Below are 115343 nucleotides of genomic sequence, written 5' to 3' on the forward strand. Positions count from 1 at the left end.
GCGACCGTGAGCATCCTGCTGAGACGGGTTGCCACGAGTACCTCCTGAAGGGCGGACCGCTGATCAGAGGACAAGGGATTCGATCCGTCCCGACGCGTAAATGCGCAGCACGTGGGTGCGCGAGTTGACTCCGTTGGTGATGGTGACTGACTGGAGTTCGACCCGCGAGCCACGGGGAAGGGTGTAGGACAACACGTTGGTGGCGGAGTAGGTATATCCCAGGTCGCCCACGGTGTCGGCCGCGCCCTGACTGGTCAGGACGGTGCCCTGGTAATTGATGATGTACACGGCCTGGTTGAGGACGGTGCCAGCGGTGCACTGCGCGCCCATCGCCTTGTTCACCGTGGTTTTCGCGGTGATCGTGGTGCCGTAGATATCGATGCTCTGCTGCGCATCCGGGCAGGCGGCCGTGTAGATGGTCTGGGTGGCGTAGGTGGTGGGGTTCGCTGACGCGGGAGTGGAGAGGGCGAGGGCGCTGGCCGTGGCGACCGTGGCGGCCACGGCCGTGCGCGCCATCGTGCGGCTTACTTGCATGTCGATCACTCCTGTTCAGTGTGGTTCAGGTGACAGCGCACGTGCCGCCACCACTTCCCGGGCCGGGCGCAAACGACCGTGTACTGCGACACGGACGCGATATGCGCTGATTGACGACGGTGGCACCCCGCACCGCCTTCGAATCCCATACTTCACCTGTTCCACCACTGCCGGAAACGCGCTATTCCTGAAGGGCCGAGCCTTCGGTAGGTAGGTGATGCTTAAAGATCCAGCTTGGATTACATTGTCGACTGTCGAAGCGACAGCGGCCAACGCCGGGCTTGGCAGGCGTGTCCGCCGCTGGCTGGGAGGTGCGTGAATGAGTGCCGTACGGTGGGCGGATCTGCATGTGGTGACCGTTACGGCCGAACGTCGCTCTCTCAGCGCCGCCGCCCGGGCACTGGGCTGCTCGCCCTCAGCCGTCTCCCAGAGCGTACGCAGGGTCGAACGGCATCTGGGCTTGACGCTGTTCCAGCGTCACCCGCACCAGGTCGCACCGACCGCCGCCGGCCGGGCGCTCCTGGGGATCGTCGACGAGATCTGGTCGACGTGGACGAACACCGTGGCGCAGGCCGCGGCCCTCGATAACGGACGTCTCCCCGCACTCGGCCCCGACCCGGGGGCAAGGACCCGCGAGGTGACAGGCCGGCGCGAGGATCGGTCGATGCCCCCCGACGCGTCGGCGACCGATGCGTTCCTGCTGACTGTGGACACCGGTTCCTTCGCGGCCGCCGCGCGGCGGCTCTACCTCACGCCCCGGTCGGTGTCGGCACGGGTTGCGCAGATCGAGCGGTCGATGAGGCTGCGCCTGCTCGACCGTACGACGCACGGCGTGGTGGTGACCGCCGCCGGTCGTGCGGTGGCGGACGGCCTGAGCGAATTGAGCTCGCGTTGGCAGGAGGCCAGCGCAAGTTTGCAGGTGAGCTGCGCCGCGCCCGCCGCCCTCATGCCCGACGAACTCCGTATGTCCGTTTATTCACTGGCGGTTCACACGCTCCTGGACCACCTGGACTCCCGGTGGCCGGCGACGATCGTGAACACCCGCGAATACGATCCCGACCGTGCATTCGGCGGGCTGCTCGACCGCACGGTCGACATCGTGATCGGCTACGAGGTCAACGACCCGATGCCGCCGCCACCCGCGCCGGTGCGGCGGGTGCGTATGGTCACCGAGCACTGCCAACTCGCTGTCGGGAAAGGACACGTACTGCAGGAGCGGTTGTCGTCTGCTGACGGCACATTGAAATTGTCCGAACTGAGCGGTCAGATGTGGGTGCTGCCGCCGAACGGCCCGCTCCGCGAACTGGTCGAGAAGGCATGTGCCGCAGCCGGGTTCGCACCTCGCTGCGGTCACGCCGTCACCGACGTATCCGCGGTGCGAGGGCTGCTGACCTCGCTGCGTGCCATCACCTTCTGCGCCCCCACCGTCCCGACCTTCGACGAACTGCGGTTGTTGCCCGTGGACGGCGCACCCACCCGTACACTGTTTCTGGCGTGGAATTCCGAGGCACTCGCCACGCCCGTCGTGCGGGAGTGCGCTGCGGCCGTCCTCGAGTGGTACCGGGAACGCGCACGCATGAACAACCCTGATTATGCGAGGTTCCTCGCAGCGAATCCGCAGATGCTCGCCGATACTTCCCCAGTTCTCCCATGACCAAGGGAGCCTGACGCGCTCGTCACTCGTCGGTTTTCGTGCTCACCGCGACCTCGCCCACATCCTGCCGTCGGCTGCGGAGACGTGTCGCGTGGTACTCGGGGTTGTTGGCGGCCGCCGCTTGCCAGTAGCTGCGTATCATCTGGTGGCAGATCGTGGCTGATATCTCCCGCGGAACGCTGCCCGGCCGGCTGACGAGCAGAATGTCACGCATCACCGGTTCGATGAGTGGGCGCTGCACCATCAGGCTGCTCGGGCTGTTGATCGGGGAGCCGAGGGTGACGCACCCCTCCCCGGCGACAAGCAGCTCGATGGCGTAGCTGTCGGTGGCTGAATAGGGTGCGTAGGGTTCGAAGCCCGCAGCCCGGCACGCCACCACGACCAACTGACGGAGCCGGGTGCCCGGCGGCCGCAGCAGCCAAGGATCGCCGGCCAGATCACGGAGCGAGACAACGGGAGCCGTAGCGAGTCGATGGGTGCGGGGCAGGACCACCCAGACCGGCTCTCGCAGCAGGACGGTGCTCGCCAGACCGGTGAGATCCAGCGGAGCAGCGTCGAAGTCGTACACCTGTGCGCAGTGCCGGTTGCCGTAGCGAACCTCGAGGAGGCTGCTTTCGGACAGGTCGATCGTGATGTCGTACTTGAAATTGGGATGAGTTTCGCGCAGCCCGGCCAGGATTCGGGCCAAGGACGGCGCCTCGGCGCTGAGCCGCAGCAGGGTGCGATTTCGGCGGCCCATCGACTGCTCCACCTCGGTGACGGCGCTGACCGCCCGAACAGCCATCGGGAGCAGGCGGTGGCCGTCGTCGGTGAGTGTGACGTGGCGGCCCGTCCGGTCGAACAGCCGCACCCGCAGCTGTCGCTCGAGTCGTTGAATGTGGCCGGACACCGCCGGTTGGGTCATCCCGAGCCGTTCGGCAGCCCGGCTGAAGCCGCCCGCCTCGACCACCGCCAGGAACACCGCGAGCTGCCGGCTCTCCACACTCATGGCATGACACTCCTAGGGGAACTTATGTCAGCCTATCCCTCCGTCCTCGATCGGTCAGCGGCCTGCCAGCTAGCGCGCCACGATCCGGCAGGTCCGGCCCTGACGGCCAGCCGTTCCCGCAAGTGCGGCCCCGGAACCTCATCGAGGCTTCGTGAAACCGTCCGGGACGTGGCTTTTCCGTGACGACCTTCGTCGGGATCCGACCGGCACCGACCCGTCCACCACCGGCCGCGCGATCGCAACGCCGCCGTGACCTGCAGTGACCCGATGAACGACGACCCTGACGCGCAAAATCCGAGATCGAAAAAGAGGTATAACAATAGGTGATACCGCTACAGGAGAATCGTATTTCCCTGCCGCGGGAGGACTGGGTGACAATCGTTCCGACCATCAGCTCCGACGTGGATGATGGCGCGAACAAGAGAGGTGGCCCATGCCATTTCCCGCACTGAGCACGGTGATGCGCAGTCGTATGAAACTGCTGCTCGCAACCGTCGTCGCCGCCATTGCGGCGATCGCCGGGCTCATCGTCCCGGCCTCGCCCGCCGCAGCCGAGGTCAGTTCTCCTTCCTGCGCCCGCTGGACCACCCCCATCCACTGCACCACCTGGCTGCGCGGCAACAGCCCCGAATTTCCGGTCGGCGACATCCACAACTGGGTCCACCTGGGTGACAAGGTTGAGTACTGGGCCACCCAGACCCCAGTTCTCGGGACCTACATCAACAAGATCTATATCGCCGGTGACTCGCAGTCCTGCACCTACAAGACGACCAGTACGGGCGCGATCTCCACGGCCAAGCCGGTGAAGGTCACGCAGACCGACACCTTCACCTTCAACACCGTGGGCTTCGGAATGTCCATCAGTTCGGCAGGCTCCGCGACCATAACGGCGAACGCGAGCAAGACGGAGTTCTACCTCACGACCGTCGTCACGAACAACGGGTGCACCAGCCCTTCGTACAGCATCTTCTTCGTCCCGGACGGGATCGGTGCGATCTACGGGATGCGGCACACCGTCAGTACCACGTTCGACTGGGGCGGAAAGACCGTCACGAACGGCACCATGGACGACACGAGCCTGCGCATCATCTGATGAGCTGACGCGTAGCGACACTGCGAGGTCGACAAGGTCGGGACGCTCCCGGGCGTCTCGACCGTCGACTTATCCATTCGTCCACCGCGCCAGCCCGCGAACGGTCCACTCATCGACGGCAGCCCGAGGCAGGAAAGTCGCCACTCCGAGCGGCTGATCCGGCGGCGCATCGTGCGAGCGGGTGGATCGGCTGCGGCAGGCGAGTCAGGGGCGTCGCCCGTGGACTGACCCTACCCCTGGCTCGTGATCGCCGTGCCGGCTGGCCGGTGTGGGTTCTCCGTTCTGCGCCGCAGCGTTAGGCGCGGGTCCGCCCCGTGCTGGTGGAGGGTCGGCCGGGGTCCATCGGGGTCAGTCCGAGGGCGTCGAGCACGGCCGCGCCCCGCTCGGCGTGGGCACCGCCGGCGAACACCAGAGTGCGTGCGGACTGGTAGCGGCAGCCGACGGCGTCGAACGCACCCGCTGCGGCGAACAACGCCTCCCGGTCGCTGTCGAGCAGGGCTTCGGCTCGTTTCACCAGGGCTTCGGCGACGGGGTTGCCGGCCACGGTGGTGCAGGCCTCGGCGAGGCGGTCGCGGGCGTCGGGGCTTCCGGCGAGTACGGCGGCTTCGGCGCGAAGGGCGACATACCAGTGGAGCCAGATCCAGGTGAGCCACTTCCACACCGCGCCGGGCTCGGGTGCCAACCGGTCCAGCGCTTCCGGTGCCCGTCCCTGGTGCAGCAGGAGCATCGCGTCGAAGACCGCCCCGTAGCCGTAGATGTGCTCCGGTGGCATGCCGAGCTGCTCCAGGACGGCGTTCCACGTACGGCGGGCGTCCTGGTCGTCGCGCAGGCCGTGGATCATCGCCACGCCGGCCGCTGCCGGGGCGAGGATCGACCGGGCGGGGCGGCCGGCCCGCTGCCATGCTTCGAGGAACCGGACGCCGCCGGCGAGCACCTCGTCGACATTGCCCGCCAACGCGTCGGCCACCAGCAGCCAACTCGTGGCACGGTGGCTGACTTCTGCCAGCAACGGGTGGTCGGCGATCTGCCGTGCCCAGCGGCGGGCGGCCGGCAGGTCCCCCGCGCCGAGGCTGGCCTCGGCGGCGTTGCCGAGCGCGTCGAGCAGTTCGTGGGTGTTGGCCGGAGTGGCCGGTAGGGACGACAGCAGCGCAACCCGGCGTCGCGCCGTGGCCGCGCTCGCGAACGTTTGACCGGCCCAGCACTGGGCGCCGGTGAGCGCGTCGAGCGCGGCGGACTCGGCGAGCGGGTCATCCGTGCGGTGTGCGAGTTCGACTGCCCGCTCGGCGCGCGCGATCGTCTCCGGAACAACGTTGTCGGGTGGGCCCTGAGCGGCGCCGAACGCGTCGGTGAGCACCGCGGCCTCGGCCAGCGCCACCGCGGCCTGAGCGGCTCTGTCGTCGCCGGCCAGGTCCCGCGCCTCGGCGGCGAGCGCGATCACCTCCTCCGGTGGTGGGAGTCGTTCGAACTTGCTCCAGAACCGGTACGTGCTGGTGGCGGCGGTCGCCAGGTCGGTGGCGGCGCCGGCGGTGTCCCGGGACCGGCGGGCGGCTGCCGCGGCCGCCCGGTGGCAGCGGTATGTCCTCGCCCCGCATTCGGCAGCCGGCCACGGCGGCGGCGTGCCGGAGCATCGACGCGGTGGCGGCAGGGTCGTCCGCGAGCGCGGCCGCCTGCTCGTATCGCAGCTGGGACTCCCCGATCAGGTTCCGGGCGAAGGTCAGCTCCGCCAGGTGCCCGGCCAGCCGGTACGCGTCCGTGCGCTGCTCCGGCCGGCCCGCAGCCCAACCCAGGGCGGCGCGGAGGTCGTCGGCCAGCGGGTCGAACCGGGTCCGCCAGTCCGCTCGCTCCACCCCGAGGCCGGCGACCTGCTCCAGGCACCAGCGGAGGTGCCGGGATCGGGTGTCGATCAGCTCGTCGGCCTCGGTGAGGCGCTCCGCCCCGTACTGCCGGATGGTCTCCAGCGCCCGGTACTGCGTACCGCCCGGCGAGGGCGTCACCACCAACAGGCTCTGTTCGGCGAGCCGGGCCAGTTGGTCGGCGACGAGGCCTTCCGCGGCGGCGGCGACCTGCACCGCCGCCGAAACGGTGAACGGCGCCACGAACACCGACACCCGGCGCAGCAGCGCCCGATCGGCCGGTTCCAGCAGGGCGTGACTCCAGTCCAGTGTGGCCCGTACCGAACGGTGTCGGTCATCGGCGCGGGAGCCGCCGGTGAGCATCCGGAGGGGATGAGACAGGGCGGCGGTGACGCCGTCCAGTCCGAGCGTGGGATACCGGGCGGCGGCCAGTTCGATCGCCAGCGCCATTCCGTCGAGCCGTTCACAGATCGAGGCCAACCGGCTGCGCAGGCGAGGATCCAGTGGCGGGCCCACCGCCGCCGCCCGCTCCATGAACAGTGCGACCGCGTCCGACTCGCCGTCGACGGTCAGCGACAGCGGGGGCACCGGGTACACCCGCTCGAACGGCACCATCAGCCGGGCCCGACTGGTCGCCAGCACCGTTACTCCAGCGCACCGTGCCAGCAGCCGGTCGAGGAACGGCGCCACCCCGTCCACCACGTGCTCGCAGTTGTCCAGCACCAGTAACGCGTGATGGTCGGCCAGCGCAGCGATGACGGACTCGGTCATGTCGCGGCCGGGCTGCTCGCCGAGGCCGAGCACGCCGGCGACCGCCGTCGCGATCATGCCAGGTTCGCCGACCGGGACCAGGTCGACGAACCACACCCCGTCGGAGTACGTGCGGGCAGCTTCCGTGGCCACCGTCAGCGCGAGCCGGGTCTTGCCCACTCCACCGGGGCCGACCGCGGTCACCTGTCGGTGCGCCCTGATCAGCTCGGTCAGCTCGGTCCGCTCACTCACCCGGCCGACGAACGAGGTCAAAGGGGCCGGTAGGGCTGGTGCCGAGCGAGCCGGCGCGGTGCCGGCGAGGTCGGTCGCCCGGTGGGCGAGCGCGCGGCGGTCCGGGACCTGCAGCTTGCGCAGCAGCGAGGAGACATGAGTCTCGACGGTACGCACCGAGATGAACAGCCGTGCGCCGATCTCGGCGTTGCTGAGATGTTCTCCGACCAGCGCGAGCACCTCGGCTTCCCGAGGGGAGACGTCAACCACCGCACCATCTTGTCGCAAGCCCGTCCGTGTTCGGGATCCGTGGTCGGCTCCGTGGTCAGCACGGATCCGGGCCGGACGTGCCGGAGGCAGGCTGTGAACACGTACCGACCGGGCCGACGACGCCCCGCGACCTGAAGGAGTGATCATGGCGGGATCTACACAGGGAATCAGGACCGTGCTGCATCCGGTATCGGACCTGACGGCTGCCAAGGAGGTGTACGCCGCCCTGCTCGGCGTGCCACCCACGACCGACTCGTCCTACTACGTCGGCTTCGACGCCGCGGGTCAGCACATCGGGCTGGTGCCGGGCGGTGGACCGCAGGGGATGACCTCGCCGGTGGCCTACTGGCACGTGCCGGACATCGAGGTGCGGCTGGCCGAGCTGAGCGCCGCCGGCGCCACCGTGACCGAACACCCGCACAACGTCGGCGGTGACCGCCTCGTGGCCACCGTCACCGACCCCGACGGCAACGTCCTGGGGCTGATCCAGGACCGCTGAGCGGCGGCAGCTTCGACTCGGCTGTCGTCGAGACCGCCCGGCGAGAACTCCGCCGCCGACGCGCATACCCCCGTCCATCCGCATCAGGACAACCGCAATCCGACCCCATGAAAGGGCCCCCGTAATGTCCTCGATCGAATCTGTCACGCTCGAAGTGCCCGACCCCGCAGCCGCCGACGCCTTCTACCGCACGGCCTTCGACCTGGACGCCCGCGTGCGTGTACGCGACGCCCAAGCGCCGACGACCGGCTTCCGCGGCTTCGCCATGTCGCTCGTGGTCTCCCAGCCGAGCATCGTGAACAGCTTCTTCCGCACCGCCCTCGACGGCGGAGCGACGACGCTGAAGCCCGCCGCGAAGGGGTTCTGGGGTTACGGCGGGGTGCTGTGCGATCCGTACGGCACGATCTGGAAGATCTCGAGCTCGTCGAAGAAGGACAGCGGACCGGCGCCCCGGCACATCGACGAGATCGTGCTCCTGCTGGGCGTGGCCGACGTCGCCGCGACCAGGAAGTTCTACCTCGAGCGCGGCCTGTCCGTGGCCAAGAGCTTCGGCCGCAGGTACGTCGAGTTCGCCACCCCGCCCATCACACTGGCGCTCTACGGCCGGCGGGCCGCCGCCAAGGACGTGGGCGTATCGCCCGATGGCAGCGGATCACACCGGCTCGCCATCGGCAGCGGCACCGGAACCTTCACCGACCCGGACGGTTTCGAGTGGGAGGCCGCCACCTCGGCCCGGGTCGGGCAGATCGGCGAGGCCGGCCTCGCTCCCGTAAGGGCCAGGGGCACCGACCCGAACAGCGGGCTGTAGAGCGCTGACGACACGAGCATCGACCCGACACGAGGAGAAACGTCATGGGCTCGACGCAGGACAGCACGTACCAGGGCTTCACCGCCGAGGAACGTGCCGCGATGAAGGAATACGCTCACGAGCAGAAGAAGGCGACACGCCGCGGCTCGCGAGCGGACAAGGCGGCGGAGGCGGAGCGTGACGTGCTCGCGAAGATCGCCGAGATGCAGAAGCCGGACCGGACCATGGCCGAACGCCTCCACAACGTCGTCACCGCTCCCGCGGCGAATGAAGCCGGCGGCTGCCAGGTCGGCTTCGATGAGCTCAACGAACCGTCGTAGCAGGGCGTTCACGAGTCGGCGCGGTACCGTCCCGACGACGGGCCGCACACCGGGCTCACGGTTGATGATCTCCTCTCGCCATAACTCGCGATCATGCAGAACGTCAGCCAGACGCGTTAATTCGGGCGGCGTCCGCCTGCCGAGATCCCGCGCCAGGGGCGTGAAGCTGCTGGTCGATGGCGGAACGGTAAGCGGCTGGAAAGCCCTATCGGAGGCCGCCGGCCAGCAGTTCGGATCGGCATGGCCCACAACGGGCGGCCAGGCTGCCGCGGTGTCGGGGGCACTGGTCGGCCATGCGGGCGGCCGACGCGGCTCGGCGCCTTAGTGCTCGGCTCGACGTGAGAGTGCGTCGCGGGTGATCGTTGGGGGAGTGCTGGTGGCTGGCCGGCGCGGTGCGGTGGTGGCCGGGGTGCTTCATGTGGTCTTCCTTTGCTTCGGGTGACACCGTCAGGGCGTCACCCCTGGTCGCCGTGTTTGTCACCCCGGCCCTCTGGTTGGCACCCCCTGGCATGCCCGGCTGTCCGCTCAAGAGACGGTAGATCCGGGTCGCGACGGTGGCGACCTGGCGGACGGCCAGCCGACCGAGGTGCACGAGTCTGGCGAGGGCGCGTTGCACGGTGCGGGCGGAACGCCGGCGTAGGTGGCGATGGTGGCGCCTCCGGGGTGCGGAGAGTTTGAGATGTTCACAGGTCACGACTCCGATGATTGATCTTGTCGAGTCGGGCAGAATGGGGGAGTCTGCCCGTATGTGATCCACGCTCATCTTCGCGACAAGGTCAGGTCCTCGCGATAGGCGGACCCGCAATGGCCTTGCTTGCGCTGGTCGCGCATGTCGGGCCGCTGCGGATCTTGATGATCGCCGGCTCCGACCACCCAACCACGCCGTCCTGAGACGGCACCTGGCAGCGGATCCTGACCGCGGCCCAGGTCCATGACGATGGCCAGCCGCTGGAGTGGGTGGTCAGTGTGGACTCCTCGATCAGGGCTGGCGACAACCCGCAGCTGCTGGCGTTGCGGGACCACATTCGGATCAACCCGCCCGGGCCTGGTGCGCCGCGCAAGCGACCGGACATGCTGATCGCGGACAAGAGCTACGCCCACGACTCGACCCGGCGCGCTACGGCAGCGGCGGATCCGGCACACCATCCCCGAGCGCGCCGACCAGGTGGCGCGCCGCGCCGCCAAAGGCAGCAACGGCGGGCGGCCACCAACCTTCGACCACGTTACGTACAAGCGGCGCAACGTCGTGGAACGCTGCTTCAACCGGTTCAAGCAATGGCGTGACCTGGCCACCCGCTACGCCAAACGCGCCGCCATCTACCACGCAGGCCTGTTGCTCATCGCCGCGATCATGTGGCTTCCATGATCGGCAGGGCAGACCCTAAGTGGTCGGCGGCCAGTGCTCAGTGGCCAGTTCGACGACCGCCGACCACGCCTGGCCCTCGCCGAACTCCCAGCCCGCGACGACCCGGGCGGCGGCGAATCGGATCGGCCCGCTGCCGCTGGGCCAGTGGGCCCCGCAGTACTCGCCGCCGTAGGCCCGGGCAGAATCCTCCTCGAGGAACAGTGCGCTGAGATGGGAGCGCAGCTCAGCGTCGGCGATCCCGTTCAGCGCAGCCTGCCACCGCGGATCAACCTCGGCGTCCGGATCGACGGGCTCCAGCCCGTCCTGGTCCATCGTGCCGGTGGCCGCCCGGAGCGCATCGAGCAGGCTCCCGTCGGTGACCACCCGCACGTGGATCGGCATGGTCACGCCGTCCTCGGCAAGGTCCTCCAGCGCGATACCGTGCCGGCGCAGCACCCGGGCCAGCTCGACGCCGTGCACCACCGCCCGGCCGGCGGATCGGTGCGCCGCGGCCAGCAGGTCGGCGGCGGGCCGACCGGCCAGCGCCTCGATCGTTTCCGCGCCGTCGACCGCAAAGATCGAGCGGCCCAGGTCGAAGGCCCACCGGTCCCAGCCGGTGCCGCTCGTCCCGCTCGCGGCCACGACACACGACTGCGGCTCGGCGAGCGCGGCGAGCCGGTCGAGGTCGCCGCCTGCGAAGAACTCACTGGCGAGCATGTCGTCCCAGTGGTACAGGGCATAGCGGCCCCCGCCCGGGTGGTCCCCGATCGGCTCGGGCAGGAACCGCTGCAACTCCCGGGTGAGTAGCTGCTCCCAGCCCTCCATGCGCCCCGCCCTTCACGTCGCCGATGATCGCAAGCCATGCTACGAAAGGTGTCTCACCTGCACCACCGGCGCCGGGCCCCGGAAGCCCTCACTTGATCACGACCTGGCCACCCGCTACGCCAAACGCGCCGCCATCTATCAGGCAAGCCTGCTGCGCATCGCCGCGATATGTGGCTTCCATGATCGGCAGGACAGACCCTAGCGGCCCCACCTCGGCCGCCCTGTTCGAGCAGGCCAGCGAGGTCGGCTGCCGACAGGTGTCAGCGCACCGACGTGATGCGGGCACTGGCGGTCAGAAGTGGTTGGCATCCGCGTCGGCCCAGAAGATAACCGCCACGTCGGAGCGGGGCGGCCCGAACCGGAACTGCCAACCCGCTTACAGTTCCCCGCCACCGAGGGCCGGGTATGCCGCTCTGCTGGCTAGATACGTGGTTTCGGCCGGGTATGGCGGGTTAGGCCAGCGGCGAGCGCGATACCCAAGAGCGGGTGGGCCAGCGGCCGCAGGTAGGTGTGCCCCCCCCTCGCCTAGGGCCCTCGCACAACAGTTCGCCACCCTCGCAGCGCCAACCAAGCCCTCCGACCTCGTCCTGGTTCGCGATGACCGTCACGACAACTGCGGCTGCGGCGACGCCCAGAACTCCTACGGTCAGCCAACGGCGGAGGGTCGGGTTCACGGCCGGCAGGATGCCAGGGAGGTGCCGCGCAGGAGCTGTTCCACGTGGACGGACAAGGCCCGATGTAGGGCGGTCTCCGCGGCGCGATCATGTGCCGCCGTGCGAGCGTCGCTCTGCGTTGCGGCAGTCAGCTGGCCAAGAGCTGGAAACCTGAGCGAGGTCGGGCTGAGGAGCGCCGGCTACCATGGCAGCCCATGGCATCGACGAACGAGACACCCGCCGCGTTCCAGCCGTTGCCTGGGCGTACGGTGGATCGCTCAGCGGTCTGTCACGCCTCGCTACAGGCACTCCTCGACCTCGTCGGCGCCGAATCCCCGGACGTCGACGAGTCCGGCAACCGTCTGGTCTGGCGTCACCATGCCCGGCGGACGATCGGTGAGACCATCGCACGCCGCGCCGAGCACCCGGCCGATGCTGGCGGCGCGCCCGACGAATGGTTCGCACCGCTGATCCGAGCGGCAGTGTCCGAGCCGGATCCGAGCTTCAACCGCCAACTGGTCGAACCCGCCATCGCCGCGTTCGGCCGTCGTCGCGTCCAGGTTGCCCTGCTTGACTACCTCGACACTGGTGCCGCCGCCGACGCGGCAGGCGCGGCACGCGCCTGGTACTGGACCTCGATAAGAGTCAGCTACCTGCCGGGAACGACGACCATGACCCCGGAAAGCGCCGCCGAGCACGAGGCGGTCAGCGACCTGCGCGAGCGGTACCGCCTCACCGCACTCCGCCGCTTCCTGGCCGACGATGACCTGGACCTGCGCCGATGCATACTGCCTGGCCTCACCCTGGACCCACACATGTACCCCCACCACATGCGCGACCACGTCGCTCAGGCCGTGCAGATCGCGCGCACCTCAAACGACGACTACCTCCGGCACCGAGTGGAGATCCAGGTCGCCCCCGAGCGATGACCACGACGGGTCGACGCCATCCGGATCTGTCGCCGCTGAGGCGCGGCATCTCAAGGGTGAGCCATTTTCGTCGTGATGGCGCTGTGGGGGCAAGGTCACCAGGCCCGATGCTCCACGGCGGTCCTGCCGAACAAGCAAGGATCTTGTCGCTCTGTAGCATGCCGCGCATGTATGCGCTCTATGCCTGGGGAAACTTCATCAGCGAGGTCGGACTCGACCGGCGGCCGGCCTGGCTCGACCCGGCGGTACTCCGCGGTGAACAACAGGTCATCGACGAAAGCCTGATGATCGGCGACACTGACACGCTGCTGGTCGACGGTCCCGGCACTTTCTTCGAGGTCGATGGCGACGACGAGAATCTTGTGCCCGGTAGTGAGCTCATCGGCCGTGACCTCAGCGGTGTCAAGTGGCGGGTCTCCCGCATCCGGGCAGCCACCGACGGCACCCGCGAGGACGCCCTGCGCATCGTCGCGGTGATCGAGGAGGATGGCGACTACTACGAGGAAGATGAGCGGCACGAGTACAACTCGGTCCCGGTCGGCGAGGTCGTCACCCTCTGGGAAGACAGTCACGGCCAGTGGACGCTGGCCCTGGTCAAGCTTTGAAGCAGGGTGACCGCGGACGGCATACGGCATCAGCCGGACAGGGAGCCATTTCCATCGTGATCAAGGTGTCCTGAGCACGTAGGCAGGGGCGGGTCGTTGCTCCAGCTATGACGAGGCTCCCGGTAGGACAGCAGCCGCCCGGCGGCTTCGGCGAGGGCCTTCGCCGACCTCTTCGGGCGGTGGGACGTCGACGTCCCACCGCCTCTCCTAGTCCATCGCCGTCACCGCTGTGCGGTGGGCCTTACCACGATCTCGTTGATGTCGACCTGATCCGGCTGGGTGATCGCGTACGCGATGGCGCCCGCGATCGCTGCGGGATCCAGCGCCATGGCGTCGCGGCTGGCCAACAGCGTGGCGCGCGCGTCGGGGTCGGCGACTGCGTTGACGAAGTCGGTGTGTACGAATCCCGGAGAGACGACGGTGACGCGCATCGCGTCGCCTACCTCCTGCCGCAACCCTTCGCAGACCGTACGCACGGCCGTCTTCGTCGCGGAGTACACCGCCTGCCCGGGGACGGTGCGGTACGCGGCGGTGGATGCCACCGTCACCAGGTGTCCGTGCCCCTGGCGGCGGAAGACCGGCAGCGCAGCGGCGATGCCGTGCAGTACACCGCGCAGGTTGACGTCGATCATGTCGTCCCACTCGTCGACGCGTAGGTCGTCCAGCGGGGAGATCGGGCCGATGCCGGCGTTGTTGACCAGCACGTCGAGCTGGCCGAATTCGGTGACCGCCGTGTCGACCATGCGGATGAGGTCGTCGCGCCGCCGTACGTCGGTCGCCAGGGCGACGGCGCGGCCGCCGCGTCCACGGATCTCACCGGCGAGCTGCTCGACGCGGTCGCTCCGCCGGGCGCCGAGGACGACCGTCGCCCCGTGAGCGGCGAGGGCCAGCGCGGTGGCCCGGCCGATTCCGCTGCTGGCGCCGGTGATGGCGATGACCTTGTTCCGGGTACCTGTCTTCTCTGTGCCTGTCATGGTTGTGCTTCTCCTCGGTTTGCTGTGCCGGCCGCAGGGTCGGCCCTGCGCGGGTGTGGATAGGGGAGGGGTTCAGGGCCTCCGTGGCGGTCTCGGACCTGCCCCGTGGGTCAGACCTGGGCCATGCCGCCGTCAACGAACAGCTCGACGCCGTGAATGAAACTGGCGTCGTCGCTGGCGAGGAACGCCGCGACCGTGGCGATCTCGCGTGGGGCGGCGATACGCCCGATCGGGCTGCCGGCACCCATGGTCTCCAGTTGCGTGGCGACACCGTCGGCCCCGAACGCCTTGGCCAGGGCGTCACGCAGTGACTCGGTGTCAACGGCGCCGGGACTGAGCACGTTCATCCGGATGCCGGAACCTTTGGTGTCCTGGATCCAGGACCGCAGGAAGTTGCGGACCGCGGCCTTCGCCCCGCCGTACAGGCCCATCCCGTACGGCGGGTGGATCGACGCGGTCGAGCCGATGATCGTGATGCTGCCGCCGGGGCGCATCAGCGGCAGCGCTTTCTGCACGCTGTGGAACACGCCCTTGACGTTGACCGAGAAGGTCCGGTCGAACTCCTCCTCGGTGATCGCCCCGAGGACGGAGTGGTGGCCGCTGGCCGCGTTGGCGAAGACGGCGTCGAGGCGACCGTGGTGTTCGGCGACGTGGCCGTACAGCGCGTCCATGTCGGGAGAGCTGGCTACGTCAGCGCGTACGCCTGAGGCTCGTCGGCCGAGCTCGGCGACCGCCGTGTCGACGCGCCCCTGGTCGCGGCCGGTGATGACGACCCGCATGCCGCGGGAGATCAGTTCCTGGGCGATGGCGTAGCCGATTCCCGAGGTACCGCCGGTGACGACGGCCGTCTTGTTCTGCTTGTCCTGCATGTCGTGTTTCCTCTCGCACGCGCGCAGCCCCGCCGCCTCTGGGGGCAGCTGCCGGTGGCTACGATGGAAGCGTAAGCGGACAGGTGTCCGCATGCCCCCGACGTTAGCGGACACGTGTCCACTTGACCAGCGGACGGGAGTGACATGGATCGCAGCACTGTTGACCAGTCGCAACCCGGTGCGCGACCGGGCTCGATCCGGCGGACCGATGCCGAACGCAACAGGACCCGAACCCGCGACACCGCGCGCACCGCCCTGGAGCAGGACCCCGACGCCTCGATGCAGTCGATCGCCAAGCTCGCCGGCATCGGTCAGGGCACCCTGTACCGCAACTCTCCGAACCGCGAGGCGCTCGTCCTGGCAGTACACCGTCGCGACGTCCAGGACCTCATCGACGCCGCACCCCGGCTGGCCGCAGGCAGCCCCCCGCTCGCAGCGCTACGGCGATGGCTGGACGAACTGGGCAGCTACGGCAGGATCAAGCACGGCCTGACCGGCGCCCTGAACAGCTCCACCAGAGAACGACTCGCCACCGAGGGATACGCCCCGGTCGTCGACGCCATGGGCGCGTTGCTGCGCGCCTGGCGGCAGGCCGGCGACGTCCGCGCCGACGTGACCGCCGACGACCTCCTGCTGCTGGTCGGCTTCCTCTGGCGCATCAACCCGGACGAGCACTTCGAGACCCGCAGCAGCCACCTGCTCGACCTCGTCATGGACGCGCTACGACGACCCTCCCCGTGGCGTGGAACTCGCTCAGGCGACGCCCACCGTCCACACCGGATGACGCTGGTCGGCCTGGGAGACCACGGGCTGCCGATGGCGACCGCGATCGCGATCGCCGCGGCTTCGTTCGGCCCAGGTCGCCCGGTCGCTGCACGACCTCCTGCAGATGGGCACCCTGCCCTGGTGGGGTCAGCCCGCGCTCACGGTCCGATTGTTGGGGTGGCGGACACAAATCCGTCGACGGCACCCCTCGGAACCGCCCGTCGGTGACACCGCATCACGACCGCGTGTGACGTGGTGCCTGACTACGGCCCGCGGTAAGGGCTGGCCCCGTCGTTCGGGTGCGCCACCAGATGATCGCGGTGATGACGACGACAGTGGCGGCGGGGACGAGCTGGTACGGCGTGCCGACTCCGGCTGAGCGGTCCTGCAGTGCGGTGCCGAAGTCTACCCGTAGGGCGAGGGCCAGGATGAAGCTGAAGGTGTTGAGTACGGCGTGGAGCATGATGGGGATCTCCAGTCCGCCGGTGCGCCAGGTGATGATGGCCAGTCCGGTCCAGAGCGTGAAGTACCAGACGATGATGTACGGGTCCGTTGCGCCGTGCACGGCCGTGAACAGCACGCTCGAGACCAGCACCCCGGCGACCAGTCCCGCCCGTGGGCTGCGGGTCCAGCTGCCGATCACGCGGAAGATCAGCCCACGCACGCCGTATTCCTCGCCCGCCGACTGGAGTGGGGTGAGGAGCATCGTGGCGATGAAGATGGCGACGAGGTCGGTCTGTGACCAGGGGGACTCCTCGACGGGCGTGAGGGCTCCGAGGGCGTTGACCACCAGCCAGGCGGGGCCGAAGATGAGGAGCGATTTGCCGAGCAGGTCGAAGCGGAACCGCGACGTCACGGAGTGCAGGGACGCGCCGGGCACGCCGTAGAGCCACCGCTGGATGAGCATGCTCCACGGAATGAGCAGGCCGAGGGAGAGCATCGAACTGGCGTGGTAGAGCGGTGTGTAGTCGGTGCCGCCCAGGATCGGCGGGGTGTTTCCCATCCGTACGTCGATGAGTGCGGTGGCCCTGCCGATGGCGTTCGGGAAGATGACGATCCCTGCCAGCAGGAGGATGATGGCGAGAATGCCGCGGCCGATCCGGCGTTTGTCACCTGCGAGTACCCGGTGGTACTCGACCCCGGTGGGAACTGACGGCCCATTGCGGGGCTCGCCCTGAGTGAGCAGCGAGGTCGGCTTGTTCATCGTGGTCATGGATTCCTCCTATGGACAGAGTTACTTCCCGGCGTGGTCGAGCACGCTGTACCGCAGGCGGAGTGCCCGCTCGGTGCTGGCCAGTGCGGCCCCGACGGCGAGGGCGAAGTTGAGCCAGACCGGTAGGTGGATGGGCGATTCGATCGTTCCGATGTGTTCGGCGATCGGGGGGATCCGCGAGATCGGTTCGGCGAGTTGCAGCAGGTTCAGGCCCACGCCGATGAGGAGCATCAGCACCGAGAGGTAACTGATCGAGCGGCTCAGTGTCGGGTGCTCGCGGGCGATGCGGGCGCGGCGTCCTTCGGCGGATTTCGGGTCAGGAATGAGCGGGTGCTCCGCGCCGGCGGTGGTGACGTAGTGGCAGCGCTTGAGCCCGAATGCACTGATCGCCACCTCGATGGTGCCGCCCTCGACGGGGAAGGCTGCCGGGAGTTTGGACTGGGCGTGGTGTCTGCCGTCGAGATACAGGTGCGCTCTCGCCTTGCCGCCGTCCGGGTCGGTTCGCCGTGGAATGTCGACGGCGTACACCGTCTGCCGGCCGTCCCGGTCGGGCAGCGGGAGGTAGAACAGTGCGCGGAAGGGTAGCTGCCACCAGCGGAGGCGTTTCAATGCCCGTCCGTCGCCGCTGGTGATGCGCTTGGCTGCTCGCCGTTGCCGCCAGTCCTCGATCACGTTTCCTCACTCGCCGTCGCTGCCGTGCACTAATACGCTGTGCTAGTGGCGACGCTAGCACAGCGTGCTAGTACGATGTACTAGGAGGTGGCGGATGACACGGGACGACCGGAGCACCGGCTCACGGGAACGGATCCTCGCGGCTGCGGCGGCGATGCTCGCGGAGGATGTGACGGCGACGCTGAGCGTGCGTGCGGTGGCGGCGCGGGCCGGGGTGAGCACGGGCTCGCTCAGGTTCCACTTTCCGACCCAGCGCGCACTGCAGGACGCCGTGCTCGCCAGAATCTACGACCACATGTTCCCGGATGACCCGATCCACGACCGATCGCTACCCGCCCGGGATCGACTGGTCAACTGTCTCCGGCAGATCCTCGCCCCGGCCGGCGTCGGGAAGCAGGCGCGTGAGGCGTGGGGCGAGACGTACCAGAGGTTCATCGCACCCGAACCGACCGAGGAGGTGCGCACGGCGTATCTCGCCCTGGAGCGGGCAGGGTGGCGCCGTGTCGAGTACTGGCTGACGGTTCTCGCAGACGAAGGCGCGCTCCCCAGGGACGACCACGCACGCCGGGTGAGGTTCTTGCTCACCGTCCTCAGTGGCCTCTCCGTCGAACGAGCCCTGCCCGCCGAGGACTCGATCCTGAGGTCCGAAACCGAAACCCTCTACACGGCCGTGGACTGCGTCCTCACCGCCCCAGACACATGAGGCGTCCCGTGCCGATCCCCCGCATCCCGACAGCGCCCCCGGCAACCCCCCCCAGACTGCCAGCGGCGCCGGCCTCGCCATCGGCAGCCTGGTCGCCATTGCCGGCCTCGGACGGATGAACAACAGCGCGCTCACCGGAGCCGCCCTGCTGCAGTGCGCCCCACTGTGTTAATGCCGCGGGCCGGGGTACCACCCGACCCGCGGCGCGCGCGGAGTCGGCCGTCGTTGACGCCCGGACGCTCGACGGGGCGAGCAGCTGCTGGCCTTCCTGATCACTCAGCCGCCGCACACGTACAAGATCTGCCACCGCCACAGCCGGACCGCCACGACACGTCCAGCCGACAGGCCGGACGGCGTGTCAACCGACACCGTGAACGTTCGTGGTCACGGCACTTCTAGCGGACGCGAAGCCCGGCGACGAGGAGGTCGACCAGGTGGCGTGCGTCGTAACGGGGATCGCTGCCCGCGCCGATGCAGAGGTTGCCGACGCCGCGCAGCAGTGCGTAGGCGTCCATGTCGGGGCGGATCTCGTCGGCGGCGACGGCGGCGTCGAGGAGCTGGTCGCAGACCGGGACGAGCCGGTCGAGGAAGTAGGCGTGCAGGGTCTGGAAGGCGGCGTCGTCGGACTGTAGCGCCGCGGCGAGACCGTGCTTGGTGACCAGGAAGTCGACGAACAGGTCGATCCACTGCGCCAGGGCGGCGTGCGGTGTGTCGCTGTCGGCCAGTAGGGCCGGTCCCGCCTCGGCGCATGCCTCGATCTGGTGGCGGTAGACGGCGACGATGAGGTCGGCCCGGGTGGGGAAGTGGCGGTAGATGGTGCCGACGCCGACGCCGGCCCTGGCGGCGATGTCCCGCACGGGCACGTCGACGCCGGAGGTGACGAACGCCGCGGCGGCGGCGTCGAGCAGGGCCTTCTCGTTGCGCCGGGCGTCGGCCCGCTTGCGCGGGACCGGTCGCTGCGAGCCGCCGTCGATCTCGGCCACGTCGCGTTACCTCCGTCACTCCGCTTGGCATCCGGAACGTTGTTCCGTATGTTGGCTAGCGGAACAGCGTTCCGCTTGATCAGTGTACTGAGCGGACGGGCTGCCACCAACTCGTGTATCGCCGAACGCCTGAAGGAGAACAGTCATGCAGTACCGCACCTTGGGTCGTACTGGTGTGCAGGTCAGCACCCTCGTACTCGGCGCGATGAACTTCGGCAAGATCGGCAACACCACCCAGGAGGACGCCGCTGCCATCGTCGACGCCGCGCTCGAGGCGGGGATCAACCTCATCGACACCGCCGACGCCTACAGCGGCGGCCAGTCTGAGGAGATGGTCGGCAAGGCCGTCGCCGGCCGCCGGGACGACGTCGTCCTGGCCACCAAGGCGACCCTGCCGATGGGCGACGAGCGCAACCAGCGGGGCGGCTCGCGCCGCTGGCTCGTCACCGCGCTGGAGAACAGCCTGCGCCGCCTCGGCGTCGACCACATCGACCTCTACCAGATGCACCGGTGGGATCCGACGACCAGCGACGAGGAGACGCTGTCGGCGCTGACGGACCTGCAGCGCGCGGGCAAGATCCGTTACTTCGGCTCCTCGACCTTCCCGGCCTACCGCATCGTGCAGGCGCAGTGGGCTGCCCGCGACGGACGCCTGAGCCGCTACGTGACCGAGCAGCCGAACTACTCGATCCTGCAGCGTGGCATCGAGACCCACGTGCTGCCCGCGACGCAGGAGTACGGCATGGGCGTGCTCGCCTGGAGCCCGCTGGCGTCGGGCTGGCTGTCCGGGGCGATCCGTGCCGGCCAGCAGATCAACACGAACCGCTCAGGCTTCATGCAGCAGCGCTACGACATCAGCATCCCCGCCAACCGGGCCAAGCTCGACGCCGTAGAGCAGCTCGCCACCGTCGCCGACGAGGCCGGCCTCAGCATGATTCAGCTCGCGCTCGGCTTCGTCACCGCACACCCAGGTGTGACCAGCGCGATCATCGGCCCCCGCACGACGGACCACCTCCACTCGCAGCTCGCCGCGGCGGACACGGTGCTCTCGGCCGACGTGCTGGACGCGATCGACGCGATCGTGGCTCCCGGCGTCGACCTCGCCGCCCACGAGAAGAACGACACCCCGCCCGCCCTGCTCGAGCCGGCGCTGCGTCGCCGCTGATCACCCGGCACGTCGGCCGTCGCGGAGGTTCCCGCCAGGCGGAATCGTCAACTCATCGCCCCGGAACTCGGCGGCATTCAGGTCTCAGCGAAGAGCCGCGGTGGCCTGAGCGACCAGCCAGCGTTCCGACTGCTCGTAGGTCCAGCCGTTGTCGTCGAGCAGGGTGAAGTAGCCGGAGTAGCCGAAGTAGAACCAGAGGATGTCGGTCGCCTCCGCGACGTCCATGCCGGGACGTAGGCCGCCGACCTCGTGGAGCCGGACGGCGACGACTTCGATGGCGTCCCGGTAGCGTTTCGTGGCCACCCGCAGGCCCTCGGCCACCTCGGCGTGGTGTGGCGCGGTCGTGAGCATCAGTCGCATGATGTCGCCGTACGTCTCACGCATCGCCCGGACCGTGGCCGCCGTGTCCCGCAGGATCTCGTCCGGATCGGTGATCGTCTCGTGCCGGGAGAGGGTCTGCGCCACGATCGGCGCCTGGCTCCACAGGTCGACCAGTGTGCGGATCAGCCCCTGCTTGCCGCCGGTCACCGCGTACACCGTGGCCGGCGCGACCCGCGCTTCCGCGGCGATGTCCTCGATCTTCGTCGCGAAGTATCCGTTACGCGCGAAGAGCAGGCGCGCCGCGTCGATGATGGCAGCCCGGGTGGCCGCGGCGTACTCGGCCCGGCGGCTTTTCGGTGCTTCTGTCATGGCCGGCCGAGCATAGCCCGCATCATTGATCAGAGTTGGACTCTGACGAGTAGGTGGCTACCATGATCACATGGGTGACATGCTGACCGCCGGAACGGAATTCGACGAAGCGCGAACGCTCTGGAACGGCGCGGTGACCACCCGACCTTCCGTCGTCGCCCGATGCGTCGACACGGCCGACGTCCAGGCCGGGGTCCGGGCCGCCCGCGAGAAGGGTCTCCCGCTGTCGGTCCGCGGCGGTGGGCACGACTGGGCCGGCCGCGCGCTGGCCGACGGTGGCCTGACGCTCGATCTGAGCCCGATGCGACAGGTGAGCGTCGACGCGACCACCGCGGTCGCCATCGTGGCCGGCGGCGCCACCTCGGCCGACGTGGCGGTGGCCGCGCAGCGGGCCGGCCTGGTCGCGGTGACCGGGACGGCCGGTTCGGTAGGGATGGCCGGGTTGACGCTCGGCGGTGGTTACGGGCCGCTGAGCGGCCGGTTCGGCCTCGCCGCCGACAACCTGCTGTCGGCCGACGTGGTGCTCGCCGACGGCACGCTGGTCACCGCCGACGAGGAGCACGACCCCGAGTTGCTGTGGGCGCTGCGCGGTGGCGGGGGCAACTTCGGCGTGGTCACCACGATGCGGATCCAGCTGCATGCCGTGCCGGCGATCCTCGCCGGGATGATCATGTTCCGGTTCGACGTTCTGCCGGAGCTGGAGGAGTCGCTGCTGCGGGGCCCGGACGAGCTGACCGTGCAGGCCGGCTTCATCACCGCCCCGACCGGTGACCCGGCGCTCTTCGCCGCACCGACCTGGTGCGGCGACCCGGAGACGGGGACCCGGGTGCTGCGACAGCTGACCGAGCTCGGCGAACCGTTGGCGGCACAGATCGGCCCGACCACGATGCCGGATCAGCTCGCGCAGATCGACGCGATGTTCCCGGCCGGCCGGCACGTCGAGATCGGGTCGCGCACGGTCACCGGACTCGACCGTACGGTCCAGGACGTCCTGGTCGACGCCGCGAGCGCCAAGACCTCGCCGCTCTCCGCGATCTCGCTGCACAGCCTCCACGGGGCAGCCGCCCGGATCCCCGAGGACTCGACCGCGTTCCGCAACCGGACGCCGCACCTGATGGTCGAGACCATCGCGGTCTGGGAACCGGGGGACCCCGCCGCGGATCGGCACCGGGCCTGGGTGCGGGGAACCGACACGCTTCCGGGCGGCTATCCCAACCTGCTCGCTCCGGAGGACACCGAGCGCACCGCCGCCGCGTTCGGGCCGAACGCCGGGCGCCTGCGGGCCGTCAAGCAGCGGTACGACCCGGACCTGGTGTTCGACGCCCCGGGACGGCTCTGAGGTCGGGGGTGACATGGGCTGGAGCACTCGGGAGATCGCCCAACTCGCCGGCACCACCCTGCGGGCGGTACGCCACTACCACGACATCGGCCTGTTGGCGGAGCCACACCGGCGTAGCAACGGCTACAAGCAGTACGGAGTGGCTCACCTCGTCCGGATCCTGCGCATCCGGCGCCTGACAGAGCTGGGGTTCTCGCTGGCCCAGATCGCCACCATGCCGGACACCGACGACCAGCCCGTGGAGGCCCTGCGCACCCTGGACGCCGAGCTCGCGGCCACCATCGAACGGCTGCAACGGGCCCGCCTCGAACTCGCCGTCATCCTGCGTCAGTCCACACCGGCGGAACTGCCACCCGGCGTCGTCGCACCCGATGTCGTGTCGACGATGCCGCCCGCCGACCGTTCGTTCATCGTCGTGCTGACCCGGGTGCTCGGCGCCGACACCATGCGGGCCTGGGCGGACATGCTGCGCAAGCCCGTCACCGACCCGGTCGCCGAGCGGTTCGACACGCTTCCCGCGGACGCCGACGAGCAGACCCGTGCCGCAGTGGCCCGGGACCTGGTTCCCTACGTACGCCGGCTGTACGCGGAGAACCCGGGAGTGAAGATCACGAACGCCGGCACCCGGTACAGCGCGCACTACGTCGAACAGGCAGTCGGCACGGCCTTGGCGGAGCTCTACAACCCCGCGCAGCTGGACGTCCTGCGGCGCACCAACCGACTGCTGTCCGAGCCGCACGACTGATCGTCCGCAGGCCGCCCACGACAAAGGGATGCCGCTGACGGCACGACCCGATGCCCTCCGCGCTCAACCCAACGGCTCGACGCCAGCTGGCGTCCGCCGTACCAGCTGTTCTGGCGGTGAGCGGCGCGGCCGCCTGTTCGTCGCCGGACCGGCCGGGCGCGACGTCGGCGGCCCGAGGCTCAGCGGTCGCCCGACACCTGGTCGGGTCGCCGGTCGCGGCTGGCGAAGCGTTGCAGGATCCGGACGTACAACATGCCCATGCAGCCGCTGAGGGTGGCGATGATGATCGCCTTGGTGACGGGCCCGTCAGCGATGATGTCTGCCACCACGAACAGCGACACCATGAACGCGACGACGCCGAGCGCGGCGTAGACCCTGTCCTGCGCGGTCTCCCAGCGTCGCATCGTGCGGCTGGCCTGCCGGTCGAGGCTGCGCGTCTCGATGAACAGGGCGATCAACAGAACGGGAACCACCTGCAGTGCGCCTTCGTAGAGGATCATGCTCATGCCTTTCCGGTTCGTTCGTCGCGATGCGGGTGGACGGCTCGGTGGCCTCGCGCCGCGGTCATCTGTCGGCCGCGGTGAGGCGTCTGGTGCTGCGCCGGAAGCTCCACACGACGACCAGCGCGGCGAGCACGGTGAGCGGCGTGCCCATGACGATCCGGGCGACGCCCAGCCCACCGGTGCTGTCGGTCAGATAGAGCCACTGCTGCACCACGAACCGCGAACCGAACACCGCCGCCGCGGCGAGGGTCGCGAGATCGTGTGCCACCCGTACGGCCCGGTCGGACCGCCATGGGTGCTTCCCGCCGTGCAGGGCGTTCCAGATGACACCGGTCAGCGGCCGGCGAGCCAGCACCGACCCGAACGTGACGACGAACCCGGCCAGCGAGGCCCAGATCCCGATCACGAAGAAGTCCCGCGCGGAGCCGGTCCACGCGACGATCCCGGCGGCCACCGCCACGCCGAGCAGGCTGCCGACCGCGGACACCAGACGCTCGCCGCGCAGCAGCCGAACGATGAACAACGCGAACCCGGCGGCGACCGCGACCCCGATAGCCACCGGCAGCGGCAGGAACGCATGCGCCGTCACGAACACGATCACCGGAACCGTCGAGTAGACGAACCCGGCGACGCCGCCCATCTGCTGCAGCACGGCGGACTGGGCACTGGCGTCGGGCCGGGTGGGGCCGTGGTGCCGCTCCGGCAGCCCGTCTGGTTTGACCTCGTTCAGCATTGATCCATTAGCCGGTGTGCCGCAACGGCACACTCAAGCCCGCACGACACCGTGTGTCGAGCCTCACGGGTGTGCCTCTCCGGATGTCACCGACCAGATCACACCTGGACGGGGTTGAGTGTGCCGCTACGGCCGGGTGTCTCGTCGAGGACGCACACCTTCAGGACGACTCGATTCGGAGAATCCGATGGCCCTGTTCGACTCCGACCCACCCGTGGACCGGTCCGCCCCGCCTGCTTCCCGGCGGACCGCCGCTCGCGTCGGCGCCGCGGTCGGGGTGACGGCCGTGCTCATTCTGTCGGCCGCCTGCACCGGCGCCCCGAACTCCGCGGAGTCCGAGCCGCGGCCGTCCACCGCCGGGCTGGAGGCCTACTACGGGCAGAAGCTGTCGTTCGGCTCGTGCGCGGGCTACGGCACCACGCCGGGGGAGAAGAAGCAGTATGTCGAGCCCTTCGAGTGCGCGCGGCTGACGGTGCCGCTGGACTACCAGAAGCCGAAGGGCAGGACCATCCAGGTCGCGGTGCTCCGGCTCCCCGCCCAGGCGGCTGTCGGGCAACGCATCGGGTCGCTGGTGCTCAACCCGGGCGGCCCGGGCGGTTCCGGCATGACCCAGGCGACGACCTTCAGCGCCGCGCACGCGAAGAGCCCACTGCTGCGACGATTCGACGTGGTGGGATTCGATCCCCGCGGGGTCGGCTCGTCGACGCCCGCGATCAGCTGCTTCACCGACGCCGAACGCGATCGCGGCGAGGACCAGACGACCCTGCTGGCGTCCTCGGGGCAGTGGAGCGAGGAGGACACCCGGCGCCTGGCGGAGCGCTGCGCGAAGGGCTCGGGCGGGACGGAGATCCTGTCCGCGGTCGGCACCCGCAACGTCGCCCGGGACATGGACGTCCTGCGGTCGGCCCTGGGCGACGAGAAACTCACATTCGCCGGGCAGAGCTACGGCACCCGACTCGGCGCGGTCTACGCCGAGATGTTCGGCAGGAACGTACGGGCGATGGTGCTGGACGGCGTGACGGACCCCACCCTGCAGAACCCGCAGCGGCGGCTCACCCAGCAGGCCGGCTTCCAACAGAACTTTGAGAAGCTGGCGGCCTCCTGCGCCGCAAGCAGGGACTGCCCCCTGGGCGCCGACCCTGCCCGGGCGACGGAGGTATTCCAGCAGCTGGTCCAGCCACTGATCGACAAGCCCGTTCCCGCCGGGAAGGGGCGCACGCTCAACTTCAACCAGGCCACCGGCGGCGTCACCGCCGCCCTCTACTACCCCGAGACCTGGCCCACGCTCATCAAGGGCCTCGCCCAGCTCAAGCAGGGCGACGGAGCGCAGATCCTGAAGATCGGCGACGTCTTCGGTGGTCGGGACGCCTCCGGCGTGTGGACCAACTTCCTCGAGGCCAACCTCGCCGTCAACTGCAACGACGAGATGCGCCGCACACCCGAGGAGGAAGCCCGGCTGCGCGCCGACATCGTCAGGACCAGCCCGTTCGTCGCCACCGGCAGGACCGTCGAGGGTGTCACCCGGGACGCGTGCGAGTCCTGGCCGGGCGAGCCCAGCCTCGGCATCCCCTACGCGCAGGACGTCAAGGGCGTGCCCACGAGCCTGGTCATCTCCGTCACCGGCGACCCGGCCACCCCGTACGCCGCGGGCAAGGTGCTGGCCGACGAGATCGGTGGCACGGTGCTCACCGTCGAGGGTGCGCGGCACACGGTCGCCCAGGAGGCGGTCAACCCCTGTGTCAACGCCGCCTTCGCCGCCTACCTGATCGACCTGAAGGTCCCTGCGCAGGACCGACGCTGCCGGCTCTGACCGGACCGCCGGTCACCGGCCGGGAGTGACGGCCTCGGCGACTCCCCACCCGGCCTGACCTCGACCGGGAGCTTCCCTCGCCGTGCCGTCGATACCCGATCGGCATGAACTCCGCGACTTCTGTCTTCGACCGCATGCCGGATCACTGTCAGGGTCGAGTCCGACCCGACCGGGGCCGTCCGGCCCCCGGTCCGCCCAACGACCAAGGAGCAGTAATGGTGTCTTCGACACACCGCCTGGTGGCCGCGGTGGCAGTGGTCTCTCTGACCGCCTGCAGTCCCGCCGACGCCGCCGAACAACCGGTACGGGACAGCGCGACCGCGGCCCCCGCATCGTCAGCACCGGATCGGGACCGCGAATTCCGGCAGCTGGAGGAGAAGTTCGACGCGCGACTGGGCGTCTACGCGATCGACACCGGCAGCGGCAGGGCGGTGCAGTACCGGGCCGACGAACGATTCGCGTACGCCTCGACCTTCAAGGCGCTGGCCGCCGCCGAGATCCTCGACGAGACCACCGACGCCGAGCTGGACCGGGTGGTGCGGTACTCGGCGGACGACCTGGTGACCTACTCGCCGATCACCGAGCAGCACGTCGCCGAGGGCATGACGCTGCGCGCGATCGTGGACGCCGCCGTGCGGTACAGCGACAACACCGCCGCCAACCTGATGCTGCGCCGGCTCGGTGGACCGCAGAAGTTCGAGAAGGAACTGCGCGAGATCGGCGACAAGGTCACCGACCCGGCGCGGTACGAGACCGCCCTCAACGAGGCCAGGCCCGGCGACCGGCGGGACACCAGCACCCCACGGGCCATGGCCGGGTCCCTGCGCGCGTACACCGTCGGTGACGCCCTCGAACCCGCGGACCGCGACATCCTCAACGGGTGGCTGCGGGGCAACACCACCGGCGGTGAGCTGATCCGCGCCGGCGTGCCCGACGGCTGGGTCGTCGGGGACAAGACCGGCGCCGGCGGATACGGCACCCGCAACGACATCGCGGTGATCTGGCCGCCGGAGCGGGCGCCGATCGTCCTCGCGGTGCTGTCCACCCGCGACGAGAAGGACGCCGAGTACGACAACGCCCTCATCGCCGAGGCGACGAAGGTGGCGCTGGCCGGCTGGTGACCGGTTGACCCGGCACCACTCGTCGCCGAGCGCCCGCACGCACGTGTCGGACCTCGCGGGGCGGCAGCGATGAAGGACCCGACCGGGCGCGGACGCCGGTCGGTGAGCCGCTGCCGCCCTGCACCTCTATGGATCGAGGTGACCCGGAATGGGGAAACGTGACCGCAATATCTTCACCAACGCCGCATCGCTGCTGATGTGTGGCCTTCTGGCCGGAGTGGTGGTCGCGGCGGCGGCCTTCCCCGCGGTGGCGATGTCCGGCTTGGCGGCGAAGGCCGGCGCCGACACGTTCGGCGCGCTGCCCAAGGAGCTGACCGTGGCCCGCGCGCCGCAGATCAGCTACCTACTGGCCTCGGACGGCAAGACCCCACTGGCGACCATGTACGACGAGAACCGGCGGGACGTGAAGCTCGCCGACGTCGCGCCGGTCATGCGCCAAGCGATCGTCGCCGCCGAGGACCACGACTTCTACCAGCACAACGGGGTCGACCTCAACGGCATCGCGCGGGCCTTTGTCAGCAACTCCTCCGGCGGCGCCGACGGCCGGCAGGGCGCCTCGACGCTGACCATGCAGTACGTCCGGCTCGCCATCGCGTACTCCGCCTCGCACCCGGCCGACGTGGTCGCCGCAACCGAGGACACCAGCACCCGCAAGCTGCGCGAGATGAAGTACGCGCTCCAGATCGACAAGACGTTCTCCAAGGACGAGATCCTGGAGCGCTACCTCAACATCGCCGCGTTCGGCAACGGCGCGTACGGCATCTTCGCCGCCAGCCAGGTCTACTTCGGCAAGCCGCCCGGCAAGCTCACGCTGGAGGAGGCCGCGCTGCTGGCCGGCATGGTCAAGGCGCCGAGCCAGAACGACCCGACCACCCGCAGCGGCCGCACCCTCGCCTTCGACCGGCGCAACTACGTCCTGCAGAACATGGTCGCCATCGGCGCGATCAACCAGCGGCAGGCCGACGCGGCCAAGGCCACCAAGATGGTGGTCAAGGACAAGCGCACCCCGAACGGCTGCGTCGCCACCAACCAGCGCACCTGGGGCTTCTTCTGCGACTACTTCTACCGCTGGTGGATGTCGCAGAAGACCTTCGGCGCCACCACCTACGACCGGGAACGGCGCCTCAAGAGCGGCGGCTACACCATCGTCACCAGCCTCGACGTACAGGCGCAGCGCGGGGCGGACCAAGCGGTACGCCGGGCCAAGAGCGAGACCGCCAAGGAAGCGGTCATGGTCGCCACGGTGGAACCGGGCACGGGCCGGGTCCGCGCCCTCGCCGTGAACCGCACCTTCCGACCCGACGATCCGAGGAAGCCGACCAACAGGCCGCACAGTGACCCGAAACAGCGGGCGAAGGGCGCCTCGGGCAGCTACCCCAACACGATGAACCCGCTCCTCACCGGCGGCGACGGCATCACCGGCTACCAGGCCGGCTCCACCTTCAAGATCTTCACCGTCGTCGCCGCCCTGGAGAAGGGCATCCCGCTCAGCCACACCATCGACGCACCACAACGCTTCCGGTCGGAGTACGTCATCGACCGCGCCAGCCCCACCGCCTGCCCCGGAACCGATCTCTACTGCCCCACGAACTCCGACAAGAAGGCCGGCGGCGTGCTCAACATGTGGAGCGCGTTCGCCCGGTCGACCAACACCTACTTCGTTCCACTGCAGCAGCAGATCGGCGCGGAGAACGTGGTCGACGTGGCCAAGCGGCTCGGCATCCGGTTCCGGGTCGACCGGGAGGACCGGTGGGCCGCCGACCGGGAGGCCGCCCACGACTGGGGCGCGTTCACCCTGGGCGTCTCCAACACGACCCCGCTGGAACTCGCCAACGCGTACGCGACCCTGGCGGCGGACGGCACCTGGTGCGCGCCGACCCCCGTGCAGGAGATCCGTGGCCCGGACGGTATGACCCTCGACGTCGCCGACTCACGCTGCGAGAAGCGGGTGAGCACCGGGGTGGCCCGCGCGGCCGTCGACGCCGCCCGTTGTCCGGTCGGCGACAACTCGGCGACCAGCAGGTGCGGCAGCAGCCGTACGGCTGCGCAGGTGAAGACCGCCGTGGACGCTCCGGTCGCCGGCAAGACCGGCACCACCGACGCGGAGAACTACGCCTCCATGGTCGCGATGACCAAGCAGTACGCCGTGGCCGGCATCCTGACCGACCCGGACTGGCCGCAGACCACCGTCAAGATGGGGCACAACCAGCGCGACGGTATCAACCCGCCGGTCTACCAGAGCCTCGCAGCGGCGATGCGGGGCAAGCCGCGCCTCGACTTCGCCCCGGCGCCGGCGGACCTGACCGGCTGAGCCTCGTACGGCGTATCCGTCGGGACGTCACAGGGCAGCGGTGACGTGGTGTCACTGCACGGGAGCCGCGACGAGCGCTGCGATGAACATGTCCCCTCCTTTCGAAAGGAAAGTCCACGATGAACGCCCCACGGCCCGATGCCTCCTGGGAGACGCTGGATCGCCAGAGCGGTTCCGACGTAGGAGACCCGCGACCGCGGACGCCTGAGCATCCGGCTGCGGCTCTCGACCCCTCCCGCCCGTTCGGCGCCCACCTGCGGATGGCCTGGTGGAAGCCGCTCGCGCTCGTCGCCGTGATGTCGCTGGTGATGCTCGCCCTGCAGCTTCTGTCCTACCTGATCGTGGGCGTCGTCGAGGGCAGCGACGACCCGTTCTCGCCCACCATGACGCCACTGAAGTCGCTGGCCATCAACCTCAGCATCGGTGCGTCGGGCGTCGTGGCGGTCCTGTTCCTGGCGCGGCTCGCCCGGGTGCCGTGGCGGAGCCTGATCAGTTCGCCCCGGGCCTTCGACGCCCGCCGCCTGGGTAGCTACCTGGCCGGGGCGACGCTGCTGGTGGGTGCTGGGCTCGGCGTCGTGTGGTTGGTCGCGCGCGACTCGACGCCCTGGGTCGGGTTCGGTGTCAGTGGTACGACGATCGCTCTGCTGGTGGTCACCGTCCTGACCACGCCGCTGCAGTCCGCCGGCGAGGAGTTGATGTGGCGAAGCGCCCTGCTGCCCGCCGCCGCGTCCTGGGTGCGCGCGGTCCGGCCGGCCCTGGCCGTCGGGCTTGTCGTCTCCAGCCTGGGCTTCGCCCTGCTCCACGGGTCGAACGACCCCTGGTTGTTCGGTTACTTCACCTTCATCGGCCTGTGCACCGGCCTGATGGCGATCATCAGCCGCGGCATCGAGGCGCCGGTCGCCTTCCACGTCGCCAACAACGTCCTGTTCGGGGTCGTCAACACGGTGCTGGCCGACGGCGAGCCCTACGCCATTGACCGGTCCACCGACTCCGGTGACGCCTCCCTGCTGATTCTGGCGGTCGTCAACGTCGCCATGGTGGCGCTGGTCTGGCTGCGCGAGCGGCGGGCCCGGGCCGTCAGCTGACTAACCCCACCAGGGCAGCGTCGGCGCCGGGAAGTAGTTCCGGGCGGCCAACCCGAGCGGCACCCGCCAGGACGCGGCCGTCTGCGGAACCGCCACGATTCCGGCACCGACCGCCAGGGTCCGGCAGAGCCCCGCGCGGTCCCGCGGCCCGGCCGTACCTCCAGGCGGATGCGCTGCCGCCGTGCCGCGACCAGGGCGGTGAGGTGCGGCGGGCAGATCTCCGATACGACCACCCGGAGCGGGCGCAACCGGCCGTCTGCGCGTCGTCGGCCACGTGTGGGTAACCGTGGCACCGGTGCCCGGGTGACCTCGGTGCGGTCACCCGGGCGCCGCAGGCTATGCCGTCGGCCTGGCTCGGTGCAGGATCTGGGCCAGCTCGGCCGGTCGGCTGAGCATCGGCCAGTGCCACGTCGGCAGCTCCTCGTACCGCCACGAGTCGCCGACCATGTGCTGGCACAGCGGCATGGCGGCGGCCATCCCGCGGGCCTGCTCGACGGTGAAGCTCGACAGCACGCCGAGGCGGGGCAGCTTCTCCCACGCCCCGGTGAGCCGCACCGGGGTGGTGGCGGTCGCCCACGGTTGGGCCACCGACCGCTCACTGAGCAGCGCGACGACCGAGTCGTCCACATCCGCCGCACCCGCCGCCAGGTCGGCCCAGGGCGGGGGTGGCAGTCGCCAGCCGTCGCCGTGTTCGGCGACCACCGCCGCGTGGCGCTCCCGCTCCTGGGGCGGGTTGAAGTCCTCGTTCGCCGCCCCGTCGGGTAGTGGGCCGGTGTCGACGAAAACCAGCTGGGCTATGCGGTCGGTCATGCGGTCGGCGACGGCGGTCGTCACGACCGCGCCGGCGTAGCTGTGCCCGACGAGGACCACGTCGTGCAGGTCCTCGTAGCGCAGCAGGTTGACCACGTCGGTGACGTGGACGTCGAGGTCGGTGTCCGGGCGGGCCAGGTGGGCGCGCTCGCCCAGGCCGGTCAGGCTCACCGGGTACACCTCGTGGCCGTGCCCACGCAAGGCGGCCGTGACCGGGCGCCAGGCCCACGCGCCGAGCCAGAACCCGGGAACCAGTACGAATGTCGTCATGCAGCACACGCTACGATCAATACTGGACACATTCCGCCCGGATTAGGAGTTGGATTATTGGCCCGGCCCACCGCGCGTGTACTGGCGTTGCTGGAGATCCTTCAGGCCGGTGGCGGCTTCACCGTCGCTGACCTGGCCGGTCGGCTGGACGTCGACGAGCGCACGGTCCGCCGCTACGCCGCGCACCTCGCCGACCTCGGCATCCCGGTCGAGGCCCGGCGCGGTCGCTACGGCGGGTACCGGCTCGCGCCCGGTTACAAGCTGCCGCCGCTCATGCTCACCGACGAGGAGGCGGTCGCCGTCATGCTCGGGCTCGTCGCCGCCACCCGGGCGGGGCTGGTCACCGCCGAAGGCGCGGCGGCCGAGAGCGCGACCGCGAAGATCCGCCGAGTACTGCCGGCCGTCCTCGCCCGGCGGATCGATTCGCTGCTGGACACCGTGGACTTCACCGCACCGGTCCGCAAGTCCGCCCCGCCCGGCATCGAGGTGCTGCTGGTGCTCGCCGAAGCGGCCCGACATCAGCAACCGGTGAGCATCACCTACACCACCTGGCACGGCCGGTCCGGCGAGCGGCAGCTCGACCCGTACGGGCTGGTGTTTCACGCTGGCCGGTGGTACGTCACCGGTCACGACCACGACCGCCGGGCCGTGCGGACGTTCCGGCTCGACCGGATCGGGACAGCCCGCCCCGCCCAGGGCACGTTCGACATCCCGACCGGCTTCGATCCCACCAGGCAGGTACTTGCCGGTCTGGCAGCCGTGCCGTACGCGCACGACATTTCCGTGGTGCTGCACACCAGCCTGAGTCAGGCGCAGCGACGGATCCCACCGTCGGTCGGCACCCTCACCGAGGTCCCCGACGGCGTACGCCTCACAGCCCGGGCCGAACGGCTCGACGGCGCAGCGCAGATGCTGGCCGGGCTCGGCTGGCCATTCACGATCGACCGACCGGACGAACTCAAGGACGAGGTACGCGCCCTAGCCGCCCGACTGCTCACCGACGCCAACGCCGGAGGGTAAGCAGCCGAGCGTCGTACCGCTCTCGAACGCTCACACCGGCGGTTCGGCTGCCGGCGCGGCGGTGGCGAGCACGGCGGCCGCGGCCAGGGTGCCGACAATCGCGAGCACGGCGGGCAACGCCCATCCGGGGCGGACCCTGTCGCCCAGGGCCAGGAAACCCGCCGTGGCACCGCCGGCCACCTCGACGCTCCACAGCACTGCCGTGACCGCGCCGACGCCGCCCAGACGTAGCGCGTGCGCATAGGACATCGTGCCGACCGCACCGGAGACGACCAACGCCCAGCTCAGCGGTGTCGCGGCGACGACGGCGACGGTGTGCCCGAGGTGACTGAGGGTGTGCGGAGGAACCGGTAGCGCACGGGCGCACAGCGCGCAGACGGCGAACGCCGCACCGGCCAGCGCCGCCTGCACGCCTGGCAACTGATGTCGCGCGCAGGCCACCGCCGCGGCGCTGACGGCGACCGCGCCGGCCACCAGCGCGATGACCACCGTAGGTGTCACCGGCGGTGCCGATCGCGGGTCGGCGCTGGCGGCGATGACTGTCAGGCACGCGGTGGTGACGACGACAGCGGCACCATCGAGGCGTCGCAGCGGCGCCTTCCAGAGCAGCCGCGCTGCCACCACCGTCACCGCCAGGGAGCCCGCGGCCGTGGCCTGTACCTGGTACACCGGCAACCGGCGTAACGCCGCCAGCGACAACAGCCAGGCGACGAGGTCGGCGACCAGACCCGCCAGGTACAGGGGATGAGCGACCACCTGCCGGGTACGCCGCACGCGGCGGGCGCCGCCTGCCTGCAGCACCGATCCGATGCCGTAGCCGAACGCGCTGCCCACCGCGCAGGCCAGGGCGGTCGACTGGGTCACGACGACGGCTGGCCGACGGGCCGAGCGTCACGTCCGCGTCCACGGGCTCCGCCGGGACGTCTCGTCCGCCGACCGGGCAGGTCCAGGACCCCTTCTGCGACAGCGATCGCCAGACCCTGCGACGGCGCGTTGTCCAACCCGGCCAGCACCACGTACCGGGGCCGCCACATCGGGTGGTACTTCTCGTTGTATCGCCACAGCGACGCCATCTGCGTGTCAGCCCCGACCCGTTGCAGCAGGCGGCGCTGCACGTCACCCATCCGCCCCGCGGACCGCTCGCCCGCCAGCACCGCCCGCATGACCGCGAAGTTCAGCCCCAGCCCCCACTGGCCGCGCTCCTTCAGGTGACGGATCGTCTCGATGATGACGAAGTCCGTCAGACCATTGGGCACCTCGACGTCGGTGCGGCGGCGCATCACGTCCAGCGACCAGCCGGCCACGTCGGGCGCCGGCACCCAGTGGCAGAAGGCGTCCGGGCGCCCCGACGGGTCGTAGGCGACGCTGAGCAGCAGACCGGTGTCCCGCGGGTCGAACAGGCGGGAGAGGGTCATGGAGAAGCCGCGCTCGGTGTCGCCCTGCCGGCTCTGCGCGGCCAGCTCCCGCAACTCTTCGGCGAGTGCGGCGGGGAGTGCCGCCGGATCGTGGAAGCGCACCGTGTATCCCGCGCGGGCGACTTTGTGGTGGCCGCTGCGCAGACCCTTCATCGGGCGGCCCTCGAGGGTGAAGGCGCTGCAGTTGACGATGGCTTCGTCGCCGAGATACAACGCCCGCATACCGGCCGCCTGGTAGACCGGCAGCCATCCCGGTGCCGCCCCCACCACGGTGACCGGCCATCCGTGCCGGTCGGCGTGACCTAGGAACTGCGTCCACGCCTCCACCCACTGCTGCGCCGGCCCGATCGGGTCCGGCGAGACTAGACACACACCGTCACGCACGTCGTACGCGATGACACAGTCGCCGACGAAGTAGAACGACTTGTCCTCTCGGAGCGCGAAGTAGGCCAACGTGTCTCCTCCGTGCCGGGCGATGATCGCCCGCGCGCGAGCGAGGTCCGCCGCCCGGTCGCTGGGGGACGCACCGGACACCAGCTGCGGCCGCAGCAGCAGCCAACCGAGCGCGATCAACAGACTGAGGCCCAGGGCTGCCAATGCCGAGGTGATCATGGGCGTCGGGCTGGGCAGTGGTCGGGCCGTGTCACCGATCAGACGCCCGAGGGCGGCTCGCAGCGTGACCTCGGCCGAGGCGCCGGCGACCCGTGCCGCCACCAGCGACAGGAGCGTGACCCCTCCCATACCCGCCAACAGCAGAAGGGCGGCCATCCGGATGTGCCGGCGGTGCGGGTGCGCCGGAAACGCCGACCGGTGCCACGCCAACCATCCGGCCGCGGCGAGCGCGACCAGCGCCTCCTCCCCGTCCAACCCCTTGAGCAGATGCAGCACCGCCGAACCCACGAGCAGACCCACCGCGGCGACCCAGGCGACGCTGCGGCCCCGACGCAGACCCCACGCCACCACCAGCAACGCCACACTCGCGAACACCGTCGCCGCTACCGCGGCCTGGGGCGCCTGCACCGGCATGACCATCAGCAGCGCCGCCAACCGAGGCCGCAGCGGCGGCACCACCGCCGACACCAGACCCGACACCGCCACCGCGGCGACCGCGACCGCCGCCACCACCCTGGTACGTGCGCTGCGCGCGTGCCGGCGCAGCGCCGGATCCCGCAACGGCCACTCCGCGTCACCCGGCAGGGCCGCCACCACCCGCGTTTCACCGCCGGCCAGACGGTCGCCCCGGATCAGGCGTCGCTCCAGCCACGTCGCCTCCCCGGCGCACACCTCGCCCTGCACGAGCCGCACCCGCAGATCACCGATGACGTCCACCTCCACCCAGCCGCAGCGCAACACCGCCTGGAACACCGGAGGCAGCAGCCACCAGGACCGACGCGCCACCACCACCCGCGCCGCGCACCCACTGTTGGCGTAGAAACCGTCGACCAACCGGGTCAGCTCAGGCTGATGGGTATGCCCCGTGATCAGACCCGCCCAGCCCCGCTCGACCCAGGATGCGGCGGCAGTGCGGGCCACCGCGTTCAGTCGTGCCCCGCGCGGGCCGAACCGGCTGCCGGCCAGGGCCGCGTACACCCCGCGTGCCACCAACACGCCGATGATCGCCAGTGCGAGCACATCGAGGACCAGTCCCACTCCGAGGGCGACGAGCCAGCGCGGCGCATCCGCGACCACTCGTGACCGCAGCGACGCAGCCGCGATCACCGGGATGCGCCCGAGCACCGCCACGGCCAGCGGTGCCAGCAGCCACCCTGCCCGCGGTGCCAGCTGCCGATACACCAAACGTGACGCCAGGAAACGCCCCACCTCGTTCGGATCGGCCAGGGCGCTGGCATCCGCCAACAACGGTGTCCTGTGCAGCTCCGGCAAGACCTCCTGCACGATGTGCTGCCCCAGCGGGGAATCGAGCGGGTTACGCGGATCCCGCAACGCGTTCGCCGGATCGAACGCATGCCCGTGCTCACAGCGGATCGTGCGGGTGCCCGACGTGGTCCCGAACACCAGATCCACCGACAACGTGCACGTCGCACCCAACTGCTCGCGCAATGTCCGGGCCGCGGCGCTGTCCCATGCGAGGGCCGCGTCATGGTTACCCACCACCACCACGAGCCGACGACCGGGCTCGCCGGCGAAGGCCCGCAGCGCCGCCGTCAGCCGCGGATGAGCATCCAAGGCCCCCGCGACCGTGCCACCGGGTTCGCCCCACAGCTCCACCACATCGCCGTTGAGTACCAGCACTCCCGGTCCCGACCACCGCTCCAGCCGGTCTCCCAGATTCCGTTCCAGCCGCGCCGAGGCGGACGACATCTGCTGGCCCAGATGCATGTCACTGACCACCAACGCGGAGCCACCCGAGGGCACCTCAACGACCAGGCAGTCGGGAACCTCATCCATCCCGCCATATCCCGTTGCATCGGGATCCGCCAGATGATCGAGAACGGCCATTCTTCGCCTCCACCATGCCCGCAACCACGTGATCTGCCGGGGCCTGCCCGCGTCAACGAGTAGCCGAAGCCAACGAACGTCCCACGGGTCATCGTCACCGGTGAGCCTGAGAACCATCGGTGTACGACCTGACTGAAACCTGCGAGAGAATTCCTCTGAAATTCGGTCGGCTGATCGCTCGTGCGCGATCGGGTACGAGGCGCCGGAGAGGCCCGACCTGGAGATGATCGTCTCCGCTCGGGGCCTTCCCGTCCGGCACTTCAGAGGAGACGTCATGTGCCTGTCAGGCGGGAAGCGGCGGTGGCTCTCGTCCGGCCCTTGACCACGATCCGGGCCGTGCCGGGCCACCTGGCTGCGCCGCCGGACGATGTCGACGGCGGCAGGCGACACTGCGCCGCCGGGAGCGCCGAGCCGCACTTCATCCGTCACGCCGTCTGGAAAGCTGCCGTCCATCGCCGAAGACCCGACTGCGGCGGGTTTCACGCGGACGACCAGAAGATCGCCTCTTCTACCCGGACACCGCCGGCGCCGCAGATGGTGACGCGCTCGCGGCTACCACGCCGGGCCGGTCGCGTGGCCTGCATCGCGCCTGAAGGAGCCGGAGGTTCAGGATCATCTCAGGTTCAGCACGCATCCTGTGTCGGAAGCTGTTTCACCTGCGGCTGCTGGCAGCCGTGTCGCGGCCACCATAGACCGCTCGGGAGAGCACGATGATGAGGTTGATGATCGATGCCGAATCGACGGGACCAGTGACGACGTCGACCGGCTCACGGATCACAGCGACCGCACCGACCCTGACGATCAGCCGACGCGGCCCATAGCGCAATCGGTCAGCGCAGCAGCGGGCGACCGCGGGGGCGACGGACCTTGCCGAGGACGTCCTCCATGCCCTGGACATCGGGATGCCTGTCACCGCCGGTCCGGGCATCGGTTTCATCTCAGGATGGCGCACCATTCATCGGCTAAGGAGGCTGACGTGGGTCTGACCAGCCCGGCACTTTTCGTAGCGGTCTGCGTCCTCGCTGTCGGCATGCTCGCCCTCGCGGTGATCGACAAGCCTCGCCCGCGTCGCACGGACCTGCAGATGCTCACACGCGCCGCCCGCGTGGTCAGCGTCAGCGCCCTCGTCGTGCTTCTCTGCGGCCTGACACTGAACAACCAGTACCTCTTCTACACCTCATGGCCTGACCTTCTCGGATCATCCGACCACGCGACTACGCACACGTTCGGCAACACCGCCGCCGCGCAGACGCCGCGCCTTCCCGGCGCCGGTCTGGCAGGGCAACAGGTCCCCGCTCGGCTCCCTGCCCTGCCAGCACCCGGTCAGAGACTTCAGAGGTACACGGTGTCCTCGCCCGACGTCGCCGGAGCCGCTCAGGTGCTGGTCGAGCTACCAACGGGCTACAACCCCGCCAGTGTCAGGACCTACCCGGTCATCATCGGCTTGCACGGCTTCCCCGCCACGCCCGACTCATATCTCAGGACCGGGATCCTGTCGGTGCAGGACCACCTCGTGAGCCAGCACCGCCTCGCCCCCAGCATCGTCGTCATCCCGCAGATCAACGTCCCCCGCTCACTGGACACCGAATGTGTCGACGGCGGCCCCGGACAGCCGCAGATCGACAGTTGGCTCTCCCATGACCTCCCGCGGTGGGTCATCGCCCACTTCCGGGTGCGCACCGATCGCCTTTCCTGGGCCACAGCGGGCTACTCCTACGGTGGATGGTGCGCTGCCTCCCTGGGCCTCCGACACCCCGACCTCTTCGGCGCCGCCGTCGTCTTCCAAGGCTACTTCCGACCCGACTTCGGCACGCACTACATCCCGGCCACCTCTGACCTGGCCCAGTACGACCTCGTTCGGCTCGAGTCACGGCATCCGGTCCCGCTTTCCCTCTGGGTGATGACGTCGCGGCAGGACAGCCTCTCCTATCCGAGCACCGCGCAATTCCTGCGCGTAGCCCGTTCTCCCACAGCCGTCACCGCGACCGTGTTACCCGAGGGCGGACACCGACTCGCTGTGTGGCAGCCACTCATCACGCCCGCGCTAACCTGGCTCGGTGGCACTCTCCCGGGCTTTCATGCCTGAGCGCAGAGCGCACCTCAACGCGGTCGTCGCGGCTTGTCTGGCTCTCACCGTCGCCGGCGTCGCCGCCTGCGGATCGCAGCGGGTCAGCCTTCAGCCGGCGCCGACGGTCTCGAGCTCGTCAATGGTGGCCCTCGGAGATTCCGTGCCGAGCGGCTATGGATGCGCCTGCGCCGGGTACGTCCAGTCCCTCGCCAACCGGATCACGGCGGCTACAGGCCGCGAGGTCCTCGTCCACAACGACGCCCAACCCGGCGCCACCAGCACTGACGTGGCCGACGCGGTCCGCGACGACCTCGTGTCGTCAGACCTCGCCGCCAGCGACCTCGTCCTCATTCAAGTTGGTGCCAACGACCTCGATACGACAGCGATCATGGAGTGCGGAACAGCCGGCGCAGCCTGCTATCAACCGGCTCTGCAGACTCTGCACAGCAACCTGAGGCGAATCATCGCCGCCGCCGAAGCCGGGGTACATCACCCGGTCGTCGCCCTGATCGGCTACTGGAACATCACCGTCGACGGCGCGGTCGCCGCAGCACGCGGCAGCGCGTTCACCACGGCCAGCGAGCAGGCCACCGACTACGTCAACCAGGTGATCAACGACGTCGCGAAAGAGACCGCGGCGATATACGTCGACACGCAGATCCCACTCAAGGGGCCCACCAACGGGCGCGACCCGACCGGCGATCTTCAGAACGACGGCGACCACCCTAACGCCAGCGGAAACGAGATCATCGCGGACGCGGCGTTCCGAGCACTACAAGCCGCAGGTGGCAGCTGTCCCGCCAACCACTCAAACTCGCCTTCCATCCTGGACCCGCACGACAAGTGCTAGCGCCGATCAGCGGATGGGTCGTCAGGGCGGTCGAGAGCCGCCATGGAACCCATGCGGATCCGCAAGCAAGAACGACAGGGTGGAGCTGTCTCGCCCCCCTGCGCTCTGCGGCCTCGGATGCGGGGCTGGCATCATCACGTGTGAGTGGTCGCGGGGTTGCCGGTCACGCTAGGCAGCAGCTATCGGAAGGAGATGGTGTGTCCCATTGGGACGACCTGCTCGGTCACGCGTTCGGGTTGATGCTCGGCCGGCCGCTGGCGGAGTTCGACGCGGCGGGGACGTACGCGGTTTTCCACTACGACGACGAGACCGCTGGCGATGCGCTCGAGGACCTTGATGCCGGGGAACTTGTCGCCGAGGTTGACGGGAGGTCCGGCGACAATGGCGGTGAGTGGCTCGATCCGGGCCGCTGGGTGCCCGACCTGGCCAGGTCGGCGTTCATCGCCACGCACGTGCGTCCCGCCGCGCTCCAGCCGCTGCTCACCGTCACGACGGACGACGGTCGGGCCCTGGTGTGGGGGAGGGACATCGGCAGGGCGTTGCAGGCTGGCTCGCTGAGTCTCGACGAGCTCAGCCCTGACGGCTATCGGCAATATCCTTGTCTGCTCCTGCGGCCGCGGACGGACGGATCGCTGCTGGACGCGATGCGGGCGGCGACGTGGACGATGAGCGCTCCAGACGGCCTCTGCGACATCGGCGACAGCCTCGTACGGCACGGGTACGTCGAGCCTGATGTGAGTGTGGTCGACCCTCGCTGGCAGTCGGTCCTGGACCAGGTCGGCGACGATGCGCTGCGAAGGCACCTTCGTGGACTGTGCCTCGACGCTCGCTGGGCACGTTCTACCGGCGGCTACTACCTCGGCCCCGGTGAATGCCCGGGCGATTTCCGGCCGATCGCCGACTTGCCGGGCAGCACAGTGATCGCCGGCTGGGAGTTCGGTGAGGGCCAGGGCGCCACGGTCGTCATCCGCCTGAGTGAGCCTCACAGCCGATAGCGCTGGATTTGCCGCATCGAAGGCCAAAAGAGATCGAGCGACACCGTCACCGCGGTGGGAGTGTCTGCGTAGACCGGTTTCGACGTGCTGGAGCCCGCACCCCTCACCGAGGGGCAAGCTTGACCTCAAGCATGGTTGAACTATGAGTCTCGTCGTCATGCGAGGACTCATTCATGCGATCAAGGACGTTCTACCCGCGCGCAGGAGAACGGAGTGGAGCCGCGCCGCGCGTGTAGCGGCGGCGGCTGACCCGACCGTGCCCCCGCTGGCTCGTTTTCTTCTGCTCGCCCCAGAGGTGTACGGGCAGACTCCCGGAGAGATTGAGCGGTGCGAGTGGCCAAGGTGAACTGGTGACGACCCGCCGGGCGATCTCGTCGGCGAGGACCGGTCGACGTGGCGGCCGGTCCGCACCTGTCGAGTCAGTTGGTGGAGACCGGCGTCCCGTTCACCGCCGTCCGCTCCACGGGAGTTCCGGCGGTCGGCGCGATCCCGCTGCGGACGGCGTCCAGCAGTGCCATACCTTGGCCGGCCAGCGACGCGACCACGCCGTTGAGGCCGTCGGCGCCGTTGAGCACGGTGACGTTGGCGCCTTGCAGGCCCGCGGCCGCGGCGCGCAGCATGTCGGGCAGCTGCTCGATGATCCGCTGGTCCAGGGCGATCCGGTTTTGCGCGGCGGCTGCCTCGGCGGACAGCTTGGTGGCATCGGCCTGCGCTTGGGCCAGCGTGCGGATCCGCTCGGCCTCGGCCTGGGCGGGACGAACCACCTCGGCGATCAATTCGGCCTGCCTCAGCTCAGCGTTGCGCTCAGCCACCACAGCCCGCTCGACCAGCACCTCCTGCTGAGCGCGCGCTGCCGCGAGCGGACCGGCCTGCGCCGCGGTCTGCTGGGCTTGATCGATCTCGGCTTGATACTGGGCGCGGGCAATCGCGGTCTGTCGGGCGTACTCGGCCTGGTGCCGCACGCTCTCCTGCTGCGCCATGGCGCTGGCCTGGTCTGCGGCGGCCTGCGCCACCTTCGCGTCCTGGTCGACCTTGGCCTGGTGCGGCGCGGCGAGCGCCCGGATGTAGCCGACGCCCTTGTCGTCGATGCTGCTGATCTGGAGGGAGTCGACGGCCAGGCCGATCCGGGCCATCTCGGTCTTGCTGGCGTCCACGATGGCGTCGGCGAGGGTCTGCTGCTCGCGGATGATCGACTCGACGGTCATGCTGCCGATGATGCTACGCAGGTGGCCGCTGAAGATCCGCCCGACCAGGGTGGGCATCTGGCTCTGGTCGCCCTGGAAACGCCGGGCGGCTGCGGCGATGGACTCGTGGTCGTCAGCGACCTTGAACGCGATGACGGCCTGCACGGTCAGCGTGATGCCCTGCTTGGTGTAGCAGTCCTCCACGACCTCGGCCTCCTGCATGGCCAGCGTGAGCCTGGTGGCTTTGGAGAAGACCGGTACCACGAAGACGCCGTGACCTGTGACGATCTTGAAAGGCAGCGCATCCGCTCCCCGCTGTTTGCGTCCGCTGATGAGCAACGCCTCGTTCGGGGCGGGCACGCGGTATCCGAACACTGGACGACCCTTCTGTCCTACCGGGGGTCCTCACCCTCGGCAACGGTGGGCCATGGCTCGACGTCGACCTGGCGCGCGCCACGGTTGTTGATGATCAGCACCTCTGAGCCGGCCGGGACCGGCATCGATGCGTACGCGAGGTAATAGTGCGCGATGCCGTCCACCACTACCCGGACCTCGCCAGGGCGGTCACCGCCGCGCAGCGCGTGCACCACACGCGCGATCCTGCCGACCAGCAACCGACCGTCCACCATGCTCCCCGCGATCGGGCGCCGACCGCTGCCCGCGCCCCCGCGGATCATTGTCCGCCCGGATCGGCTAGGGGGAAAGAGTGCGGACCCGGCTCACCTCCGGTCGGCATCGAAGCGAGTATGCGGTGAACCGTTCGACGTCGGGCGCCTGCGGGCCGAGCAGGAAGCCGCACCGTGACGATGAGCCCGCCGCCGTTGGCAGGGACGAGGTCGAGGGCCCCTTCGTGGGCGTGAACGATGCTGCGCACGATGGCCAGGCCCAGGCCGGCACCGACATGTTCGTCGGTCCGCACCCGTTGCGTTGCCCGCCGGAACGGTTCGGTGAGCGTCGGCACCAGGTCCGGCGGGAGCGGGGGACCGGTGTTCTCCACCTCTAGCACGCTGGTGCCGCTGTGCGTTCCGGTGCGAACCTTCACGACGCCACCAGCGGGCAGGTTGTGGACGACGGCATTTTGCACAAGGTTGATCACCATGCGGGACAGGAGCTCCGCCGAGCCGCTGGTCGGGGCCGCTTCACCGCTGACACCCAACGTCATGCCGCGTTGTTCGGCGACAGGGAGCAGCGTCTCGGCGGCCTCCTCGGCGAGCAGTGAGAGGTCGACGCGCTCGCGGGTCACGATGCCGCGGTCGCTGCGACTGAGCAGCAGGAGCGCCTCGGTGAGGTCTATGGCCCGCTGGTTGACCGCGTGCAGTCGCGTGATCAGTTCGTCGCCGACTCGCGTGGGATCGCTGCGGGCCACGTCGAGAAGTGTCCGCGAGATCGCCAGTGGGGTACGCAGCTCGTGGGAGGCGTTCGCGGCGAACCGCTGCTGTTCGGCGACGTGGGACTCAAGTTGTTCGAGCATCGTGTCGAACGCGTCGGAGAGGTCACGGAACTCGTCCCGTCGGCCTGTCATGCGGATCCGCCGCGACAGTGATCCGGTCCCGACCGTCCGTGCGGCATCCGTGATCCGGGTCAGCGGTGCGAGCATCCGGCCGGCGAGGACCCATCCTCCGACGAGACCGAACGCCAGCAGGAAAGCCAAGGTCTCGGCGGCCCTCGGCGCGAAGGCCCGCAGGAGGTTGGACCGGACCGGAAAGACACCGGGGGTGAGGGTGTCGGTGGCGCCGGGGACGATGAGCATGGCCCGGTCGGGAACGTACCGCAGGAGGAACACCCACACCGCGGTAAGCAGCAGAACGCCGGCGAGCACGAGGAAGCCGGCGTAGCTGAGGGTCAGTTTGGCCCGAACACTCAGCCCCGACCTCCTACCCACGCTCGTCTCCGGTCGCTGATGCCGCGTCGATGCGGTAGCCGACGCCGGGCACGGTGGCGATGACCCAGGGTTCACCGAGCCGTTTACGCAGCGCGGAGACAGTGATCCGTACCGCGTTGGTGAACGGGTCGGCGTGCGCGTCCCAGGCGCGCTCCAGCAGATCCTCGGCGCTCACGACGCCGCCCTCGGCGGCGACGAGGACTTCCAGCACGGCGAACTGCTTGCGGGTGAGCGCCACGTAGCGTCCGTCGCGGAAGACCTCCCGGCGGAAGGGATCGAGGCGAAGCCCCGCGATCTGAAGCACCGGGGGCCGGGCGTGCGCCCGCCGGCGGTCAAGCGCTCGCAGCCGCAGGACGAGTTCCCGCAGCTCGAACGGCTTGGTCAGATAGTCGTCGGCGCCCAACCCGAAACCGGAGGCCTTGTCGTCGATCCGGTCGGCGGCGGTGAGCATGAGGATCGGGATGCCGCTGCCGGAGGCGACGATGCACCGGGCGACCTCGTCACCAGAGGTTCCGGGGATGTCCCGGTCGAGCACCGCGATGTCGTAGGCGTTGATGCTGAGCAGCTCCAGGGCGCAGTCGCCGTCGCCGGCGATGTCGGCGGCGATCGCCTCCAGCCGCAGACCGTCCCGGACGGCTTCGGCCAGGTAGGGCTCGTCCTCCACGATCAGTACGCGCATGCGACTCAGTCTGCCCGTGCCGGCACAGGACGAGGTCGGTCCGACACGAGCGCCGTGGTCCGCCACCAGCGGCGCGACATCAGCCCGAACAGCGCGGCGCCGGCGGCGTTGATCAACACGTCATCGACGGACGACACCCGGTCCAGCCGCAGCAGGTACTGCAATGTCTCGATCACCGTCGAGCAGCCCGCGCCGAGCGTGAAGAGCCGCGGCACGGACGCCAGCGTCGCGAACCGCAGCGGCGCGAAGAACCCCAACGCGGCGAGGACCAGCAGGTTGCCGATGATCCCGAGTGGCCCCATCTCCATCAGGTCCCGGAGCGGGATCAGGCTGACCCGGCCCGGAACGACGCCGGCCCCGGGGCCCGGCATCAGGGTCATCCAGACGAACGGCACCGTCCCGTACACCATGCCGACCTCGGCCAGCGACATCCGCCACGCCGACGCGACGCCCGCGGCCCGGCGACCCACTGCCAGGGCCCCCACCACCAGCACGGCCAGCGGCAGCCCGACCAGCATCATGAGCAGAATGCCGTTCTCGGTGTCGAAACAGCCGTGCCACCGCACGGCCCGGCACGCCGGAGCGGCCATCAGGAGCGGCCGCCGCACGGCGAACGCCGCCCCCGCCAGGCCGAGGACCGCCAGAGCGAAAAGCGCGATCCTCGACGTACGGCGGGCCCGTGCTGACCGTGGCATGCCGTGCACCTCAGCCACCGGATCCGTCGCCGGGGGCGGCGCCGGTGACGGCCTGCGTCTCTCGCCCGATCAGCTCCACCAGCGGCGTGTCGTCGGAGTTGGCGAGAATGACGCCGACCCAGCCGCTGTTCGGGTAGATGCTCCAGTTGGCGCAGACACCAGGGTTGCCGCCGGCGCGCTGGATCACCCACTGGCCGCCGACGATGTCGGCCGACGGCCCGTACGTGCCGAACGAGGTCGGGCCCAGCGGCATCCGGGGCGCGGTGAGCACGTCCGACCAGGGCCGATCCAACAGCGTGCCGTCGCCCAGCGCGCGGGCCAACCGGACCAGGTCCGGCGCAGTGGCGAAGCCGCCGTCCCCGATGGCGTCGATGAAGGCGCGGCCCGGGTTCCGGTCGCGCATGTACTCGTACGGGCTGCCTTCGTCCAGGTTGCGGAGGGCGTCCACCTGGCTTCCGTCAGCCAGTGTCAGGTAGGGGTGCGCGAGGCGTCGGTCGGTGCGCCACTGCGGCCGGGTGTAGAACGCGGAGTCGGTCATGCCGCAGCGCCGGAAGATGTTCTCCTCGACGTAGTCCCAGTACGTCTGACCGCTCACGGCCTCCACGATGAGCGCGGGGATGGCCGTCTCGGCGCCGGCGTGGAACCCGTTGGGCAGGCCGGGGGTGCCCACCAGCTTCGACTGTCGTGCCCAGCGCTCCTGGTAGTCGTGGACCTCCTGCCGGCTCTGGAAGACGCGGCGGATGTCCTCCTCGGGCGTGTTCAGGCCGGAGGTGCCGGTGAGCATGTGGTGGATGGTCACCTTCTCGCTGATGTCCCCGGCGAAGCCGTCCAGGTGCCGGCCTACCGGGTCGGACAGCCGTAACATGCCCCGCTGCGCGAGTTGCAGAATGGCGATCGCGTTGAACGGTTTGCCCGCCGAGCTGAGGGTGAACGCGGTTCCCTCGTGGTTGCGGATTCCGCGCTCCCGGTCGGCCATGCCGTAGCTGCGGAACAACACCGTCCGACCCCGGTGTGACAGCAGCACCACACCGGAGAACTTCCCCTCCGCGGCCAGCCGCGCCACGTACCGGTCGTAGGCGCCGCCCGGCCGGGTGTCCGGCGGGATCCGGTCGTGCCGGACCGAGCCGGTCGTGTCCGGAGCGGCGTAGCCGGTCGCGGCGGGGGTGAGAGGCACGGCGGTCGCGCCCATCCCGGCGGCGGCCAATCCGGCCCACCCGACCAGCTGCCGCCGGCGGATACCAGGTACCGGGTCAGAGTTCATGGCGACGGTCCTCTCCCGTTGAGTTCCGGCGCGCACCGAGGCGCCGCATGTCGCCCTCCACCAAAGACCAGGGGCTGTTGCGGCGGTGTATGGGAATCCTGAGATGTCCGCGATACGTGGTGGGGGAGGCCCGCCACGCCGGCTTCCTCGACACCATCCGCGACGGCCACCTCACCACACCGCTGCTGGTCGTCTCCCCGATCTACTGCCCCATCCACGAGGACACCCCGGCCCCGGCACGTTCGACCTCGCCGCCCTCGTCACCGGACAGGTGCGCTTCCAGGCCACCGGCGACCCGGCCGAGAAGGCGAGCGGGAAACTCACCCTCCGGGTGATTCGCGAGGAGTGGCCCGGATCACCGCCCAGCGCGCGGCCGACGACCCGCACCTGCACCACCTCGACGGCCTCGACCTCTACGGCGAGGCAGACTCCGCGGAGCTGCCGCTGCCCGGCCAACTCCACCCGGACACCGCCACCCACCGGCGCATCGTCGAACGCTTCGTCAAGCGGATGTTCAGCGCCGACGGCCCCTTTGCAGGACCCACCTCCTGACCGGTCCGGCCCCACCGGTTGACCCGGGAGTTCTGCCGCGGCCTGACGCGCGGGGAAACCTTGCCCTGGGATGACGTCCCGGTATGGCCGCCCTGATCTCGATCGGAACCTCACCGCAGGACACCGTCGATGCCAGATCAGCATGAACATTGTCAGTTCCGCGCCCGTTCGGCGCTCACCTGCGCATGGCCTGGTGGAAGCCGCTCGTGCTCGTCGTCGTGATGGCGTCGGTGATGTTGGTGGCGCAGGTCCATCGACTCCGATGACGCGTCGCTGCAGCTCCTGGCGACCGTCGACATCGGCATGGTGGTGCTGGTCCGGCAGCGCGAGCGGCGGTCCGGGCCGTCAGCTGACTAACCCCACCAGGGCAGGGTGCCCGTGCGGAGGTGGTCGTGCAGGGTCCGGGCGACGTGTGCCATCGCAGCCTCGCCGCCGGGTTGGGCGACGGCGGGCACCCGGGAGGCGGTGAGCGCGGCGACGGCGTACGACTGCCCGTCGGCGTGGTCCACCACCCCTACCTCGTGGCGCAGGTGTAGCAGGGTGCCGGTCTTGGACGACCAGCGGGACGCGTCGGAGGTGAAGTCCGGGGCGAGTCGCTGCCGGTGCAGGTTGTCGCCCATCAGGGCGCGTACCCGGGCGGCGGTGGCCGTGCGGATCGTCGAGGGCCGCCAGAGGGCGTGCAGCAGGTCGACGTAGGCCCGGGCCGATCCGGTGTTGGCGCGGGTCACGTCGAGCTGGGCGACCGGGTGGCCCTGTCCGGGGGTTCCGGCGTCGATGGCGAGGGAGTGGGCCAGGTGCACGTCGTCGGGGCCGAGCCGTTCCGCCGGCGTCTCGGCGAGGTCACCGGCCCGGTGCCGTACGGCGATGCCCTCGATGCGCAGTCGCCGCAGCTCGGCGGCGACCTCGGCCGGCGGGAGGAGGTCGAACAGGGCGTCGGCAGCGACGTTGTCGCTGATCGAGGTGCTCAGGTAGAGCAGGTCGTCCACGGCGATCCGCGCCGGGTGGCGGAAGCGGCTGAGCCCGGTCGGGCCTGGTGTGGTGATCCGACCGGGCGGCACGTCGATCGGTGCCGCCGGGTCGAGTTCCCCGCGCGCGATCCGTTCGAGCACGGCGACCGCCAGCGGCACCTTCACCAGCGACGCGGCCGGATACGGGGTGTCCGTGTCGAAGCCGATCTCCTCGCCGGTGTCGAGGTTGCGGACCAGGAACGCGCCGTCGAGCCCGGCCTCGTCGAGGAGGTCCTGGGCGTTGCGGAGGACGGCGGTGGTGCTCATGCGGGATCTCCCTTCCGGTGGTCAGCGGGTGCGGGACCGTCGGCCGGCCCGACGTGGCCGTCGGGCGCGCTCAGGCATCGGGCGATGTCCGCGTACAGGACCGTGCTGAGTTGATCGAGGTCCTCGCGTACGCCGGCGGCGACGTCGTAGCCCCGCAGCAGCTGCGGGCCGGCGAGGGGGCACCAGTGCAGTCCGAAGTCCTCGGCCTGTTGTTGGGAGCAGAGCAGCAGGTCGGGGGAGCCGAGGGCCGCCGCCGCGGCGTCGACGAGGGATGGCGCGACCGCCACCTGGGCCGGCACCAGGCCGGCCGACTGGCCGGCCCGGGTCAGTGGGTCCCGCAGGTGCGCGACGTCGTCCTCGGGTTGGATCAGGATCCGCCGGCGTGCCTGCGTGCGGGCCCGGCCGCTGCGCAGCGTCTCCAGGAACACCGTCGGTGCCGGGAAGGGGGTCCGGGCGGCCAGCCCGAGCGGCACCCGCCACGGCGCCGCCGCCTCCGGAACCGCCACGATCCCGGCACCGACCTCCAGGGTCCGGCAGAGCCGTTCACGCTCGGCCGGGCCGGCCGGCCGTACCTCCAGGTGGATCCGCTGCCGCCGCGCCGCGACCACCAGATCGGCGAGGCGGCGCGGCGGGCAGATCTCGGGTACGGCGACCCGCAGCGGGCGCAGCCGGGCCCGCTCGGCGTCGTCGCCCATCGCGTCGGCGAGGTCGACCAGCCGCCGCGCGGATGGCAGCATGTCCTGCCCGAACGGCGTCAGCCGCACCGCCCGGGACGACCGGTCGAACAGCCGCGCCCCGAAGTGCTCCTCGAGGGCGGCGATGCGGCGACTGGCGACCGGCTGGGGGATGCCCGCAGCGGCGGCGCCGGAGGTGAAGCTGCCGTGGCCGCTGACCGCGACGAAGGCCCGGCAGGCGGCGACCATATCCACCCACCGAACCTATACCGGGAGCGCATGGACGAGCCGGCGCGGCACCTGCCCAGCATCAGCACGGAGCCGTCCTGATGCTGGGCACGGTGACGCAGGGCGGTGAGGTGGCGACACCGACGCGTGGCCGTGCGGACCGCTACCTCAATCTCGCGGTCGAGCAGAAGGCATTACTGCGAGATTGCGGTCGCCTCCAGTTCGACGAGCACGTCGGGCTCGAAGAGGTAGTCCACCCCGATCAACGACGCCGGCGGGAGGGGCCAGGGCAGGCCGAGTTCCTCGACGACCGATTCGATCCCGGCCATGAACGGCCCGATCTTCTCGGGTGCCCATGCGGTCACGTAGAAGGTCAACCGGACCACGTCCTCGAATGAGGCGTCGGCTCCGGCGAGGGCGCGGCCGGTGTTGCGCAGCGCCTGCGCGACCTGCCCGGTGAGGTCGCCCGGCGCAACCGGTGAGCCATCTGCCAGTCGGGCGATCTGACCGCTGACGTGGATGTGACGCGATCCGGTGGCTACCGCCACGTGAGCGTAGGGCGTGTGCGGCTGAAGGCCGTCGGGGCTGAAGCGGGTGACAGGCACGGTCTCTCCTCCACTGGAACCAACTAGGTTTACCATTGATACCTAGTTGACGGCGGACACTTCAAGGAGACCTGGTTTCATGCGCGATACCACCACCCCCCGCGCCGAGGAACTGCGCATCGACGCGCCGCACCGCGAGCTGCTCGACCAGGTGTTGGACAAGTGGTCGCTCAGCGTTCTCAACGAACTGTGCGAGCGCCCGTGCCGGTTCAACGAGCTGCGCCGGGCCATTCCGGCGGTGACGCAGAAGTCGCTCACGGCGACGCTGCGACGACTCGAGCGCAACGGGATCATCGAACGTCACGTCGTGGCGACCCGCCCGGTCGCCGTGGAATATCGGATCACCCGGCTGGGAAAGACCCTGCGCGCGCCGGTCGACGTCCTCCTCGAGTGGGCCGACACCTACCTGCCGCAGATCGAAGACGCCCGCGAGGCGTTCGACGCTGGGTCCGAGTAACGGGTGCGGGCCGGAGCGTGGCGTCCTCGTTCCGGCCCGCTGCTCGCGTGGACGAGAACCGCATCGGTGGGAACACTGTGGCTTTGTCCATGTGGGACAGGCAGAAGGGCCCAGCGGTTCTTCTACGGGTCGGTCTTGCCGAGAGCCGAGCAAGGGTGCATGGGGGACAGCATCACGAGTGTCGTGGCACGGCAGTACGCGAAGCTGCCAGTACGCTCGAAAATCGAAATTGCGACAGTTGCGGCGATGGTGCTGTCATGTGACCAAGCTCCACGATGGAGTCAGCCGGATGGGCCACGACGCGTACGGTTTGGAGAGAGTGTGACCGGAGCCAAAATTTGGAGCATATTCCTCGCCATGACGACCGTGATCGGATTCGCCCTTGCCATCTGGCAGACGCTGCGTGCCGAGCAGCTCAACCGGCGACAACGTGACCTCCAATGGCCGCAGTTTCGCGGCGCCGTCTCGGACCTGGCTCGGTCGATCGACAGGTCGGACTTCATCCCGGAGGTCATTGTCGCGTTGAGCGACCGAGGGGCTATGGTCGCACATCTCGTCGTCCGCGAGCTGCGCAAGCAACTTCCGATCATTACCGTGGGGTACCTCGGTAGTTCAGCTGACTCGGTCGAACTTCCCGGTTACAAGGCCCTGGCGGGAGCGAAAAGCAGTGTCTATCTGCCCGACAGATTGGCCGAGCTCAACCACCGGCGGGTCCTGCTTGTGGATGACTTTGTCATGTCTGGAGATGGGTTGATTCGGGCTCGTAGCGAGATGTTCTCCTCCGGTTTCACGGCGGAGCGAGTCAGAAGTGCGTCCGTTGTGGCGACCAGACTGTCGATCGTCAACAAGAAGGGGCCCGACTTCTATGCGAGAGAAGTGCGGGATTTCGACTTTCGCTTCCCCTGGGGAAGAGCCGAATAGCTCCTTGGGTCTTCGCTGGCGTGCTGCGGACAGAGAGCGGCACCGTCCGTGCCGCAGCGGCGTCCGTCAGGACCCGCCCCGGCCGCCCCGCAGCCGGCGGAGCGTGTAGAGCGCCCCGCTGGCGGCGAAGAGCAGTCCGGTGAGCGCTGACCAGCGGCCCAGCAGGGGCCCGGGCGCCAGTCCGGTCGCCGCCGAGTAGGTGCCGTCGCCGAGCCCGAGCACGCCCGGCAGGTAGACCAGCAGCAGCAGTCCGGCGGCGAGCGCCGGGACCCGCACGTAGTTCAGCGCCGACGGACGCCCGCCCCGCACCGGCGCTCCGCCCTGCCGCCCGGGCGCGTCGGGCGCGGCGTCCCGGCGCAGGGCGGTGCGCAGGACACGGTCCGCCAGCGCGTACGCCGGGAAGAGGACCAGGTCGTGGACGACGACCGCGCCGAGGAACCAGAGCAGCATGCGCCCGGCGGTCGGCTCACCGGCCAGCCGCAACGCGATCCAGCCGGCGACCGCGAAGCAGCCGAACAGCAGCAGCAGGTGCCAGGGGGCCGCGCCGTAGCGGCGTCGGAACTCAGCCACCGCCGGCCCCCTCGAAGGTGATCTCCCGGACCCACTTGGTGCAGTGCACCCCCGGTAGCGCGGGCACGATGATCCGCGCCGGCCAGCCGTGGTCGGGGGAGAGGTCGACCCCGTTGACCCGCAGCGCGAGCAGCGAGTCACCGTCGAGGACCTGGTCTGCGGTGAGCGCGGCCTGGTTGAACAGGCCGGCGCGTTCCAGCGAGCGGACCCGCGCGGTGTCCGGCGCGGGCACACCGGCCAGGGCGGCCAGGTCACGCAGCCGTACCCCGGTCCAGGTCTGCGCGGTAGACCAGCCCTCCACGCAGGCGATCGGCAGCCGGGCGGTGTACTGGGCCATCGCCAGCAGCGCAGGCCGGTCCAGCTCGACCGTCCGCCCGGCGGCGCGCAGCGTCAGCCGCCACCCGTCGCCGGTCTGCGCGGCGCCCACGCCGGCCGCGGCGGCAGTGCGGTTGACCGGAAAGCCGTTCGGCCCCTCGCCGGGCTGCCGACCCGGGGCAGCAGGCAGGCGTGCGGCAACGGGCCGTCCAGGCTCTGCCCCGACCGTCAACACCGCCAGCAGTGCCGCGCCGCCGCCGGTCAGGACCAGCACGCCGCGCCGGCTCATCGTCGCCGGCCCGGGCCGGCGGGCCACCAGGCCGTCCGGATCCGCCGGCTCCGGCACGGTCCGTGCCACCGGGGTACGCGCGAAGCCCGGCCCGCGCAGCGCGGTGACCAGTCGGGGCAGCTTGATCGCCACGTGGGTGACCAGGGCCGCGACGAAGACCCACGCGCCGTACCAGTGCGCGGTGTAGAAGTCGAACCCGAACAGGTAGGCGTACTGGATGTTGAGCAGGCCGGTGGCCATCTCGAAGAGGATCCCGCCGACCAGCAGCAGCAGCGACAGCCGCTCCAGCACCTGGGCCGCCGAGCGGGCCGGCGGCCAGGCGAACAGCTTCGGCACCACCGACCACAGCTTCGCCAGCACCACCGGGACCAGCACGATCCCGACCGTCACGTGCAACCCCTGGGTGAGCCGGAACAGCCAGGCCGGGTGGGTCGGCCAGTCGAAGACGGGCGGTCGCAGCCAGCCCACGTCGCGCGGAAACGCCTGATCGAGGCGGGGACCGTAGGCGATCCAGTCCAGCAGGCCGGTGACCGCGACCAGCGGCAGCGCGGCGAGCAGCACCGTACCGAGCACCGAGGTCAGCCACGGGCCGCGGACCGGGCTGCGCCAGGCGTCGGCGACGGCGTCGGCGCCGGCCGGGCGGCGCCGGTCCAGCGCCCGCCACAGCCGCGCCGGCACCGCGTATCCCGAGGGCGGGTCGGGGTGGCCGGATCCGGCTCCGGCCGGCCGCCCCGGACCGTCGGGATCGTCCGGGCGGCCGGACCCGCGGTGGCCGGCGGCCGGCGGTGGATCGGGCGGCGGCGTGGGCACGGGTCCTCCCGTCGGTCGCTGATTCCCGCCCCTGGCGGGCAGGACGTCACCCGGAACGCTAGACGTCGGCGCCGCCGGCCGGCCCGCTTCGCCGCATTACCGAAGGATTACCGGCGGTGCCTTACGGAATGCTGACGTCTGCCGCGAACCGGCCCGCCGGACACCGCGGCTGACCTAGCGTGACCGGCATGCGGATACTGGTCACCGGCGCGGCCGGCTTCGTCGGATCCCAGGTCGCGGACCTGCTCGTCGCCGAGGGGCACGAGGCGGTCTGCCTGGACGCGCTGCTGCCCCAAGCGCACGGGGGCGGGATGCCCGAGTGGTCCCGCCCGCACGACCCGGTCGTCGGGGACGTTCGTGACCCCGCGCTGCTCGACCGGCTGCTGTCCGGTGTCGACGCGGTCTGCCACCAGGCGGCCATGGTCGGCCACGGGCTCGACCCGTCCGACGCCCCCGCCTACGCCAGCCACAACGACTACGGCACGGCGGTGCTGCTCGCCGCCATGCACCGGGCCGGGGTGTCCCGTCTGGTGCTGGCCAGCTCCATGGTGGTCTACGGCGAGGGACACTACGAGTGCGCCCGCCACGGCACCGTCCGCCCCGCCGCCCGCCGCCCCGCCGACCTGGCCGCCGGCCGGTACGACCCGACCTGCCCGCACTGCGCCGGCACCCTCACCTGCGCCCTCGTCGGCGAGGACGCCCCGCTGGAGCCACGCAGCACGTACGCGGCCAGCAAACTGGCACAGGAGCACCTGGCCGCCGCCTGGGCCCGGCAGACCGGCGGCGGGGTATGGGCGCTGCGATACCACAACGTCTACGGCCCCCGGATGCCCCGCGACACCCCGTACGCCGGCGTGGCCTCGATCTTCCGCTCGGCCCTGGCCGACGGGCAGCCGCCCCGGCTGTACGAGGACGGCCGGCAGCGGCGGGACTTCGTGCACGTCACGGACGTGGCGCGGGCGAACCTGCTGGCGCTCACGGCGCCCACGCCGGACGGACTGGTCCCGGTCAACATCTGCTCCGGTGAGCCGCACACCGTCGGCGACCTGGCGGCCGCGCTCGCCTCGGCGATGGACGGTCCCGCCCCGGTGGTGGTCGGCGGGGCCCGCGCGGCCGACGTACGGCACGTGGTCGCCGACCCGCGCCGGGCGCGGAGCTGCTCGGCTACACCCCCGCGGTCGGCTTCGTCGACGGGGTGACCGCCTTCGCCACCGACCCGCTGCGCGAGCAAGGCCGCCGTGGCCGGCTGAGCCCGCCGTGCCCGGCCGGGCAGTGCCGGCGGTGGTCAGGAGACGGTCACGGCAGGTGGTTCACGGCCAGCGCGGTGGCCGCCTGTCCGGCCAGCCACCAGCGCCGGTGCAGGGCAGGCAGGTGCGCGGTGGCCACCAGCGCCCAGACCACGAACGGCAGCCAGATCCGTTCCACCTCGGCCTTGCTCATCCCGGACAGGTCCGCCGCGACGACCGCCAGCGCGGCGGCCGCCGGCAGGGCGACCGTCGGGCCGAGCGCCCGGACCCGGTCGGCGGGCACCGACCACCACCGGCCGACCCGCGCGCCGCCGGCCGTGCCGCCCCATCTGCCGAGGCGGCCAGCCCGCAGGGGTGCCGCACCGCCGGCCCGAGCACCGGACCCACCGAGAGCAGCAGCGCCGCCGGGTTCGCCCAGACCCAATGCGTACGGGCGGTCGGCGGCCCAGCCCTGGTGGTACCGCTCCACCACCCGGGCGTACCCCTCCCACCAGGCGAAACCGGCCAGGGTGAACGCTGCCGCCACCGCGCCGACCCCGGCTGCCGCGGCGAGCAAGGGCCCGGACCCGACCCGTCGGACGCAGCGCCAGCGCCGCCAGCGCGAGCGGACCGACGAGCACGAAGCCGTACGACAGGTACAGCGCCCCGCCGAGTAGCAGCCCGCCGGCCAGCGCCGCGGCGGGCCAGCACCACCAGCAGGGCCAGCCCGGCGGCGACCACGCCGGTGAACAGGCCGTCCGCCGAGGCGCCGACCCAGACCGCGCCCGGCAGCAGCACCAGGAACGGCAGCACGGTCCGGGCCTCGTCGGCCGCGCCCAACGCCCGCAGGGCGGCCGGGACGCTCACCGTCACCGTCGCCCCGACCAGGACGCAGGCCAGCGCGGCGGCGGTGCCGCCACCGAGGCCGACCCGGTCCAGCCCGACGAAGACCAGCAACGCGCCCGGCGGGTGTCCGGCGGTGTGGGTCGACCAGGAGTCCGGCTGGAAGTCCAGGATCCGGTCGGCGAAACCGGCCAGCATCCGGGGCACGTCGGTCACCCCGGGCACCTCGTGCAGGTACTCCGCCTGAACGGTCAGCCGCCGGGTGAGCCCCGCCGACCAGCCGTCGATCAACGCCAGCGCCAGCGTCCACGCGGTCGCCGCCAGCCAACCGGCGGCCAGCAGCGGTCCCCACCGAGCGGTCCGCGCCCAGCGCGGGCCGGGCCGAGGACGCCGAGCGCCACCAGCACCGCGACCGGCGTGCCCCAGCCGACGTGCGGCTGCCAGGTGGCGTAGAGCGGCGCGGCGTCGGCGTGCAGGCCCACGCCCGGTGGTTGAGCACCGCGCCGACCGCCACGGCGGCGAGCAGCAGCGCCGCCTCGACGCCGAGGACGACCAGGTCGGCCCGGTCCCGTCTCGGCTGCCGGTCGGCGCTGCGGCGGTCGGCGAGGGTGGCGGGTCTCATGTCGACGGGACGTTACGCACCCCCGGCCGCGCCCGTCAGCCGAACCGCCGGTCCGTCACGGGATGGTAAGAAATCCCTGGTCGGTAAGGGTTCCGTAAGGCCGATCCGGACCCCGGCGGCCCGGCGTGGACCTAGCGTCGGCGATATGCCGACTCAGATCGACGTGGTGCTGCCCTGCCTGGACGAGGCCGCCGCCCTGCCCGGCGTGCTGGCCGCGCTGCCGCCCGGCTACCGGGCGATCGTGGTGGACAACGGCTCCCGGGACGGCTCCCCGGAGGTGGCCGTCCGGCACGGCGCCCGGGTGGTGCACGAACCCCGCCGGGGATACGGCGCGGCTGTGCACACCGGTGTCGAGGCCGCCGAGAGCGACCTGGTCTGCGTACTCGACGCCGACGGCTCCTTCGACCCGGGGGAACTACCCGCCCTGGTCGCCCCGGTCGCCGCCGGCACCGCCGACCTCGCGGTGGGCCGCCGCCGGCCGGTCCGGGCCGGCGTCTGGCCGTGGCACGCCGGGCCGGCACCGCGCTGGTCGCCGCGCTGCTGCGGCACCGAGGCGTGCCGCTGCAGGACCTCAGCCCCATCCGGGTGGCCCGCCGCGAGGCGCTGCTCGGGCTCGGCGTCACCGACCGGGCCTTCGGCTATCCCCTCGAACTGCTGATCCGCGCCGCCGCCGCCGGCTGGCGCATCCTGAGCGGGACGTCGCGTACGCGCCGCGGGCCGCCGGCACCCGCTCCAGGTCTCCGGCTCGGTACGCGGCACCCTCCGCGCCACCCGGGACTTCGCCGCCGTGCTGCGCAGCGTGGACGGCCCCCGGTGACCGTGCTGCTGGTGGTGGCGAAGGCACCCGTGCCCGGTGCCGTGAAGACCCGGCTCTGCCCACCCGCCACGCCCGACCGAGCGGCCCGGATCGCCGCCGCCGCGCTGCGGGACACCGTGGACGCCGTCGCCGCCACCCCGGGCGTGACCCCGGTGCTGGCCTTGGCCGGGCGTCTTGCCGACGGGGTGGACGCCACCGCGCTGACCACCGCCACGGCCGGGTGGACCGTCCTGCCGCAGCGTGGTGCCGGCCTGGCGCAGCGGCTCGCGTACGCCCACACCGACGTCGCCGACGCGTTCCCGGGCGGGCGGTGCTCCAGATCGGCATGGACACCCCGCAGCTCACCCCGGCGGTGCTGGCCGACGCCGTACGCCGGCTGGCCGACGCCGACGCGGTGCTGGGCCGGGCCGCCGACGGCGGCTGGTGGGCGCTGGGCCTGCGTGACCCCCGGCGGGCCGCCGTGCTGAGGACGGTGCCGATGTCGACGGCCGACACCGGCCGGCTCACCTGGGCGGCGCTGACCGTGGGCGGGGTGCGGGTCGCGCCGCTGCCGGTGCTCCGGGACGTGGACGGCTGGGCCGACGCGCTCGCCGTCGCGGCGGCGACCCAGGCGGCCGGTTCGCCCGGCAGGTCGCCGCGTTCCGGCGGGAGTTGCTGGTGGCAGGCCGGCGGTGAGCGTCGACGGCTTCGCCACCGCGCTGCGCGACCGTGACGCCGGCACGCACTGGCTGGTGGGTGGGACGGCGTCCGCCGCCGCCTGCCGGTCGACCGGTGGCACGGCGCGGCGGAGCCGGCGACCGCGGTGACGGTCCGCTGCGCCGGCCGACCCTGGACCTGGGGTGCGGGCCGGGCCGGCTCACGGTGGCGCTGACCCGGGCCTGGCTGACCACCCTCGGCGTCGACGTCTCGGCGTGGGCGGTGGCGTCGACCCGCTCCCGGGGCGCGGTCGCCATCCAGGCCGACCTGTTCGATCCGCTGCCGGCCGAGGGCCGCTGGGCGCACGTCGTGCTGCTCGACGGCAACATCGGCATCGGCGGCGATCCGGTGGCGCTGCTGGCCCGCTGCCGGGGGCTGCTGCGTCCGGCCGGCACCGTGCTGGTCGAGGTGGACCCACCCGGCGCGGGGGCCTGGCAGGGCCTGGCGCACGTGGTGTCCGGGCGGGTCCGCGGGCCGCTGTTCCGCTGGGCGCGGCTGGACGCCGGCGCGGTGCCCGACGCGGCGACATCGGCGGGCCTGACCGTGCGTGAGGTGTTCCGCGCGGGCCGGCGCTGGTTCGCCGAACTTGTCCGCCCCTGACCGGGCAGATGGGCCCCGATCGGCTTCAGCAGGCACGGGAGCTGGATCTACCGACCCCGTGGCAGGCGGTGGACACCGTCAGCGTCGATGGGCCGTCGCTGTTCGCTCGACGGTTCGAGATGCCGGCGGAATCTCAGTGCCCGGTGCCGGCCGCAGTGATGGAGCAGGCCCGCGTGATGCCGATACCGGGGCTGCTGATCGTCGAGGCGCCGATATGAGGGAAGGCAAGACCGCGCCTGCTCACGCTGCCGTAGAGATTCTCGCCGCGCGCAGTGGGGAGTGCCTCCCAGGTTCGGTGTCGGCGGTGAGCGTGCCGACCAGTACTGCCGTAGGCCCCCGCCTGTACGACGAGGTCGGGGGCCTACGGCCGACGAACGTTCCCCGCGGATTCTCGCGCCGGCCAGCTCGGTCGGGCAGCATAGACGAATATGTATTGCTCCGCGAGGTCGGGAGGGTACGCAGAGGATGCCGATCAACGGTGGCTCCGGCATTGACAGCAGGCGCCTGCGGGCCCTGCAGGCGGTCGGCCAATCGGGATCGCTGGCTGCGGCGGCCCGACGGATGCGGATGTCGATTTCCGGTCTGCGGTATCAGCTCGACGAGTTGGAGCGGTCGGTGGGCGTGCCTTTGGTGCGCACCTCGCCGCAGTCCGGGGCGACGCTCACTCCGGCGGGGGTGGTGCTGGTGGACGGTTCGTCCGCCGTCCTGGCAGAGCTGGACGAACTGGTGGACCGGGCCCGCCGGGCCGAGGGTGACAAGCGGCGCCCGCTGCGGGTGGCCGCGCCGTGGCCGGTGGTCGCCGGTCTGCTCCTCGACGCGGTCGCCAGTGATCTGCGGGTCGGCGGTGCCGGTTGGCAGGTGGACGTGGCAGCCAGTCGGGACGATGCGCTGGTGGCGGTCCGTGACGGTACGGCGGATGTGGCGGTGGCGGCGGACTGGGCCGGGGACCGGGTCGACAGCGGTGGGCTCGTCTGCCGAGAGTTGTTCTCCGCCACGTACCTGCTCGCGGTCGGTGCCAGCAGCGACCTGGCCGGTGGCGGCTCGGTTGACGTGCGTCAGACGGCGGATCAAGCGTGGATCATGGGTCCGAGCACAGGCACCCGGCGATTCCTGGACGACCAGCTCGAATCGGCCCAGGTGGTGCCGAAGCGTATTGTCAGCAGCGATTCCATGGAGTACATGACCTTGATCGACGCCGGCGTGGGCGTCGGCTTGGCGGAGCCGATCCTCGCCGGCCTGCTGCGGCCCCGCACGGTCCTGGTCCCGCTGACCGGCGTGACCTCATACCGGTACTTCGCCGCCTGTCCCGACGGTCGCCAGGATGATCCGGATGTGCGGGCTCTGCTGGCGCTGCTGACCCGCGCCGGCCGGCGCATGGTGGACCTGGCGGGGCGGAAGGCCCACCGTGCGTCGGAGGCGATCAGGTGAACTGCGAAGCATGACCTCGGCGGGTCAGAAGCCGATGACACTCAGGGTGGTGATCCAGTCCGTCTTCCGGGCGTGCGCACCGTCGTGGACGATATAGCGGTACCGGACCTGCACCGGCGTGCCGGCGTCGTTGTAGGAGACGGTGAACTCGGTGTCGCGGATTGTCCCGGTGGTGACGACGGCGTGCCGTTCCAGCTTGTTGGGGGAGTCGACCTGCAGACTGCCGTCCTCCCGCTGCCCCCACGGATTCCCGGTGAAGTAGGTGCCGCTGGCGAGGTTGACGTTCATGGTGAGGGGGACCAGGTCGGCGTAGTGCGGGTCTTCGCAGTCCTGCACACATGCTCCACCCAGCCCGAACTGGATCGCCAACTTCGGTTCGAACTTCGCCACGTTGATCTCGAGGAATTCGAACCGCTTGACAGTGAAGTTGCTGCGGGTGCAGTACGACAGCGGGTGGTTCCAGCAGTATCGGTCGCCTGTCGGGAACCGGTACTGGTGGCCGTCGTAGTAGGTGCCCTTCTCGAACACGTTGAGGGTCGCCTCACCACCCGGCTTGAGGGTCAGCTCCGTCGACTGGGTGTCCTTGCCGGAGACTCCACCGCCGAGGCTGGCCGAGATGATGCCGGCGTCGAAGCCACCCGTGACCTCGATCTTGCGTTCCATCTCGAATGACGCCGTGTACTTGACCTCGGCGCTGCTGGTGTTCCGGTACACGCGGGAGGCCTGCGTGTTCAGGGTCGTGTTCGTCCGCACGTTGTCACACCACGTTGCCAGGGTGAAGCTGGTCCACCCGTAGATCGGGTCGGCTACGCCACCGGCGTTCTGCTCCGGCGCGCACTGGGTCGTTTCGGCCGCTGCCGGGGTGGCCGACCCGACAACAGCCGAAGCGGCCAGCAGGGCGCCGATCAGGAGACCCGCCAGAACTCCGCGCGGTCCCGGACGGGCCGCTCGGCCCGCAAGCCGCACTAGCACCATCACCCACACTCCTTTCGCCTGACGACCGGTCGACGCCGGCCGGTCTTCGTAGCGAGTATCGGGTTCTGCCAGGGCGACGAAAATCCGACGGATGGGGCCGCTGGCGCAGAAATTCCACACAGGTCCGTCCGGATTTTCCGCACCGTCGATCGCCGGAGAGCGGCAACCGTAATTCGAGGGGGACGGCGGCGGGGTTGAGTTGCGTGGCGGTCGCTCCGGTCAGCGCGGCGTGCGCTGCGGCAGGGCCCGGGGTCAACGCCAGTCGGAGCGCAGCGGCGTCATCGGTGGTGTGGCCTTCAGGCGAGGTGCGGCGGTCGGCTCGGCTGCACGCCGGCACTACTGTCCTGCGAGCCCGCCGGTCAACCGGATGCCTGCTGGTACCTCCGCCCACCGACCGAACAGATTTCGTGATCCACTCCTAACTTTTGTCTGATGGTACAAAAGTTGGCAACAGATCGACCGAAGCTATGGACACGTGGCGCGGAAGGCTCCTACTGTGTCGGACACAACACATCGGCGGATGGTCGATGTGAACACCCGATGCGGAGGTGAGCCCCGTGCGGACGGCAGACCCGCTGCACCTGCGGCTGTTACGGCTGCTACGCGACGAGGGCCCCGTGTCCCGGGCGGAACTGGGCGACCGGTTGCAGATGCCCCGCCCGCGGCTCCTGGCCGAGCTCGACCGGCTGGTCGCCCTCGGTCTGGTCGCCGAGGCGGGGCTCGCGGCCTCCCGGGGCGGACGACGCTCCACCCTGGTCGAACTCGACCCCCGGCTCCGGTTCGCCGCCGTCGACCTCGGTGCCAGCTCGATCGACGTCGAAGTGGTCAACGGCCGGTTGGAGCCCGTGGCCGCGTACGCGGAGGCGGCCGACATCCGTTCCGGACCGAAGGCCATCCTGCACCGGGTCAACGACCTGCTGCACAAGGCCAGGGTCGACGGGGCGTACGAGACGCTCCACGCGGTGGGGATCGGGGTGCCCGGCCCGGTGAGCTTCCGGGACGGCGTGCCGGTCTCGCCGCCGATCATGCCGGGCTGGGACAGGTTCCCGGTGCGCGAGCTGCTCACCCGGGAGCACGGCTGCCCGGCGGTGGTCGACAACGACGTGAACATCATGGCCCTCGGGGAGCGGCACGGCGGGGTGGCCCATTCGGTCGACGACTTCCTCTTCGTCAAGATCGGCACCGGCATAGGGTGCGGGATCCACCTCAGCGGCGAGGTCTACCGGGGCACCGACGGCTGTGCCGGGGACATCGGCCACATCCAGGTCGACGCGAACGGTCCGATCTGCTCCTGCGGCAACGCCGGCTGCCTGGAGGCGGTGTTCAGCGGTGCCGCGCTGGCCCGCGAGGCGACCGCCGCCGCCCGGGCCGGTACCGCCCCGGCGCTGGCCGAGCGGCTCGCCGCCCGCGGCGTGCTCACCGCCCGGGACGTGGCCGACGGCGCCGCCGAGGGGGACGTCACCTGCATCCAGCTGATCCGCGACGGCGGCCGGCGGGTCGGGCAGGTGCTGGCCGGGCTGGTCAGCTTCACCAACCCGTCGATGATCGTGATCGGCGGCGGGCTGGCCCAGCTGGGCCACGTCCTGCTCGCCGAGATCCGCAGTGTGGTCTACCGCCGCTCACTGCCGCTGGCCACCGGAAACCTGCCGGTCGTCCTGTCCGAGCTGGGCCCCCGGGCCGGCGTGGCCGGTGCCGCGGTCCTGGCCAGCGACACCGCCTTCGGCGAGGCATCGTGAGCGCGAGGAGTGAGCCGGGTCGGCGAGCCCCGCAGTCGCGAACCGAGGTGGCCCGATGAGCGCGGGGCGCGAGCCGGGTCGGCGAGCCCGGCAGACTCGAATCGAGGTGGCCCGATGACCGCCCCCGCCGGCGAGGTGGTGCTGCGCCTCACCGACGTGGCGAAGACCTTCCCCGGCGTGCGGGCGCTTGACGGAGTCCAGTTGCAGGTACGAGCCGGTGAGGTGCACTGCCTGCTCGGACAGAACGGTGCGGGCAAGTCCACCCTGATCAAGGTGCTCGCCGGGGTGCACCGGCCGGACTCCGGCCGGGTGGAGTGGCGCGGCGAGCCGGCCGCGTTCGCCAATCCGCAGGCCGCGATGCGCGCCGGTATCGCCACCATCTACCAGGAACTCGATCTGGTGGAGGACCTCTCCGTCGCGGAGAACACCTTCCTCGGCCACGAACCGCGCCGGCTCGGCTTCGTCCGACGCGGGCTGGCGGCCCGCCGTACCCGGGAGATCCTGTCCCGGCTGGGCCACGGGGAGATCCCGCCGGGCCGGCTGGTGCGTGCCCTGCCCGCAGCCGGCAAGCAGGTGGTCAGCATGGCCCGGGCGCTGTCCCACGACGCTCGCCTGATCGTCATGGACGAGCCCAGTGCGGTGCTGGCTCACGACGAGGTCGGCAACCTGTTCCGGATCATCCGGGAGCTGACCGCCCAGGGCATCGCGGTCATCTACATCTCGCACCGGCTGGAGGAGATCCGCGAGATCGGCGACCGGGTGACCGTACTCAAGGACGGCCGGACCACCGCGGCGAACCTGCCGGCGCGCGACACCCCGACCCGCGACCTGGTCGCGCAGATGACCGGGCGGACCATCGAGTACGTCTTCCCCGATCGGCCCGCCGACACCACCGCCGGTGGCGAGCTGCTGCGGGTCGAGGGGCTCAGCCGGGCCGGCGAGTTCGCCGACGTGTCGCTGAGCGTCCGGGCCGGCGAGATCGTCGGGATCGCCGGGCTGGTCGGCTCCGGCCGCTCCGAGCTGCTGGAGACGATCTTCGGCGCCCGCCGGGCCGACGCCGGCACGATCCGGATGGCCGGCCGGGCGGTGCGACCCGGCAGAGTCGGCGCGGCGGTACGGGCCGGCATGGGGATGGCCCCCGAGGAGCGCAAGAGCCAGGCGCTGCTGCTCGGCGAGCCGATCCACCGCAACGTCACGCTGGCCACCTTCGGCCGGTACGCCCGTCTCGGGTTCACCGACGCCGGAAAGGAGCGGGCCGAGGCGGAGCGGATCACCGGCAGCCTCCAGCTGACCCCCGGCGACGTGCGTCGGCCGGTGCGCACCCTCTCCGGCGGCAACCAGCAGAAGGTGGTGGTCGGGCGGTGGCTGCTCGGCGACACCAGGCTGCTGCTGCTCGACGAGCCGACCCGGGGCGTGGATGTGGGCGCCCGGGCCGAGCTGTACCGGGTGATCCGGGAGCTGGCCGCCCGCGGCGTCGGGGTGCTGCTGGTCTCCAGCGAGGTGCCCGAGGTGCTCGGTCTGGCCGACCGGGTGCTGGTCATGCGCGAGGGCCGGATGGTGCGCGAGGCGCCCGCCGGCGAACTGGACGAGAGCACCGTGCTCGACCTCGTCATGGCGGGGTCCCTGATGGAAGGAGCGCCGGCATGAGCGACACGGAGACCGCGACGCCGCAGCCGGCGGCGGGCCTGCCGGCCCAGTCCCCGCCGATCGACCCGGCGCAGGCGCAGCGGGCCACCGGGCGGACCGGCTCCGGACGGCTGTCCTGGTGGAACGGGGAGGGCGGCGAGGGCGCCAAGCGCAACCTCGGCCTGGTCGCGGTGCTGCTGGTGCTGGTGGTGATCGGCGCCACCACCCGTTCGGACCTCTACGCGAACCCGGACTGGGTCTGGAACAACACGCTGACCATCCTCAAGCTGGCCTCGGTGGTCGGCGTGGTCACCGTCGGGATGACCTTCGTGATCATCGGTGGCGGCATCGACCTGTCGGTCGGCGCGATCGTCGCGCTGGCCGGGGTCTGGTGCACCACGGTCGCCACCCAGAGCTACGGCGCGGGCGGCATGATCTTCAGCGCGCTCACCGTCGGGCTGGCGGTCGGCCTGGTCAACGGGCTGCTCATCTCGTACGGGCGGCTGGTGCCGTTCATCGCCACGCTGGCGATGATGGTGGCCGCCCGCGGCCTGGCGGCCGAGATCTCCGACAAGCAGACCCAGGTCTCGGGCAACCAGTTCATCAACGGCATCGCCAGCACGTCGCCGCTGGGCATTCCACTGCTGGTCTACATTCTGGCCGTAGTGGTCGCCGCCGGCTGGGTGCTGCTCAACCGGACCACCTTCGGCCGGCGTACGGTCGCCGTCGGTGGCAATCCGGAGGCGGCCCGGCTCGCCGGCATCAACGTCCGCCGGCACACCCTGCTGCTGTACGCGCTCTCCGGCCTCTGCTGCGGCATCGCGGCGATCATGCTCACCGCCCAGGCCAACTCGGCGCAGGCCGCCATGGCCAACCTGTACGAGCTGGACGCGATCGCCGCGGCCATCATCGGCGGCACGCTGCTCAGCGGCGGCCGGGGCACCATCGTCGGCTCCCTGCTCGGGGTGCTGATCTTCTCCACCATCACCAACCTCTTCGCCATCAACGGCCTCTCCACCGAGGCGCAGAACATGGTCAAGGGCGGCATCATCGTCGGCGCCGTCCTGGTCCAGCAGGTGCAGTTCCGCAGCCTCACCCAGTTCCTCGGCCGCAACCGGACCACCACCAGCTGACCCCCGGTGGCGCCGGTCGGCGCCGCGTACCTGAGAACCGGTGCCGCCGGACGGCGTCACGCACCACCCCCGACCCACCGGGAAGCGGGCCACCGCACGGTGGCCGGACCCCGCACACCCTTTTTCCGCCCACCACCGCGAATACAGGAGGTCGTCATGACCCAGTTCCGCGACCTGTCCCGCCGCCGGTTGCTGTTCGGCGGGGCCGCCGTCGGCGCCGGCCTGGTCCTCGCCGGCTGCACGAGCAACGAGGCGACACCCACCGCCGCTCAGACCAACGCCGCCGCGGCGGCCGGCGGCAACGCCGAGCCGGGCAAGAAGGTCGTCCTCGGCTTCTCCGCACCGGCCGCCGACCACGGCTGGATCGCCGCCATCACCAACAACGCCAAGGCGCAGGCCCAGGCGTACTCCGACGTGGAGTTCAAGGCCGTCGAGGCCGGCGCGGACGCGGCGGCCCAGCGCGCGGCGCTGTCCACCCTGGTCTCCCAGAAGCCGGACGTGATCGTGCTGCTGCCGCACGACGGAAAGGAGCTCAACGCCTTCGGCCTGGAGGCGATGAAGGCCGGCATCCCGGTGGTCAACCTGGACCGGGCCTTCCCCGACCCGAAGGCCTACCGGCTGCAGATCAAGGGCGACAACTACGGCATGGGGGTGGCTGCGGCCACCTACATCATCGAGCAGCTCAAGGCCAAGGGCGTCAGCAACCCGGTGATCGGCGAGATCCCCGGCATCGACTCGCTGGAGCTGACCCAGGAGCGCTCGAAGGGCTTCGCGGACACGCTCGCCGCGAACGGCCTGAAGGTCGCCAACCGCCGGCCGGCGGAGTTCACCGCCGACTCCGGCCAGCAGGCCGCGACCGGCCTGTTCCAGGCGCTGCCCAGGATCGACGCGATCTGGAACCACGACGACGACCAGGGCATCGGTGTCCTGGCCGCGGTGAACCAGGCCAACCGCAAGGAGTTCTTCATGGTCGGCGGCGCGGGCTCGAAGAAGGCCATGCAGGACATTCAGGCCGACAACTCCGTGCTCAAGGCGACCGTCACCTACAGCCCGTCAATGGCCTCCTCGGCCGTCTCCCTGGCCCGCCTGATCGGCCAGGGCAAGGGCATGTCCGACCTGGTGGAACTCCAGGTGCCCAAGGAGATCGTGCTCGCCTCGGAGACGATCACCAAGGAGAACGCGAGCAACTACCTCAAGCTCGGGTTCTGATACACGGGGGGAGACCCACCTTGTCCACTCACCGAAGCGAACTGCGGGTCGGCATGGTCGGCTACGCGTTCATGGGCGCCGCGCACTCGCAGGCGTGGCGCACCGTGAACCGGGTGTACGACCTGCCGGCCCGGGCCCGGATGGCGATGATCTGCGGTCGGGACGCCGGAAAGGTCGCCGACGCGGCCGACCGGCTCGGCTGGGAGTCGACCACCACGGACTGGCGTGCCCTGGTCGGTTCCGACGAGATCGACGTGGTCGACATCTGCACACCGGGGGACAGTCACGCCGAGATCGCGCTCGCCGCGCTGGCCGCGGGCAAGCACGTGATCTGCGAGAAGCCGCTGGCCAACACGGTGGAGGAGGCGCGGGCGATGACCGCCGCCGCGGCCACCGCCCAGGCTGTCGGAGTCCGGTCGATGTGCGGGTTCAACTACCGCCGGGTGCCCGCGGTCACCATGATGCGGCAGCTGGTCGCCGACGGGCGGCTCGGCGCGATCCGCCACGTCCGGGCGGTGTACCTGCAGGACTGGATCGTCGACCCGCAGTTCCCGCTGGTCTGGCGCTTGCAGAAGGACAGGGCGGGCTCCGGGGCGCTGGGCGACATCGGGGCGCACATCATCGACCTCACGCAGTTCGTCACCGGGCAGCGGATCACCGGGGTCAGCGCGGTCACCGAGACCTTCGTCAAGGAACGGCCGTTGCCGGCCGGCTCCAGCGGCCTGGCCGCCCAGGCCGACGGCAACGGCACGGCGACGGGCCCGGTGACGGTGGACGACGCCGCCGTCTTCGTCGCCCGGCTGGGGGAGGGGACGCTCGCCACGTACGAGGCGACCCGGTTCGCCACCGGCCGCAAGAACGCCCTCCGGGTGGAGATCAACGGTTCGCTGGGCAGCGTGGCGTTCGACCTGGAACGGCTGAACGAGCTGGAGTTCCACGATGCCACGCGCCTGACGGCCGAGCAGGGCTTCACCCGGATCCTGGTGACCGAGGGGGAGCACCCGTACATGTCGGCGTGGTGGCCGCCGGGGCACATCATCGGCTACGAGCACTCCTTCACCCATCAGATGCGGGACTTCGTGGAGGCGGTCGCCGCCGGCGCCGACCCGACGCCGTCCTTCGCCGACGCGCTGCACGTCCAGCTGGTGCTGGACGCGGTGACCCGGTCGGCCCAGGACGGCTCCCGGTGGACCGAGGTGGAGCCGGCACTGGCCGCGCTCGCGGTCTGAACCAGCCACCTCCCGAACGCCGACCGGCGAGGGACCGGCCGCGGTTGCGCCCCGCGGTCGGGCCGGGGTCGGCACCCGGGAGGGTGTACGGCCGGGCTCGCGTGGCCCGGTGGCGTACGCGTACGAGGTCCTCCGGTGCGGCCGGACCGGGATTCCCCGGCCGCGCCGGAGGACCGTCAGCCACCCGGCCGACCCGTGGTCGCCGGGGCTCGACCTCCGGTCGGGGGACGCGCCGCCGCCCCGCCGGCCGGATGCGGGGGGAGGCAGGGCCGCGACGCCGACCGGGCCTGCCTGCCAGCCCCGCCCGTCCATCGTGGTCGGGAGCCGGACCGGTGTCGACGCCGCCGACGCCGGCACCGGATCCGGGTCGCTCCGGACCACCGGACGGGCGGGGACCCGCACGACGAACGTAATCTCTCCGGCCGACCGCTACTCATCCATGTCCGCTGGGAGTACCTGGACCTGGTCTGCGGGGTGGGCGGCGGCTCGGTGGCCGGCACGCTCACCCGCCGCCACCGAGACCGGTCCGGCGCGACTTTCCGCTGGGTCAGCGAAAGTTTGAAGCGGTCGATCGAAAGGTATGGACAGGGAAATCGAGTTCCCTTAATGTCCCTGCCATCACGAACATGTTTCGTCGAGGTGAACCGGCGGCGCGGTAGCCATCGACTGGTGACCATCCCGTGGCCCCGCCACGCCCCCTGGTCGCAGCCGACCGGCCCGGCACCCGGCGGCCAGCCGTACCCCCGTATCCGGCACCGGCGCGACGGCGCGCGCCCCACCCTGGCAGTCGCTCGTCAGGAAGGGACAGCCAACATGTCCATGGACACCCCCACCCACCGCCCCCGACGATGGTTCCCCGCCGCCTCGGCCCTGCTCCTGGTCGCCGCGGCCGGCACGGTCAGCCTGGCGGCCGGCCCGACCGCCCTCGGCGGTCCCGCCCCGGCCGCCGCCCACCCCATCACCGCCGCCGACTTCCAGCAGGTCGAACTGGCCCGCGGCGTCGCCGAGACCGGCGAGCCCATGTCCCTGGCCGTGCTGCCGGACCGCTCCGTCCTGCACACCGCCCGCAACGGCACGCTGCGCCGCACCGACGCCGCCGGCACCACCACCGTGATCGGCACCCTCGCCGTCTACACCCACGACGAGGAGGGCCTGCAGGGCGTCGGGGTGGACCCCAACTTCGCCACCAACCGCAACATCTACCTGTACTACGCCCCGCCGCTGTCCACCCCGACCGGCGACGCCCCGGCCACCGGCACCGACTTCTCCGCCTGGCAGGGCGTCAACCGGCTCTCCCGGTTCACCCTGAACGCCGACTTCACCGTCAACCAGGCCAGCCGGGTCGACGTGCTCGACGTGCCCGCCAGCCGGGGCATCTGCTGCCACGTCGGCGGGGACATCGATTTCGACGCCGCCGGCAACCTCTACCTGTCCACCGGTGACGACACCAACCCGTTCGACTCCGCCGGCTACGCGCCGCTCGACGAACGGACCAACCGCAACCCCGCCTACGACGCGCAGCGCAGCGCCGGCAACACGAACGACCTGCGCGGCAAGATCCTCCGGATCAAGGTGAACGCCGACGGGTCGTACGCGATCCCCAGCGGCAACCTCTTCCCGGTCGGCACCGCGAAGACCCGCCCCGAGATCTACGCGATGGGCTTCCGCAACCCGTTCCGGATGAGCGTCGACAAGGCCACCGGCATCGTCTACGTCGGCGACTACGGACCGGACGCCGGCAGCAGCTCCACCCGCGGACCCTCCGGACAGGTCGAGTTCGACCGCGTCACGGGGCCCGGCAACTACGGCTGGCCGTACTGCACCGGCACCAACACCACCGCCGAGACGTACGCCGAGTGGGACTTCGCCGCCGGCACCGCCGGCGCCAAGTTCAACTGCACCGGCGGCCCCACCAACAACTCGTTCCGCAACACCGGCCAGACCACCCTGCCACCGGCCGAGCCGGCCTGGATCCGGTACGGTGGCGACGCCGGCAGCCCACCCGAATTCGGCGGCGGCTCCGAGTCCCCGATGGGCGGCCCGGTCTACCGCTACGACGCCGCGTCCACCTCCACCACCAAGTTCCCGCAGTCCTTCGACGGACAGTTCTTCGCCACGGAGTTCGGCCGCGGCTGGATCAAGCCGATCCACGTCAACGCCGACGGCTCACCGGGCACCATCGACGCGTTCCCGTGGACCGGCAAGCAGGTGATGGACTCGGCGTTCGGGCCGGACGGGTCGTACTACGTGCTCGACTACGGCACCGGGTACTTCAACGGCGACGCCAACTCGGCGCTGTACCGCTTCGACTACATCGGCTCCGGCAACCGGGCCCCGATCGCCCGGGCGGCAGCAGACCGCACCTCCGGCACCGCCCCGCTGGCCGTGAACTTCTCGTCGGCCGGGTCGGCGGACCCGGAGGGCGGCGCGCTGAGCTACTCGTGGGCGTTCGGCGACGGCACCAGCTCGACGGCCGCGAACCCGGCGCACACCTACACCGCGAACGGCAGCTACACCGCCACCCTCACGGTCCGCGACCCGCAGGGCGCCACCGGCAATGCCAGCGTGGTGGTCACCGTGGGCAACACCGCCCCGACGGTCACCGTGAACACCCCCGGCAACGGCCAGCTCTTCTCGTACGGCGACACGGTGCCCTTCTCGATCACCGTCACCGACCCGGAGGACGGCACGATCGACTGCGCAAAGGTCAAGATGACCTACGTGCTCGGGCACGACCAGCACGGCCACCAGATCACCTCGGTGAACGGCTGCGCCGGCTCGATCGCCATCCCGGTCGACGGGGAGCACGACGACGCGGCGAACATCTTCGCCATCTTCGACGCCGAGTACACCGACTCCGGCGGCCTGACCACGCACACCCAGCAGACCCTGCAACCGCGGCACCGGCAGGCCGAGCACTTCAAGACCTCGTCCGGCGTCAACACCTTCGACAAGGCGCCCGCCGAGGGCGGCAAGACCGTCGGTGACATCAGCAACGGGGACTGGATCGCGTTCACCCCGTACCAGTTGGGCAACGTCACCTCGTTCAGCGCCCGGGTCTCCTCGGCCGGGGCCGGCGGCACCATCCAGGTGCGGGCCGGCTCGGCCACCGGCACGGTGCTCGGCTCCGCCACGGTGCCGGTCACCGGGGCCTGGGACTCCTTCACCACGGTCACCGGCGCGATCTCCGGGGCGCCGGCCGGCACCACCACCCTCTACCTGACCTTCGCCGGCGGCGCCGGGGCGCTGTTCGACGTCGACTCGTTCACCTTCACCACCGGCGCGAGCGTGCGCACCGGCCCGGTGAAGGGGCTGGCCGGCAAGTGCCTGGACGTGCGGAACGCGGCCACCGCCGACGGCACCCAGGTGCAGCTCTACACCTGCAACGGCACCGGCGCGCAGACCTGGACGGTCACCCCGAACTCCACGGTGAAGGCGTTGGGCAAGTGTCTGGACGTCTCCGGCGCCGCCACCGCCGACGGGACGAAGATCCAGCTGTGGACCTGCAACGGCACCGGCGCGCAGAACTGGTCCGCCCAGGCCGACGGCACGCTGCGCAACCCCGCGTCCGGCAAGTGCCTGGACGTTGCCGGCAACAACTCCGCCGACAGCACCCCGGTCCACCTGTGGACCTGCACCGGTGCCGCCAACCAGAAGTGGATCCTGCCGTAACCGAGTGACCGTGCGGGGGCCCGCCGGCCGGGCCCCCGCACACCCGAGAGGGGAACCCCCACCATGCGCAGACTCCTGCGACCCGCCCTCGGCGCGGCCACCGCCGTCCTCGCCGCCGTCGCCTGCACCGTCCCCGCCAGCCCGGCGGCCGCCGCCGACGCCCCGTACGACGTGCTGGTCTTCTCCAAGACCGCCGGCTTCCGGCACGACTCCATCGCGGTCGGCACCCAGACCATCCGCGACCTGGGCGCGGCCAACAACTTCACCGTCACCGCCACCGAGGACGCCACCGCGTTCACCACCGCGAACCTCGCCCGCTACGAGGCGGTGGTCTTCCTCAACACCACCGGCGACGTGCTCGACCCGACCCAGCAGACCGCCTTCGAGTCCTACGTCACCGGCGGCGGCGGCTTCGTGGGCGTGCACTCCGCCGCCGACACCGAGTACGACTGGCCGTTCTACGGCAACCTGGTCGGCGCCTGGTTCGCCTCGCACCCCGCCATCCAGCAGGCGAACGTCAAGGTCGAGGACCGGGCGCACGCGGCCACCGCGCACCTGCCGCAGACCTGGACCCGCACCGACGAGTGGTACAACTACCGCACCAACGCCCGCGCCACCGCGCACGTGCTGGCCAGCCTGGACGAGTCTTCGTACACCGGCGGGTCGATGAGCGGCGACCACCCGCACGCCTGGTGCAAGACGGTCAGCGGCGGCCGGTCCTTCTACACCGGCGGCGGCCACACCCAGGCGTCCTACGCCGACCCGGCGTTCCGCGCCCACCTGCTCGGCGGCATCCGGTACGCGGCCGGCCGCACGAAGGCCGACTGCCGCCCGGAGACCGGGTACCGCGCCCTCTACAACGGCTCCACCACCGGCTGGTCGCAGGCCGGGCCGGGCGGCTTCACCAACGCCGACGCCACGCTGAGCTCCTTCGGCGGGATGGGCCTGTTCTGGTACAGCGCGCAGCAGTTCACCAGCTACTCGCTCAAGCTGGACTGGAAGCTCGCGGGTGACGACAACTCCGGCGTGTTCATCGGCTTCCCGCCGTCGACCGACCCGAACTCAGCGGTCAACAACGGCTACGAGGTGCAGATCGACGCCACCGACACTCCCGACCGCACCACCGGCGCGGTCTACGGGTTCAAGTCCGCCGACCTGGCCGCCCGGGACGCGGCGCTGAACCCGCCGGGGGAGTGGAACACCTACGAGCTGCTGGTCGAGGGGGAGCGGCTCCAGGTCTTCCTCAACGGCCGGAAGATCAACGACTTCACCAACACCGACCCGGCCCGCTCGCTCGCCGGGCACATCGGCATCCAGAACCACGGTACGGGCGACGACGCGTCGTTCCGCAACATCCGGATCAGGGAACTCGGAGGTACGCCCACCGGCGACACCACCGTGCAGGCCGAGGCGTACAGCTCCGCCAGCGGGGTCACCCCGTTCACCAAGGCCGGCGCCAACGGCGGACAGACCCTCGGCTACATCGACCCGGGTGACTGGTCGGCGTACCGGGGGCTGGACCTGACCGGGGTGACCTCGGTCAAGGCCCGGGTGGTCTCCGGCGGCCCCGGCGGTACCGTCCAGGTACGCACCGGCTCCACCACCGGCACGATCCTCGGCTCGGTCGCGGTGCCCAACACCGGCAGCTGGACCACCTACGCCGACGTCGGCACCAGCCTCGCCGGGGTGCCCGCCGGCACCCAGGACCTCTACCTCACCTACACCGGCACCGGCACCGGGCTCTTCGACATCGACGACTTCACCCTCGTCCGCGGCACCACCCCGACGGGTACCGGTCCGATCAAGGGGCTGGCGGGCAAGTGCCTCGACGTCCGTAACGCGGCCACCGCCGATGGCACCCAGGTGCAGCTCTACACCTGCAACGGCAGCGGTGCGCAGACCTGGACGGTCACCCCGAACTCCACGGTGAAGGCGTTGGGCAAGTGCCTGGACGTCTCCGGGGGCGGCTCGGTCGACGGGACGAAGATCCAGCTGTGGACCTGCAACGGCACCGGAGCGCAGAGCTGGTCCGCGCAGGCGGACGGCACCGTCCGTAACCCGCAGTCCGGCAAGTGCCTGGATGTGGCCGGCAACAACTCCGCCGACAGCACTCCGGTGCAGCTGTGGACCTGCACCGCCGCCGCCAACCAGAAGTGGACCCTGCCCTGACCGGGGACGTGGCGCGCCGTTGAGGCCGGGACCGGTGCGGAGACTTCCGCGCCGGCCCGGACCGCCCTACAGTGGGGGACGGCGACCCGTGCGGTGACCGGTGACCCGACGGGAGGCGCAAACCCGTCCGGCCCAGGTGCCTCCGTGCACCCACCGGTGCTCCGCGCTGCCCGCCGCGCCGGCCCCTCGCCCCGGTCCGATCAGGAATCCCCATCACGACAGGGGAGACAGACCATGGCGCGACCGATCACGCTCTTCACCGGACAGTGGGCCGACCTTCCGTTCGACGAGGTCTGCCGGCTGGCCGCCGGGTGGGGCTACGACGGGCTGGAGATCGCCTGCTGGGGCGACCACTTCGAGGTCGACAAGGCGCTGGCCGACGACTCGTACGTCGACCGGAAGCGGGAGACCCTGGCCAAGCACGACCTGAAGGTCTACGCCATCTCCAACCACCTCGTCGGTCAGGCCGTCTGCGACCACCCGATCGACGAGCGGCACCGGGACATCCTGCCGGGACGGATCTGGGGCGACGGTGAACCGGAGGGTGTCCGCCGCCGCGCCGCGGCAGAGATGAAGGACACCGCGCGGGCGGCGGCGAAGCTCGGGGTGGAGACGGTGGTCGGCTTCACCGGCTCGTCGATCTGGCACACCCTGGCGATGTTCCCGCCCGTGCCACCGGCGATGATCGAGCGCGGCTACGCCGACTTCGCCGACCGGTGGAACCCGATCCTCGACGTCTTCGACTCGGAAGGGGTGCGGTTCGCCCACGAGGTCCACCCCAGCGAAATCGCGTACGACTACTGGACCACGAAGCGGACCCTGGAGGCGATCGGGCACCGGCCGGCGTTCGGGCTGAACTGGGATCCGTCGCACTTCGTCTGGCAGGACCTGGACCCGGTGAACTTCATCTTCGACTTCGCCGACCGGATCTACCACGTCGACTGCAAGGACGCGAAGGTACGCACCGGCGACGGGCGGCGCGGCCGGCTCTCGTCCCACCTGCCCTGGGCGGACCTGCGTCGGGGCTGGGACTTCGTCTCCACCGGGCACGGCGACGTGCCGTGGGAGGACTGCTTCCGCGCCCTGAACGCGATCGGCTACGCCGGGCCGATCTCCATCGAATGGGAGGACGCCGGAATGGACCGGCTGGTCGGCGCGCCGGAGGCGCTGGAGTTCGTCCGCCGGCTGGCGTTCGACGCGCCGTCAGCCGCGTTCGACGCCGCGTTCAGCAGCGGCCGGGACGGGTAGTAGGCCGCGGGCCGGTCGCCCCGCGGCGACCGGCCCGACGACGACCAACTGCCACGCATCGGGTCGTGCCTGCTCCGCGCCCGAATCACACCTGCGCCGCCGGCGCCCGGTTGAGTAGGGTGCGGCGGTGACCTACCGCGAACCCGACAAGGCGCTGGACCGTCTGGTCGACGACCGGACGATCCTCCAGGTCGTCGTGGGTTCCCACGCGTTCGGCCTGGCCGGTCCCGGCTCCGACACCGACCGGCGCGGGGTGTACGCGCTGCCCGCCGCCGCCTTCTGGGGCTTGACCAAACCGGCGAAGCACCACGAGGGCCCGCTGCCGGAGCAGCTGCGGTGGGAGGTGGAGCGGGTCTGCGTCCTCGGCCTGGCGGCGAACCCGAACGTGCTGGAGGTGCTGCACTCCCCGCTGGTGGAGACCTGCACACCCGTCGGCGCCGAGCTGCGCGCGCTCGCCCCGGCGTTCCTGTCCCGGCGGGTGGCCGACACCTACCTCGGCTATGCGGCCGCGCAGTTCGCCAAGGCCGAGCGGGGCATCGCCCGCTCCGGTACGCCGACCTGGCGGCACGTCGTACACCTGCTGCGGCTGCTGGCCGCGGGCGGCCACCTGGTGCGGACGGGGGAGTTGGTGCTGGACGTCGGCGCGGACCGGGACCGCCTGCTCGCGGTGAAGGCCGGCCGGCTGCCGTGGGCGGAGGTCGCCGCCTGGCGGGACCGGCTGGTCGCCGCGCTGGTGCGGGACCTGGACGCCAGCCCGCTGCCGGAGCATCCCGACGAGGAACGGGTGGACCAGTGGTTGATCTCGGTACGACGCCGGTCGGTGGAGGAGATGGCATGAACCCGCTCGACGCGGCCGGCCTGCCGGCCGGTCTCGACCTCGCGGCCGTGGTCGCCGAGCAGCCGTACCCGCTGGTGTTCGCCACCGTCTCCGGCGCCCACCTCTACGGCTTCCCCTCCGTCGACTCCGACGTGGACCTGCGCGGCGTGCACCTGCTGCCGGTGGCGCAGCTGATCGGGCTCGGCGAGCCGGCGGAGACCCGTACGGTGATGGCGGACCGGGACGACGTGGAGATGGATCTCGTCACGCACGACCTGCGCAAGTTCGTCCGGCTGATGCTGCGCCGCAACGGCTATGTGCTGGAACAGCTCCTGTCCCCGCTGGTGGTGCACCGCACGCCGACGTACGCGGCGCTGGTCGACCTGGCGCCGCGGGTGCTCACCCGGCACCACGGCCACCACTACCGGGGCTTCGCCGCCACCCAGCGACGACTGTTCGACGGCACCGGACAGCTCAAGCCGCTGCTGTACACCTTCCGGGCCCTGCTGACCGGCATCCACCTGCTGCGTACCGGGCGGGTGCAGGCGCACCTGCCGACTCTGCTGGCGGCGGAACGGACGCCGACCTATCTGCCCGAGTTGATCGCGGCCAAGCGCACGGCCGAACACGGCGACCTCGGCGACCTGGTTTCCCGCGACGTCCTCGACCGGGACCTGCGGCGCCTGGCCGAACGGCTCGACGAGGCGCAGCAGGACACCCGACTGCCCGAGCAGCCGTCCGCGATCGCCGAACTCGACGCGCTCGTCGTCGACGCCCGGCTGGCCGCGTGCGGGGCCGCACGATAGGGCTCAGTGCTGCTGGCGGGGGATGACGAAGCCCGGAGCCGGCTGCGGGGACTCGCCGGTGACCTGCGTGATGATCTCCGCCGCGACGTCGCGCAGTTTGCGGTTGCGGTGCTGCGACGCCTGCCGCAGCAGGGCGAACGCCTCCGCGGCGGTGCACCGCTGCTGACCCATCAGCACCCCGAGTGCCTGGTCGATGATGCTGCGGGAGGCCATCGCGTCGGTGAGTTGCTGGTGCACGAGCGCCTGGTCGGCCTGGCGGAGGAGGACGCCCAGCGCCGCCGCCGCCTGGTCGGCGAACGCCGTGGCCTGCCGGCGCGTCCGGTCGGTGAAGGCGGCGGAGCGGGTGGCATACAGGTTCAGTGCGCCGACCGTCTCCCCGTCGATCGTCATCGGCAGCGACAGCGAGCTGACGATGCCGAGCCGCAGGGCGTGCTGCCGGTACCGGGGCCAGCGCGCGTCCCGGCCCAGGTCGTCGACCTCGACGACGTGTCCTCGGCGTAGCGCCTCGAGGCAGGGTCCCTCGTCGGCCCCGTACTGGATCTCGTCGCCCCGCGCGGCCAGCTCGCCGCTGCTGGCGACGGTGAACGCGCCGCCGTCGCGGCGCATGGTCAGCCCGCAGGCGTCGGCGGAGGCGGCGACCTCCGTCGCGACCCGGACGACCTGGTCGAGGAACACGTCGACCTGCGGCGAGTCGGCGAGCAGGGCCAACAACCTGCCGTACGCCGAGGCGAGGTGCGTCTGGGCAGCATGGGACACCACTGCTACCTCCTGGAAAGGGAGTGTCCGTTTCGTCGAAGAGGACGCACCGGCCTGGCTCGTTCCGGGCAGGCCGGCGGAATCCATCGCCGACACGCGTACACCGGCGAGAAGGGAGGTGCGATCCGGGCGGTACCCGGCTAGGGTCAGGGTGGGTTCGGACATGAGCCCAGGACCAGTGCCGCCCACCGACGGTGGGCCGAGCGCCGACCCGGTCCCGACGTCCTCGCCGAGGAGCCGTTCATGTCCGTGCATCAGGCACCGCCCGGGGCGGTGCAACAAGACGACAGACCGTCACTCCTGGCCCTCGCGCTCGCCCACGAGGGCGAGGCGGCGGTCGTGGCCGTCCAGGGTCCGCTGGACATGGACACCGTCGGCCTGCTCGTCGACCTGGTGGACAGTGTGCTGGCGGGCCAGCCACCGCCGGTGCTGGTCCTCGACCTCAGCGCGGTGGACTTCTTCGGCGCGGCCGGGATCACGGCGTTGCTGACGGCACGCCAGCGGGTGAGCGAGCGCGGCTGCCTGCTGGTGCTGCGCAGACCGTCCCGGATCACCGCCGCCGTGCTCGAACTGGTCGGCCTGGGGCAGGAGTTCATCACCGACTGACCTCCCTTCCCCGCCGCGTCCGTGCGGTCGTGTCCGTTTCCGATCCGCACTGGTACCCGGCAGTTGATCAACCTAAACCGATGCGCCGGTCACACCCGGGGCTCCCGGGGGCGCGGCGATAGGGTCGGGCCTCATGCGGACGAAGCAGGAATTGGGCGCGGCCATCCGGCGGGACCGTCGGGCCGCGCTCGTCGTGAACGCGCACTCCCGCCGGGGCCGCCGGCTCTACGACGACGCCCGGTCCCGGCTGGTCGCGGCCGGTTTCACCCTGCTCGGCAGCTATCCGGTCGACCGGCCCGGTGAGCTGGAACAGCGCCTCGCCGACGCCACCGACCTCGGGCCGGACCTGCTGGTCGCGGGCGGCGGCGACGGCACCATCGGCACCGCCGCTCGGCTGCTCGCCCACCGGGACGTCGCGCTCGGCCTGCTGCCGCTGGGCACCACCAACAACTTCGCCCGGACCGTCGGCATCCCGCTCGACTTGGACGCCGCCGTCGCGGTGCTCACCGACGGCAAGGTGATCGACGTCGACCTCGGCCTGGTCGGCGACACCCGGTTCACCAACCACGTCGGCATCGGGCTCTCCGCCGACGTGATGCTCGCCGCGCCGCCGCGGCTCAAACGGATCACCGGGCGGCTCGCGTACCCGCTCACCGCCGTGGGGCTGCTGCGCCGGCACCGGCCGCTGCGGGTCACCGTCCGCGCCGAGGGGCGGCAGCACACGTTCGTCACCCACCAGGTGTACGTCGCCAACGGCGGCTTCCACGCCGGCCGGCCGATCACCGCCGACGCGAATGCCGACGACCGGCTGCTGGTGGCGTACCCGGTGGGCGGCCCGACCCGCCGCGGCCTGCTGCGCGAGACGGCCCGCAACGCGGCGAGCGGCCGCCGCCGTACGCTCCGCGACGAACCGTTCCTCGCCGTGCGGCAACTATGGGTGGAGACCGACCGGCCGGCCCGGGTCGAGGTCGACGGCGAGCCGTACGGCGAGACCCCGATCCGGATCGGGCTGGACCCCAACGCGCTGCGCATCATGGCCGCCGCCGGCAGCCCCGACCACTGACGGTGTGAAGCCTCGGCGATGCCGCACAAAAGAAGAAGTTCCACCGGCCCGCCCGGCCGATAACGTAACGGCATGCGTCAATACGTAGGAGTAGTTGACGAGCTGGGTCAGGCGGTGCGCTACCGGGTGCTGGACGCGGTGGCGGTACGAGCCGCCGACGGCACCTGGCGGGAAGCGCCGACAGCCAAGCAGCGCACCTTGCTGGCCAGCCTGCTGATGCGCGGCAACGAGTGGGTCAGCGTCAGCCGGCTGATCGAGATGGTCTGGGCCGGGCAACCACCCCGCTCGGCACCGGGCAACCTCAAGACCTACGTGTGGCGGCTGCGGTCCCTGCTGGTCGATGCCGGACACGGCAGTGACCGGCTGGAGAGCCGGCCCGGCGGCTACCGGCTGCTCGTCGAGCCCGGTGCACTGGACCTGCACGTCTTCCAGGAGCTGGCCGACCAGGGCCGGCAGGCGCTGGCCGCCGGGGAATCGGCGGACGCCCGCCGGCTGCTCGCCACCGCGCTGTCACTGGCACCGGCCGAGCCGGTCGACGACAGGGCGGAGGAGATGGCGGCGATGGACAAGGCGCACCTGCACGAGCTGGTGCGCGGCACCCACGCCCTCCTGGTCGAGGCGGACCTCGCGGCCGGCCGGCCGGACAACGCCATCACGCTGCTCCGCCGCCTCGTCGCCGACCAGCCGCTGGTCGAGCAGTGGTGGGCGATGCTGATCCGGGCGCTCGTCCTGGCCGGCCGGCGCTCAGAGGCGATCACCGCGTACCAGCGGGTGTGCCGGCTGCTCGACCGGCAGCTGGGACTGACCCCCGGAGCGCTGCTGCGCGACGCGTACGGTCGGGCCCTCGTCGGATGAACGGCGGGCCTCACCGACCGGCGACCACGCTCAGCGCCCGGGCGCATTCGGCCTGCTCCCGGCGGATCTCCTCGTCAGCCGGGTCCAGCTCGGCCGCCCGGGTCAGATCGACCAGGGCGTCGTCGTGCCGGCCGAGCGCCCGGTACGCGGTGGCCCGGTTGTAGCGCAGCGCCGCGTCGTCGCCGACGGCCAACGCCCGGTCCAGGTGGCCGACCGCGGCCAGCGGGTCACCCGCGTCGAAGGCCAGCGCCGCCAGACCGGACCAGGCAGCGGTCGCCGCCTGGTCCACCGCCAACGCCTGCCGGTACGACTGCGCCGCCTCGGCGGCCCTGCCCTCCTCGGCCTGGAGCTGGCCGCGCAGGCAGAGCAGGTGCGGATTGGCGCCGTCGAGGGCCAGACCGGCGTCCAGATCGGCGCGCAGCGCGGCGGCGTCGTCCAGCACGGCGTACAGGCTGGCCCGGTTGACCAGCGCGTCCACATTGGTCGGTTCGAGCTCCAGCACGTAGCACAGGTCGGCCAGCGCGGCGTCGAGGTCACCGAGGCCGGTCAACACGTCGGCCCGGTTGTAGTGCGCCTCCGGGAACGGCGGGCTCAACCGGATCGCTTCGGCGTAGCCGGCCAGCGCCTCGTCGTCGCGGCCCAGCCGGTGCAGCAGGTTCGCCCGGTCGAAGTGGTACTCGGGATGGTTGGGGTCATCCGCGATCACCGCGGTGAAGTCGACCAACGCCTCCTCGAGCCGGCCCAGTGCGGCCAGCACCTGGGCCCGGTTGTGCAGCAGCACCGAGCGGTGCAGCCGGTGCTCGTCGGCGCCCAACTCCTTGTCCAGACGATCCAGGCCCGCGGCGACCAGGTCCAGCGCGCCCGGCAGGTTGCCCAGGTGCATCTCGATGAGGGCCAGCCCGTTCTGCTGGAAGACCGTCGAGAAGCTGCGGTCGGTACCCTCCGGCTGCAGGCTCGCGATCGCGATCGCCTGGTTGATCCAGGCCCGGGCGCGCAGGTGGTCGCGGTGATCCGGGTCCCGGTGCCGGGTGTAGATCATCGCAGTGGCGTACGCGGCCTGGCGGTGGATGATCGGATTGACGCTCAGCGACCGGGCCTCGTCGTACAACCCCTCGGCCTCCTCGGGCCGGCCCAGCGCCGACAGCGAGGTGGTCATCTTGGTGGTGAACGCCCACCACGCGCCCTCCCGGGCGGCCCGGTCGACGACCGCCCGGCCACGCCGGCCGAGGTCCAGGGTGGCGTGGTAGAAGCCCATGTCCACGCAGTAGTTCAGCGCCTCCAGCAGTGCCCTGGCGCCGGTCTCGGCCGGGTCACCGGCCCGTTCCAGGTGGTAGGGCACCGCGCCCAGCTTCGGCGACTGCAGCCCGGTGGCGAGCAGCTGCTCGGCCCGCTCGGCGTGCAGCCGGCACCGGGCGGCGGGGTCCAGGTCGGCGTAGGCGGCCAACAGGGCCGGGTCGTCGGCGCAGCAGTCGGAGTCCACGTACGCCCGGGCCGGGTCGGCCGGCGGCGAACCGGGGAAGGGGACCGGCGGCGCCTCGCGCCGCTCCGCGTACCGGCCCAGGTCGGCGGCCAGGTCGTCGTCGAGCGGCCCGATACCGCTGCCGACGACCACGGTGAGCAGATCGGGATCGACCCGGCGCAGCAGGACCGAGACGAACTCCGCGTCGGTCGGGTCGGCCTCGTCCAGACGGTCCAGCACCAGGATGCGGCGCGGACCGCCCAAGGCGCGGGCGTGCTCGCGCAGCAGTTCGGCGAGACCGTGCGAGAGCCGCAGCGTGCGGACCCGGGAGTAGAACCGGGTCCGCTCGGCCGGCACCGCCAGGGAGGTGAGCGTCTCCCGCGAGGCCGGCACCAGCGACCGCAGATCCGGGGCGACCGACAGCACCTCGATGTCGTGCCGGCGCACCAGCTCCGGCGTGGTCGCGAGCATCTCCGGCACGAGCGCCGTGAACAGCGCGTTCGCCGCGGTGTAGGGCCCGAACCGGCGCCGGTGTGCGTCGACCGGCTCCGCCAGCGGAACGGCCGGCAGAGCGCGGGCGGCAGCCAGGCGCTGGTGCGCGTGGTCGCCGGTGATCCACAGGTGCTGCGCCATCGTGCGCGCTCCTCTCACTGGGCCAGGTGACGGACGTCGGCGGCGGAGCGTCGCTGCCGACGGTTGCGCAGCATCAGCACGCCGACCAGCACGAGCTGACCGACGGTGACGGTGAGGAAGATCAGCGAGTCGGCGATCCCGGAGATGCCATGACTCTGGTGCAACAGTCGGGTGCCGGCCATGCCGACGGTGCGGACCGTGGTCGGTACGACCGCCAGCGCCAGCACGCCGAGCGAGACCGCGTACCCGATCAGGAGGAGCCAGGAGTACCAGCGGGCCACCTCCCGGTCCCGCGGGTGCAGCCCGGACTCGTCGACCGGGGGACGCCCGAGCAGGCGGCGCGCCCGGTTGCCGAGCACCCGACGGGCAGCGCCCTGCAGGTCGTGGCAGCCGAGCACCGTGGTCACCACGCCGTACAGGTCGGTGCGCAGATAGAAGGCGAACTGCCAGGCGAAGCGGAGCACGGTCAGGAAGGCCAGGGCCAGGCAGAACCCGCCCAGCCGCGTCGGCGCGCCGTCCGGGCGCAGGGTGACCGCGGCGGCCAGCGTCAGCACCGAGACCAGCAGCAGGTCGGCCAGCATGCCGGCGAGCATCGGCAGGTAACGCTGCCGGCGCGGCACCACCACCAGACCGTCCAGGCTCGTCTCGAAGGTGAGGAAGTGCAGCCGGTGGCTGATCCGGAGGGTGGAGCGCAGACCGAGCCGACGTCCCGCCAGGGCGTGGAAGCTCTCGTGCACCAGGATCAGCGGGATCTGGCCGAGAAAGACGGTCAACGCCAGCGCCGTGACGTAGTCGGTGTAGAAGAGGTTGTCCGTGTGCGGGATCAGCCGCGGCCGGTCCACCATCACCGCGACCGCGCCGGCCAGCAGCACCGCGTACAGGATCCAGGCGGGCCGGGAGAAGAGCCAGCGCCCCAGCCGCTGCCAGCGCACCGGCCCGGGAGCGGCGGCCGGCTCGACGTCGCCGACCAGGAAGTCCAGCTCCGACAGCACCCCCAGGAACTCCTCCAGGTCGACCTGCTCGCCGTACGTCTCGGCGTACCAGTTGGCGGCCTCGGCCGGTGGCATCCCGCCGGCGATCCGCCGGAGCAGCTCGGCACCGTCCGGCGGGAACACCCCGAACGAGTCGACGTCGGTACGACCGACGACGACGTCGTCCCCGTCGGGCAGATAGGTCAGCGGATGCACGCGCAGCGGCTGGCGCAGCGTGGACGGAACGGTGGTCATGGCGGCCTTCCCCGACGGTGGGGCCGGGGCCCGGACCGCTGTGTCGCAGACGGTCCAGGCCCCGGTGTGTGGTCCTGCCGGCTCAGAACGGCCAGCAGAGCGGGTTGTCGTAGAACGTGGCGGCGGTGGTCAGCCGGACGGTGCCCGGCTTGCGCACGACGATCTTCTTCATGGTTCCTCCCTCCAGGGGTGTGAGGTCCTACCGCTGAACCTGCCACCCGCCGGTCCACCGGCCGTCCACTGCCGGTGTTTCGGCAGGTCACCGGCGCATTGCCGGCCATCCGGCAACGGCACACGGCTAGGGTGGGCGACTGCGGCGCAACGCCGCCGACGAGGTCGCAGTCGTGGGGAGGTGGCGTGGATGACGTCCGCGCTCGACGGGGTGCTCGTCGCCGACTTCAGCCGGGTCCTCGCCGGCCCGTACGCCACCATGCTCCTGGCCGACCTCGGCGCCGATGTCGTCAAGGTGGAACGGCCCGGCACCGGTGACGACACCCGCGCCTGGGGCCCGCCGTACGACGCCGACGGCACCGCCACCTACTACCTCGCGGTCAACCGCAACAAGCGCTCGGTGGCGCTGGACCTGACCGACCCCACCGACCTCGCCGCCGCCCGCACGCTGGTGCACCGGGCGGACGTGGTCGTGCACAACTTCCGCCCCGGCACGATGGACCGGCACGGACTCGGCTACCCCGACGTCGCCGCCGCGAACCCACGCGCCGTCTACTGCTCGATCACCGGTTTCGGCTCCGGGCCCGGCGCCGCGCTACCCGGATACGACCTGCTGGTCCAGGCCGTCGGTGGGCTGATGAGCGTCACCGGAGCACGGCCGGGCGAACCGGTCAAGGCGGGCGTGGCCCTGGTGGACGTGATCACCGGGCTGCACGCCACGGTCGGCATCCTGGCCGCGCTGCGCCATCGCGACAGCACCGGCACCGGCCAGCACGTCGAGGTCAACCTGCTCTCGTCACTGCTGTCCGCCCTGGTCAACCAGGCCTCCGGCTACGTCGCCGCCGGCGCGGTGCCGGGCATCCTCGGCAACGCGCACCCCAGCATCGTCCCGTACGAGCTGCTGCCCACCGCCGACCGTCCCCTCGCGGTCGCGGTCGGCACCGACGCCCAGTTCCGTGCGCTGTGCCAGGTGCTCGACCTGTCCGACGTCGCCGCGGATCCGCGCTACGCCACCAACCCCGACCGGGTACGCCACCGCGCCCCGCTCATCGCCGCGCTGGCCGAGCGGACGGCGCTGCGTACCGCCGACGACCTGGCCGCGGCACTCGGTCGGGTCGGCGTGCCCTGCGGGCCGGTCAACGACCTCGCCGGCGCGTTCCGGCTCGCCGCCGACCTGGGGCTGGACCCGGTCGTCGACGTGACCGGGCCGGACCGGTCGCACCCGGCCCGCCAGGTCGCCAACCCGATCACCCTCTCCGCGGCACCGGTCACCTACGACCGGCCACCGCCCCGGCTCGGCGAGCACACCGCCGAGGTGCTCGCCTGGCTCGCCCCCGATCAGCCGGGCCGGGAGAAACCGGCGACGTGACCGTGGACCCGTCCGCCGGCTTCCCCTGCCTCACTGCCCCCGGCCGGTCACGTCCGGCAGCCGGGCGCTGCCGAGCGCATCAAGGATGAGCAGCCCGCAGAGGATGGACATGGCGGCGATCCCCACGTACAGACCCCAGCCGACGTCGTAGTCCAGGCCGTCGAGGTGCAGGATCTCGAGCCGGTCGCGGTTGATGTCACCGACCTGGCCGTGGGTGTCGGTGGTCGTCCACGCCCCACCCAGCAGCAGACCGCGCTCCGGAATGTCCAGCCAGGCACCGACCGTCACCACGAGGCCTGCGAGCGACGCCGCCGCAAGAGCCCACCGGAGGAACCGGATCGGCCGGCCCTGCCTCCTCGCCAGCAGGAGGGACACCACGGCAGCGACCACGTTGACGCCGAGGCCCATGGACCACCAGGTGGACGCCGCCCACGCCGATGCCGTGTTCGTCTGGTAGCTGTCGACACCGTCGGTCCACGCGGCCCAGCCGGACCGGAACCAGGGCAGGAATCCGCTGGCCAGCACGAGCAGGGCCGCGACGACCGTGCAGCGTGGATGCGGGCTTCTCACGACGATCACCACCGGATGGTACGGACCGGTGCGTCCCCCATTGGTCCTGCTACGGTCCGGCCACCGGCCGCCGGGTGCGCAGCAGGTGATGCGCCACGACCAACGGCAGCACGCCGACCGGATACCAGAGCAGATCCGTGGGGTCGAACTGCACGCCCAGCGCCAACCGGGCGAGCAGGCTGCGCGCCGACAGGGCCGCCGGCACCCCGGTCAGCTGCGCGCACTCGACCGCCCAGCAGAAGACCACCGCGATCAGCCCGGCCGGCACCGGGGCCAGGCGCGGCCACAGGAACCGCACTCCCGCCCAGACCATCGACGCGTACAGGGCGGTACCGGAGTACTGGCGCAGCGCCCCGTCGTCCACGGCGCGGATGGCCAGGGCGACGGCCAGGAACGTCGCCGCCGCCACCGGCATGAGCAGCCGCACCAGCCCGGGCCGCATCGACATCCGGCCGATGCTACCGAGCCTCAGCGGTAGACGTGCACCGGTACGCCGACCCCGATGATCGACCAGAGGCGGTCCATCGCCGGGATGGGCACCCGTACGCAGCCGTGGCTGGCCGGGTAGTTGGGCACGGACGTCGCGCCGTGCACCGCGTATCCCCGGTAGAAGTAGTTCGGTCGCCACAGCAGACCCAGGTCGCTCTGCCGCCAGCCGTCGATCCGCCGCAGGATGGTGTAGTTGCCGGTGGGTGTGGGGGTGCTGGCCTTGCCGCTGGAGGCGTCCAGGACGCGGACCACCGACCCGCCCCGCGCCAGGTACAGCACCTGCGTGGTGAGGTTCGCCTCCAGCGAGTAGCCGGTGTGGGTGTACTTCGGTTTCGGGACCACCGGCCGGTCGAGGGCGGCCCAGGTGCGCGGGCCGACGATCCCGTCGCGGGTCAGACCGTTCACCTTCTGGAAGGCGACGACCGCGTGGAACGTGGACGGCCCGAAGATCCCGTCGGCGGAGCCGACGTCGTAGTGCAGCGCGGCGAGCCGCCGTTGCAGGCCGGCCACCGCCGAGCCCTGGGAGCCCTGGCGCAGGACGGGTTGCGCCGTGCTCAGCCGGGCGACTTGTGCGACCTGCGTGGTGGGGACGCCGGCCGCCGCTGCCGGGGCGGCGGGGACGGCGAGGCCGGTGGCAAGGAGCGCCATCCCGAGCGCGGCGCGCGGGCCGAGGTGGCGACGGGTGTGGTGTGGTGAGACGGGAACCATGGTCCCTCCCTTCCGAACTCCTCTCTCGACGGTAGTCCGTCCGGAGGCCGATTGGTGTCCCGCCGGCTGCTCGCACTGAGCGGGAGCGGTCAGCCCAGGGCGGCTGCCTTGCCCAGCAGCACCGAACGCTCGCGCTGGTTGGTGCAGAGCCGGGCGGCCAGTTCCAGCTCGGCACGCGCTTCCGGTCGCCGTCCGAGCCGGGCCAGCAGTTCACCGCGTACAGTCGGGACCAGGTGCGAACCGGGGAGCCGGTTCGAGGCGATCAGCTCGTCCACGATGGCCAGGGCGTGCGCCGGCCCCGAGGCCATGGCCACGGCGACGGCCCGGTTCAGGTCGACCACCGGTGAGGGTGCCACCCGGCCGAGCGCCTCGTACAGCACCACGATCCGGTCCCAGTCGGTCGCCTCGACCGAGGGCGCCGACGCGTGGCAGGCGGCGATCGCCGCCTGCAGGCCGTAGGGGCCGAGGCCGCGCGTCGACGCCTCGGCCAACGCGGCCAGCCCACGGCGGATCGCCGAGACGTCCCACCGCCGCCGGTCCTGGTCCTCGAGCAGGATCGGTGAGCCTTCCGGCCCGGTCCGCGCCGGGAAGCGGGCGGACGTCAGCTCGCACAACGCGAGCAGGCCGTGCACTTCCGGCTCGTCCGATTGCAGCGCCGCCAGCGTACGGGCCAGCCGGATCGCCTCGTACGCGACCTCGGGGCGCAGCAGCCGGTCGCCCGACGTGGCCGTCGACCCCTCGGTGAAGATCACGTAGATGACGCTGAGCACGCCGCCCAGCCGCTCCCGGCGCTCGCTGGCGGGTGGCAGCTCGAACGGCACCCCGGCCGCCGCGATCGTCTTCTTGCCCCGGGTGATCCGGGCCTGCACGGTCGGTACGGGTACCAGGAACGCGCGGGCGATCTCCGCGGTGGAGAGGCCACCGACCACGCGCAGGGTCAGCGCCACCCGGGTCTCGGGGGAGAGCACCGGGTGGCAGCTGACGTACATCAGCGCCAGCACGTCATCGTCGATCCGGTCGGGGTCGACGTCCTCGTCGACGCCCGGGTCGACCGCCAGGTCGGCCGCCAGCAGGGCGTACCGGTGCTGCAGGGCGGTCCGGCGGCGGACCGCGTCGATCGCCCGCCGCCGGGCCGTGGCCATCAGCCAGCCGGCCGGATTCGCCGGGGAGGCGTGCGGCCACGACGTCAGCGCCTCCGCCACCGCCTCCTGAGCCGCGTCCTCGGCCAGCCCGAAGTCGCCGGTGAACCGGGTCAACGCGGCGACGATCCGCGCCGACTCGATCCGCCAGACGGCCTCGACATCGGCCGTACCCCGGTGCTCCCGCGCCCGGTCCCGTCCGGTCACGCGTCGACCCGCGGGACCTCGTCGCTCCCGGGCACCCGCCGGACCTCGATCTTGGACCCGCGGGCCGCCGGAACCCGCTTGGCCCACTCGACCGCCTCCTGCTTCGAGGAGACGTCGACCAGGAAGAACCCTCCGAACAGTTCCCTGGTCTCGCCGTACGGCCCGTCCGTTACCACCGGGGACTCGCCGCTGAAGTCGACCACCACGCCCTGGCCCGGATCGTCCAGCCCTTCGGCTGCCAGAAGCACGCCGGCCTTGACCATCTCCTCGATGACCTGGTGGGTAGCGGCCATCATCTGGTCGATGTCGGCCATCATGGCGGCGTTCGACTCGTCGGTGCCCCGCATGATCAGCAGGTACTTCGGCATCGTGTTCTCCTCGTCCGGCGGGCCGTCTCTCGGCCCTGCCACCTACACGTCGAACGAGCGGCCCGCGGATCGACAGGCTGCCGGCGACATCTCTTTCCGCGATACGGCCGGTCCCTCGATTCTCGTCTCGCCGGCACCGGCCCGGGGCGACGGCGGACGCGTCGGCCGCCATCCGACCGTCGGGCGAACGGGCAGTGCCTTTCGTTGACCGCCGCCCGGTGGATTAGACCGTCGCCGGTCGGCGGCGGTCGGCGATGTCGATAGGACCGGTGGGAGCAGGCGCGTCGCGCCTCCAACGTCGAGGAGAACCATCATGAGCCTCAAGACCGAGCACGGGCGCCGTCTCCTGCGGCCCTCGCGACGGGTCGGGTCGCTGCTCACCGCCGCGGCCCTGGGCACGGCGATCGGGGCGGCCGGCCTCGCCGCCCCGGCCCTCGCCGTCGACCCCACCCAGTGCAGCAAGGGTCTCAACACCGCGACCACGGCGTGGGGAACCTGCACCGGCGGCGGCCAGTGGCGGGTCGTGACCTGGTGCTACGCGACGGGCTCGACCAACTCGGGCTGGTGGAGCTGGCCCAGCGGGACGCACACGCAGTACTCGTCCTGCCCGTCCTGGAGTCACGTCACCAACGTGATCATCGAGGCCCGCTGACCGGCGCGCGGTGGCTGCGTCGTGCGGCGCAGCCACCGCGCCGTCGTCAAATGTCGTGGTGTCGGGCAAGATCCTGGGCGACGACGACAGCGAGCCGGCTCACGACGCGGATCTCCGACTCCGGAAGTTCGCTGGCGCGAGCGCGGTAGGCCTCGAGGTAGGCGTCGAGCGGCATCGAGCCGTCAGCGAGAGTCGCACCGGCCAGCCTGGCGGCCTCGGGGTCGTCGGTCAGCGCGATGGCGAGCCGGTGCGCTTCCGCGGTCGTCAGGCGCGGTGCTGCCGCCAGCAGGATGGCGACCGCGCGGTTCCGGCGGAGCAGCACCGGCGGTACCTCGACCTGGTCGTCGCCTGCCTTGTCTGGCGCGAAGCGGCTCTTCGCCTCGATGGTGGAGCAGCGGTCGAACGCCGCCCAGACCTGTGCCTGACGCTCGACCGGCCACTCGCGGATCTGCTGGTCGAGCGCGCGTATCAGGTGGCGGTCGCTGCGGTGGACGAAGCTGTCGAGCATGCGACGCAGGACGGGGTTCGTCGCCCGGCCGGAATCGCGTGATATCCATTCCCGTAGATCGTCGCGCAGGCGGTCCACCCGGACTGCGAGATCCTGGTACCACGGGCTGACGACAGCGGCGCGGTACCACCCCGCCACGGACGGATCGACGTGCGCGGCGACGCGGCGGGCCAGGCGGCTGACGGCGAAGACGTTGAAGGCGAGCACCGCCTCGCGGAAGACCGGCTCGGTGAACTCCGCGCCGATGAGCATCGGGTTGAGGCCCTCGTACGGGTCGTCGGTCCGCCTGGCCCGGCGCAGCCGGGGGCGCCCGGTGGGGTCCATCGCGGTGGGGCTGAGTTGGCTGCCCTGCAGCAACTCCTCCACGGCGACGATGGCCTCGTGGTGGGCGAAGGTCAGGGACGGGTCGCTCGGCAGGTCGCCGCGCAGCGCCCGGCCGCCGGCAGCGGGCCCGGTACCGGCGTCGAAGACATGGCCGTGCTTCGTCCCCGGATGCGGATCGTCGGGTGCCGCCGAGTAGAAGACATAGTGGCCGGTGAAGTGCACAGCGGGGTACATCGCCGCCAGCATCTCCTGGATGCTGCCCTTGTAACCGGTGTCCACGATGACCACCGGCCCGGGAGCGGACTCCAGGTGCAGCTCACTGGCGCGCAGGTAGTCGTGCAGTTGCCGCCACGCGTCGAGGCGGGGTGCACCGGATCGGCGCTTGCGGAACGTCTCGATCTCCGCGAACGACCGCCCCTGCTGCTCCAGGTCGGCCAGGGCCTCGTCGACGATCGTGCGAGTGAGGTAGAGGCTGCGGCAGAAGCCGGTGCTGAACCGTGGGGCGAGCGCGCTGACCACGTAGCCGAGGCTGAACGAGTCGCGCCCGGCGAACACGATCCGGGTTCGCGGCTCCCGGTCCACGAGGTCCTGCAGCCGGGGCAGGATGTCGATGGCGGCCTTGACCATCAAGGGTGCGAGCAGTTCGCGGGCCACCTCGAACGTCGACGAGATGACCTGGAACTTGGTGCGGGTGTCGATGCCGAACGCACCGAAGAAGACGCCCAGGTACAGCGGTCGCAGCTCGAATCGCGAGATGTCGACGGTGAGCAGGGGATCGAACAACGCGTCGGGATCGGTCACGGCCGGCCCAGCAGCACGACGCGAGCCAGCAGTACGGCCCCGACGAGGGCGAGCACCAGGTGAACGGTCACCCAGAGATGATGCAATCGCAGTCGGTACATCAGCGGATAGCGGTCCGCGTGCTCGGCCCGGGATCCGGTCCAGGTGGTTTCGATGTGCAGATGCGGACGGAGCCGGTCGAGCTGCTGACGTAGCTGGTGCGCCTCGTTCATGTGCATCTGGTGCCGCTCGTAGTACTTGTGGCTGCTCAGCGCCCCGACGAGCGCGAGCACCACGACGACGAGCGCGAGCAGGGCCTGCACCGACACGGGACGCGCGGCAATGCTGGCCACACCCGCGCCGGCGCAGATGAGGCCGATGATGACGCTGAGGATCGCCCGATGGTTCTCGCTCTGACGCGCCTGGTCCCGCTGTTCCTGCCACAGCCGCAGCAGAATTGCCACGTCGTCGGCGGACTCCTGTGGTGCTGCGGGCGGCTGCGGTGGGACGGGTGCGACGACCGGGCTCGCCCGGTTCTCCCGAACCGCATCCCGTACGCGCTCCCATTTCGGCAGCCACTCCAACGGATCGTCGCCGCATGCCTCGACGAATGCCCTGATGGTGTCCCAGCTGGGAAGGTGGTCACCGCCGGCCGCTTCGGCCAACGCGGTACGCGACCGGCCCGTCCGCCGTGCCATCAGCAGGTACTTCGGCGATCCCGCCTTCTCCCGCAGGGTTCGCAACTCCTGTGCGAACTCGGCGATCGGGCCGCCGTCGGCGCGCAGCGACCGCTCAGGCCGAGGCATACGTCAGAGGGAGATAGACGGACACCTCCGTATCATAGTCGTCGGGGTTGACCTTCATGAATGCCGGAACCGACCGGCCTCCCCGTTGCCGGGACGCCACCGCGCGCACCCGGGCACCGTCACGACGAGGGGGAGCGTCGGGTGCCGTGCCGGGTGGCGGCCAGACGGGTAGCGTGCACGACGGAAACCGGTACGGCGAGGGGTGGCTCAGGGTGCGGACGACGACGACGGTGGATGTTCCGGTCGGCGACGGGGTCGCGGACGCGTGTCTGGTACGGCCGGACGGGGACGGACCGTTCCCCGGGGTGCTGCTCTTCATGGACGCGTTCGGACCGCGCCCCCGGCTCACCGAGATGGCCGAGCGGATCGCCGCCGAGGGCTACGTCGTGCTGGTACCGAACCTGTTCCACCGTTCCGGCCGGGCACCGCTGGTCGACGTGTCCGGCCTGGCCGACCCGGAGCAGCGCGGCGTGCTCTTCGGGCAGCTCACCCCGATGATGGCGGCGCTGACCCCGGAGCTGGTGGCCCGGGACACCGCCGCCTACCTGGACTTCCTGGCCGCGCAGCCCGGCGTCGCGGCGGGCCCGGCGGCGATCACCGGCTACTGCATGGGCGGCACGAACGCGCTGCGCGCCATCGAGGCCCACCCGGACCGGCTCGCCGCCGCGGCGAGCTTCCACGGCGGGCGCATCGTCACCGACGCCCCGGACAGCCCGCACCTGGGGGTCGGCGCGGTGACCGGCGAGCTGTACTTCGGGCACGCCGACAACGACCAGTCGATGACGGCCGAGCAGATCGCCACCCTGGAGAAGGCCCTCGACGCGGCCGGCGTCACCTACCGCTCGGAGCTCTACGCCGGCGCCCCTCACGGCTTCACCATGGCCGACACCCCGATGTACGACGAGCAGGCCACCGAGCGGCACTGGGCCGCCCTGTTCGACCTGCTCGGCCGCACCGTCGGCGCCGGGCGGAGCTGACCCGGGGGCAGCGGCAGGACGGTGGCCGGCGGTAGTGTCCCGACCGTGGACGTGGTCACGATGATCGCGGCGGAGCGGCGTCAGGTCGCCGACCTGGCCCGGACAATCGTCCGGCGTCCGGCGTCCGGCGTCCGGCGTCCGGCGTCCGGCGTCCGGCGTCCGGCGTCCGGCGTCCGGCGTCCGGCGTCCGGCGTCCGGCGTCCGGCGTCCGGCGTCCGGCGTGCCCGTGCTGTCGGCCCGGCTCGCGATCTGACCCGGTCGGTGTTCGCGGGTTCGTCCGCGCCGGGTGAGCCGTACCGCGTCCCGCCGCGCGCGGACTCGCAGGCCACGAGGCGCGAAGTGGCTCGCCACCTGAGCGGGCACCGCTGACTACCGTCGGGACATGAGCCTGGACCCGCACGAACTGCACCGGCGGTTCACCGCCCTGACCACCGCCCACGTCGCCGACGCCTGCCTGCGCGCCGGGGTGCCGGTGCGCTGCGCCCCGGCCGCCGTCCGGCCCGTCCTGCCCGGCGTACGGCTCGCCTGTCGGGTCGCGCCGGCCCGGCACGTGGGCAGCGTCGACATCTTCCTGGAGGCGATCGACGGGGCCGCCCCCGGTGACGTGCTCGTCGTCGACAACGCCGACCGGGTCGACGAGAGCTGCGTCGGTGACCTGGTGGTCCTGGAGGCGTCCGCCGCCGGGCTGGCCGGAGTGGTGATCTGGGGGTTGCACCGCGACACCGCCGACATTCGCGCGGTCGGGCTGCCCGTGTTCAGCACCGGCGCGATCCCCACCGGCCCGCTGCGGCTCGACCCGCGACCCGCCGACGCGCTGACCTCGGCGACGGTGGGGGAGTGGACCGTGGACCGCGACGACGTGGTGTTCGGCGACGACGACGGGGTGCTCTTCGTGCCGGCGGCGCGGGTCGACGAGCTGGTCGGGCTGGCCGAGTCCATCCGGGACACCGAGCGCCGGCAGGCCGAGCGGATCCGCGCCGGGGTGTCGCTGCGCGAGCAGGTGCGCTTCGGGGCGTACCTGGCGGGGCGGGAGCGGGAGCCGGCGCTGACCTTCCGGGAGCACCTGCGCGCGGTGGGCGGGGCGATCGAGGAATAGGCCGTCAGCCGACGGCGGTCGCCGAGGGCGGGGCGCTGCCACCCCGGGGCGCCTCCGCCGTCATCACGCGGATGATCTCCGCCTGGTCGGCGGGAGAGGGCTGGCCCCAGCCGGGCCGGTACCCGTACACCTCGCGCAGTGGGGTGGAGGCGGTACGGCCGTCGAGGATCTCCACCGCGTCGGCGTCGATCAGGCCGGGGTGTTCCACCCCGCACGCCTCGGCGACCTTGACCAGGTCCCGTCGCAGCGTACGGATGTAGTTGGCGGCCCGCGCGGCCTTGAGGGTCGGGTCGAGGCCCCGGGCCAGCCAGGGGTTCTGGGTGGCGACACCGGTCGGGCAGGTGTCGGTGTGGCACTTCTGCGCCTGGATGCAGCCGATCGACAGCATCGCCTCCCGGCCCACGTTCACCATGTCGCAGCCCAGCGCGAACGCGACGATGGCGTTGTCCGGCAGGCCGAGCTTGCCGGCGCCGATGAAGACGGTCCGCTCGTGCAGGTCCTTCTCGGCGAAGATCCGGTAGACGCGGGAGAAGCCCTGCTGGAAGGGGAGTGACACCGAGTCGGTGAAGATCAGCGGCGCGGCGCCGGTGCCGCCCTCGCCGCCGTCGACGTTGACGAAGTCGACGCCCCGGTCGGTGTCGCGCATCAGGGTGGTCAGTTCGTCCCAGAAGCCGAGGTCGCCGACGGCGGACTTGATGCCGACCGGCAGCCCGGTCTCGGCGGCGAGCAGCTCCACCCAGTCCAGCAGGCTGTCGCAGTCGGAGAACTCGGCGTGCCGGGACGGGCTGACGCAGTCCTGTCCCTGTGGGATGCCCCGGGTGGCGGCGATCTCGGCCGACACCTTCGCCCCCGGCAGCAGCCCACCGAGGCTCGGCTTCGCGCCCTGGCTCGGTTTGATCTCCAACGCCCGTACCGGCGCGCCCGCGACCAGGTCCTTGAGCCGGTCCAGGCTGAACCGGCCGCGCTCGTCCCGGCACCCGAAGTACGCGGTGCCGAGCTGGAACACCAGGTCACCGCCGTTGCGGTGGTACGGCGACAACCCGCCCTCACCGGTGTTCTGCAGGCAGCCGGCCAGCGCGGCACCCCGGTTGAGCGCCTCCACCGCCTTGCCCGACAGCGACCCGAAGCTCATGCCCGAGATGTTGACCACCGACCCGGGGCGGAACGCCCGCGCCCGCCCCCGGGGACCACCGAGCACCTTCGCGCAGGGCAGCTCCACCTCGTGCCCGGCGGTCGGCGCGGACGGCGGCACCGCCCGCCCGAACGTCCGGTGCTTGATGATCGGATACCCGGCCGTGTACTCGATGTCGTTGTCCGTGCCGAAGCCGAAGTAGTTGTTCTCCTTCTTCGCCGACGCGTAGATCCAGCGCCGCTGGTCCCGGGTGAACGGCCGTTCCTCGTTGTTGCCGGCGACGATGTACTGCCGCAGTTCCGGGCCGATCGCCTCCAGCAGGTAGCGGGCCCGCCCCACGACCGGGAAGTTGCGCAGCAGCGCGTGGTCGCGTTGCAGCAGGTCGCGGGCGGCGAGCGCGGCGACGGCGGCGGAGACGACGGGTACGGCACGACGGGCCCAGTTCATGCCCGCCATGTTCTCCGCACGCCTCGCCGGTCAAACTCCGCCGAGGCGGTCGGCGAACGCGGCGCGCGTCGGCCCGTCGGTGCGGTCCAGCACCGCGAACGTCACCTCGTCGAACCAGCCGGGCGCAGCGGCGAGGGCGACCGCGAACGCGTCCGCCACCACGGCCGGGTCGTTGCGGAACACTCCGCAGCCCCACGCGCCGAGTACCAGCCGCCGGTGCCCGTGTGCCGCAGCGACCGCGAGCACCCGGGCCGCCCGGCCGCGCAGCACCGGCGCGACCCGGTCGGCGTCCGCGGGCTGGTTGCGCAGCACCGCACCCCGGTTGGGCGCGGCGGCGGTCAGCAACGACACCTCGTGTACGTCGTCCAGCAGCCGGCCCTTGTCGTCCCGGAACACCGGCACCCGCGGCGAATGGATCACCCGGTCGCTGTAGAGCAGGTCACCCTGCTGGCGGTGGAAGTCGTAGAACTCGCCGACGGCGGTGAGGCAGGGAAACAGCGCGGAGGCCCGGGCGACGCTCTCCTCCTGCGCCTGCGCGCCGGCGCGGAAGCCGCCGCCGGGGTTCTTCGCGGAGGCGAAGACCAGCGCGGCGACGGGCCCGTCGCCGGCGAGCCGGCGGGCGGCGACCAGGGTGCTCTCCCCGGTCACCTCGACCCGGGGCGCGTCGCCGCCGGTCGGGGGCGTGGCGAGCGGTTCGTCCGGCAGGTGCAGGCGGGTGCCGGCCACGGCGGCGCGTACCCCCTCGGCGAGGTCGACGCTCGCGCCGTGCGCGGTGCGGTAGCCGCCCGCGTCGAGGATGTCCAGGGTGTCGCGGGCGATGGCCCGCAGCCGCGTACTCATGGGCGCAGATTGTGCGGCAGCGGACCCGCCGGCGACGACCGGTTATCGGGGCGGCGGCGGACCCTCGGTCGCCTCGGGCTCGCCGTCCTCCACGGGGTACCACTCACCGTGACGGTGGCGTGCCAGACTGACCCGGTGGTGATGGCCCGACCTGAGAACGACGCACGCACCGGTTCGCCGGTACGTGGTCGGCACGACCGTCTGCCCCTGCTGTTCGCCGTGGTGCTCGGGGGTGCAGGGCTCGGCTACCGGCTGGTCATGCTGCTTCTCGACGTCCCGCCGTCCAACAGCGACGAGGCGACGATGGGGCTCGCCGCCCTGCACATCTCCGAGGGTCGGCACTGGCCGGCGTTCTTCTACGGCCAGCACTACATGGGCACCCTGGAGGCATACCTCGCCGCGCCGATCGTTGCCTGGCTCGGCCCGTCCGTGCTCGCCCTGCGCCTACCGCTGCTGCTGCTCTACACCGCGTTCCTGGCCCTGCTCTGGCTGCTCACCCGATGGCTCTACTCGCCGTGGCTGGCCACCTTCACGGTGGGGTTGCTCGCCCTCGGCTCCGACCGGATCCTGAAGAACCAGCTCATCGCCGGTGGTGGATATCCCGAGATCAACCCGCTGGGAGTGCTGCTCCTGCTGCTCGCAGTGGCGCTGGCCCTGGGCCGGATACGACGCCGGACCGTCGGCTACGCCGCCTGGGGCCTGGTCGCCGGGGTGCTGGTCTGGGACAACTGGCTGATCATGCCCTACCTGGCGGCGGCCGGGGTGCTGCTGCTGGCCGCCGACCGTCGGCAGGTGCTCCGCCGGGGCGGGCGGGACGGCGTGGCCCTCCTCGGCGGGCTGCTGCTCGGCGCCGCTCCGATGCTGGTCCACGCTGTCGACACCGGCCGGGATCCCTTCTCGGTCTTTCTCGGTCTCAGCGGTGGCGGGCAGGCCGGCTCGGCGGACCGCCTCTACGGTGGGGTGATCTTCGGCCTGCCGATGGGCACCGGGATGTGTGCGCCGAGCCACTGTCAACCGTGGCAGCTCTGGTGGGGGCTGGCCTACCCGGTGCTGCTGGTCGCCGCCGGAGTGCTGGCCTGGCGGGGACTGCGCAGAACCACCGGGGGCGTGACCGGTCCCGGGCGCGACGTCGAACCGGACGGACCTCGCGTCTGGTCCGCTGACCGGGTCCGGCAGGCGGCCCGACTCGCGCTCGTCGGCGCGGCCGGCGCGAGCCTGGTCTCCTATGCGCTCAGCAGTGCTGCGGGGGCGACTCCGGTGGAGAGCGCCCGCTACCTGCACTGCCTGCTCATCTCCACGCCGGCGGTGCTCTGGCCGCTGTGGCGGCTGGCCGGCCGTTCCGATGGTCGTGACGGCGACGGTGGACCTCGGCGGGCGTACCGGATCGGAGCACGGGCCACGCTGGCCGGGGTGATCGGCACGGCGCTGGTGGCCACCACCGGTCTGGTGGGGCAGGCGGCGGACTACCAGCGGCTCGCCGAGCAGCGCCGGGACCTGGTGGCGACGCTCCGTGCCGACGGCGTACGGCATGTCTACGCCGACTACTGGACCTGTAACAACATCACCTTCGCCACGGGTGAAGAGATCGTCTGCGCCGTGCTCGGCGAGGACCTGCGGGCCGGCCTGGACCGCTACCTCCCGTACCGTGACGACGTCAACCGTGCCCCGCGGCCGACCTTCGTCCTACCGGAGGGTTCGACGGTGAGCGCGGCGGTCTCCGGACACCTCACCGGAGAGGGCATCGATCCACAGGCACGACACGTCGCCGGGTACGACATCTACCAGCCCCGCGAGCGCGGCGGGCTGCCCCGGCCGTAGCGGCCCCGATACGTGCATTTTCGTGTGTGTCGGCATTGCTTGATCTTTTAACGGTGGGAATTGCGGCTCGCGGGATTGCCATTCGCGCTGTCTAATAACGTTGTACAGATCACGCTTGTCGATGACATTCACATCAACTAAAGTGACTTTCGGGTGGCCTCACAACGGTCGCCAAACCGGGGGATTTACCATAGGCAGCCAGCCGCGACTGGCGCGCGGTCGCAGTGCGGGTTCCATATTTCCTCCGGTCGGAATCATCTGTTTTCCGCTCAGCAGGAGGAGAAGGAAATGATCCGCAAGCTCGCAACGACCGCAGCCGTTCTCGCCACGAGTGCCGTCGCGGCCGTCACCGTCATGGCGCCGCCGGCCTCGGCGAGCACAGCAGGAGCCGAGTGGTACGGTACCGTTCACGTCACACTGAACACCTCGACCAGCTACGGAGGCTGGATCGACGGTAACGGCCCGGACAGCTACCGGTTCTGGATTCAGTGCTCCAACGGCTCCGAGTACCGGGGCGTCACCCGGTGGGCCGGAGACCGGCGTGGCTCGTTCGCGTACTGCCCGTCCGGCACCTCCGGCGTGTCCAGGGGCTGGGACCTGCTCCCCGCCTGACATTTCTGTAATTGACGCTATTCTTCGCTACGGGGCGAGCGCGACTTCGAATGATGTTTCATTCCCCACGCCGGGAGATCATCAGAGAAGTCGCGCTCGTTTCGTCATCACCGCCGGGCGACCTGTTTCGGCATGGAACCAGCCAACCGATTCCGGTCAATGAATCCTTTTCTTCGTGAGGGGCCTGGTCACGGTGGGCGCGGCGGGAATTTCGCGCCGACCGCGCCGACCGTGCCCGGCGCCGAGGTCGGTGGTGGCGCCTCGACGCCGGCCGGCAGACCCTGCTCGCCCTGGCCCGGCTCCGAAACGGTGACACCATCGCCCGTCCGGCCTGCGGCTACACGGACGGGTCCCAGGCGATGAGCTGCTCGAAGACGCGACGGTCGCCGTCCACCTCCAGCTTCGGAGAATCCAGCGGTATGCGGCCGTAAAAGAACAGAACCAGGTCACTGGCCGTGCCCCGGGCGGAGGCGTCGGCCGTGTCCGGGTCGTCGCTGGCAGCCGGCGCGCCGAGGCGGGCGGCCCAGGCGCCGTCGCGGGACAGCCGAAGGCGCCAAGAGCGGCCCTCGGTGGCGTAGTAGTCGACGACCGCGGGTTCGTGCGGCCAGGCGACATCCGTCGAGCAGAGGGTGAACTGGCAGTCGTCGAAAGCGTCGAGGGCGACCTCGTCCGGCAGCGGCTCCGGGTCCCCGACGGCGAGCTGGACATCGTAGGTGTGCACCGCGATCTCGGGCACCTGGCGCCGAGCCCATGCACCGGAGGTTTCCGGTGACTGCGAGTCACCCCAGAACGTCCAACAACCGCGGTCCGGGCCGGCCTCGCGCAGCGCGCTCGTCAGTCGCTCGACGGACTCGGTCCACCAGGCCAGGAGAGCCTCGCGTTCCCGAGGCGCACCCGCGCCGTCGTCCCAAGCGGACTTCTCCGGGGGAGCGTCGGCCGGCCCGGCGGCGACGATGGCGGCCGTCCTGCGGCGGCCCGTGCCCAGGTGCTGCACGAGATCGAACAGCGTCCACTCCGGACAGCTCGGCACCGGCACGTCGAGGTGGGGCGCCGCAGCGACCGCAGCCCGGAAGGCGGTCGACCGTTCGTTAATCAGCCGCAGATGATCAGAGAACGTCAAAGTCTCGTGCACCCCGGGTTTCTACCAGTGTGCTCCGACGACCGGACAGCGATTTTCGCAGCCGACGCGGCCGCGGCACTGGCACGCCCGGGTGCCACCTGCCGTGACCTGCACCGTCACGGTGAAATTGGCTCAACATCCACCGACGCGGCGGACGCGGCGTGCACCGGATTCCGGTGGCACGCCGCGTCCGCGGACCCGGGTCAGCGCTGGCCGACCCGCCGGGGCAGCAGGAAGCTCGCCAGGATCGCCAGGGAGAACATGACGATCTGGTAGACCAGCGCCCGCTCCATGGTCTGCTGGTAGGCGACGCGGGTGGCGTCACGCTGGAAGTCGTCGGCGCGTCCCGCCTGGGCCCGGCAGGCGTCCGAGTCGGCGATCGGGTTGGCCAGCCGGATCCGCTCCTCGAAGCAGGTCCGGGCCTGTGCGACCACCGTGTCCGCCTCCGCCGCCGAGACGCCCTGCGCGGTCAGTTGGCTCCGCAGCGCGGTCTCCTGCGTGTCGGCGACCGGCGCCGACTGCACGGAGAGCAGGACGAAGAACACCATCGAGCTCAGCGCGATGCCGATCGCCGCGCCCATCTGCTGCACCGTGTTGAACACGCCGGAGGCCGATCCGGCGGCGTCCACCGGGACGTCGTTGAGCGTGTACGTGAGCAGTGGCGCGAAGGTCATGCCCATGCCCGCCCCGCCGATGACCAGGCCGGGCACGAGCGCCCACGGGGTGATCACGTCGAAGGTGTGCACCGCGACGATCAGCAGCAGCATGCCGGTGATCAGCATGCCCAGACCCAGTTGCAGGCCGAGCCGCCCCAGCTTGGGCGTGATCCGTCGGGCCGAGATCGCGGTGAACAGCGGTACGGCGAAGCCCCAGATCACTCCCACCAGGCCAGCCTTGATCACCGAGTAGCCCTGGCCCATCTGCAGGTAGAGCATGTTGAGCAGGAAGAACGGCATCACGCCGCCCATGAACAGCAGGGACACCGCCAGGCCACCCCGGAACGACCGGTGCGAGAACAGCGACATCGGGATGAGTGGTGAGTCGGCCCGTCGCCGTTCGACCACGACCAGCGCGGCGAACGCGGCGGCCGAGGCGACGAGGCTGAGCACGATCCAGATCGGGTTGCCCAGCGACCCGCCCTGGATAAGCGGGAACACCAGCAGCAGCATGCCGACGCCGACCAGCAACGCGCCGGGGATGTCCAGCCGCCGCGCGGATTCCGCCTTCGACTCCGGCACCAGCTTCACCGTCACGATCAGGCAGACGATCGCGATCGGCAGGTTGACCAGGAAGATGGTGCGCCAGGTCAGGCCGGCGATGTTGGTGGCGGTGAGCAGCGCACCGACGATCGGACCGGCGACGGTGCCGACGGCGAACACCACGCTCAGCGCGGAGAACGCCTTCCCACGGTCGTGCGGCGGGTACATCACCTGCAGGATCGACAGCACCTGCGGCACCATCAACGCGCCCATGCCGCCCTGCACGAAGCGGGCCGCGGTCAGCTGTTCCGGCGCGACGGCCAGGCCCGCCGCCAGGGACGCCAGCGCGAACCCGGTCATGCCGATGATGAAGATCCGCTTGCGGCCGTAGATGTCGCCCAGCCGGCCGCCGGTGACGAGCATCGTGGCGAAGGCGAGGGTGTACGCACCCACCGTCCATTGGATGTCCGAGGGTGAGGCTCCGATCTCCTCCTGGATCGTCGGTAGGGCCACGTTGACGATGACGATGTCCAGCAGGTCGAGCAGCAACCCCAGCAGGACGGCGAAGAGGGCGATCGTCCGTAGCCGCCCGGTGATCGGCGGTGGTGGTGGGGCCGGGGTGGCCGCGTCGGTGGACGGCTCTGTCGTGGATCGTGTCATCGGCGGATCCCTCGTGACTCGGGTCGGCGGGTGTTCGTCAGGCTATCGGTGAAGACACTCTATGAAAACACTAGTAGGGTTTACTCGTATATCAGGAGAGGATCGTGTCATGCCTGTCGCCGAGCCCGCCGCCCATCTCCTCGACAAACCCGCCCTGTGGATCGGCCCGGAGGCCCTCACCGAGACCTCCGGCGGCCGGATCGCGCACGTGTACGCCGCGACCGGACGCCCGACCGGCGAGGTGGTCCTGGCCGGGCCGGCCGAGATCGACGCCGCGGTCTCGCTGGCCCGGGCGGCCTGGCCGCAGTGGCGGGACGCGACCGCGGACGCGCGGCGCGACACGCTGCTGCGGCTGGCCGACCTGATCGTCGCGCAGGCCGCCGAGCTGAGCCAGCTGCAGAGCCTGGAGATCGGGTTGCCGGTGCAGCTGGCCCGGCAGATGCCCGCGCTCGCCGCCGACCAGCTGCGCTACTACGCCGGCTGGTGCGACAAGGTCGGTGGTGACGTGGTGCCCACCTGGCCGATCCGCGGCCTGGACTACACGCTGGACGAGCCGTACGGCGTGGTCGGCGGGATCATCCCCTGGAACGGCACCCTGATGGCGATGGCCCAGCTGCTCGGACCGGCCCTCGCGGCCGGCAACGCGGTGGTGGTGAAACCCTCCGAGCTGGCCCCGTTCGTGGCGCCGCGGATCGCCCGGCTGGCCGTGCAGGCCGGCGTCCCCGAGGGCGTCGTGGTGGTGGTGCCGGGTGGCGCCGAGGCGGGGCGGGCCCTGGTGGCGCATCCCGAGGTCGACAAGGTCCACTTCACCGGCAGCACGGCGACCGGACGCGCGGTGCTGGCGGCGGCGGCGCCGACCCTCACGCCGGTGGCGCTGGAGCTCGGCGGGAAGTCGGCGCACCTGGTGTTCGGCGACGCCGACGTGCGGTTCGCCGCCCGGATCGCGATGAGCGGCGCGGTGGCCCTGGCCGGGCAGGGCTGCGCCAACGGCACCCGGCTGCTGGTGCACGAGTCGGTCCGCGAGCAGATCGTGGAGACGGTGCTCGCCCGGCTGCGCCGGGTGCCGTTCGGTGACCCGGCGAACGAGCGGACGGTGCTCGGTCCGGTGGTGTCCGAGGCTTCCTGCCGACGCATCCTCGGTGTGCTGGCCCGAGCACGCGCCGAAGGCGTGACGCTGCTCACCGGCGGCGACCGCGCGGGTGGTGACCTCGCGGACGGATTCTTCGTGGAACCCACCGTCGTCGCCGACGTGGCACCGGATTCGGAGCTGGTCCAGGAGGAGATCTTCGGGCCGGTGCTGACGGTGCAGACCTTCGGCAGCGAGGAGGAGGCGATCGCGCTGGCCAACGGCACCCGGTACGGTCTCGGCGCCTACCTGCACACCAACGACCTGCGCCGGACCCACCGGGTGGCGCGGGCGCTGGCCTCCGGCAGTGTCTGGGTGAACGGGGCCCCGGGTCTGCTGCCGTCGGCTCCGTTCGGCGGAGTCAAGCAGAGTGGCTTCGGGCGGATCGGCGGAGTCGCCGGACTGCGAGAATTCCTCAGACCCAAGAATGTCTGGATTCCCGCGTGAGTGAATGGGGGAAGCCCGCGAGAGTTCCCAAGCCAACAGGTGTATGGGGTAGCCTTTCCGAAGTGTTCGCGACAGAATCCGAGACAGAAGGACGTAGCCGTGGCTCAGTACGTCGTCACCATTACGCCGGTCGTCGGTGATGGTGGACCGGAAGAGGAATCGTCACGGACCACCATGCGCATCTGCGCCGAGGACGGTCAGGTCTTCATCAAGGAACTGACCGTGCGCGTCGCCGAGGATGCCCGGCTCGGCCCCGGCGACCTGCTGCAGGTCGACCTCGACCTGCTCATGCAGGCGTTCGCCGTCAAGCGGCCGACGACCGAGGGCGCGCAGCCGTCGACCCGGGAGGCCGCCCGACCGCACCACGCCGTGACCACCGCGGTCTCGCCGAACTCCGGCCCGGTCGCCGCCCCGCCGACCCGCACCGACCGCGCCTACCGGCGCATGCCGGACCCGGCGGAACTGAAGGACATCTACCTGTTCAACCGCACCATCACCGGCGTCGCCCAGCACTACGGCGTGCCGACGCACACGGCGCAGGGCTGGATCAGCCGGCTGCGCCGCAAGGGCGTCATCCCCAGCAACAAGTGACGTCGCGGCGGCGGACCGTCACGCTCCGGTCCCGCCGTCCGCGTCGACCAGCAGCGCACCGTACGTGGTGAACGAGTTGCGCCCGACCACGAAGTGCTGGGTCGCGGTGTGGATGTCCCGCAGCCGTCGCTGCAACGTCGCGCCGTCGTAGATGGCCGTACCGCCGGCCAGCCCGTACGCCCTGGTGGTGGCCTCGGCCGCCATGGTGGTGGCCTGAGCCGCCGCCGCCCGGTACCCCGCCCGGCGCAGCGCCACGTCCACAGCCGATCCGCTCCGGTCGTCGTCGAACTGGGCGTACACCAGCGCCCGGGCCGCCTGCAGGATCATCTGCGCCTCGCCCAGCCGCTCCTGGAAGGTCGGCGACGCCTGCAGGCGGGTGGCGCTCAACGCGGGCCGCTTGCCGTGCGTGGCCAGATCCGTCACGTCGCGTAGCGCCGCCGTCGCGATGCCCACCGCCACGGACGCGATGATGAGGCTGGACTGGGCGATGCTCGTCGCGGCGCGCTCCGCGGTCTCCGCGCCCTCGGACAGGGCCTGCTCCGCCGGGCAGAACACATGGCCGACCGAGACGTCGTGGCTGCCGGTGCCGCGCAGGCCGAGCGTGTTCCAGGTGTCCACCACGCCGACCCGGTCGGCCGGCAGCAGCACGATCCGGGTCGCCGGACGGTCGCCGTCGGTGACCACCGCCCGGCCGGAGACCAGGACGCAGTTCAGGTAGATCCAGGACGCGCGCTGGCACCCGGTCACGTACGGCCACTGGCCGGACACCCGCCAGCCACCGTCCACCGTGGTCGCCCGGCCCTTCGGCGCCACCGCGCCGGCGGCGTACACGTCGGGACCGTCGGCGTAGACGGTGGCCACCGTGGCGGGCGGCGCGCAGCCGATGATCAGCTGGGAGAGCGCCACCTGGCCGATCGACCAGGCCACCGAGCCGTCCGCGGTCGCCAGCGCCTCGACCACGCGCAGCACGTCCGGCACGGCCAGCTCCGACCCGCCGTGGCTGCGTGGCGCGGCCAGCCGCAGGCAGCCGGCCGCCCGCAACCGGTCCAGCAACGCGGGGGAGAGGCCGCGATCGCGTTCGACGTCGTCGGCCAGCTTGGCGACCTCGGGCAACAGCGCACGGACGGAGTCGAGGGTCGTCATGGCTTCACCCTACTATCGCGAAACATACGAGGATAGTATTTGCGAACACTTTGAAACACTGCCTCGGAGGTCTGATGACCGAGTCCCACGTGTTCGCCATGCGGATGTGGAAGAACCTCCTCGCCACGCAGGAACTGCTGTCGGTCTACCTCGGGGTCAAGCTCGGCCTGTACGACGCCATGGCCGACGCCGGCACGCCGATGACCCCCGCCGACCTGGCCCGTGCCGCCGGGATCGACCCCCGGTACGCCCGGGAGTGGCTGGAACAGCAGGCGGTGACGGCGGTCGTCGAGGTCGCCGGGGCGCACCGCGACGGCGAACAGCGGACCTACCGCCTGCCCGACGGGCACGCCCGGGTGCTGCGTACCTCCGACGACCCGATGTCGATGGCCGCGCTGGCCGTCCTGCCGCTGGGCGGCATCGCCGCCGCGCTACCGGCGCTCCTGGCGGCCTACCGCACCGGGGCGGGCGTCCCCGACGACGTGTTCGGCGACGACTGGCGCGACGGGCACTCGGGGGCGAACCGCTCGCTCTTCGCCCACGACCTGGCCGGCTGGATCCGCGAGAAGCTGCCCGACGTGCACGCCGCGCTCGGCGAGCCGGGCCGCCGCATCGCCGACGTGGCCTGCGGCACCGGCTGGTCCAGCATCGCGCTGGCCCGCGCCTACCCCCGGGCGCACGTACACGGGCTGGACCTCGACGCGGCGGCGCTGGTCGCCGCGGAGAAGAACGCGGTGGACGCCGGGCTGCGCGACCGGATCGGCCTGGAGGTACGCGACGCGGCCGACCCGGCGCTGGCCGGCGAGTACGACCTGGTCTGCCTCTTCGACGCCCTGCACGAGATGGCCCGGCCGGTCGAGGTGCTGCGGGCCTGCCGGCAGCTGCGCGCGCCGGGCGGGACGGTGTTGCTGATGGATGCGAAGGTGGCCCCCACGTTCACCGCGCCGGGCGACGACGTGGAGCGGTTCCAGTACGGCACCAGCGTGCTGCACTGCCTGCCCGCCGCCCGCGCGGCGGCCGACTCGACCGGGACCGGCACGGTGCTGCGCCCGAACATGGTGCGGGACCTGGCGCTGCGGGCCGGCTTCGGTGGGGTGGCGGTGGTCAACGTGGGGGACCGGTTCCACCGGATGTACCGCCTGCTGGACTGAGCCGCGAACGGCGACGGGCGGGGGCCGTCGGCCCCCGCCCGTCGCTCCGTCGGTCTTACTTCCCGTCGCGCTCCTCGAGGCGTTTCACCACCAGGTCCTGCACCGCGCCCACGGTGCTGATCTTGCGGGCGGTGTCCTCGTCGATCGGGTCGAGGTCGAACTCGTCCTCGATCGCGAAGGCCACCTCCATCAGGGCCAGCGAGTGGTAGCCGAGATCCTTCACCAGGTTGGTGCCGGGGGTGATGTCGACGCCCTGGTTCGGGGCCATGTCGGCGATCACACCCGCCACCGCGGCGCGGATCTCCTCCTCGGTACGGACGGGGACGGTCTGTTCGGACATGACGAGTCTCCTCGGATCGGGTGTCGCACGGGTCGGAAAGGGTCAGCGGGACGCGGTCGGATCACGGTGCAAACGGGTCACCACCGCACCCAGCGCGGGGGCGTGGCGGCCGGCCCAGCCGTTGATGACGGTGGCCAGGTCGTCGAACTCGTCCTCCAGGACGGACAGGCACGGAACCGGTACGCAGGCGCCCAGCTCCACCAGCAGCGGTCGCAGGTACTGGTCGCCGGCGGTACGGTGCTTGGCCCAGCCCGCGGTCATCGCCGCGACGCCCACCGAACCGCTCAGGCCGTCGATCGGCAGCATGTCGAGGAAGAGCTTCAGGATGCCGGTGTACGTGCCCTTGTAGGTCGGGCTCACCACGGCGAGGACGCCGGGCCGCCGGACCAGGTCCAGGGCCTGCTGCACCTGCGGGCCGAGCGGGACGCTGCGGCTGGCCCGCACCGGCAGCAGCGCGCCGATCTCGGCCAGGTCGACGAGCTCCGGCTCGGCCGTCTCGACGCCCTCCGCGGCCAGCAGCACGCCCAGCTCCTTGCCCACCCGCTCGGCCACGGCCGAGGTGCGGGAGCCGCCGCGCGGGCTGCCGACCAGGACGGTCACCGGGATCATGCCGCACCCCCCGGCAGGAGGCCGCGGTGGCGCAGCAGCGGCAGCACACCCTCGCCGAAGGTGTACGCCTCCTCCAGGTGCGGCTGTCCGGAGAGGATGAGGTGGTTCAACCCGAGCGCGTGGTACTCCGCGATGCGGTCGGCCACCTCCTCGTGGCTGCCCACCAGGGCGGCGCCGGCCCCGGGCCGGACCAGCGCGTAGCCCGCCCAGACGTTGGGGTGCACCTCGAGGTCGCCGGCCCGCCCGCCGTGCAGGGCGGTCATCCGGCGCTGTCCCTCGGACTCGCTGTGCGCGAACCGCCGCTGGGCGTCGGCGATCCGGCTCGGGTCCATGCCGTCGAGCAGCCGTTCGGTGACCGCCCACGCCTCGGCCGAGGTGTCCCGGCTGATCACGTGGAAGCGGGTGCCGAACTCGATGCTGCGGCCCCGTGCGTCGGCCAGCGCCCCCACCTCCTTGACGAGTTCGGCGAGCCCCTGGGGGGTCTCGCCCCAGGCGAGGTAGACGTCGGCGTGCTCGGCCGCCACCCGTCGGGCGGCCGGTGACGAGCCGCCCAGGAAGATCGTGGGCGGTCGGGGGTCCGGCCGGGTCAGCAGGATCTTGCGGCCCCGGTAGTGGTCGCCCTCGAAGTCGAACGCCTCGCCGGCGAGGCTGCGCCGGAAGACCTCCAGGAACTCGGCCGTCCGCTCGTAGCGCCGGTCGTGGTCCAGGAAGTCGCCGTACCGGCGTTGCTCGTCCGGGTCGCCGCCGGTGACGACGTTGAGCATCAGCCGTCCGCCGGAGAGCCGCTGGAACGTCGCGGCGGCCTGTGCGGTGGCCAGCGGGCCGGTGGTGTTCGGCCGGCAGGCGATCATGAAGTTCAGGTTGCTGGTCCGCTGCGCGAGCGCCGCCGACATCAGCCACGGGTCCTCGCAGAAGAGTCCGGTCGGCACCAGCGCTCCGGCGAAACCCAGCCCGTCGGCGGCCTGCGCCACCTGGCTCACGTACTGCAGGTCCGGATCGCGTCTGATGTTCGCCGTGGAACCGTCCACGGCGCTCCTCGCCACTTCCCGGCCGTCGCCGTGCAGCGGCAGAAACCAGTGCAGTCGAAGTGCCATCAATGGTCCCTTCCGCAAGCACCCGGCACTTGGCTTCTCTGCTATATGCGAGCGTTTGCGAGTATGTGCTCAGAGGTTTGCAGGCGGTCGCGGAACTTGTCAATAGGCGTGACTGACCCGGGACAGCCGGAGCCCGGGCTCGGCCGCCACGGCGGTGGCCAGTTCGACGTACCCGGCCAGGAAGTCGGCCGCCGCGGTGCCGTCGCCGGCCTGGAACAACACCGCCTGCAGACGCTGCTCACCCACCGGGGCGAGGGCCAGCTCGAACGGGAACCGACTGCCGATCTCCGTGGGCACCACCAGTTCGAAGTGGACGTCGCCCGCGCTCAACCGGTGCCGTACCGGGGTCATCACGTTGAACATCACGTCGTCGGCCCGCCCACCCCCGGTGTCCACCAGGTCCCCGGGCAGCAGCTGGAACGGCAGCTCCTGGTGGGTGAACGCGCCGATCACCGTGCCGTGCACCTCGCGGAGCAGATCGGTGAACCGGTGCGCCCGCCCGGGACGCGCGCGCAGCAGCACCATGCCCGCCAGCAGACCCACCGTCTCGCGCAGCTCCGGCCGGTCGCGGTTGGCGAACATCGAGGCCACCGCCAGGTCGTCCTGGTCGGTCGTCCGGTACAGCTGGGCGTGGAAGAGCGCGAGCAGCACCGCGAACATGGTGGTCCGCTCCCGCAGGGCCAGCTCCCGTAACGTGGTCACGGTGGTGGCCGGCAGGTCGGCGGCGACCGACCGGCTCGCCCCCTCGGTGATGCCCAGCGCGTCGAGCCGGGGCACCCGGGCCCCGGCGAGCTGGCGTCGCCAGTACTGCTGGTGGCGGCCGAGCCGGTCGGTGCCGAGCATTTCCTGCTGGGCCCGGGCGAAGCGGGCCGCGGACCAGCCCGGTGCGGGCAGGGTCGCGCTCCCGCCGGCCGCCCGGTCGTAGCAGGCGACCAGGTCGCGCAGCAGGATGCCGGTGGACCAGGCGTCGGTGACCAGGTGGTGCAGGTTCAGGCAGAGCAGGTGCTCGTCCGGGCCCTGCCGCCAGACGGTGACCCGGGCCGGCCACCGCTCCGGATCGATCCGGGTGCGCAGCTCGGCGGTGAGCGCCTCGGTCGCCGCCTGCGCGGAGGCGACCTCGTGCCAGGTCACCTCGGGCTCGCCGGGCGGGTGGACGCGCTGCACCAGGCGGGCGCCCCGGCCGTGGAAGGTGGTCCGCAGCGACTCGTGCCGCGCGGCGAGCGCGCCGAGCGCGGTGTGCAGCCGGTCGGGGTCCAGCGGCCCGGTGAGCCGGCAGACCACCGGGCAGTTCAACGCTCCGAAGTCCTCGCGGTAGTGCTTGATCATCCACAGCAGCCGCTGGGAGACCGACGCTCGTGTTTCGGTTGTTTCCACAACGCGAGGATAGTCTTTACGAGCCTTGGCCACTACTGTCTACGAGTATGGGCGAGCTGACCGTGGGATCGTCGGTGGGAGTGCGGCTCACCTGGGACTACGAGCCGACCGACTCCCGCACCGGCGCGCTCTACCAGCGTGCCAAGCAGATGCAGTGGAGTGTGGACGACGTCGACTGGCGGCTGCCCGTGGAGTTCGGGTCGCCGCTGCCGGACGACTCGGCGTTCGCGATGACCGCCTTCGCCGCCTCACCGCTGGCCCGGCGCGGGCGCCCCGCCTGGGACGCGTTCCGCTGGGAGCTGCAGGCGTGGATGGTCAGCCAGTTCCTGCACGGTGAGCAGGCCGCGATGGTGGTGGCGAGCCGCCTGGTCGAGGTGATGCCCGACCTGGAGAGCAAGTTCTACGCCACCACCCAGGCGGTGGACGAGGCGCGGCACGTCGAGGTCTTCTCCCGTTACCTGCGCACCCACGTCCCGCACCCCTACCCGGTGTCCGAACCGCTGCTGCTCATGCTCACCGACATCCTCGGCGACCCGCGCTGGGACGTGGTCGCCCTGGGCATGCAGATCATGGTGGAGGCGCTGGCGATGGCCGCGTTCCGGCTGGCCGGCAACACCTTCCACGACGACCTGATCAAACGGATCACCACCCTGGTGGCCCGCGACGAGGCCCGGCACGTGTCGTTCGGGGTGCTCGCGCTGGGCGGCCTGTACGACTCGATGACCTCGGCCGAACGCGCCGAACGCGAGGACCTGGTGCTGGAGTCGGCGGCACTCATCCGACGCCGGTTCCTGCTCGCCGACATCTGGGACCGGCTCGAGGTGCCGCTGCGCGAGGGCACCGACTTCGCCGCCCACCACGAGCTCATGATCGCGTACCGGCAGGCGATCTTCTCCCGGGTGGGCAACGCCCTGGGCCAGATCGGGCTGCTGACCCCGCGGGTCCGCACCGGCCTGGAACGCCTCGACCTGATCCGCTTCACGGAGGGTGCGACCCGTTGACCGACCAGCACACCGCACGCCGCCGCCTGCCGATGGACCTGCCGTCGGTGATGCGACTGGCCGAACTCGGCGACTTCATCATCCCGCTGACCCTGCGCGCGATCTGCGACCTCGGGATCGCGGACCTGCTGACCGACGGACCCGAGCCGGTGGAGAAGCTGGCCGCCGCCGTCGACGCGGACGCCGCCACCCTCGCCCGGCTGCTGCGGGCGCTCGCCGCCAAGGGCATCTTCACCGAGGTGGAGCCGGGCACCTTCGGGCTGACCGCGCTGGCGCAGCCGCTGCGCTCCGACCACCCGCTGTCGCTGCGCGACGTCTACACGCTGCTCGCCTCCGACCTGCAGGCGTGGGCCGCGCTGCCGCACAGCGTCCGCACCGGCGAACCCGCCTTCGACCGGGTGCACGGCACCGACTACTGGAGCTACCTGGCCGACCACCTCGACGAGAGCGTCCGGGTGGACCGGTGGATGCACAGCATCAACCGGCTGCACCTGCGGACCGTGCTGCCGGCGTACCCGTGGGCCGAGCTGTCGCACGTGGTGGACGTCGGCGGCGGCAACGGCGGCTTCCTGGCCGGGCTGCTGAGCCGGTTCCGCACCCTGCGCGGCACCCTGTTCGACCTGCCGCACGTGGTGGCCGGCGCGGAGGAGCTGCTGGCCGAGGCGGGGGTGCGGGACCGGTGCGTGGTGACGCCGGGCAGCTTCTTCGACTCCGTCCCGGCCGGCGCGGACGCCTACCTGCTCAAGACCGTGCTGCCCGGCTTCACCGACCCGCAGGTGACCACCGTGCTGGGCAACCTGCGCGCGGCGATGCCGGCGCACGGACGGGTGCTGCTGCTGGAGGCGGTGCTGCCGGCCGGCGACACGTACGACGTGGCGAAGCTCTTCGACGTGCACACCCTGGTGCTGACCGGCGGGCGGCACCGCACCGCCGAGGAGACCGAGCGGCTCTGCCGGGCGGCCGGGCTGCGGCTGGCGGAGGTACGGCCCACCCCCACCCTCACCGTGCTGGACCTCCGCCCGGCCTGACCGGCAGGCCGCGCCCCCGCTGCCGGGGCGCGGCTCAAGGCGCCGGGATCAGCACGCTCAGGCAGGTGACGCAGCCCTCCAGCTTCTCGTACTCACTGATGTCGACGACGACCGGCGTGAAGCCGAGCTCGGCCACCAGCGCCGCGGTGCGCGGCGCCGACGCGGCCAGCAGCACGAGATCGTCCCCCAGCGGTACGACGTGGCAGCCGGCCTCCTCGTCGACCGCGCGCACCGGCCGCCCGAGCGCGTCCGCGTCGAACAGGTCCGGCAGCGCGAGGAGGGTGCCGTCCGGCAGCGCCGTCACGGCCGATTTGAGGTGCAGCACCTCGCGCAGCGGGACCGGGACCACGGTGCGCCCGCGGGACGCCAGGTGGGCGCGGAGCTGGTCGACACCCGCGTCGTCGGTCCGGCCGCCCCGGCCCACGTACACCGTGGTGCCGACCTGCAGCACGTCGCCGCCGTCCAGCGTGCCGGGCACCTCGACCCGGACGACCTCCAACCCGGCCTCGCGTACCGCCTTCTCCGCGCCGGGCAGCTCCGGGCGGCGTTCCGGCGCACCCGGCCGGCTGAGCACCGCCAGCCCGTCGCAGACCACGACGGTGTCCTCGACGAACACCGCGTCGGGGCACTGGTCAGCCGGGTCGACCTCGCGCACCTGCCAGCCGGCGTCGGCGAGCGCCGCCCGGTACGCCGCGTGCTGCCGCCGGGCGAGCGCGACGTCCACGTCGCTGCGCTCGATGTGGGTGACCAGCCCGTCGGCCAACCGGTCGCCGGGGCGCCGGACCAGGGCGATGCCTCGCGTCATGCCGCCAGTCTGCCCGCCCGTGCCGGCAGGGTTCAAGGTCCACCCGCGGCCGGCCGGACGCGGCCGTCAGGCCGGGGTCAGGGCGAGCGGGACGGTCGCGTACGCCCGGAACGGGGTGTCCTGCTCGCGCACCGCGGGGCCGGCCGGTTCGATCGCCGTGGTGCGCCGCAGCATCCACTCGAACACCACCTGCGCCTCGGTGCGGGCCAGGAACGCGCCGAGGCAGAGGTGCCCGCCGCCGCCGAAGGTCACGTGCTGGTTCGGGGTGCGCCCGACGTCCAGCCGCGCGGGATCGGGGTGCACGGTCTCGTCGTGGTTGGCCGAGCCCAGCATGAGCACCAGGACCCGCCCGGCGCGGATGGTCCGCGACCCGATCCGTACCGGCTCCCGGACCAGCCGCGCGGTGCCCTGGATCGGCGCCTCGAAGCGCAGGAACTCCTCCACCGCCGACGGCACCAGCGACGGGTCCGCGCGCAGCCGGCGCAGCTCGTCCGGAAAGCGCATCAGCGCGGCGAAGCCGTTGGTGATCAGGTGCACGGTGGTCTCGAAACCGGCGAAGAAGGAGAACACCGTGTTGTCCACGATCTCGTCGTGGGTGAGCCGGTCGCCGCCGTCCTCGGCCCGCAGCAGCGCGGAGAGCAGGTCGTCGCCGGGCTCGGCCCGCCGCTGGTCGAGCAGCGACCCGATGTACGACCGCAGCCAGGTCACCGAGTCGTGGGCGTTCGCCCGGTCCCGCTCCGGCACGATGGCGCTGAACGCCCGGCCGAGGCGCATCGCGTGCCGCCGCACGTCGTCGTGCGCGGCCGGCGGGATGCCCATCAGCTCGGAGATCACCAGCACCGGCAGCGGATACGCCAGGTCGTTGACGATGTCCGAGTAGCCGCTGGCCAGCCCCGGCGCCATCAGCTCCTCGACGAGCTTCTCCATGTAGGTCCGCAGCCGGCGCACCACGGCCGGGGTGAAGGCGCCGCTCATCAGCCGGCGCAACCGGACGTGGTCCGGCGGGTCGCGGTAGAGCATGATCCGGCCGAAGAAGTCACCGGCCGGGCCTGCGCCCACCGACATCTGGTGGTACGCCTCGGGGAACTCGCTGCCCAGCCGCGGGTCCTTCTGCAACGCCACCACGTCGGCGTGCCGGGTGACCCCCCAGCTGCCGGGGCCGAACCGGCACAGCGGCCCGGCCGCCCGCAGCCGCGAATAGGTCGGGTACGGGTCCTCCCGTACCGCGGGGTCGAGGGCATCGAAACGAGGAGGCAGACCGTCCATGCCCGTCAGTCTGGGACGCGAGCGCGTCTTCGGGCAAGTGTCTGCGAGTGTTTACTGGTCTTCGGTGGGGCGGTAGCTGCCGAAGCTCCAGATGTGTCCCTCCAGGTCGATCGCGCCGTAGTCGCGGGAGCCGTACGAGGTGTCGTGCAGCTCGTAGAGGAGCTTCGCCCCGCCCGCGACGGCACGGGCGTGGTGCTCGTCCACGGCGGCGTCGTCGCCGACGCAGACGTAGACGCCCTGGCTGGTGCCCGTGAGGTCGAGCGGGCTGGACATGCCGAGGGCGTCGTGCGGGCCACCGCCGCCGAGCTGGATCGTCCCGCTGCCGAAGCGCAGCTCGGCGTGCACCACCTGGCCGTCGACCACCGTGACGTCGTGCCGCTCGAACCCGAAGGTGTCCACCAGCCAGTCGACGGCGGCGGTGGGGTTCCGGTAGCGCAGGAACGGGATGACCGGAGAGAACTCTGCCATGTCTCCTCTTTTCTCTGGTGTTCGCCACACTCTAGCCAATGACGGTGTGCGGGACCTCCAACGTGGCCAGCGCGCCGAGGAAACCCTCGCCGGCGTCGACGTCGCTGAGGTGCACCGGCAGCTCCGGCGCCGGTCGGTCCGTCCAGGACAGCACCCGGGGTGGCTCGGTCGGCCCGCTGACCGTCAGCGTCGCGGGCGCCACCGTCAGACCGTCGCCGGTGGCCTTGAGCACCGCCTCCTTGCGGGTCCAGTACCGCACGAACGCCGCCGTGCGCCCCGCCGGCGGCACCGCGTCGAACACCGCCCGCTCCACCGTGGACAGGGCGGTGACCGGCGGTTTCGCGCCTCGGAGCGCGATCTTCTCCACGTCCACGCCGCACCGGACGCCGAGCGCCGCGGCCACCGCGACCCGGCCGGCGGAGTGCGAGACGGAGACGTGTACGACACCGTCCGGCGTGGCCACCTCCAGCCGTCCGTGCGGGCCGGCGCAGGTGCGGCAGACGGCGCGGAAGGTGATCGTCGACGGCGCCGGGCCCCAGCCCTCGGCCACCAGCAGCCGGGCGGTCGCCCGGCCCAGCACGAACTCGGCCCGGGACACGGCGTGGCGCAGACCGGCGGCGCGGGCGCGCTCGGCCGGGTCCAGCAGGCCGAGCAGATCGTCGGTCCCGGGTCCGACGGTGGCCTGACGGAGCAGGCACTGGACTGTGTTCATGAGTCTCCGCGAGCTTGTATTTACTTGTATTCGAACTAGTATCTGGACTCGGTTGAAGAGTCGTTGGTAGCTTATCGCCAGCCACCCGTGTGCGGGAGGTCGGCCGAGTGAGGAGACACGACGTTGGACCTTGCCGTCGGCGCTGAAGCCCTGCCCACCCTCGACGACATGCGCGCCGATGTCGCGGAACTCCTCGGTGCCGAACCCGCCACCATCGGCGACGACGACGACCTCCTCGGTCTGGGCATGGACTCCATCGCGGTGATGCGGCTCGCCGGCCGCTGGCACAGCCGCGGTGCCGCGGTCACCTTCGGCGAGCTGATCCAGCACCGGACCCTCGGCCAGTGGCACGGACTCGTCCGGCCCGCCGAGCCCGCGCCGGCCGTGGCGGTGGTCGACGAGTCCGCCCCGTTCCCCCTGGCCACCATGCAGCAGGCGTACTGGGTGGGCCGGGCCGACGGGCAGCCGCTGGGTGGGGTGGGCGCGCACTTCTACAACGAGTTCGACGGCCACGGCGTGCAGCCGGACCGGCTGGAGAGCGCCGTCCGGGCGGTGCTGCGCCGCCACCCGATGCTGCGCGCCGAGTTCCGCGCCGACGGCACCCAGCGCATCCGCCAGACCGACGGCTGGCCCGGGCTCACCGTGCACGACCTGCGGGAACTGGCACCGGCCGAGGTGTCCGACCGGCTCGCCGCACTGCGCGACGAGATCGCCCACCGCCGGCTGCGGGTCGAGGACGCGGAAACCCTCGACGTACGGCTGTCGCTGCTGCCCGACGGCGCCACCCGGATGCACGTGCACGTCGAGATGCTGGTGGCCGACGCGCACAGCTTCCGGCTGCTGCTCAGCGACCTGGCCGCCTGCTACCGGGACCCGGACGTGGTGCTGCCGACGGCGGCCATCACCTTCCCGGCCTACCTCGCCACCCTGGCCGAGGCACCCGACGCCGGCCGGGACACCGCGCGCGCCTACTGGCAGCAGCGGCTCGACACCCTGCCCGGCCCGCCCGAACTGCCCCTGGCCACCGACCCGGACGACGTGCACGGCCACCGGGTCATCCGCCACCACCGCTGGATCACCCCCGAGGAGCAGGCCACCCTGGAGCGCCGGGCCGCCGCCTGCGGCCTGACCCTGTCGGTGGTCTTCCTCAGCGCCTTCGCCGAGGTGCTGGCCGCCTGGAGCGGGTCGAGCCGCTTCCTGCTCAACCTGCCGATGTACGACCGCCGCCCGATCCACCCGGACGTGGAGCGGCTGGTCGGCGACTTCACCAACCTGATCCTGTTCCAGGCCGACGTCGACGGCGACCCGTCGTTCGCCGGCCGCGCCCGCGCCCACCAGAGCCGGCTGCGCGCCGACGCGGCACAGACCGCGTACACCGGGATGGACGTGCTGCGCGACCTGGCGCGCACCCGCGGCGGCCGCCC

The 115343-nt window shown here is 71.3% G+C and carries 100 protein-coding genes and 8 pseudogenes (2 of these 108 running past the window's edge); 55 read left to right on the plus strand and 53 right to left on the minus strand.

The features are described from left to right. Together MRQ36_RS28740 and MRQ36_RS28745 are read right to left on the minus strand one after the other, a co-directional pair. On the minus strand, positions 1-35 hold the 5' end (the start) of the coding sequence (locus MRQ36_RS28740; RefSeq protein WP_242799876.1) for a hypothetical protein. The gene continues 418 nt to the left of window position 1, outside the view; the window shows 35 of its 453 coding nt (coding positions 1-35); the start codon lies at positions 33-35; the stop codon falls past the left edge of the window. 28 nt (positions 36-63) lie between these two features. Beyond that, positions 64-543 carry a hypothetical protein gene (locus tag MRQ36_RS28745; protein ID WP_242799877.1) on the minus strand — a complete coding sequence of 160 codons (480 nt, stop codon included), beginning with the start codon at positions 541-543 and terminating at the stop codon, positions 64-66. A 310-nt stretch (positions 544-853) separates the two neighbouring features. Here MRQ36_RS28745 and MRQ36_RS28750 point away from each other — a divergent pair, with 310 nt between their 5' ends. Next, complete coding sequence (locus MRQ36_RS28750; RefSeq protein ID WP_242799878.1) at positions 854-2188, plus strand: LysR family transcriptional regulator; 1335 nt, start codon at positions 854-856, stop codon at positions 2186-2188. 22 nt (positions 2189-2210) lie between these two features. Here MRQ36_RS28750 and MRQ36_RS28755 read toward each other — a convergent pair whose 3' ends face one another. After that, positions 2211-3176 carry a LysR family transcriptional regulator gene (locus MRQ36_RS28755; RefSeq protein ID WP_242799879.1) on the minus strand — a complete coding sequence of 322 codons (966 nt, stop codon included), beginning with the start codon at positions 3174-3176 and terminating at the stop codon, positions 2211-2213. A gap of 472 nt (positions 3177-3648) precedes the next feature. Between MRQ36_RS28755 and MRQ36_RS28760 the strand changes: the two genes are divergently transcribed. After that, the gene (locus MRQ36_RS28760; RefSeq protein ID WP_242799880.1) at positions 3649-4269 is read left to right on the plus strand and encodes a hypothetical protein; all 621 of its coding nucleotides are present in this window, start codon (positions 3649-3651) and stop codon (positions 4267-4269) included. Between the two features lie 1247 nt (positions 4270-5516). Here MRQ36_RS28760 and MRQ36_RS34170 read toward each other — a convergent pair. Further along, complete coding sequence (locus MRQ36_RS34170) at positions 5517-7373, minus strand: LuxR C-terminal-related transcriptional regulator (protein ID WP_242799881.1); 1857 nt, start codon at positions 7371-7373, stop codon at positions 5517-5519. 175 nt (positions 7374-7548) lie between these two features. Between MRQ36_RS34170 and MRQ36_RS28770 the strand changes: the two genes are divergently transcribed. The 4 genes and pseudogenes from MRQ36_RS28770 to MRQ36_RS34800 form a co-directional block, all read left to right on the plus strand. Then, positions 7549-7872 carry a VOC family protein gene (locus MRQ36_RS28770; RefSeq protein ID WP_242799882.1) on the plus strand — a complete coding sequence of 108 codons (324 nt, stop codon included), beginning with the start codon at positions 7549-7551 and terminating at the stop codon, positions 7870-7872. 154 nt (positions 7873-8026) lie between these two features. Continuing rightward, entirely contained in the window at positions 8027-8680 is a 654-nt protein-coding gene (locus tag MRQ36_RS28775; RefSeq protein WP_242799883.1) for a glyoxalase, read from the plus strand. A 44-nt stretch (positions 8681-8724) separates the two neighbouring features. Further along, positions 8725-9000 (plus strand): hypothetical protein, encoded by a 276-nt coding sequence (locus MRQ36_RS28780; protein ID WP_242799884.1) that lies wholly within the window; start codon positions 8725-8727, stop codon positions 8998-9000. An 891-nt stretch (positions 9001-9891) separates the two neighbouring features. Next, positions 9892-10366 (plus strand): annotated as a pseudogene (locus tag MRQ36_RS34800) (transposase); the annotation flags it as partial. A gap of 15 nt (positions 10367-10381) precedes the next feature. Here MRQ36_RS34800 and MRQ36_RS28790 read toward each other — a convergent pair. Further along, entirely contained in the window at positions 10382-11170 is a 789-nt protein-coding gene (locus MRQ36_RS28790) for a hypothetical protein (RefSeq protein ID WP_242799885.1), read from the minus strand. 868 nt (positions 11171-12038) lie between these two features. Here MRQ36_RS28790 and MRQ36_RS28795 point away from each other — a divergent pair. Together MRQ36_RS28795 and MRQ36_RS28800 are read left to right on the plus strand one after the other, a co-directional pair. Continuing rightward, positions 12039-12752, plus strand: coding sequence for a hypothetical protein (locus MRQ36_RS28795; RefSeq protein ID WP_242799886.1), 714 nt, complete (start codon positions 12039-12041; stop codon positions 12750-12752). A 167-nt stretch (positions 12753-12919) separates the two neighbouring features. Beyond that, positions 12920-13357, plus strand: coding sequence for a hypothetical protein (locus MRQ36_RS28800; RefSeq protein WP_242799887.1), 438 nt, complete (start codon positions 12920-12922; stop codon positions 13355-13357). A 221-nt stretch (positions 13358-13578) separates the two neighbouring features. Here the strand turns inward: MRQ36_RS28800 and MRQ36_RS28805 are convergent, their stop codons facing one another. Beyond that, positions 13579-14331, minus strand: a complete 753-nt coding sequence (locus MRQ36_RS28805; protein ID WP_242799888.1) for an SDR family oxidoreductase — start codon at positions 14329-14331, stop codon at positions 13579-13581. 110 nt (positions 14332-14441) lie between these two features. Continuing rightward, complete coding sequence (locus MRQ36_RS28810) at positions 14442-15293, minus strand: SDR family NAD(P)-dependent oxidoreductase (RefSeq protein ID WP_242799889.1); 852 nt, start codon at positions 15291-15293, stop codon at positions 14442-14444. A gap of 51 nt (positions 15294-15344) precedes the next feature. Here MRQ36_RS28810 and MRQ36_RS28815 point away from each other — a divergent pair, with 51 nt between their 5' ends. After that, positions 15345-16193, plus strand: coding sequence for a TetR/AcrR family transcriptional regulator (locus tag MRQ36_RS28815; protein ID WP_242799890.1), 849 nt, complete (start codon positions 15345-15347; stop codon positions 16191-16193). A gap of 7 nt (positions 16194-16200) precedes the next feature. Here MRQ36_RS28815 and MRQ36_RS28820 read toward each other — a convergent pair whose 3' ends face one another. Together MRQ36_RS28820 and MRQ36_RS28825 are read right to left on the minus strand one after the other, a co-directional pair. After that, the gene (locus tag MRQ36_RS28820) at positions 16201-17178 is read right to left on the minus strand and encodes a CPBP family intramembrane glutamic endopeptidase (protein ID WP_242799891.1); all 978 of its coding nucleotides are present in this window, start codon (positions 17176-17178) and stop codon (positions 16201-16203) included. 21 nt (positions 17179-17199) lie between these two features. Further along, the gene (locus MRQ36_RS28825) at positions 17200-17850 is read right to left on the minus strand and encodes a hypothetical protein (protein ID WP_242799892.1); all 651 of its coding nucleotides are present in this window, start codon (positions 17848-17850) and stop codon (positions 17200-17202) included. Positions 17851-17944: 94 nt separating this feature from the next. Between MRQ36_RS28825 and MRQ36_RS28830 the strand changes: the two genes are divergently transcribed. Further along, a complete protein-coding gene (locus tag MRQ36_RS28830) occupies positions 17945-18553 on the plus strand; it encodes a TetR/AcrR family transcriptional regulator (protein WP_242799893.1) in 609 nt (202 codons plus the stop codon). Between the two features lie 395 nt (positions 18554-18948). Here MRQ36_RS28830 and MRQ36_RS28835 read toward each other — a convergent pair whose 3' ends face one another. Continuing rightward, complete coding sequence (locus tag MRQ36_RS28835; protein ID WP_374250876.1) at positions 18949-19536, minus strand: TetR/AcrR family transcriptional regulator; 588 nt, start codon at positions 19534-19536, stop codon at positions 18949-18951. A 145-nt stretch (positions 19537-19681) separates the two neighbouring features. Between MRQ36_RS28835 and MRQ36_RS28840 the strand changes: the two genes are divergently transcribed. Further along, on the plus strand, positions 19682-20701 hold the full coding sequence (locus MRQ36_RS28840) for an aldo/keto reductase (protein ID WP_242799894.1): 1020 nt from the start codon (positions 19682-19684) through the stop codon (positions 20699-20701). 84 nt (positions 20702-20785) lie between these two features. Here the strand turns inward: MRQ36_RS28840 and MRQ36_RS28845 are convergent, their stop codons facing one another. After that, positions 20786-21391 carry a TetR/AcrR family transcriptional regulator gene (locus tag MRQ36_RS28845; RefSeq protein ID WP_242799895.1) on the minus strand — a complete coding sequence of 202 codons (606 nt, stop codon included), beginning with the start codon at positions 21389-21391 and terminating at the stop codon, positions 20786-20788. A gap of 70 nt (positions 21392-21461) precedes the next feature. Between MRQ36_RS28845 and MRQ36_RS28850 the strand changes: the two genes are divergently transcribed. Both MRQ36_RS28850 and MRQ36_RS28855 read left to right on the plus strand, forming a co-directional pair. Next, entirely contained in the window at positions 21462-22730 is a 1269-nt protein-coding gene (locus MRQ36_RS28850) for an FAD-binding oxidoreductase (RefSeq protein WP_242799896.1), read from the plus strand. A gap of 13 nt (positions 22731-22743) precedes the next feature. Next, positions 22744-23475, plus strand: coding sequence for a MerR family transcriptional regulator (locus tag MRQ36_RS28855; protein WP_242799897.1), 732 nt, complete (start codon positions 22744-22746; stop codon positions 23473-23475). 179 nt (positions 23476-23654) lie between these two features. Here MRQ36_RS28855 and MRQ36_RS28860 read toward each other — a convergent pair whose 3' ends face one another. Together MRQ36_RS28860 and MRQ36_RS28865 are read right to left on the minus strand one after the other, a co-directional pair. Then, positions 23655-23981, minus strand: a complete 327-nt coding sequence (locus MRQ36_RS28860) for a hypothetical protein (protein ID WP_242799898.1) — start codon at positions 23979-23981, stop codon at positions 23655-23657. Between the two features lie 58 nt (positions 23982-24039). Then, the gene (locus MRQ36_RS28865) at positions 24040-24711 is read right to left on the minus strand and encodes a DUF3159 domain-containing protein (RefSeq protein WP_242799899.1); all 672 of its coding nucleotides are present in this window, start codon (positions 24709-24711) and stop codon (positions 24040-24042) included. 286 nt (positions 24712-24997) lie between these two features. Between MRQ36_RS28865 and MRQ36_RS28870 the strand changes: the two genes are divergently transcribed. The 4 genes and pseudogenes from MRQ36_RS28870 to MRQ36_RS28885 all read left to right on the plus strand — a co-directional run bounded on the left by MRQ36_RS28870 (position 24998) and on the right by MRQ36_RS28885 (position 31038). Next, positions 24998-26521, plus strand: coding sequence for an alpha/beta hydrolase (locus tag MRQ36_RS28870; RefSeq protein ID WP_242799900.1), 1524 nt, complete (start codon positions 24998-25000; stop codon positions 26519-26521). A 215-nt stretch (positions 26522-26736) separates the two neighbouring features. Next, entirely contained in the window at positions 26737-27642 is a 906-nt protein-coding gene (gene bla / locus MRQ36_RS28875; protein ID WP_242799901.1) for a class A beta-lactamase, read from the plus strand. 148 nt (positions 27643-27790) lie between these two features. Further along, positions 27791-29941, plus strand: a pseudogene (locus MRQ36_RS28880) (transglycosylase domain-containing protein); the annotation flags it as partial. A gap of 272 nt (positions 29942-30213) precedes the next feature. Continuing rightward, on the plus strand, positions 30214-31038 hold the full coding sequence (locus tag MRQ36_RS28885) for a CPBP family intramembrane glutamic endopeptidase (RefSeq protein ID WP_242799903.1): 825 nt from the start codon (positions 30214-30216) through the stop codon (positions 31036-31038). A 15-nt stretch (positions 31039-31053) separates the two neighbouring features. On the opposite strand, the pseudogene MRQ36_RS28890 reads toward MRQ36_RS28885, so the two are convergent. Both MRQ36_RS28890 and MRQ36_RS28895 read right to left on the minus strand, forming a co-directional pair. Beyond that, positions 31054-31289 (minus strand): annotated as a pseudogene (locus MRQ36_RS28890) (LysR family transcriptional regulator); the annotation flags it as partial. Between the two features lie 85 nt (positions 31290-31374). Then, the gene (locus MRQ36_RS28895) at positions 31375-32118 is read right to left on the minus strand and encodes an alpha/beta fold hydrolase (RefSeq protein WP_242799904.1); all 744 of its coding nucleotides are present in this window, start codon (positions 32116-32118) and stop codon (positions 31375-31377) included. 57 nt (positions 32119-32175) lie between these two features. Between MRQ36_RS28895 and MRQ36_RS28900 the strand changes: the two genes are divergently transcribed. Then, positions 32176-33138 carry a YafY family protein gene (locus MRQ36_RS28900; protein ID WP_242799905.1) on the plus strand — a complete coding sequence of 321 codons (963 nt, stop codon included), beginning with the start codon at positions 32176-32178 and terminating at the stop codon, positions 33136-33138. Between the two features lie 30 nt (positions 33139-33168). On the opposite strand, the gene MRQ36_RS28905 is transcribed toward MRQ36_RS28900, so the two are convergent. Beyond that, positions 33169-33972, minus strand: a complete 804-nt coding sequence (locus MRQ36_RS28905) for a hypothetical protein (protein ID WP_242799906.1) — start codon at positions 33970-33972, stop codon at positions 33169-33171. A gap of 26 nt (positions 33973-33998) precedes the next feature. Next, the gene (locus tag MRQ36_RS28910) at positions 33999-37013 is read right to left on the minus strand and encodes a phosphatidylglycerol lysyltransferase domain-containing protein (protein ID WP_242799907.1); all 3015 of its coding nucleotides are present in this window, start codon (positions 37011-37013) and stop codon (positions 33999-34001) included. 976 nt (positions 37014-37989) lie between these two features. On the opposite strand from MRQ36_RS28910, the gene MRQ36_RS28915 reads away from it, so the two are divergent. The 3 genes from MRQ36_RS28915 to MRQ36_RS28925 all read left to right on the plus strand — a co-directional run bounded on the left by MRQ36_RS28915 (position 37990) and on the right by MRQ36_RS28925 (position 40926). Continuing rightward, positions 37990-39099: an esterase family protein gene (locus MRQ36_RS28915; RefSeq protein ID WP_242799908.1), complete on the plus strand. Its 1110-nt coding sequence runs from the start codon at positions 37990-37992 to the stop codon at positions 39097-39099. Beyond that, positions 39071-39931, plus strand: a complete 861-nt coding sequence (locus tag MRQ36_RS28920; protein ID WP_242799909.1) for an SGNH/GDSL hydrolase family protein — start codon at positions 39071-39073, stop codon at positions 39929-39931. Before MRQ36_RS28915 ends, MRQ36_RS28920 begins: the two co-directional genes overlap by 29 nt. A gap of 197 nt (positions 39932-40128) precedes the next feature. Then, positions 40129-40926, plus strand: a complete 798-nt coding sequence (locus MRQ36_RS28925; protein WP_242799910.1) for a hypothetical protein — start codon at positions 40129-40131, stop codon at positions 40924-40926. A gap of 419 nt (positions 40927-41345) precedes the next feature. Here MRQ36_RS28925 and MRQ36_RS28930 read toward each other — a convergent pair whose 3' ends face one another. Genes MRQ36_RS28930 through MRQ36_RS28955 form a run of 6 tightly spaced genes read right to left on the minus strand, consistent with a single transcriptional unit; the run spans position 41346 to position 46627 of the window. Next, on the minus strand, positions 41346-42485 hold the full coding sequence (locus tag MRQ36_RS28930) for a flotillin family protein (protein ID WP_242799911.1): 1140 nt from the start codon (positions 42483-42485) through the stop codon (positions 41346-41348). A 17-nt stretch (positions 42486-42502) separates the two neighbouring features. After that, positions 42503-42739 carry a hypothetical protein gene (locus tag MRQ36_RS28935; protein ID WP_242799912.1) on the minus strand — a complete coding sequence of 79 codons (237 nt, stop codon included), beginning with the start codon at positions 42737-42739 and terminating at the stop codon, positions 42503-42505. A gap of 44 nt (positions 42740-42783) precedes the next feature. After that, positions 42784-43992 (minus strand): HAMP domain-containing sensor histidine kinase, encoded by a 1209-nt coding sequence (locus tag MRQ36_RS28940; RefSeq protein ID WP_308194933.1) that lies wholly within the window; start codon positions 43990-43992, stop codon positions 42784-42786. Beyond that, on the minus strand, positions 43985-44671 hold the full coding sequence (locus tag MRQ36_RS28945) for a response regulator transcription factor (RefSeq protein WP_242799913.1): 687 nt from the start codon (positions 44669-44671) through the stop codon (positions 43985-43987). The genes MRQ36_RS28940 and MRQ36_RS28945 overlap by 8 nt, the downstream gene beginning before the upstream one ends. 5 nt (positions 44672-44676) lie before the next feature. After that, on the minus strand, positions 44677-45366 hold the full coding sequence (locus tag MRQ36_RS28950; protein ID WP_242799914.1) for a VanZ family protein: 690 nt from the start codon (positions 45364-45366) through the stop codon (positions 44677-44679). Between the two features lie 10 nt (positions 45367-45376). After that, the gene (locus MRQ36_RS28955) at positions 45377-46627 is read right to left on the minus strand and encodes a serine hydrolase (protein WP_242799915.1); all 1251 of its coding nucleotides are present in this window, start codon (positions 46625-46627) and stop codon (positions 45377-45379) included. A gap of 345 nt (positions 46628-46972) precedes the next feature. Between MRQ36_RS28955 and MRQ36_RS28960 the strand changes: the two genes are divergently transcribed. Next, the gene (locus tag MRQ36_RS28960; protein ID WP_242799916.1) at positions 46973-47179 is read left to right on the plus strand and encodes a hypothetical protein; all 207 of its coding nucleotides are present in this window, start codon (positions 46973-46975) and stop codon (positions 47177-47179) included. Between the two features lie 353 nt (positions 47180-47532). On the opposite strand, the gene MRQ36_RS28965 is transcribed toward MRQ36_RS28960, so the two are convergent. From MRQ36_RS28965 to MRQ36_RS28975, 3 genes are all read right to left on the minus strand, one after another. Further along, the gene (locus tag MRQ36_RS28965) at positions 47533-48453 is read right to left on the minus strand and encodes a serine hydrolase (protein ID WP_242799917.1); all 921 of its coding nucleotides are present in this window, start codon (positions 48451-48453) and stop codon (positions 47533-47535) included. After that, the gene (locus tag MRQ36_RS28970) at positions 48450-49382 is read right to left on the minus strand and encodes a LysR family transcriptional regulator (protein ID WP_242799918.1); all 933 of its coding nucleotides are present in this window, start codon (positions 49380-49382) and stop codon (positions 48450-48452) included. Before MRQ36_RS28970 ends, MRQ36_RS28965 begins: the two co-directional genes overlap by 4 nt. Positions 49383-49549: 167 nt before the next feature. Then, positions 49550-49960 carry a RidA family protein gene (locus MRQ36_RS28975; RefSeq protein ID WP_242799919.1) on the minus strand — a complete coding sequence of 137 codons (411 nt, stop codon included), beginning with the start codon at positions 49958-49960 and terminating at the stop codon, positions 49550-49552. 79 nt (positions 49961-50039) lie between these two features. Here MRQ36_RS28975 and MRQ36_RS28980 point away from each other — a divergent pair, with 79 nt between their 5' ends. Further along, complete coding sequence (locus tag MRQ36_RS28980) at positions 50040-50417, plus strand: helix-turn-helix domain-containing protein (RefSeq protein WP_242799920.1); 378 nt, start codon at positions 50040-50042, stop codon at positions 50415-50417. Between the two features lie 357 nt (positions 50418-50774). Then, positions 50775-51338, plus strand: a complete 564-nt coding sequence (locus tag MRQ36_RS28985; RefSeq protein ID WP_242799921.1) for a phosphoribosyltransferase — start codon at positions 50775-50777, stop codon at positions 51336-51338. Positions 51339-51404: 66 nt separating this feature from the next. Here MRQ36_RS28985 and MRQ36_RS28990 read toward each other — a convergent pair whose 3' ends face one another. After that, entirely contained in the window at positions 51405-51908 is a 504-nt protein-coding gene (locus tag MRQ36_RS28990; protein ID WP_242799922.1) for a hypothetical protein, read from the minus strand. Beyond that, a pseudogene (locus tag MRQ36_RS28995) lies at positions 51901-53190 on the minus strand (molybdopterin-dependent oxidoreductase). Before MRQ36_RS28995 ends, MRQ36_RS28990 begins: the two are co-directional and overlap by 8 nt. A 320-nt stretch (positions 53191-53510) precedes the next feature. Here MRQ36_RS28995 and MRQ36_RS29000 point away from each other — a divergent pair. Beyond that, positions 53511-54550: pseudogene (locus MRQ36_RS29000) on the plus strand (NAD-dependent epimerase/dehydratase family protein); the annotation flags it as partial. A gap of 68 nt (positions 54551-54618) precedes the next feature. Here MRQ36_RS29000 and MRQ36_RS34175 read toward each other — a convergent pair. Then, positions 54619-56013, minus strand: a pseudogene (locus MRQ36_RS34175) (hypothetical protein). 145 nt (positions 56014-56158) lie between these two features. Here MRQ36_RS34175 and MRQ36_RS29020 point away from each other — a divergent pair. The 5 genes and pseudogenes from MRQ36_RS29020 to MRQ36_RS29045 all read left to right on the plus strand — a co-directional run bounded on the left by MRQ36_RS29020 (position 56159) and on the right by MRQ36_RS29045 (position 59554). Next, the gene (locus tag MRQ36_RS29020; protein WP_242799926.1) at positions 56159-56671 is read left to right on the plus strand and encodes a glycosyltransferase family 2 protein; all 513 of its coding nucleotides are present in this window, start codon (positions 56159-56161) and stop codon (positions 56669-56671) included. A gap of 155 nt (positions 56672-56826) precedes the next feature. Further along, positions 56827-57505: pseudogene (locus MRQ36_RS34180) on the plus strand (DUF2064 domain-containing protein). 96 nt (positions 57506-57601) lie between these two features. Then, complete coding sequence (locus tag MRQ36_RS29035) at positions 57602-58126, plus strand: class I SAM-dependent methyltransferase (RefSeq protein ID WP_242799927.1); 525 nt, start codon at positions 57602-57604, stop codon at positions 58124-58126. 68 nt (positions 58127-58194) lie between these two features. Next, positions 58195-58344 carry a hypothetical protein gene (locus MRQ36_RS29040; protein ID WP_242799928.1) on the plus strand — a complete coding sequence of 50 codons (150 nt, stop codon included), beginning with the start codon at positions 58195-58197 and terminating at the stop codon, positions 58342-58344. A gap of 247 nt (positions 58345-58591) precedes the next feature. Next, complete coding sequence (locus MRQ36_RS29045; RefSeq protein ID WP_242799929.1) at positions 58592-59554, plus strand: LysR family transcriptional regulator; 963 nt, start codon at positions 58592-58594, stop codon at positions 59552-59554. A gap of 24 nt (positions 59555-59578) precedes the next feature. On the opposite strand, the gene MRQ36_RS29050 is transcribed toward MRQ36_RS29045, so the two are convergent. Further along, positions 59579-60649 (minus strand): hypothetical protein, encoded by a 1071-nt coding sequence (locus MRQ36_RS29050; RefSeq protein ID WP_242799930.1) that lies wholly within the window; start codon positions 60647-60649, stop codon positions 59579-59581. Positions 60650-61086: 437 nt separating this feature from the next. Between MRQ36_RS29050 and MRQ36_RS29055 the strand changes: the two genes are divergently transcribed. The 10 genes from MRQ36_RS29055 to MRQ36_RS29100 all read left to right on the plus strand — a co-directional run bounded on the left by MRQ36_RS29055 (position 61087) and on the right by MRQ36_RS29100 (position 76174). Next, on the plus strand, positions 61087-62265 hold the full coding sequence (locus tag MRQ36_RS29055) for an ROK family protein (protein WP_242799931.1): 1179 nt from the start codon (positions 61087-61089) through the stop codon (positions 62263-62265). Between the two features lie 114 nt (positions 62266-62379). Continuing rightward, entirely contained in the window at positions 62380-63912 is a 1533-nt protein-coding gene (locus MRQ36_RS29060; protein WP_242799932.1) for a sugar ABC transporter ATP-binding protein, read from the plus strand. Next, a complete protein-coding gene (locus MRQ36_RS29065; RefSeq protein ID WP_242799933.1) occupies positions 63909-65024 on the plus strand; it encodes an ABC transporter permease in 1116 nt (371 codons plus the stop codon). Before MRQ36_RS29060 ends, MRQ36_RS29065 begins: the two co-directional genes overlap by 4 nt. Before the next feature lie 156 nt (positions 65025-65180). Next, the gene (locus MRQ36_RS29070) at positions 65181-66233 is read left to right on the plus strand and encodes a substrate-binding domain-containing protein (protein ID WP_242799934.1); all 1053 of its coding nucleotides are present in this window, start codon (positions 65181-65183) and stop codon (positions 66231-66233) included. Positions 66234-66253: 20 nt separating this feature from the next. Next, on the plus strand, positions 66254-67462 hold the full coding sequence (locus tag MRQ36_RS29075; protein ID WP_242799935.1) for a Gfo/Idh/MocA family protein: 1209 nt from the start codon (positions 66254-66256) through the stop codon (positions 67460-67462). Positions 67463-68281: 819 nt separating this feature from the next. Then, positions 68282-71134 (plus strand): carbohydrate-binding protein, encoded by a 2853-nt coding sequence (locus MRQ36_RS29080; protein WP_242801436.1) that lies wholly within the window; start codon positions 68282-68284, stop codon positions 71132-71134. A gap of 63 nt (positions 71135-71197) precedes the next feature. Then, positions 71198-73303, plus strand: a complete 2106-nt coding sequence (locus MRQ36_RS29085; protein WP_242799936.1) for a ThuA domain-containing protein — start codon at positions 71198-71200, stop codon at positions 73301-73303. A gap of 234 nt (positions 73304-73537) precedes the next feature. Beyond that, positions 73538-74551 carry a sugar phosphate isomerase/epimerase gene (locus MRQ36_RS29090; protein WP_242799937.1) on the plus strand — a complete coding sequence of 338 codons (1014 nt, stop codon included), beginning with the start codon at positions 73538-73540 and terminating at the stop codon, positions 74549-74551. Between the two features lie 127 nt (positions 74552-74678). After that, positions 74679-75389, plus strand: a complete 711-nt coding sequence (locus tag MRQ36_RS29095) for a DNA polymerase beta superfamily protein (protein ID WP_374250888.1) — start codon at positions 74679-74681, stop codon at positions 75387-75389. Continuing rightward, the gene (locus MRQ36_RS29100; RefSeq protein ID WP_242799938.1) at positions 75386-76174 is read left to right on the plus strand and encodes a DNA polymerase beta superfamily protein; all 789 of its coding nucleotides are present in this window, start codon (positions 75386-75388) and stop codon (positions 76172-76174) included. Before MRQ36_RS29095 ends, MRQ36_RS29100 begins: the two co-directional genes overlap by 4 nt. A gap of 3 nt (positions 76175-76177) precedes the next feature. Here the strand turns inward: MRQ36_RS29100 and MRQ36_RS29105 are convergent, their stop codons facing one another. Then, positions 76178-76933 (minus strand): GAF and ANTAR domain-containing protein, encoded by a 756-nt coding sequence (locus MRQ36_RS29105; protein ID WP_242799939.1) that lies wholly within the window; start codon positions 76931-76933, stop codon positions 76178-76180. A gap of 240 nt (positions 76934-77173) precedes the next feature. Here MRQ36_RS29105 and MRQ36_RS29110 point away from each other — a divergent pair, with 240 nt between their 5' ends. The 3 genes from MRQ36_RS29110 (at position 77174) to MRQ36_RS29120 (ending at position 79454) form a co-directional block, all read left to right on the plus strand. Then, positions 77174-77536, plus strand: a complete 363-nt coding sequence (locus MRQ36_RS29110) for an STAS domain-containing protein (protein ID WP_242799940.1) — start codon at positions 77174-77176, stop codon at positions 77534-77536. A 133-nt stretch (positions 77537-77669) separates the two neighbouring features. Then, positions 77670-78599 (plus strand): diacylglycerol kinase family protein, encoded by a 930-nt coding sequence (locus MRQ36_RS29115; protein ID WP_242799941.1) that lies wholly within the window; start codon positions 77670-77672, stop codon positions 78597-78599. A gap of 72 nt (positions 78600-78671) precedes the next feature. Beyond that, on the plus strand, positions 78672-79454 hold the full coding sequence (locus MRQ36_RS29120) for a BTAD domain-containing putative transcriptional regulator (RefSeq protein ID WP_242799942.1): 783 nt from the start codon (positions 78672-78674) through the stop codon (positions 79452-79454). A gap of 10 nt (positions 79455-79464) precedes the next feature. Here the strand turns inward: MRQ36_RS29120 and MRQ36_RS29125 are convergent, their stop codons facing one another. Both MRQ36_RS29125 and MRQ36_RS29130 read right to left on the minus strand, forming a co-directional pair. After that, positions 79465-81546, minus strand: a complete 2082-nt coding sequence (locus tag MRQ36_RS29125) for a tetratricopeptide repeat protein (protein WP_242799943.1) — start codon at positions 81544-81546, stop codon at positions 79465-79467. Positions 81547-81560: 14 nt separating this feature from the next. Then, positions 81561-82772, minus strand: a complete 1212-nt coding sequence (locus MRQ36_RS29130) for a hypothetical protein (RefSeq protein ID WP_242799944.1) — start codon at positions 82770-82772, stop codon at positions 81561-81563. 361 nt (positions 82773-83133) lie between these two features. Here MRQ36_RS29130 and MRQ36_RS29135 point away from each other — a divergent pair, with 361 nt between their 5' ends. Beyond that, on the plus strand, positions 83134-84312 hold the full coding sequence (locus MRQ36_RS29135; protein WP_242799945.1) for a CaiB/BaiF CoA-transferase family protein: 1179 nt from the start codon (positions 83134-83136) through the stop codon (positions 84310-84312). 30 nt (positions 84313-84342) lie between these two features. Here MRQ36_RS29135 and MRQ36_RS29140 read toward each other — a convergent pair whose 3' ends face one another. The 5 genes from MRQ36_RS29140 to MRQ36_RS29160 all read right to left on the minus strand — a co-directional run bounded on the left by MRQ36_RS29140 (position 84343) and on the right by MRQ36_RS29160 (position 87793). Further along, on the minus strand, positions 84343-84891 hold the full coding sequence (locus MRQ36_RS29140; RefSeq protein WP_242799946.1) for a hypothetical protein: 549 nt from the start codon (positions 84889-84891) through the stop codon (positions 84343-84345). A 40-nt stretch (positions 84892-84931) separates the two neighbouring features. Next, positions 84932-85330 (minus strand): DUF2809 domain-containing protein, encoded by a 399-nt coding sequence (locus tag MRQ36_RS29145; protein WP_242799947.1) that lies wholly within the window; start codon positions 85328-85330, stop codon positions 84932-84934. Positions 85331-85350: 20 nt separating this feature from the next. Further along, positions 85351-86079, minus strand: a complete 729-nt coding sequence (locus MRQ36_RS29150) for a L,D-transpeptidase family protein (protein WP_242799948.1) — start codon at positions 86077-86079, stop codon at positions 85351-85353. A gap of 89 nt (positions 86080-86168) precedes the next feature. Further along, on the minus strand, positions 86169-87425 hold the full coding sequence (locus tag MRQ36_RS29155) for an RNA polymerase sigma factor (RefSeq protein WP_242799949.1): 1257 nt from the start codon (positions 87423-87425) through the stop codon (positions 86169-86171). Further along, a complete protein-coding gene (locus MRQ36_RS29160; RefSeq protein WP_242799950.1) occupies positions 87422-87793 on the minus strand; it encodes a YciI family protein in 372 nt (123 codons plus the stop codon). The genes MRQ36_RS29155 and MRQ36_RS29160 overlap by 4 nt, the downstream gene beginning before the upstream one ends. A gap of 313 nt (positions 87794-88106) precedes the next feature. Here MRQ36_RS29160 and MRQ36_RS29165 point away from each other — a divergent pair, with 313 nt between their 5' ends. Then, positions 88107-88445, plus strand: a complete 339-nt coding sequence (locus MRQ36_RS29165) for a hypothetical protein (RefSeq protein WP_242799951.1) — start codon at positions 88107-88109, stop codon at positions 88443-88445. A 46-nt stretch (positions 88446-88491) separates the two neighbouring features. On the opposite strand, the gene MRQ36_RS29170 is transcribed toward MRQ36_RS29165, so the two are convergent. Together MRQ36_RS29170 and MRQ36_RS29175 are read right to left on the minus strand one after the other, a co-directional pair. Next, complete coding sequence (locus tag MRQ36_RS29170) at positions 88492-90078, minus strand: hypothetical protein (RefSeq protein ID WP_242799952.1); 1587 nt, start codon at positions 90076-90078, stop codon at positions 88492-88494. Continuing rightward, positions 90075-90863, minus strand: coding sequence for a helix-turn-helix domain-containing protein (locus tag MRQ36_RS29175; RefSeq protein ID WP_242799953.1), 789 nt, complete (start codon positions 90861-90863; stop codon positions 90075-90077). Before MRQ36_RS29175 ends, MRQ36_RS29170 begins: the two co-directional genes overlap by 4 nt. Positions 90864-91093: 230 nt before the next feature. Here MRQ36_RS29175 and MRQ36_RS29180 point away from each other — a divergent pair, with 230 nt between their 5' ends. Next, positions 91094-91840: a dienelactone hydrolase family protein gene (locus MRQ36_RS29180; RefSeq protein ID WP_242799954.1), complete on the plus strand. Its 747-nt coding sequence runs from the start codon at positions 91094-91096 to the stop codon at positions 91838-91840. A 382-nt stretch (positions 91841-92222) separates the two neighbouring features. After that, positions 92223-92936, plus strand: coding sequence for an RraA family protein (locus MRQ36_RS29185; RefSeq protein ID WP_242799955.1), 714 nt, complete (start codon positions 92223-92225; stop codon positions 92934-92936). A 4-nt stretch (positions 92937-92940) separates the two neighbouring features. Here MRQ36_RS29185 and MRQ36_RS29190 read toward each other — a convergent pair whose 3' ends face one another. After that, positions 92941-94515: an FMN-binding glutamate synthase family protein gene (locus MRQ36_RS29190; RefSeq protein ID WP_242799956.1), complete on the minus strand. Its 1575-nt coding sequence runs from the start codon at positions 94513-94515 to the stop codon at positions 92941-92943. A gap of 30 nt (positions 94516-94545) precedes the next feature. Further along, a complete protein-coding gene (locus MRQ36_RS29195; protein WP_242799957.1) occupies positions 94546-95355 on the minus strand; it encodes a TIGR02452 family protein in 810 nt (269 codons plus the stop codon). A gap of 141 nt (positions 95356-95496) precedes the next feature. Here MRQ36_RS29195 and MRQ36_RS29200 point away from each other — a divergent pair, with 141 nt between their 5' ends. Both MRQ36_RS29200 and MRQ36_RS29205 read left to right on the plus strand, forming a co-directional pair. Then, positions 95497-97173, plus strand: a complete 1677-nt coding sequence (locus MRQ36_RS29200) for a hypothetical protein (protein WP_242799958.1) — start codon at positions 95497-95499, stop codon at positions 97171-97173. Between the two features lie 288 nt (positions 97174-97461). Next, positions 97462-97785, plus strand: coding sequence for a hypothetical protein (locus MRQ36_RS29205; RefSeq protein ID WP_242799959.1), 324 nt, complete (start codon positions 97462-97464; stop codon positions 97783-97785). 337 nt (positions 97786-98122) lie between these two features. On the opposite strand, the gene MRQ36_RS29215 is transcribed toward MRQ36_RS29205, so the two are convergent. Beyond that, on the minus strand, positions 98123-98917 hold the full coding sequence (locus MRQ36_RS29215; protein WP_242799960.1) for a maleylpyruvate isomerase N-terminal domain-containing protein: 795 nt from the start codon (positions 98915-98917) through the stop codon (positions 98123-98125). Between the two features lie 191 nt (positions 98918-99108). Further along, the gene (locus MRQ36_RS29220; protein WP_242799961.1) at positions 99109-100764 is read right to left on the minus strand and encodes an MFS transporter; all 1656 of its coding nucleotides are present in this window, start codon (positions 100762-100764) and stop codon (positions 99109-99111) included. 109 nt (positions 100765-100873) lie between these two features. Between MRQ36_RS29220 and MRQ36_RS29225 the strand changes: the two genes are divergently transcribed. Next, complete coding sequence (locus MRQ36_RS29225; RefSeq protein WP_242799962.1) at positions 100874-102337, plus strand: aldehyde dehydrogenase; 1464 nt, start codon at positions 100874-100876, stop codon at positions 102335-102337. Between the two features lie 99 nt (positions 102338-102436). Continuing rightward, complete coding sequence (locus tag MRQ36_RS29230) at positions 102437-102928, plus strand: hypothetical protein (RefSeq protein WP_242799963.1); 492 nt, start codon at positions 102437-102439, stop codon at positions 102926-102928. A gap of 18 nt (positions 102929-102946) precedes the next feature. Here the strand turns inward: MRQ36_RS29230 and MRQ36_RS29235 are convergent, their stop codons facing one another. Beyond that, positions 102947-104071, minus strand: a complete 1125-nt coding sequence (locus tag MRQ36_RS29235; protein ID WP_242799964.1) for an acyl-CoA dehydrogenase family protein — start codon at positions 104069-104071, stop codon at positions 102947-102949. A gap of 74 nt (positions 104072-104145) precedes the next feature. Here MRQ36_RS29235 and MRQ36_RS29240 point away from each other — a divergent pair, with 74 nt between their 5' ends. Continuing rightward, complete coding sequence (locus tag MRQ36_RS29240; protein WP_242799965.1) at positions 104146-105222, plus strand: bifunctional 2-polyprenyl-6-hydroxyphenol methylase/3-demethylubiquinol 3-O-methyltransferase UbiG; 1077 nt, start codon at positions 104146-104148, stop codon at positions 105220-105222. A 55-nt stretch (positions 105223-105277) separates the two neighbouring features. On the opposite strand, the gene MRQ36_RS29245 is transcribed toward MRQ36_RS29240, so the two are convergent. From MRQ36_RS29245 to MRQ36_RS29260, 4 genes are all read right to left on the minus strand, one after another. After that, the gene (locus tag MRQ36_RS29245) at positions 105278-105562 is read right to left on the minus strand and encodes an acyl carrier protein (RefSeq protein ID WP_242799966.1); all 285 of its coding nucleotides are present in this window, start codon (positions 105560-105562) and stop codon (positions 105278-105280) included. A gap of 42 nt (positions 105563-105604) precedes the next feature. Next, positions 105605-106171 carry an NADPH-dependent FMN reductase gene (locus tag MRQ36_RS29250; protein ID WP_242799967.1) on the minus strand — a complete coding sequence of 189 codons (567 nt, stop codon included), beginning with the start codon at positions 106169-106171 and terminating at the stop codon, positions 105605-105607. Further along, positions 106168-107265: an LLM class flavin-dependent oxidoreductase gene (locus MRQ36_RS29255; protein WP_242799968.1), complete on the minus strand. Its 1098-nt coding sequence runs from the start codon at positions 107263-107265 to the stop codon at positions 106168-106170. The genes MRQ36_RS29250 and MRQ36_RS29255 overlap by 4 nt, the downstream gene beginning before the upstream one ends. 99 nt (positions 107266-107364) lie before the next feature. Continuing rightward, on the minus strand, positions 107365-108639 hold the full coding sequence (locus MRQ36_RS29260; protein ID WP_242799969.1) for a condensation domain-containing protein: 1275 nt from the start codon (positions 108637-108639) through the stop codon (positions 107365-107367). Positions 108640-108686: 47 nt separating this feature from the next. On the opposite strand from MRQ36_RS29260, the gene MRQ36_RS29265 reads away from it, so the two are divergent. Next, positions 108687-109640: a ferritin-like domain-containing protein gene (locus MRQ36_RS29265; protein WP_242799970.1), complete on the plus strand. Its 954-nt coding sequence runs from the start codon at positions 108687-108689 to the stop codon at positions 109638-109640. Positions 109641-109672: 32 nt separating this feature from the next. Beyond that, positions 109673-110668 (plus strand): methyltransferase, encoded by a 996-nt coding sequence (locus MRQ36_RS29270; RefSeq protein WP_242801440.1) that lies wholly within the window; start codon positions 109673-109675, stop codon positions 110666-110668. 34 nt (positions 110669-110702) lie between these two features. Here MRQ36_RS29270 and ddaH read toward each other — a convergent pair whose 3' ends face one another. The 4 genes from ddaH to MRQ36_RS29290 form a co-directional block, all read right to left on the minus strand. Beyond that, positions 110703-111473 carry a dimethylargininase gene (gene ddaH, locus MRQ36_RS29275; RefSeq protein ID WP_242799971.1) on the minus strand — a complete coding sequence of 257 codons (771 nt, stop codon included), beginning with the start codon at positions 111471-111473 and terminating at the stop codon, positions 110703-110705. Between the two features lie 66 nt (positions 111474-111539). Next, entirely contained in the window at positions 111540-112739 is a 1200-nt protein-coding gene (locus MRQ36_RS29280; protein WP_242799972.1) for a cytochrome P450, read from the minus strand. A gap of 51 nt (positions 112740-112790) precedes the next feature. Next, entirely contained in the window at positions 112791-113207 is a 417-nt protein-coding gene (locus MRQ36_RS29285; protein ID WP_242799973.1) for a VOC family protein, read from the minus strand. Positions 113208-113238: 31 nt separating this feature from the next. Then, on the minus strand, positions 113239-113919 hold the full coding sequence (locus MRQ36_RS29290; RefSeq protein ID WP_242799974.1) for a 4'-phosphopantetheinyl transferase superfamily protein: 681 nt from the start codon (positions 113917-113919) through the stop codon (positions 113239-113241). A 168-nt stretch (positions 113920-114087) separates the two neighbouring features. On the opposite strand from MRQ36_RS29290, the pseudogene MRQ36_RS29295 reads away from it, so the two are divergent. Further along, positions 114088-115343, plus strand: a pseudogene (locus MRQ36_RS29295) (amino acid adenylation domain-containing protein) (its annotated part continues 3229 nt past the right edge of the window); the annotation flags it as partial.

This window comes from Micromonospora sp. R77, assembly GCF_022747945.1.
Classification (GTDB): domain Bacteria; phylum Actinomycetota; class Actinomycetes; order Mycobacteriales; family Micromonosporaceae; genus Micromonospora.

Excerpts from the sequence above, each read along its gene's own strand:
- MRQ36_RS28750 (WP_242799878.1), top strand. The coding sequence starts at position 854 with ATGAGTGCCGTACGGTGGGCGGATCTGCATGTGGTGACCGTTACGGCC.
- MRQ36_RS28755 (WP_242799879.1), bottom strand. The coding sequence starts at position 3,176 with ATGAGTGTGGAGAGCCGGCAGCTCGCGGTGTTCCTGGCGGTGGTCGAG.
- MRQ36_RS28760 (WP_242799880.1), top strand. The coding sequence starts at position 3,649 with ATGAAACTGCTGCTCGCAACCGTCGTCGCCGCCATTGCGGCGATCGCC.
- MRQ36_RS28780 (WP_242799884.1), top strand. The coding sequence starts at position 8,725 with ATGGGCTCGACGCAGGACAGCACGTACCAGGGCTTCACCGCCGAGGAA.
- MRQ36_RS28790 (WP_242799885.1), bottom strand. The coding sequence starts at position 11,170 with ATGGAGGGCTGGGAGCAGCTACTCACCCGGGAGTTGCAGCGGTTCCTG.
- MRQ36_RS28795 (WP_242799886.1), top strand. The coding sequence starts at position 12,039 with ATGGCATCGACGAACGAGACACCCGCCGCGTTCCAGCCGTTGCCTGGG.
- MRQ36_RS28800 (WP_242799887.1), top strand. The coding sequence starts at position 12,920 with ATGTATGCGCTCTATGCCTGGGGAAACTTCATCAGCGAGGTCGGACTC.
- MRQ36_RS28805 (WP_242799888.1), bottom strand. The coding sequence starts at position 14,331 with ATGACAGGCACAGAGAAGACAGGTACCCGGAACAAGGTCATCGCCATC.
- MRQ36_RS28810 (WP_242799889.1), bottom strand. The coding sequence starts at position 15,293 with ATGCGGACACCTGTCCGCTTACGCTTCCATCGTAGCCACCGGCAGCTG.
- MRQ36_RS28815 (WP_242799890.1), top strand. The coding sequence starts at position 15,345 with ATGGATCGCAGCACTGTTGACCAGTCGCAACCCGGTGCGCGACCGGGC.
- MRQ36_RS28820 (WP_242799891.1), bottom strand. The coding sequence starts at position 17,178 with ATGACCACGATGAACAAGCCGACCTCGCTGCTCACTCAGGGCGAGCCC.
- MRQ36_RS28830 (WP_242799893.1), top strand. The coding sequence starts at position 17,945 with ATGACACGGGACGACCGGAGCACCGGCTCACGGGAACGGATCCTCGCG.
- MRQ36_RS28840 (WP_242799894.1), top strand. The coding sequence starts at position 19,682 with ATGCAGTACCGCACCTTGGGTCGTACTGGTGTGCAGGTCAGCACCCTC.
- MRQ36_RS28845 (WP_242799895.1), bottom strand. The coding sequence starts at position 21,391 with ATGACAGAAGCACCGAAAAGCCGCCGGGCCGAGTACGCCGCGGCCACC.
- MRQ36_RS28850 (WP_242799896.1), top strand. The coding sequence starts at position 21,462 with ATGGGTGACATGCTGACCGCCGGAACGGAATTCGACGAAGCGCGAACG.
- MRQ36_RS28855 (WP_242799897.1), top strand. The coding sequence starts at position 22,744 with ATGGGCTGGAGCACTCGGGAGATCGCCCAACTCGCCGGCACCACCCTG.
- MRQ36_RS28860 (WP_242799898.1), bottom strand. The coding sequence starts at position 23,981 with ATGAGCATGATCCTCTACGAAGGCGCACTGCAGGTGGTTCCCGTTCTG.
- MRQ36_RS28865 (WP_242799899.1), bottom strand. The coding sequence starts at position 24,711 with ATGCTGAACGAGGTCAAACCAGACGGGCTGCCGGAGCGGCACCACGGC.
- bla (WP_242799901.1), top strand. The coding sequence starts at position 26,737 with ATGGTGTCTTCGACACACCGCCTGGTGGCCGCGGTGGCAGTGGTCTCT.
- MRQ36_RS28885 (WP_242799903.1), top strand. The coding sequence starts at position 30,214 with ATGGCCTGGTGGAAGCCGCTCGCGCTCGTCGCCGTGATGTCGCTGGTG.
- MRQ36_RS28895 (WP_242799904.1), bottom strand. The coding sequence starts at position 32,118 with ATGACGACATTCGTACTGGTTCCCGGGTTCTGGCTCGGCGCGTGGGCC.
- MRQ36_RS28910 (WP_242799907.1), bottom strand. The coding sequence starts at position 37,013 with ATGGCCGTTCTCGATCATCTGGCGGATCCCGATGCAACGGGATATGGC.
- MRQ36_RS28935 (WP_242799912.1), bottom strand. The coding sequence starts at position 42,739 with ATGGTGGACGGTCGGTTGCTGGTCGGCAGGATCGCGCGTGTGGTGCAC.
- MRQ36_RS28945 (WP_242799913.1), bottom strand. The coding sequence starts at position 44,671 with ATGCGCGTACTGATCGTGGAGGACGAGCCCTACCTGGCCGAAGCCGTC.
- MRQ36_RS28950 (WP_242799914.1), bottom strand. The coding sequence starts at position 45,366 with ATGCCACGGTCAGCACGGGCCCGCCGTACGTCGAGGATCGCGCTTTTC.
- MRQ36_RS28955 (WP_242799915.1), bottom strand. The coding sequence starts at position 46,627 with ATGAACTCTGACCCGGTACCTGGTATCCGCCGGCGGCAGCTGGTCGGG.
- MRQ36_RS28965 (WP_242799917.1), bottom strand. The coding sequence starts at position 48,453 with ATGAGCACCACCGCCGTCCTCCGCAACGCCCAGGACCTCCTCGACGAG.
- MRQ36_RS28980 (WP_242799920.1), top strand. The coding sequence starts at position 50,040 with ATGCGCGATACCACCACCCCCCGCGCCGAGGAACTGCGCATCGACGCG.
- MRQ36_RS28985 (WP_242799921.1), top strand. The coding sequence starts at position 50,775 with ATGACGACCGTGATCGGATTCGCCCTTGCCATCTGGCAGACGCTGCGT.
- MRQ36_RS29020 (WP_242799926.1), top strand. The coding sequence starts at position 56,159 with ATGCCGACTCAGATCGACGTGGTGCTGCCCTGCCTGGACGAGGCCGCC.
- MRQ36_RS29045 (WP_242799929.1), top strand. The coding sequence starts at position 58,592 with ATGCCGATCAACGGTGGCTCCGGCATTGACAGCAGGCGCCTGCGGGCC.
- MRQ36_RS29060 (WP_242799932.1), top strand. The coding sequence starts at position 62,380 with ATGACCGCCCCCGCCGGCGAGGTGGTGCTGCGCCTCACCGACGTGGCG.
- MRQ36_RS29065 (WP_242799933.1), top strand. The coding sequence starts at position 63,909 with ATGAGCGACACGGAGACCGCGACGCCGCAGCCGGCGGCGGGCCTGCCG.
- MRQ36_RS29070 (WP_242799934.1), top strand. The coding sequence starts at position 65,181 with ATGACCCAGTTCCGCGACCTGTCCCGCCGCCGGTTGCTGTTCGGCGGG.
- MRQ36_RS29080 (WP_242801436.1), top strand. The coding sequence starts at position 68,282 with ATGGACACCCCCACCCACCGCCCCCGACGATGGTTCCCCGCCGCCTCG.
- MRQ36_RS29085 (WP_242799936.1), top strand. The coding sequence starts at position 71,198 with ATGCGCAGACTCCTGCGACCCGCCCTCGGCGCGGCCACCGCCGTCCTC.
- MRQ36_RS29090 (WP_242799937.1), top strand. The coding sequence starts at position 73,538 with ATGGCGCGACCGATCACGCTCTTCACCGGACAGTGGGCCGACCTTCCG.
- MRQ36_RS29100 (WP_242799938.1), top strand. The coding sequence starts at position 75,386 with ATGAACCCGCTCGACGCGGCCGGCCTGCCGGCCGGTCTCGACCTCGCG.
- MRQ36_RS29110 (WP_242799940.1), top strand. The coding sequence starts at position 77,174 with ATGTCCGTGCATCAGGCACCGCCCGGGGCGGTGCAACAAGACGACAGA.
- MRQ36_RS29115 (WP_242799941.1), top strand. The coding sequence starts at position 77,670 with ATGCGGACGAAGCAGGAATTGGGCGCGGCCATCCGGCGGGACCGTCGG.
- MRQ36_RS29120 (WP_242799942.1), top strand. The coding sequence starts at position 78,672 with ATGCGTCAATACGTAGGAGTAGTTGACGAGCTGGGTCAGGCGGTGCGC.
- MRQ36_RS29125 (WP_242799943.1), bottom strand. The coding sequence starts at position 81,546 with ATGGCGCAGCACCTGTGGATCACCGGCGACCACGCGCACCAGCGCCTG.
- MRQ36_RS29130 (WP_242799944.1), bottom strand. The coding sequence starts at position 82,772 with ATGACCACCGTTCCGTCCACGCTGCGCCAGCCGCTGCGCGTGCATCCG.
- MRQ36_RS29135 (WP_242799945.1), top strand. The coding sequence starts at position 83,134 with ATGACGTCCGCGCTCGACGGGGTGCTCGTCGCCGACTTCAGCCGGGTC.
- MRQ36_RS29145 (WP_242799947.1), bottom strand. The coding sequence starts at position 85,330 with ATGTCGATGCGGCCCGGGCTGGTGCGGCTGCTCATGCCGGTGGCGGCG.
- MRQ36_RS29150 (WP_242799948.1), bottom strand. The coding sequence starts at position 86,079 with ATGGTTCCCGTCTCACCACACCACACCCGTCGCCACCTCGGCCCGCGC.
- MRQ36_RS29160 (WP_242799950.1), bottom strand. The coding sequence starts at position 87,793 with ATGCCGAAGTACCTGCTGATCATGCGGGGCACCGACGAGTCGAACGCC.
- MRQ36_RS29165 (WP_242799951.1), top strand. The coding sequence starts at position 88,107 with ATGAGCCTCAAGACCGAGCACGGGCGCCGTCTCCTGCGGCCCTCGCGA.
- MRQ36_RS29175 (WP_242799953.1), bottom strand. The coding sequence starts at position 90,863 with ATGCCTCGGCCTGAGCGGTCGCTGCGCGCCGACGGCGGCCCGATCGCC.
- MRQ36_RS29185 (WP_242799955.1), top strand. The coding sequence starts at position 92,223 with ATGAGCCTGGACCCGCACGAACTGCACCGGCGGTTCACCGCCCTGACC.
- MRQ36_RS29190 (WP_242799956.1), bottom strand. The coding sequence starts at position 94,515 with ATGAACTGGGCCCGTCGTGCCGTACCCGTCGTCTCCGCCGCCGTCGCC.
- MRQ36_RS29195 (WP_242799957.1), bottom strand. The coding sequence starts at position 95,355 with ATGAGTACGCGGCTGCGGGCCATCGCCCGCGACACCCTGGACATCCTC.
- MRQ36_RS29200 (WP_242799958.1), top strand. The coding sequence starts at position 95,497 with ATGGCCCGACCTGAGAACGACGCACGCACCGGTTCGCCGGTACGTGGT.
- MRQ36_RS29205 (WP_242799959.1), top strand. The coding sequence starts at position 97,462 with ATGATCCGCAAGCTCGCAACGACCGCAGCCGTTCTCGCCACGAGTGCC.
- MRQ36_RS29220 (WP_242799961.1), bottom strand. The coding sequence starts at position 100,764 with ATGACACGATCCACGACAGAGCCGTCCACCGACGCGGCCACCCCGGCC.
- MRQ36_RS29225 (WP_242799962.1), top strand. The coding sequence starts at position 100,874 with ATGCCTGTCGCCGAGCCCGCCGCCCATCTCCTCGACAAACCCGCCCTG.
- MRQ36_RS29235 (WP_242799964.1), bottom strand. The coding sequence starts at position 104,071 with ATGACGACCCTCGACTCCGTCCGTGCGCTGTTGCCCGAGGTCGCCAAG.
- MRQ36_RS29240 (WP_242799965.1), top strand. The coding sequence starts at position 104,146 with ATGACCGAGTCCCACGTGTTCGCCATGCGGATGTGGAAGAACCTCCTC.
- MRQ36_RS29245 (WP_242799966.1), bottom strand. The coding sequence starts at position 105,562 with ATGTCCGAACAGACCGTCCCCGTCCGTACCGAGGAGGAGATCCGCGCC.
- MRQ36_RS29250 (WP_242799967.1), bottom strand. The coding sequence starts at position 106,171 with ATGATCCCGGTGACCGTCCTGGTCGGCAGCCCGCGCGGCGGCTCCCGC.
- MRQ36_RS29255 (WP_242799968.1), bottom strand. The coding sequence starts at position 107,265 with ATGGCACTTCGACTGCACTGGTTTCTGCCGCTGCACGGCGACGGCCGG.
- MRQ36_RS29265 (WP_242799970.1), top strand. The coding sequence starts at position 108,687 with ATGGGCGAGCTGACCGTGGGATCGTCGGTGGGAGTGCGGCTCACCTGG.
- MRQ36_RS29270 (WP_242801440.1), top strand. The coding sequence starts at position 109,673 with ATGGACCTGCCGTCGGTGATGCGACTGGCCGAACTCGGCGACTTCATC.
- ddaH (WP_242799971.1), bottom strand. The coding sequence starts at position 111,473 with ATGACGCGAGGCATCGCCCTGGTCCGGCGCCCCGGCGACCGGTTGGCC.
- MRQ36_RS29280 (WP_242799972.1), bottom strand. The coding sequence starts at position 112,739 with ATGGACGGTCTGCCTCCTCGTTTCGATGCCCTCGACCCCGCGGTACGG.
- MRQ36_RS29285 (WP_242799973.1), bottom strand. The coding sequence starts at position 113,207 with ATGGCAGAGTTCTCTCCGGTCATCCCGTTCCTGCGCTACCGGAACCCC.
- MRQ36_RS29290 (WP_242799974.1), bottom strand. The coding sequence starts at position 113,919 with ATGAACACAGTCCAGTGCCTGCTCCGTCAGGCCACCGTCGGACCCGGG.